Origin of the sequence: Massilia arenae, assembly GCF_008014745.1 — a bacterium.
GTDB classification, from domain to species: Bacteria; Pseudomonadota; Gammaproteobacteria; order Burkholderiales; family Burkholderiaceae_D; genus Telluria; species Telluria arenae.
In genome coordinates this window covers 1-113,889 of record NZ_VPFD01000030.1, presented here as the reverse complement: position 1 = coordinate 113,889, position 113,889 = coordinate 1, and the positions used below count along the sequence as shown (strand labels likewise).

Genomic DNA, 113,889 nt, shown 5'->3' with positions numbered 1-113,889 from the left:
TTTTCTGCATGACGTTTTACTTTTACATCAAGTGATTTCTAGTGCGCCAGGAAAAACAGGGTTCATGATATTTTAAGCTCAGGTGCGTTCGGCTGAGGTTGCTGTACGACGATGCCAATCTTAATGTTCATTGGAGTAAGCATGCCAGCACAAGCAGGCGCCGGTGATGACGACGCAGCCAAGCGCGAGACGGTCGCGGAGTTCAAGCAGGCTGTGAATATGACTCCGGCCCAGCTGGAGAAGTGGCTCGACACTGACGACTCCAGGCGTATCGGCCAGAAGCACGGCAATGCCGAATCGACCGGGCACCAGTCCGGACGCCGCATCGTAGAACTGTTGCACCGGCACGCTCAGGACTTGAATGCGGCAGACATCGCGCACATGCGCAAGGTGGTCGGATACATCCACCGACATTTGGCACAGGGGCCTACCAAGAGTGATCCGGCAACGAGCGATTGGCGCTATTCACTGATGAACTGGGGCCACGATCCTGAGAAAAAGTGAGCCTGCAAGATTCAGGACAATGCCCACTCATCGAGTGGGCATTGTCGTTTCTGGGCTGCGTTCAGAGCACCGTTGAAGCCAGTTCCTAGTCAGCGCTCCGCCGGATAGTCATACGACGAGCCAATCCCCAACGGCAGCTCCAGCGCCCAGAACGCGAGCAGGAATCCGGTCCACGTCACGATCAGGCTGAGCGAATAAGGCAGCATCAACGCGATCAGCGTGCCGATCCCGGTCGACTGCACATACTTCTTGCAGAAGACGATAATCAGCGGGAAATACGGCAGCAAGGGCGTGATGATATTGGTCGACGAATCGCCCACCCGGTAGGCGGCCTGCGTCATGTCCGGCGACACGCCGAGCTCCATCATCATCGGCACCATCACCGCCGCGATCAGAGCCCATTTGGCGGACGCGGAACCGATGAACAGATTGACCGTGGCCGACAGAATCATGATGCCCGCCAGCGTGAGGCCCAGCGGGAACGCCATCTCCCTGAGCCACAACGCGCCCTTGAGCGCGATGACGGCGCCCAGGTTGGACTGCCCGAAGGCGAAGATGAACTGCGCGCAGAAGAACGCCATCACCACGTAGTAACCCATGCCGCTCATCGCATGGCTCATGCCCTTGACGATGTCGCGGTGGTTCTTCGCGGTACCGGCGACATAGCCGTAGACCACGCCGGGAATCAGGAAGAAAATAAAGATCAGCGCGACGATCGACTGCATCAGCGGCGCCGACGAATGCGTCAGTTCGCGCGTGTCCGGCGCGCGCCAGGCCGAGCCTTCCGGCATCAGCGAAAGCAGCAGCAGGGCCAGGCTGGCGACCATCGCGATGCCCGCCCAGCGCAGGCCCTTGATCTCGTTCGGCTGCAGCGCATCCATCGTGGGCAGGCCGGCAGGATCGCCATCGACCGGCGAACTCTTGTTCAGCCGCGGCTCGATCACCTTGTCGGTCAGGAACCAGCCGACCAGGATCACGAGGAAGGTCGAGGCTGTCGTGAAATAGTAATTATTGAGCGGATTGATCACGATCGATGCGGCGGCCGGGTCGGACGACAGCCGCGCCGCGACCTGGGTCAGGCCGGCCAGCAGCGGATCGAGGCTGGAGGGCACGAAGAAGGTCGCGGAAAAGCCGCCCGATACGCCGGCGAAGGCGGCCGCGATACCGGCCAGCGGATGGCGTCCGGCGGCGTAAAAGATGACGGCGCCCAGCGGAATGACCAGCACATAGCCGGCATCGACGGCCACGTGGCTCAGGATGCCGACACCGATCAGCACAGGCGTCAGCAGCAACTTCGGTGTCACCGCCAGGATCTTGCGCAGCCCGGCGTTGATGAAGCCCGTGTATTCCGCCACGCCCAGCCCCAGCATCGCCACCAGCACCACGCCGAGCGGCGGGAAGGTGACGAAGGTATTGACCATCTTCGCCATGAAATCCGTCAGGGCGGCCGGAGCCAGCAGATTCCTGATCTCGATCGGCGCACCTGTGCGCGGGTCGATGTCGTTGAAGACCAGGCCGGACATGGCCCAGGACGTGGCCCAGACCACGGCCAGCAGCAGTGCGAACAGAATAGCTGGATCGGGCAGCTTGTTGCCTGCCACTTCGATCCAGTTCAGGACACGGTTCAATCCACGCGGTTTGGTGCCAGTTGCTTGTGCAGTCATCGTAGCCTTTTCTTAAAAGGGGACTTTGAAATCGTCGATACACGCAGCTGCAAGCCCGCTGATGTTTGGGCATTGCCAGCCAGCTGTTATCTCCAAGACACATCAAGCCACATGGTACGCAGAAGCCGGGCTGTCGAAAAGCTTCTTGATGAGCAAATATCATGAGGACGGACAGTCGTATTTACCGATGCGGCAGGAACGGCCGCCAGACGCGATCGTTGTTGATCTGGGCAAGCATTCCTAACGGACGCAGTCGTTGTACCCGCTGCGGTACGCTGAGAGCAACCGCACGCCCGTGCGATGGGAGGATCGATCATGCATCACATTCGTTGCGGCACCGGCAAGCCTTTGCTACTGATCCATGGCCTTGGCGGTCATTGGCAGAGCTGGAATCCCATTCTGGCCGATCTCGCGACGCGGCGCGAAGTCATCGCGGTGGACCTGCCCGGCTTCGGCCAGACGCCGCGGCTGGCCGGCGAAACATCGATCCGCACCCTGGCCGATGAGACCGCCGCCTTCCTCCATGCCCATGGCTTGAGTGGCATCGATGCGGTCGGTAGCTCGATGGGGGCGCGGCTGGTGCTGGAACTGGCGCGACGCGGTGGGATCGTCGGCGGCGTGGTGGCGCTCAATCCAGGTGGTTTCTGGCAGGGCTGGGAGCGTCACGCATTCTTCAGCTCGATCTACCTGTCAATCCGGCTGCTGCGGCTTCTGCGTCCTGTATTGCCGGCGGTCTGCGCCAATCCACTTGGTCGCGCTTTGTTGCTGGCACAATTTTCTGCGCGGCCGACCAAGCTGGCGCCGGACATCGTGAGCGATGAATTGTGCAGTTATGTGGCCTCGCCGGCGTTCGATGAACTGCTGGCCCAACTCGCCTATGGTGAGGAGCAACAAGGGGCTCCTCGCAACAGCATCGCGCATCCGCTCGTCATTGGCTGGGGACGGCGTGACCGGGTCTGTTTTCCACGGCAAGCCAAGCGCGCGCTGGCCTTGTTCCCGGATGCTCGACTGCACTGGTTCGAGCGGTGCGGCCATTTCCCGCACTGGGATGCGCCGGCGGAGACCGCACAGCTGATTCTGAGCGCACTTGCCGGTGAGCGCGCGAATGCCGCAGTCGGACTTTCGCACGAGGGACATGGAGGCCATCCTGAACTATCCTCAAGCCTGCAACTGCCGCAATCCACGCTACTGGTGTGACGCCGCGATCAGCCGTCACGTGACAGTGGCAGCGAAGAATAGACCAACGTGGGAAGATGTACTTTTTGGTACATCACTCGTTCAAGCAAAGGAAATCAATGACGACGCAAACTGAAACCGCCATCCTGGCCGGCGGCTGCTTCTGGGGCATGGAGGAATTGCTGCGCAGTATGCCCGGCGTGCTGTCAACGCGCGTCGGCTACACTGGCGGAGACGTGCCCAACGCCACCTACCGCAACCATGGCACGCACGCAGAAGCGCTCGAACTGGTGTTCGATCCGGGTCAGATCAGCTATCGCCAGATCCTCGAATTTTTCTTCCAGATCCATGATCCGACCACTGAGAACCGTCAGGGCAATGATCGTGGGATGAGCTATCGCTCTGGCATCTACTATCTCAATGACGCACAGAAGCGCATGGCCGAGCAGACCATCGCCGACGTCGACGCGTCCGGCCTTTGGCCCGGCAAGGCCGTCACCGAGATCGCCGCGGCCGGACCTTTCTGGGAGGCCGAGCCAGAACACCAGGACTATCTGCAACGCATTCCGAACGGGTACACCTGCCATTTCATCAGGCCGGGCTGGAAGCTTCCCGTCAGCCAGTGATCTGAGTAAGCCCGGTACGGCCTGGTCGCCCGCTTGCCAAAGCAGAAGATCGCAAATTCGTGTGCCGGTGCATCGATGTCGCCCGGGCTCAGCTGCTGATTTAGCTAGTCACTTTCCTGGCGCATCCAGATAGAAGATGGCGTACAGCTTGGCGCCGGAATTGACGGTCGGCTTGTCGATCTTGATCTGGGCGCAGTCCTCGGCCACCAGGCTGCGCCAGTTGGTGATGCCTGCGTTGGCGAACACGGAATTGACCTTGCACGCCAGGCTCATGTCGAGCGCCAGGCGGGCGTTGCGCTGCTCACCCTTGGCGTAGTTGACGCCGCGGATCTCGATGCCAAAGCTGCTCAGCCATGGCTCCCACAAGCCCATTTCCACGCCCTGCACGATCCGCTCCAACATGGTGTCCAGCGACACCCCTTTCTTGACGACTGCACGCAGCAATTGCAGCGATGGTGCCGTGCGCATGTCGGTGCTCTGCTTGCCCGCGCCGCTTTCATTGATGGCGGTCAACTCTTTCGAGAAAGCGGCATCACGTTCGGTGTAGTCGCGCATCCGGTGGTAGAACTCGGCATCGAGGAAGGGATTTGCCACGCGGCCGGTGGACGCCCCGGCTGGCTGTTTGGCTGGAGGCTGTTGTTTGTTGGTCATGGCAGTGGCTTTGGAGTGTAAGGCGCGCAGTGTAGCACCCGCGCCCTGCGCCCCGCGCGTTAGGTGCAAGGAGATACTTACGACGCGGTTTTTCGCATCTGGCCGGCAGCAATCGAGCTCATTCTTTTCGTTCCCTGAATTCACCTTCAATGACCGTGTCGTCGGTGCGCTCGGGACGCTTTTGCCCCGCGAATGTGAAAACAGACGACGACATGCGATCGACAACCGCTCGCCGCAGCCATGGGTAAGCGAGCACAAACGCCGTCGCGACACCTACAAACAGTGCGGGCACGTAGTCGCCTCTCGCCACGAAGGTGAACAGGCCCAGTGCAAGCAGGCTCACGATGAGCGGTCGACGGACAGGCTTGGGCAAGAGGCCGACAATGCGCAGCCTGCCCTCTTTTATCCACGGAAATCTCGCGAAAAGAATGCCGAGCAGCAGCCCTGCCGCGATCCGGCCCGTGCCGAGATAATCGGCCACCACCCCGATGACGAGATAACCTGTATAGGTCATCGTACCGGCCAAGGCGGCCAACATGAATATTGCAACGGCGGCCGTCAACCTTGGCCTGCCGATTGCCGCAGTGATGAGAAAACGTAGGATGTCTGTACTCCTGAAAATGGGCAGTGAGGCTATGGCAAATTCTAACAGCCGCACCTGTTTCAGGGCGCCTGGCGCCTATCGCGCCCCGCTCTGCGCCTGCGCCATTTCCACCGCCGGCAAGGTGACAGCCAAGAATGACGACACCTGCCCGATCAAATCCGCCGCCTGTTGCCGCACCTGCTTCATCTGCAATACGGACAACTCAGCCTGGCGCACCGCCTGCTGGATCAGCGTGCGCCGCTGCACGAGCGCATCGCGCAAAGCCGCATCCGGTGCATCCTCGACGAGTGTCGACACCACGGCCAGCACAAGCAGGTGCAAGCCCAGCCCCTTCGCCGACTCTTCCAGATTACGCATGGCGACTTCGCTGTCGGCCATCAACTGCATGAGCTGCGTGCGCGACGACGTCAGCACCGGCCGATACTCGGCAGGCGTTGTCGGTCGGCGAAACAGCCGGCCGAACATGCTCGGCGCCCCCTTGGTGGTCTCGAGCGCGACTTCCAATAGTGCCGGCACGCCCATCTGCGTGAATTTCAATACGAGTTCGGTAATAGGCTGGAGCAGCGCCGCCTGTTCCATTAGCGGTGCCTCTGCCCACTCGGTCACCAGCGCCAGCCTTACTGGCAGGATGCGGCGAAACAGGATGGCCAGGCGCTGCTCCGAATGCGCAAACACATTCGGATACTCGGCGTGGACGGTGGCAAGCGCATCGCGCACCGCCGGATGGTCTTCGCTGTCGAACAGCGGCCGGGCCACGGTTTTCCTGGTCACGGCAGACGTAGCCGGAACCGCAGGAACATCGTCGAAGGACAGCGCCCTGGGCGGGCCATTGCGATCGGGCGCCGCCGGATCATCGTGCTCGTCGCCGAAATCGAACGCCCGCGGCCCGGCCGGACGGTCGACCGGATCGGAGGGCGGCTCCGGCGCATCGCCGAAGTCGAATGCCTTGGGCTTCTGGTCTGTCATCGGTCTACCCGCCGGCGCAAGCCATTAGCGCTTCGAAAGAGAACGCGTACCGCTGCTCAGACAGTGCCGCCCAGCTTGCGAATGAAGGTTGCCAGGTTTAGCTTGAACCCCGCGCCGACGGCCTGGAAACGCCACTCGCCATCTTTGCGGTACAGCGAACCAAATTGCAGCGCGGTCTTGTCCGAATAGTCTTCGTTCAGGTTGTATTCCGCGATCGTCTCGCCGGTATCGGCGTTGTACACCTTCACATAAGCGCCAGAGACACTGCCGAAGTTCTGTTTGCGCACTTCGGCATCGTGGATGGTGACCACGATCGGCATTTCCATCACCGCCGCATCGACCTTGTCCAGGTCGACGGTGATGACTTCATCGTCGCCATCCTTGTCGCCGGTGCGGTTGTCGCCCGAGTGCACCACGGCGCCATCAGGCGAAGTCGTGTGGTTGTAATAGACGAAGTGGGCGTTGCTGATCATGACCGGATGGTCGTCCGCGTCTTTCTTGCACAGGAACACCGACGAATCGAGATCGAAGGCATGGCCCTCGGCCGCATTGACCTTCCATCCGAGGCCGATCCGTACGCGCTTCAAGCCCGGTGCGGATTTTTCGAGGTTGATGCGGTGGCCAGTCTGGAGCGTCGTCGACATGAGCTCTCCTTGTATAGTGAGTTGAAATTACGCCGCGCCTGGCGAGAACCGGGCGATCAGCTCCTGCTCGAGCGCCTGCAGTTTCGGCAGCTCGTCGCGGCGGCGCTGCTGGCCTTCGTTCGAGATCTGTTCGAGCTTGTCGAACGCCGTCACCAGCTGCGTCTGGACGTGCTGCGCGGTTTCCAGGCTGACGATGGAGCGCTGCTTGGCGCGCGCGACCGTCTCGGTATTTTCCAGCAGCATATCGGCCTGGGCGCGGAAGGCCGCGTCGGTGGCGTCATACGCCGCGTTGGCAACCGCCGCGCTCTGCTTGGCCTCCAGTTGCAGCAGATAGAGCGAGAACACATTGCGCCAGGCCGGAATCGACACGTTGACGATGTCCGTAAAGGTGTCCGTCAACGCGCGCGCATTGTCTTGCGACAGGCGGATCTGCGGCACCATCTGCGTGGCCATCAGCATGGCGCGGCGCAGGTCGTCGATGCGTTTTTCGAGACGCTCGAGACGACGCCTGAGTTCCGTCGCCTGCTGCGCCTCGAAGGCATTCGCCGCCGCGGTTTGCTGCGCGACCGCCTGGCGCAGCCGGTCGGCCCAGGCTTCGCCCTTCTTCACGTCGGCGTCCAGGCCCTGATAGTAGATCTCAAGGCCCTTGTACATCTCGTCGAAATCGTGGATGCGCGCCCGGTGCACGTTGGCGTGGCGCGTCATCTCGGACACCAGGGTGTCCATACGCGACTCGACCACCTGGTATTGCGACAGCATCTTTTCCTTGACCGAGCCGAACATGTTCGACACGCGCGACAGCAGGCCGCCCGATTTGAGCTTGGCCGGGTCCAGCCCCTTCGAGGTGGCAATCAGTTCGTTCAGCTGCGTGCCGAACACGTCCGCGTCAGAGGCGCGCACGGTGCCCAGCAGCTTGGCCGACACCTTCGCCACACCCGGCCCGGCGGCGCTGCCCAGGGTCTCGATGGCCTTGTCGTCGATGCCGGTGAGGTCGACAGGAATCACTGGCGCTGCGCTCGCCTCCGGCCGCAGTGCCGGCAGCGCGTCCGGCGTGATGGACGGATCCAGCAAAGGCGGCAGACCGGCGGCAGGCGTCACGGGGGTCGTCGACGCGGCCTTCGCTTCGTCATCGGAGGAGAACAGCGGTTTCATGGAATCCCTCAGGGTTGGTATGACAACATCAATAGCTTACCACTGGACAATCGGGCTGCAAGGGTTTCTGCGGCGAGCAGTCTGCCTCTTGTATTGCACCTGGACCATCATGCTATTCTTACATTGCCCTGACCACCTAGAGAAGACATGACCCGTTCGCTCCCCAATATCCTTCGCACTGCGCTGTGCACCGCGCTGTTCGCCGCCCTGCCCGCCGTCGCCCAAGTCAAGACGCCGGCCACGCCGGAAAAGATGAACCAGTTGTATAGCGACTACTGGGAAGACTACCTGCGCGAGAACCCGATCGCCGCCACCTTCAATGGCGACCATCGCTACAACGACCGCTTCGGCCCGACCTCGTCGGCCGAGAGCCGCAAGCAGACCCGCGCGCTGGCCGAAAAATACCTCGCCAGCAGCGACAAGTTCGATCCGGCGCCGCTGCCCTCGGAAGACCGTATCAGCTATGACCTGCTGCGCTACCGCCTGCAGCAAGACCTCGACAGCATGCGCTTCCCGTCCGACCTGGTGCCGGTCGATCAGTTCTCGGGCCTGCATCTGCTGATGGCCCAGCTGGGCTCGGGCGCCTCGACGCAGCCGTTCCAGACCGTGCAGGATTACGAGAACTGGCTCAAGCGCGCCGCCGGCTACGCGCCGGCCGTCGACGACAGCATCGCCAATATGCGCGCCGGCATCAAGCAGGGCATCGTGATGCCGAAGGCGCTGATCCAGCGCGTGCTGCCGCAGCTCGAGAACGTCGGCAGCGACAATCTCGACACCAGCACCTATATGGGGCCAACGAAGAAATTCCCGAAGTCCTTCAGCGCCGCCGATAAGGCGCGCCTGACGGCGGCCTACGGCAAGATGGTGCGTGATCAGCTGGCCCCGGCCAACCGCAAGCTGCTGGCCTTCATGAAGGACACCTACCTGCCGGCGGGCCGCGACACGGCCGGCATCGGCTCCCTGCCAGGCGGCAAGGAGTGGTATGCCTTCCTCGCGCGCCGCTCGACCACCACCGATCAGACGCCGGAAGAAATCCACGAGATCGGCCTGCGCGAAGTCGCGCGCATCCGCGCCCAGTTCGAGGAAGCCAAGGTCAAGGTCGGCTTCCAGGGCACGCTGAAGGAATTCTTCAATCACCTCAACACCGCGCCCGAGCTGCGCTTCAAGTCGCGTGAAGAGATCCAGGCGGCCTACGAGGCGATGCGTCCGCGCGTCGAGGCCAAGGTCGATCAGCTGTTCGCGCGCGTGCCCAAGGCGCCGTTCGAGATCCGTCCGGTGGAAGCCTTCCGCGAAGTGAGCGCCGCCCCGGCCTCTTACCAGCGCGGCTCGGTCGACGGCAAGCGTCCCGGCGTCTTCTATTTCAACGCCTACAAGCCGGAGACCCGCACCAACTTCACGACCACCGCCTTCTTCCTGCATGAAGCGATTCCCGGTCACCACTTCGAGCGCAGCCTGGCGCAGGAAACGACCGGCCTGCCGGCCTTCCGCCGCTTCGGCGGCAGCACCGCCTTCTCGGAAGGCTGGGGCCTGTACAGCGAAATGCTGGGCCAGGAAATCGGCATGTACAACGACCCATGGCAGTGGGTGGGCCGCCTGACCGCCGAAATCTGGCGCGGCGTGCGCCTGGTGGTCGATACCGGCATCCACTCGAAAGGCTGGACGCGTGAACAGGCGATCGCCTACTTCATGGACAACGTGCCGCAGAACGAGGTGACGGCGGTGCAGGAAGTCGAGCGCTATATCGCGATTCCAGGCCAGGCCCTGAGCTACAAGATTGGCGAACTGAAGCTGCGCGAACTGCGTACGCGCGCCGAGAAGACCCTGGGCAAGGACTTCGACCTGCGCGCCTTCCATAACGAGGTTCTGTCGCACGGCGCGGTGCCGCTCGACGTGCTCGAAGCGGCGACCGACCGCTGGATCGCGGCCCAGAAGAAGGGTTGATTCCCTCTTACGGCGCTTTCACTTCCACCTCTTGACTGACCACGGTGCGACGGCCATCCCGGCCGACCACCGTGGCCGTCACCGTGTAGTTGCCCGGCGCGGAGAAACTGTGGCTGGCGCGCGCGCTGGCCACGCCGGCGCGCTCGTCGATCCGACGCGCCGCCCCACCACTGCCATCACCCCACGACCAATCCACGCCGCGCGTGCCGACCCGGTCGCCATCCACGAACGACACCGACGCCTGCAGCGGCGCACCGACCTCGATCGTGCGCTCTGCGACAATCGGCCCGACCGTGGGTCCGGCTTTGCGTCCCTGATCCGGCCTGAGTAATACCAGTCCGGCATTCGAGCTGGCCACGATCTCGCCTCGGTCGTTGACCGCCATCGCGTGTTCAAGCACCAACGTCGGCGGCACGCGGCGCAGCAGCCGGTTCAGGTCCAGCATACCGCCGCCGGCACTCCAGACGAAGGCGCGCATGGCGCCGGCCTTGTCCTCGGCAAAGCCGACGATCTGTCCCTTCGCATTGACGCCGCGCGCGACCGACGTCCTGCCTCCCAGGGTGCCGAGTTCGCGTATGCCGCTGCGCCGCGTCCACGACATCGCGCGCTGGCGTCCGTCGGCAAAACCGATGCCGCCCGCGATGTGCAGGCCCGGCGTCATCGCATTGACCCAGGCCGTGGTGCCGCGGCCGATCCCGAGGTCGACCATGCCTGTGGCGCGTGTCCACAGGAAGGGGCGATCGCCGCCATCGTCCCAGGAAGCCAGGCGATTGCCCGCTACCTCCCCTCCTGCGCCGACGGCCACGGGCGACGATTCGACGCTGCCCAACGTATCGATGTCGACCAGGCCGCTCGCGCGCGTCCAGGCGAACACGCGCGTGAATTCATCGTCGATCGTGGTCACGCCGGCGATCAGGCCGGCGTCGTTGAGTACGCGGCCGGCAGGTTGCTGGAAGGCCGGCGTGACGCCCAGGTCTTCCACGCCGCCGGCATGACTCCAGCGGAACGGCCGCGCCGAGTCGCCGAACGAGCCGGTGACGACGCCGCGGTTATTGATGGCCCAGCCATACGAGCGGCCCCGGCCCGGTTCGGCGCGGATGTCGAGCATGCCGCCACCAGCGCTCCAGACGAAGGCGTTCTCGACGCCCTGTTCGTTGATCGACGTGCCGGCGATCTGGCCGGCCTCGTTCAGGTCGTTCGCATACGTGATTCCGCCTCCCAGCGAGCCGATGTTTTTTATCGCGGCGCCGTCAAAGAAAAAACCCGCCGTTCGCCCGCCGTTCACCATCGAGAACGCCACCTGGCCGGCGGTGTTGATGTCGGGGTAGGTCGCGATCGTGCCGGGGCCGAGGTTGATCACGCGATAGCTCGTGCGCTGCGCGCCATGTTTTCCATCCACCTCGCCTGACGCCGGCTGCGCAAGCGCCATTGCGGATGTCCACATCGCGACCACTAGCAAGACCAGGCGGGACAGCCCCGATATCGGGCTGCCGGTCGACACATCGTTTCTTCGAGCGATACACATGCATGTCTCCATTAAAAGTAGAACGTCGGGCCGGTCGCCATAAATGGCGCCGGGAAGGGGCTCATCATGCGTTGCAGCCGATGCGCACGGTATGTCGCAGCTCGCACTTGCGTCGCCGTTTGTGCTGGACCAATGGCCTCGACCATGGCCCGACGTTGTCGATTCTCCAGTCCCTATTCCTGCGCTCTATTTCCATCTCATGAGCTTGCGTCAACGCACATCGCCTTCCTATCATGAAGCGAGACGTCGAACCAACCATCTGCGAGGTGGGTCATGAATACGCTGACGAATGGGCAGTTCAATGAGTTACGGGGTGTAACACGAGGAGAGATCCTCCAGGCCAACGATGCGGGCTATGACGATGCCCGTGCCGTCTGGAATGCGATGATCGACCGGCATCCGGCCATCATCGTGCGCTGCGCCGGCACCGCCGACGTACGCGCGTCGCTGGCCTATGCGCGCAACCACCAGTTGCGGCTGGCCGTACGTGGCGGCGGCCACAATATCGCCGGCAGCGCGCTGTGCGATGACGGGCTGGTGATCGACCTGTCGCGCATGAAGTCGGTACAGGTCGATCCGGAGCGCCGCCGCGCCTGGGTGGAAGGCGGCGCCACCCTGCGCGACTTCGACCATGAAGCCCAGGCCTACAGACTGGCGACGCCGCTGGGCATCAATTCCACCACCGGCGTGGCTGGCCTGACCCTGGGCGGCGGCTTCGGCTGGCTCAGCCGCACGCTGGGCCTGGCGGCGGACAATCTGCTGTCGGCCGAGATGGTCACCGCCGATGCCGGGCGCCTGCAGGTGAGCGCAACCGAGCATCCCGATCTGTTCTGGGCCATCCGTGGTGGCGGCGGCAATTTCGGCGTGGTCACACGTTTCGAGTTCGCCTTGCACCCGGTGGGCCCGCAGATCACGGCCGGGCTGGTCGTCTACCCGTTCGACCAGGCCCGGTCAGTGTTGCAGCAATACCGCGATGCCGTCGCTACCATGACGCCCGACCTCACGGTCTGGGCCGTCCTGCGCAAGGCGCCGCCGCTGCCGTTCCTGGCGCCGCAAGTGCATGGCCAGGACGTGCTGGTGCTGCCGGTCTTTTCGCCATCGCCGAGCGACGCCGTGGACGCCGCCATCGCACGCATCGCCAAGTTGGGCGAGCCGCTGGGCATGCACGTCGGTCCCATGCCGTATGCGGCCTGGCAGCAGATCTTCGATCCGATGCTCACGCCAGGCGCGCGCAACTACTGGAAATCGCATAATTTCGCGCAACTGAGCGACGGAGCCATTGATGTCGTCGTGCGCTATGCCGGCAACCTGCCCACCTCCCAGTGCGAGATCTTCCTCGGCCTGCTGGGCGGCCAGGCCGGGGCGCCGCCGCCGCAGGCGACGGCTTATCCGCACCGTGACGCGCTGTACGTGATGAACGTGCACACGCGCTGGGACGATCCGGCCGACGACGAACGCTGCATTGCCTGGGCCCGCGATTTCTTTGCGGATGCCACGCCGTATGCGAGCGGCGGTGTCTACGTCAACTTCATGCCGCAGGACGAAGGCGAGCGTACGTCGGATGCGTATGGCGCCAACTATGCGCGCCTGGCGCAGATCAAGGCGACCTACGATCCGGACAATCTGTTCCGTACCAATCAGAATATTCGGCCGGCGTCTCCTGCCGCTGCGGCCAGCTGACCGGCCGCGGCTTCAATGGCGCCGCAGAAGCGGCTTCAGCGGCCGCACCCCGCCCTCCTTGTCCGCGTTGCTCATCGCAGCAGCAAGCCCGATAGCAAATGCCGATCAGGTCTTCGCACGTCATGAGGAAATCCGCCCGACTATTGTGCTAGCGAAAGGCCGGCCTTAATTTCTCGCGCGATGATGCACGGCGTTGGAAACAACAAACCCGAGGCGCGATACCGCACAGATCGCGCAAATTTCTGGAGCTTGCGATGAGGTTGTCCGCTCTGCGACTGGCAGTGATGGTGTCCACTTTATTGTCATTGCCAGCCCATATCAGTGCTCGCGACAATACCTCCCCGCTGGCTGTAACCCGCACTTACGCCCAGAATTACAAGGACATGGTGCTGGCAACCTGTCTGACCCAAGCCTATCGGAATGACACTAGCGTGGCTACGGATGCCGGCAGCAGCATCAGCGCCTTACGCGACTGGACGTACTTCGATATGGACCAGAGTCCAGATGCAGTCAACTCCTTAGTGAATAGCTACCTGGCAAGGGATTACTCCAATCCTCTGGTCGAATCGGAAATCAAGGGCGTGCGGTTCGATTTCTTGAAGTGCATGGACCTCTACCACAGCAAAGCACTGGACGACCTGGCGAAGCGATTGGTCATCCACCCGAAACGCATTTATGGGCAGGAGCATCCTTCGCAATCGCAGGCTCATGGTGCTACCGCCAGATAGCACTTGGTTGAACTTTTCCAAAGCATGGTGTGTGCGCTTGGTCGCGATCCAGTGCGACCACCTTCATTCCCAGCACCGCCAGGTGCTTCTTTCCCTCATTCCCTTCCACCTTAATGCGGCGTTGTCTTACACGTGCCTGCCGGGATCGGTTTTGCTGTTAGATTATTGACATCGAATACGCCCGTCAGCCCACTCTTATTTCTGCCATGAAAACCTTTCACTGCGACAAGTGCTCACAACAGATTTTTTTTGAAAACACCCTTTGCTTCAACTGCGACAGCACACTGGGCTACCAGCCGGCCACGCGCAGCGTCAACAGCTTCGAACAGACCGAGGACGGCCTGTGGCGCAGCCTGAACCGCACCGACGCCGGCAAGGTCTATAAACAATGCAGCAACTATGTTCAGCACAATGTATGCAACTGGATGCTGCCTGCGGATGACCCTCACGATTTATGTGCCTCGTGCCAGCTGACCGTGATCATCCCGGCGCTGACCTCCGAGAAAAACCGCATCCTGTGGGCGCGTCTCGAAGCGGCTAAGCGCCGCCTGCTGTTTTCGCTGGCGACGCTGAACCTCACCCCGGCGTCGAAGGAAGACGAGCCGGAAACCGGCCTTGCATTCCAGTTCCTGGAAGACGGCGTAACGGACCAGTGCGTGATGACCGGCCATGCCAACGGTGTGATCACCCTGAACATCGCCGAAGCCGATCCGGCCGAGCGCGAACGCACGCGCGAGCAGATGCACGAGCGCTATCGCACGCTGCTGGGCCATTTCCGTCACGAAAGCGGCCACTACTATTTCGACCGCCTGGTGGCCAATAGCCCGTGGATCGACGAGTACCGCACCCTGTTCGGCGACGAGCGCCAGGATTACGGCGAGAGCCTGAAGCGTCACTATGAGAATGGGCCGGCCGAGGACTGGGCGGAGCGTTTCGTGAGCAGCTATGCCAGCTCACACCCTTGGGAAGACTGGGCCGAGACCTGGGCTCATTACCTCCACATGATCGATACGCTGGAGACGGCGCACTCCTGCGGCCTGCAGCTCAAGCCGCGCAAGGCCGACGAGCCTGCGCTCGACGGCATCACCTTGCCGACCAGGACGGACGCGTTCGACGATACCCTGAGCGACTGGTTCGCGCTGACTTACGTGCTCAACAGCCTGAATCGCAGCATCGGGATGCCGGACTCCTACCCGTTCACGCTCAGCCCACCGGTACTGGAAAAGCTGCACTTCGTGCACCTCGTCGTGCGCGCCCAGATCAAGCAAGCGACGGCGCCGGTCAAGCCGGCCGCGACGCCGGCGCCTGCCACGCCGGGCACCTGAGACGACGCACCGTCATGAAGCCTGCACCGCCGTTTTCCTCAAAACGGTGCGGCGCGCGCCATGCCGGTGCACCTCGTCACGCCGTCTGGGTCTGGGTTTGCGTCATCCCGCCCAGGGTCTGCGTCTGGGATTGGGTCTGTCCCTCTTCGGAAGGAACCGGCTCGATCGGGATCAGGAAGTCGCGGCTGATGCCGTTGCCCAGTGCGTCGACCGACGCCAGGAAGCGGGTCAGGAAGGCGTGCAGGCCTTCTTCGAGGATGTCGCTGATCGGGGCCGACTGCAGCATGGCGTACAGTTCCATGGCCAGGCGCTCGGTATCGTGCGACTGCGCATTGCGCACATCCTTCAGGTTGGCCACCACCGCGGCGATGCACGCCACCAGCGAGCGCGGCATTTTCTCTTGCAGGATCAATAGTTCGGCCACCCGCTTTGAGGTGATGGCATCCCGATAGACCTTGCGGTAGGTCTCGAAGGCGGACACCGAGCGCAGCAGCGCCGCAAGCTGGTAGAACTCCGCCTGCGTCCCGGCCTGGACCGCATCGTGCGCCCCGAACCTGAACTTGACGTCGAGGATGCGCGCCGTGTTGTCGGCCCGTTCCAGGAAGGTGCCGAGGCGGATGAAGTTGAACGCCTCGTCCTGGAGCATGGTGCCCAGCGTGACGCCGCGCGACAGGTGCGAGCGGTACTTGACCCATTCCAGGAACTGGCCGGGATCGTGCTCGAAGGTGCGCTTGCCGAGATGCTGCTGCAGCATCAGCCAGGTCGTGTTCTCGGTTTCCCATACCTCGGTGGTCAGGGAGCCGCGCACGGCGCGCGCGTTCTCGCGGGATGCGCGCAGGCAGCTGGTGATCGAGGACGGGTTGTCCGGATCGCGGACCATGAAGTCGATCACGTTCGCTTGCGTGAGCGCCGGGTACTTGGCCTCGAACTGCGCCTCCAGCTCGGACACCCCCAGCATGCTGCGCCAGCCCTGCTGCTCGGCCTGCGCCGACTGCGGCATCAGCGAATACTGGACCCGGACATCGAGCATGCGGGCCGTGTTTTCGGCCCGCTCGGTGTAGCGGGCCATCCAGAACAAATGATCTGCGGTGCGGCTCAACATGCTAGTTCTCCAAAATCCAGGTGTCCTTGGTGCCGCCGCCCTGCGACGAATTGACCACCAGCGAACCTTCCTGCAGCGCCACCCGGGTCAGGCCGCCCGGCACCATCGACACCGTCTTGCCCGACAAGACGAAGGGCCGCAGGTCGATGTGGCGCGGCGCGATGCCCGCCTCGACATAGGTCGGGCAAGCCGACAAGGCCAGCGTGGGCTGGGCGATATAGCCGTCCGGGTTGGCCAGCAGGCGCTCGCGGAAGGCCTCGATCTCGGCGTGGGTCGAGGCCGGCCCGACCAGCATGCCGTAGCCGCCCGCGCCGTGCACTTCCTTGACCACCAGCTCGGGCAGCCGGGACAGCGTGTACGCGAGATCTTCTTTCTTCCTGCACTGGTAAGTCGGCACGTTGTTCAGGATCGGCTTTTCACCCAGGTAGAACTCGATCATGTCCGGCACGTAGGGATAGATCGACTTGTCGTCGGCCACCCCGGTGCCGATGGCGTTGGCGAGGCCAACCCGTCCGGCGCGCACCGCGTCGAGCAGGCCCGGCACGCCCAGGGTGGACTCGGTGCGGAAGGCGCGTGGATCGAGGTAGTCGTCGTCGATGCGGCGATAGATGACGTCGACCTGCTTCGGCCCGCGCGTGGTGCGCATATAGACGGTGTCGTCGCTGACGTACAGGTCTTGCCCCTGCACCAGCGCCACCCCCATCTGCTGGGCCAGGAAAGCGTGTTCGAAATAGGCCGAGTTATGCATGCCCGGCGTGAGCACGACCACGGTCGGATCGTCGAGGCCGTGCGGCGCCACGGTGCGCAGGTTGTCGAGCAGCAGGTCGGGATAGTGCTCGACCGGCGCCACGCGGTTGCTCGCGAACAGGGCGGGAAACAGCCGCATCATCATCTTGCGGTTTTCCAGCATGTACGACACCCCGGAAGGCACCCGCAGATTGTCCTCCAAAACATAGAACTCGCCCTCGCCCGCGCGCACGATGTCGACCCCGGCGATATGGGCATAGATATTCGAAGGCACCCTGACGCCCTGCATGGCGGGCCGGTACTGCGCATTGTTCAGGATCTGTTCGGGCGGGATGATGCCCGCCTTCAGGATATCCTGGTCGTGGTAGACGTCGTGCAGGAAACGGTTCAGCGCGGTCACCCGTTGCACCAGGCCGGCCTGCAGCTTGGCCCATTCGGCGGCGTCGATCACGCGCGGAATGATGTCGAAGGGGATCAGCCGCTCCTTGCCGGCGTTGTCGCCGTAGACGGCGAAGGTGATTCCCACGCGCTGGAAGGTCAGCTCGGCCTCGGCCCGCTTTTGCGCGATCAGTTGCGGCGATTGCAGGGCAAGCCAGCGCGCGAACGCGTCATAGTGAGGCCGTGCAGTTGCCGCAGCGGAATACATTTCATCGTAAAATTTCGGCATCGGATCCTCCAGTGGCATAAGTGCAATCAAGAAACGTGCCAGCTGGGGCGACGCCGCACGAACGCATTATATTGCGGGTATGAATCATGCTTAAATACTGTTGAAACAGGCATGCATCGACGGTGCTGGTATCGTTCGTGACCTCTCCTATAAAGGCACTCCCGCATGGCTATCCGTATCGCGCTGCACCACAAGACCAGCTACCGCTATGACCGGCAAGTCGCGCTCTCGCCGCATGAAGTGCGCCTGCGTCCGGCGCCGCATGCGCGTACCCCGATCCTGGCGTATTCGCTGTCGGTGCTGCCGCAAGAGCATTTCATCAACTGGCAGCAAGACCCATACGGCAATTACATCGGCCGTTTCGTGTTCCCGGAAAAAACGGACACACTCGAGTTCACGGTCGACCTGGTTGCCGACATGACCGTCATCAATCCCTTCGATTTCTTCATCGAGAGTTATGCCGAGAATTTCCCCTTCGCCTATCCGGCGCAACTGAAGGCGGAGCTGAGCGCGTATGCCCAGGCCGAGCCGCCCGGTCCCCGCCTGCTGGCCTGGGTGGAGGCGGCGCGGCGCGAGCTGCTGGCGCAGCCGATGAATACCAACGATTTCCTGGTGGCGATCAACCAGCGCCTGCAGCGCGATATCGCCTACCTGTTGCGGATGGAGCCAGGCGTGCAGACGCCGGAAGACACACTGGAAAAGTGTTCCGGCTCGTGCCGCGACACCGGCTGGCTGCTGGTACAGATCCTGCGCGAAATGGGGCTGGCGGCGCGCTTCGTCTCGGGCTACCTGATCCAGCTGCGCGCCGACCAGGAAGCACTTGACGGTCCGAGCGGCCCCCTCGAGGACTTCACCGACCTGCATGCCTGGACCGAGGTCTACATTCCCGGCGCCGGCTGGATCGGACTCGATCCAACCTCGGGCATGCTGGCGGGCGAAGGCCATATCCCACTGGCCTGCACCGCGCTCCCCTCGTCGGCGGCGCCGGTGACGGGCTTCAGCGACCAGGCCGAGGTCACCTTCATCCACGAGATGACGGTCACCCGCATCCATGAAGACCCGCGCGTTAGCAAGCCATACACGGAAACCGACTGGCAGGCCATCGACCGTCTCGGCCAGCAGGTCGATGCCGATCTGCTGGCACAGGACGTGCGCCTGACCCAGGGCGGCGAGCCCACCTTCGTCTCGATCGACGATATGGACGGGCCGGAATGGAATACCCTGGCGCACGGCGACAAGAAGCGCGAACTGGCCGGCAATCTGATGCACCGGCTGAAAAACCACTTCGCGCCGGGCGGCATGCTGCACTATGGCCAGGGCAAATGGTATCCGGGCGAGCCGCTGCCGCGCTGGGCCCTGAATATCTTCTGGCGCGTCGACGGCCAGCCGATATGGCTCGATCCGTCCCTGTTCTCGGACGAATACATCGACGATGGCTATGGCAGCGAGGAAGCCGGCCACTTCATCGTCGAGCTGGTCAAGTCGCTCGGCCTGCCGGCGGGCAGCGCCATCGCGGCCTATGAAGACGTGCTGCTGCAGGCCCAGCGCGAGCAGGCGCTGCCGCGCAACCTCGATCCCTTGCAAGCCGACCTCACGGCGCCGGAGGAACGGCGCCGGCTGGCGCGCCTGCTCGAGCGCGGCCTGGGCCAGGTGGCCGGCTATGTGCTGCCGCTGCAGGCGAAGGAATACGACCCGGCCGTCATGCTCGGTACCAGCTGGCGCACCTCGCCCTGGCCGCTGCGGCGCGAAAACCTGTACCTGCTCGAGGGCGATTCGCCGATCGGCCTGCGCCTGCCGCTGGCCACGCTGCCGTGGGTGCTGCCCGAAGAACGCGATCCCGGGTTCGATGTCGATCCGTTCGCGCCGCGCGCCGCCTTGCCGGCCGTGAAGAAGGACCGGCGCCCGGTGCTGGGCCTGGCCGCCGGCAAATCGGCGGACAAGGCCGCCAGGGCCGGCAAACCGGTTACGCCGGCCGCGCCAGCCGAACCGGCCGCGCGCGACGTGATCCACACCGCGCTGTGCGTCGAAGTGCGCGCCGGACGCCTGTATGTGTTCATGCCGCCGCAAAAGCGCATCGAGGATTACCTGGCGCTGGTCAGTGCGGTCGAAACCACGGCCGCCAGGCTCAAGATGAAGCTGCGGATCGAAGGCTATGCGCCGCCGCGAGACCCGCGCATCAAGCTGCTCAGCGTCACGCCCGACCCTGGCGTCATCGAAGTCAATATCCATCCGGCCGCCACCTGGAATGAGCTGGTGCACAACGTGACGACCCTGTACCAGGAAGCGCGCCTGACGCGCCTGGGCACCGAGAAATTCATGCACGATGGCCGCCACACCGGCACCGGCGGCGGCAACCACGCCACCCTGGGCGGCGCCAGCGTCGACGACAGCCCGATGCTGCGCCGGCCCGACCTGCTCAAGAGCCTGATCACCTATTGGCAGGTGCATCCCGCCCTGTCCTACCTGTTCTCGGGCACCTTCATCGGGCCGACCAGCCAGGCGCCGCGGGTCGACGAGGCGCGCGACGACAATCTGTACGAGCTGGCGATCGCCTTCCAGCAAATGGACCAGGTGCTGCCCACCCTGCACCCGGGCGACAAGCCGTGGATGGTCGACCGCCTGCTGCGCAACCTGCTGGTCGACCTGACCGGCAATACGCACCGCGCCGAATTTTCGATCGACAAGCTGTATTCGCCGGACGGCCCCACCGGCCGCCTGGGACTGGTGGAATTCCGCGCCTTCGAGATGCCGCCCCACGAACGCATGAGCCTGCTGCAGATGCTGCTGCTGCGCGCGCTGGTCGCGCGCTTCTGGCGCGAGCCCTGCCAGGCCCGTCTGGTGCACTGGGGCACCGCCCTGCACGACCGCTGGATGCTGCCGCATTTCGTCGCCCAGGATATCCGCGACGTCGCGCGCGACCTGCGCGCGGCCGGCTATGCCTTCGAAGACCGCTGGTTCGATCCCTTCATCGAGTTCCGCTTCCCGCGCTTCGGCAGCGTCGTCTACGAGGGCGTCGAGATGGAGTTGCGCCAGGCGATCGAGCCGTGGAATGTGCTGGGCGAGGAAGTCTCGGCCGGCGGTACCGCGCGCTATGTCGATTCGTCGGTCGAGCGCATGCAGCTGAAGGTCACCGGCCTGACCGACGGCCGCCACGTGGTGGCCTGCAACGGCCGCATGCTGCCCCTGCAGCCGACCGGCGTGCCGGGCGAGTACGTGGCCGGCGTGCGTTTCCGGGCCTGGAGCCCGTGGTCGGCGCTGCACCCCAGCATCAAGGTGCAGGCCCCGCTCGTCTTCGACCTGGTCGACACCTGGAATGGCCGCTCGATCGGCGGCTGCACCTATCATGTGGTGCATCCGGGCGGGCGCAACGAAACCGGCTCGCCGGTCAATGCCAACGCCGCCGAGGCGCGCCGGGTTGCGCGGTTCTGGCCGCATGGCCATACGCCGGGCCCGTTCACGGTACGCAAGGAGGAGCCCAATCCGGGCTTCCCGATGACACTGGATTTGCGCTGGCAGCCGGTTTGACCTATTGTTTCGTACCAAACGTATTGCTGCCTTCATGTCCAACCAGTTACTAGCCCATTATCTCGCCGCATCGGACGGTTTCGATGAAATGCTCGACGCGGCGAAAGCGCCGCGTGCCCACTGGCGTGCGCTGCTAGCCAACCTGGAGCAGGAAGCGCCGGGCATGATGCGCCAGCGGCGCGAGATGGTGCAGCGCCAGGTGCGCGAGAACGGCGTGACCTATAACGTCGCCGCCGACGCCCACGGCAAGCAGCGGCCATGGGACCTGAACGTGCTGCCGCTGATCCTTCCGCATGAGGAATGGAGCGGCATCGAGGCGGCCGTGATCCAGCGCGCCACCTTGCTCAACAAGATTCTGGGCGACGTGTACGGCAAGCAGGAGATGCTGCACGAGGGCCTGCTGCCGCCGGCGCTGGTCGACGGCCATGCCGGCTTCTTGCGCCCTTGCCACGGCATGCGGCACCATGACGACGTCGCCCTGCATTTCTATGCGGTCGACCTCGCGCGCGCGCCCGATGGCCGCTGGTGGGTCATGGCCGACCGCACCCAGGCGCCGTTCGGCGCCGGCTATGCGCTGGAAAACCGCGCCATCATCGCCCCCACCTTCCCCGACCTGCTGCGCGAACTGAAGGTGCAGCCTCTCGGCAGGTTCTTCCGCACCATGCACGACAGCCTGGTGCACTGGGGGCGCATGTGCGCGGCGACCGGCGACCATCCCGCGCCGCTGCGCGAGGGCGAGGCGCCGCTGATCGTGCTGCTCACGCCAGGCCCGCGCAGCCAGAGCTACTACGAACAGGCCTACCTGGCGCGCTATCTCGGCCTGCCGCTGGTCGAAGGCGGCGACCTGACGGTGCGCGACGGGGTGGTGTACCTCAAGACCCTGGCCGGCCTGCACCGGGTACACGTGATCATGCGCCGGGTCGACGACGAATCGTGCGATCCGCTCGAACTGCAGCACTCGCTGCTGGGCGTGGCGGGGCTGACCCAGGCCGCCATGCGCGGCAATGTGCTGGTCGCCAACAGCCTCGGCTCGAGCCTGCTCGAATCGGGCGCCCTGCTCGGCTTCCTGCCGACGCTGTCGAAGCGCCTGCTGGGCGAACCCCTGAAAATGCCGTCGGTGGCCACCTGGTGGTGCGGCGAGCCGAGCGCGCTGGACACCGTCATCGCCAGGCTCGATCGCCTGGTCATCAAGCCCAGCTTTTCACAGCGTCCGCAGGCTGCGCTGTTCGGCCAGGACCTCGATGGCGAGGCGCGCGCGGCCTTCGTCGCCAGGATGCGCGCCAATCCCAACGATTACATTGCCCAGGAACTGGTGCGGCTGTCGCAATCGCCGGTATGGCGGGACGGGCCGGCGCCTGGCCTCGAGGCGCGCGCCGTCGGCCTGCGGGTGTTTGCCTGCGCCACCCCGAACGGCTATGTGGTGATGCCCGGCGGCCTGACCCGGGTGGCTACCGGGCCGGATGCGCGGGTGCTGACGATGCAGATGGGCGGCGCCAGCAAGGACACCTGGGTCCAGGCGCGCGCCAGGGTCGAAGTGCACCGCCTGCAGCAGCGCAGCATCTCGGGCCGCGACCTGGTGCGGGAAGACACCAACCTGTCTAGCCGCGTGGCGGAAAACCTGCTGTGGTTCGGACGCCATGCGGAACGCACCGACAATATCTGCCGCCTGCTGCGGGTCGCGCTCGATTTCTTGTTCAACGTCCGTTTCGACCAGCGCGGCGCCGAATGGCCGACCGTCGAGGCGCTGTGCATCTGGTTCGGCCTGCTCGACGAAGGGAAGAAGCCGGCCACGCCAGGCACGACCCAAACCGGCCCCATCTTTACCGATGCCGAGATCGAGTCGGCCCTGCTGACGGCGGTCGTCTCGCCCACGGTCCCCGGCCTGGCACGGCAGCAGCAGCAGTTGCACCGGCTTGCCGGGCAGCTGCACGAACGCTTCTCGGTCGATAACTGGCGTGCACTGAACCGGATGGTGCAACCAGCCTCCGCCGGCGAGCGGCCATCGCAGTCGGGGGTCATGACGATCCTCGACGATGCCGCCGCCGCGCTGATGACACTGGCCGGCTTCGCCCTCGACGGCATGACGCGCGATCTTGGCTGGCGTTTCATGTCGATCGGACGCCGCCTGGAGCGCCTGCAATTCCAGAGCGTGGTGCTGCAGCGCGCGCTCGCCATGAACGGGAGCGGCAACCTCGACTGGCTGCTGGAGCTATCCGACAGCATCATCACCTACCGGGCCCGCTACCGGGCCCAGCCCGAATGGCTGCCGGTCCTCGACCTGCTGCTGCTCGACGAGACCAATCCGCGCTCGATCGTCTTCCAGCTCAACGGCATCCTGGGCACGCTGGCCAAGATCGAGCAAACCCAGGGGCCCTGCGGCACGCATATGCTGGCGCCCTTGAAGAAGGAGCTGCTCGCGCTCGATCCTGACACTGACCTGAAGCACGGCAACCCCCTGCTCGGCGGCCTGCTGGACCGGATCGGACGCACCAGTGCGGCCCTGTCCGAGCAGATCAGCGTGCAATTTTTCAGCTATACCGACAACGGCCGCCAAAGGAACCGCAGCTCATGATCGCGCAGCCCATGACCGCGCAGTCCATCACCAATTCGCCAACGAGCGCCGGCGCCTGCGCGCGCTATCGCGTGGTGCATGAAACGCGCTACACCTACAGCAGCACGGTCACCCTGTCGCAGCAATACCTGCATCTGACGCCGCGCTCCTTCTCCTGCCAGCAAACCGAGTCGCACCTGATCTGGCTCGATCCGGTCGTCAACGACGGCAAGGACGGTGTCGACTACTTCGGCAACCTGACCCGCCACGTGGCGCTGACCGTGCCGCATGACAGCCTGCTGGTGCACGCCGAATCGACGGTCTCGCTGTGGGAGCGCTACACCCTGGCGCAGATCGCCGGGACGCTGCCGTGGGAATGCGTGCGCGACATGATGGGCAAGGAAAAGAGCGCCGCCACCCTGGAAGCCTGCCGCTATCTGTACGCCTCGCCGCATGTCACCAGCTTCCCCGAGCTCGAAGCCTATGCCCGCGCCAGCTACACCCCGGGCCGACCGCAGCTCGATGCCGCGCTGGACCTGACCTACAGGATCTTCGACGACTTCGAGTTCGATGCCAAGGCGACCGATATCTCGACCCCGCTCGATCAGGTGCTGCGCGGCCGGCGCGGCGTGTGCCAGGACTTCGCCCAGCTGATGATCGGCTGCCTGCGCAGCATCGGCCTGCCGGCGCGCTATGTGAGCGGATACATCCTGACCCACCCGCCCGCAGGCAAGCCGCGCCTGATCGGCGCCGACGCTTCGCACGCCTGGGTGTCGGTGTTCTGCCCGGCGCTGGGCTGGGTCGATTTCGATCCGACCAACCGCTGCCTGGTGCAGCATGAACACATCACGCTGGGTTGGGGGCGCGACTTCAGCGACGTGACCCCGCTGCGCGGCATCGTGCTGGGGGGCGGCAAGCAGGAACTCGAGGTGCGGGTGACGGTGACGCCCTTGCCCTTGCTCGAAGGGGCGTAACTAGGCGCCGTCCTTGTGCCCAAGTCCGGCGGGGATGGGCATGCCCCCGCCGCCGCCGTCCATGCCGCCGCCGCCGCGGTTTCCACCGCCGCCGGCTTCGCCTTTCGCACGACCGCCGCCGCCCTGCGTGCGCGTCGGCCCCTGCAGCGGAATCATCACCTCATCCGGCATCGGATCGAGATCCAGCGCCGCGCGAATGAAGGTGCGCAGGCTGACCACCAGCTCCGCCGTATGAATCGGCCGCCCCGCCGCCAGTTCGGCCGCCGCCTGCGCCGCCAGTCGGCAGTGCTCTTCGGTGCCGAGCAGCAGGATGTCCGCCAGGGCTGCTTCGACGGCATCGCGGATGCGGCGCGAACGGTCTGAACTCGCCATTCCATCGCTTCCCCCCTCTTCGCCCGATCCGGCCCGCTCGCGCAGGTCGCGCAGATGCGTCGGATCGACCGTCAGCTGCCCGGTGAACGAGCCGCCCAGGGTGCGGTAGGCGGCGATCAGGGTTTTCAGGCGCTCGTTGATCTGGCGGTTCATGCGCTCGCGGCGCTGCTGGATGGTCTGCATCATGAGGATGCGGATGCCCACGCCCAGCAAGGTAAAGACGGCAAGCCCGATGATCGTCGTCATCGCGCCTTGCCACGAACTGAAATCCATATAGCGCATGCTGGTTCCGGTGCTTGTCATCGATGCAAGACAGTGTACCGATTCAAGAAAATACACCTCGGCCGATTGATTTTTTGCGCGCGATGTCACACAACCGTCGCCTCGCTCGTCTACCAGGCAGCCGGCCTGTTCGCCGGCATCGACTCGTTCAACCTGAGGAAACAAGACAAATGAATCGCGAAAACTGGTTCCAGGCCTCGCCCGAAGGCGCCCAAGCCCTGGGCGGCGTCCATCACTACGTCACGAAGAACACCAATCTTCCTTCCCAACTGATCCACCTCGTTTTCTTGCGGGTGTCGCAGATCAACGGCTGCGCGCACTGCATCGACCTGCACTCGCGCGACCTGGTCAAGGAAGGCATGTCGATCGATAAACTGGTACTGGTCCCGGTCTGGCACGAAGCGGCTTACCTGTTCTCGGACCAGGAACGGGCGGCGCTGGCCTGGGCCGAAGAAGTCACCCGTGTCAGTGAAACCCATGCGTCCGACGAAGCCTATGCCGCGGCCTCGAAAGCGTTCGATTCCAGGGACCTGGTCGACCTGACGATCGCCATCGCCGCCATGAACGCGTTCAATCGCATGGGCGTGAGCTTCCGCCTGAAACCAGCCGCCAGGGCCTAGCTGCGGGCAGGCTTGAATGAGGCTGTATCCTGAAAACGTCATTCAAGCCTGCGGCCGCACGTCGCGCATCGCAAACGGCGAACATCCGCCGTTTTGTCACACGCCTGTCATTACGCAGGCGGATGATGGTCAAAAGTGAGCTCCGGCATGTGTTCACGCCGGACCGGCCAACGCTACCCGGGTGCGCAGACATCATGTACAAAAGTGACAAGAAGCTCTTGATCCTCGACGCCGACGGCACCACCATCGATGCCTTCTCCGCCATCGAAGCGGCATTCGCCCACCATGGGCTGGTGATCGGCGACGAGACCCGGTTCCAGAAGCGGCACAAGCTGCTCAAGTACATGGGCGGGCTGAAGGAATTCCCCTCGATCATCCGCAAGAACCTGCGCAAGAACAGCCGCGCCCAGCTGATCGACACCCTCACCGGCATCTACCGGCAGGAAGCCCGGCTCTATGACGGCATCGCCGACCTGATCCGCGAGCTGATCGCCGCGCCCGACATCACGGTCGGCATCGTCACGCGCAACGTCACGATCGAGCCGCTGGAAACCCTGCGCCAGCTATTCCTGCGCCACGACATCGACATCGCCGAGCTCGACTTCCTGGTCCACATTCCACTCAAGGAGACCAAGACCGCCCAGTTCCGCGCCACGCGCGAACAGTTCGGCGTCAACCCGGCGCGCGCCTTTATCTGCGGCGACGAACACAAGGACTTCATGGCGGCGGTCAGCACCGGCATGCACCCGTTCATGGTCTCCTACGGCTTCGAATGCCACGACCGGCTGACGACCAAGTTCGAGATCCCGCACGAACTGATCTCACGCAGCTCGGCCGAGCTGTGCTGCCGGATCCGGCACGCGCTCGACCTGGGCGTGCTGGCTCAGGCGCCGTACCAGAACAGCAGCAGGCTGATGGCGCCGAATATCCAGTAGTCGACCGGCGCGCCGAATGCCCAGTGCTTATGCCAGGGCACGAGTTCCTGCTTGAAGCGGCGCCATCCGAAGGCCGGATTGATGACGAACCACAGGTAGTCCTCGACGATCCAGAACAGCATGATCGACGCCGCCACGCTGGCCTCGAGCTTCCACGACCACTGCCCCATGAAGAACAGCGGGAAGTGGAAGATCAGGCCGATGAAGGCGAACATCCACAGGTGGTAGCCGGTCAGCGCCCGCCCGCCCATGAAGATATCGAGCAGCGGATGCTGCTCGATGCGCCAGGTCGGCAGGTTCGCCGCCCATCCAGCATCGCCTTCGATTTCCACTTCCACCCGCGCGAACAGGTAGGCCGCCACCAGTACCGCACCCACCATCGATACGACCCTGCCACCATCCGACAACTCAACCATAAGCCACTTCACATTGATGTTCACACTGCGGTTCACACTGCGGTTCACACTGCGGTTGACACTGCAGTTCCGACTGGCCCAGTACGGTTTCCAGCACCTGCATGGCGGCGTGCGGCCGGCCCAGAGCCCGCGCACGGGCGACCATGGCCTGCAGCTGTTCGGGATGCGCGAGCAGGTGGCGGACCCGGTATTCGAGGGTGGACAGGTCGGATGCCTTGAGCGCCGCCCCCTGCTCGAGCAGGTAGTTGGCGTTGTGTTCTTCCTGTCCCGGGATCGGCGCATTCACGATCATCGGCAACCCCATCGCCAGGCATTCGGCGCTGGTGGCGCCGCCCGGCTTGGTCACCACCAGGTCGGCGCAGGCCATCAGGCGCTCGACACGGTCGGTAAAACCCTGCGGTGCCAGCCGGCCCGGATAGCGCACCGCAAGACGCTGCAGGGCCGCCAGCTCGGCCGCGTTCTTGCCGGCCAGGGCGATCAGCTGGAAGTCGCCGGGGATACTCAGGAGTTTTTCCGCCACCCGACTCAAGCCGCCGAGCCCGGCGCCGCCGCCCATCAGCAGCAAGGTCGTCAGCGCAGGGTCGAGGCCGAGCTCACGGGCGCATTCTTCACGGTCGTGCGCCTGGGAGAACGCCGGCATGGTCGGAATGCCGGCCACGTGGACCGCCTGCGCCGGAATCCCCTGCTTGCGCATGCGGAATGCCACTTCGTCGTTGGCGGCGAAATAGCCGGCGACGTGCGGGTGGATCCACATGCGGTGCAGGTCGAAGTCGGTCACCTGCACCCAGACCGGGCAGGCCAGCTTGCCGGCCGCGATCTGTTGCGACAGGATCTCGACCGGCTGGAAGTGGGTACAAACGACGGCGTCCGGCGCCAGCGCGGCGATTTCATCGGCCAGCAGGCGGCAATCGCGCCGCTCGACCCAGCGCCGCAGGCGGTTGAACCAGCCGTCCGGATTGGCCTCGTCGGTCAGCCGGTACACATGGCGCCACAGGCCGGGCGCGCGGCCGATCAGGAGCAGATAGAAGTCGGTGTAGACCTTGCGCAGGCGCGGCGCGGCGAAGGCCATCGCGTCCAAGTGGATCACCTTGACGTCGCCGTAGTCGGCGGCGGCGCGGGAACGGATGGCCTCGGCGACCCTGGTATGGCCGGCGCCGGCAGGAATGCTGAGCAAGAGAATCTTTTTCCCAGCAATGCCTTGTTGAAAGTCGCCCTGCCTCATGCACACGCCCCTCGGGTCACGGTATGCAGGCGAATGTAATCGCGAAATATGACCCGCCCATGACGGCGGGGTGCACCATCACGCGATCAGGTCGAAATCGAGCGTTAGCGGCCGGTGGCGCTGAGGTAGCCACAGGTGTCGATGATCGTCTTGTCGGCGAACAGCGACTCCTTGAGCGACAGGAACGGCTTGTGATTGACCAGCATGACGACGATCTGCGAACGCGCCAACGCATCCTGCGGAGTGCGCAGCTCGCCCTTGTCGAGGCTGGCCGGCAGCGCCGAGATGTTCGGCTCGACCACGATCACGCGGCTGCCGTGCGTTTTCGCGATCTCGGCGGCGATGTCCAGCGCCGGGCTTTCGCGCAGGTCGTCGATGTCGGGTTTGAAGGCCAGGCCGAAGCAGGCGATGGTCACATCCGATTCCTTGCGCTCCGGGTTCGCGGCCAGGTATTTCTCGGCTTCTTCCTTGACCTTGCCCAGCACCCAATGCGGCTTGTAGTCGTTGACTTCGCGCGCGGCCTTGATCAGCTTCGACTGCTCCGGCGCGCTGTGCACGATGAACCACGGGTCGACCGCGATGCAGTGGCCGCCCACGCCCGGTCCCGGACGCAACACGTTCACGCGCGGATGGCGGTTGGCCAGCGAGATCAGTTCCCACACGTCGATGTCGAGCTTGCCGCAGATGACGGACAGTTCGTTGGCGAAGGCAATGTTCACGTCGCGGAAGGAATTCTCGGTGAGCTTGCACATCTCGGCCGTGCGCGAGTTGGTCTCGATGCACTCGCCCTGCACGAAGGTCTGGTACAGCGCGATGGCGCGCTCGGAGCAGGCCTTGGTGATGCCGCCGATGATGCGGTCGTTCGACACCAGCTCGTGGATCACCTTGCCCGGCAACACGCGCTCGGGGCAGTAGGCCAGGTTGATGTCGGCTTCGTCGTCCGGGCCCAGCGGGATCTTGAGGTCGGGACGTTCTTCGGCCAGCCATTTGGCCAGGCTTTCGGTGGTGCCCACCGGCGAGGTCGATTCGAGGATGACCAGGTCGCCTTTTTTGAGCACCGGCGCGATCGAGCGCGCCGCTGCTTCGACGTAGCTGACGTCGGGTTCGTGGTTCCCGCGGAACGGGGTCGGCACGGCGATCAGGAAGGCGTCGGCCGGCTGCACCGTGGTGGACGCCTTCAGGTAGCCCTGGTTGACGGCTGCGGCGACGATCATGTCCAGGTCGGGCTCGACGATGTGGGTCTGGCCGCTGTTGATGGTGTCGACCGCATCCTGGTTGATATCGACGCCGATGACGTTCTTCTTGCGGGATGCAAACATTGCAGCGGTTGGGAGACCAATGTAACCCAGACCGATCATCGAGATAGTATCAAAGGTGCTGCTCATGTTTTTCTCTTAAAAAGTTGAGGATGCGGGCCGCGGCGGTGCCGTCGCCGTAGGGATTGGTGGCCGAACTCATGCGCTCATATTCGGCCGGGTTGGTGAGCAGTGTGCGGATGCCGCCGACGATGGAATCGATGCCGGTGCCGACCAGGCGCACGGTGCCGGCGGCCACGGCTTCGGGACGCTCGGTGGTGTCGCGCATCACCAGCACCGGCTTGCCGAGCGATGGCGCTTCTTCCTGGATGCCGCCGGAATCGGTCAGCAGGATCGCAGCGCGGTTCATCAGGTAGACGAAAGGCAGGTAGCTCACCGGATCGATCAGGTGCACGTTCGGATTACCCTCGAGAATCCTCCGCACCGGTTCCTGCACGTTCGGATTCAGGTGCATGGGATACAGCACTTCGACATGCGGCATGCGGCTGACTTCATCGAGGGCGCGGCAAATGCTTTCGAAACCGCTGCCGAAATTCTCGCGCCGATGGCCGGTCACCAGGATCAGCTTCTTCTTGCTGTCGAGGAAATCGAACTGGGCTTCCATCTCGCGCTTCAACTGCGTATCGGTGTCCAGCCGCCGGACGACGTCCAGCAAGGCATCCACCACGGTATTACCCGTGACGCAAATATTCGCGGCCGGCACGCCTTCGTCCAGCAGATTCTGTCGCGCATGCCAGGTCGGCGCGAAATGCAGGCTGGCGATCACGCCGGTCAGGCAGCGATTGACTTCCTCGGGCCACGGCGAGTAGATGTTTCCGGTACGTAGGCCCGCTTCAACATGGCCGACCGGCATCCTTTCGTAGTATGCGGCGAGGCTGGTCGCAAAAGTCGTGGTCGTATCGCCGTGAACGAATACATAATCCGGACGCCATGCTCGCAGCACGCCGCGCATGCCCGTAAGAACCTTCGAGGTGATATCGGAAAGATCCTGACCCGGGGTCATCAGATTCAGGTCGAAATCGGGCGTGAGCGAAAACAGGCTCAATACCTGGTCCAGCATTTGCCGGTGCTGGGCGGTCACGCAGACCTTGACATCGACGTCGAGCGATTCGGACAGTACGCGGACCACGGAAGCCATCTTGATTGCTTCCGGTCGCGTCCCGAAAACAGTGAGGACTTTGATAGTCATCTGGTTGATTGCTGTCGTGAGACGATCGGAGGCGGTTTCGCCCGGCGTTACGCAGCCGAGGGACGCAATTACACCTGCGATCCTATCGCATTCGCCAGCAATAACTTGATGAATGATCAATGACACAGCCAAAGCTTGGCTGCGCCATTGATTATTTGCTTATGCCTGGCTAGACGACGCTATTCCAGGACTTCGACAGTCGCATGGCGCAGTTGATCAGGCCAACCATCGAATACGTCTGCGGGAAGTTGCCCCACATTTCACCGGTGACCGGGTGCGTGTCTTCCGACAGCAGCCCCAGGTGGTTGCGCGCCGCCAACATGGCCTCGAACACCTCGCGCGCCTCCTTCGTGCGCCCGATCCGCGCCAGCGCGTCGATGCGCCAGAAGGTGCAGATATTGAAGGCGGTCTCGGGCACGCCGAAATCGTCCGGCGCTTCGTAGCGGCGCATATAGGGGCCGTCGCACAGCGATTTTTCCAGCGCGTCGACGGTGGCGACGAAGCGCGGATCTTTCGGGTCGATGAAATTGATCTCGGCCATCAGGAGCACGCTGGCGTCCAGGTCGCGTCCGCCCAGGCTTTCGGCAAAGGCCTGGCGCTCTTCGCTCCAGGCCTCGGCCAGCAGGCGGTTGCGGATCAGCTCGGCGCGCTCGCCCCAGTAGGCGGCGCGGTCCGGCAGCTCCAGCACGTCGGCGATCTTGGCCAGGCGGTCGCAGGCGGCCCAGTTCATCAGCACCGACGAGGTGTGCACGCGGGCCCGGGTGCGCAGCTCCCACATGCCGGCATCGGGCTCGGCCCACACGCGGAAGGCTTGCTCGCCCACCGCCTCCAGCAGGCGGAACTCGGGAAGGCCGGCGCGGCGGAACAGGCGGTGATCGAAGAAGGCCTGGGCCGCGCCGAGCACGATATTGCCGTACACATCGTGCTGGAAGTGCTCTTGCGCCTGGTTGCCGATGCGCACCGGGCGGTGGTTGCGGTAGCCGGGCAAGTGGTCGACGATCGATTCGGGCAACTGCTCCTCGAGGCCGATGCCGTACAGCGGCTGGATATGCCCGCCCTTGGCGCGCGCCACCACATTGCCCAGCCAGCGCAGGTAGTCTTCCATGGTGCCGACCTCGGACAGGCTGTTCAGGGCCCGGATCACGAAGAAGGCGTCGCGCAGCCAGCAGAAGCGGTAATCCCAGTTGCGTTCGCTGCCCGGGGCTTCCGGGATGCTGGTGGTCATGGCGGCGATGATGGCGCCGGTGTCTTCGAACAGCGACAGTTTCAAGGTGATCGCGGCGCGGATCACGACGTCCTGCCATTCCAGCGGCAGCGCCAGGCGGCGGGTCCAGGTGCGCCAGTAGCCGATCGTTTCTTTCTCGAAGCGGTGGGCGGTGTCCTTGATGCCGTCGGCCAGGGTCTCGTCCGGTCCCAGCATGAAGTTCATCGGCCGGTCGAGCAGGAAGAACGATTCGGACAGCACATAGCTGAGCGAGGCGTCGGTGTTCAGGCGCAGCGTCTGGTCCGGTCCGACGTAGCGGATGTGGTGGCTGCCCTGGGTGACTTCGGGCTTTTTCGCGCCATATTCGAAGCGCGGCCGCAGCTTGATGCGCACGCGCACGCCGGCGCCGAGCGGTTTCACGCGCCGGATCAGCATCAGGGGCCGGAACATGCGGTCGCGGCTCAGGAAGCGCGGCGCGAAATCGGTGATCTCGATGCCATTGCCGGCCGCGTCGTACAGGCGCGTGCGCAGCACCGCCGTGTTCGGCTCATAAGCTTGCTCGCTGCGCACGACATCTTCGAGCTCGATGCTCCACAGGCTGCCGTTTTCGCTCGGGTCGAGCAAGGCGTTGAACACCGGATCGCCGTCGAAGCGCGGCAGGCAGGACCACACCACGCGACCCATGCGGTCGATCATGGCGCTGAAGGCGCAATTGCCGACCACGCCGCAATCGAGGGAGCCCGGCGCGTCGTGTACTGCGGTCGATGTGCACTCTGGGGAAATATCACTCATGCTGAATCCTTTCCTATGGTTGACGTGGCGGCGGCGTGCGCCAGCGCATCGCGTACCGCCTGGCTCGATGCGATGCGGCAGCTGGCCACCGTCGGCCCCGGCCCGACCTTGAGGCCGATGCCGCCGACGCGCTCCACGTGATCGAAACCGGCTTCGTCGGTGGTGTCGTCGCCGATGAACAGCGCGCGATGGCCAAGGAACGGCGCCTCGGCCAGGAAGTCGCGGACCGCCGTGCCCTTGCTGACGCCGGCGGCCTTGATCTCGACGATCATCTTGCCTTCCATCAGCAGCAAGCCCAGGCTGCTGCGCACCGCGTCCGCCATGGTCTCGACGCACAGCGCCTGCAGTTCCGGCGCCTGGCGATAGTGCAGCGCCAGCGCGCCATGCTTTTCCTCGACCCACAGGCCAGGATGGCGCGCCGCCAGCGCGTGGGCCTGGGTGCGCACCGCCGTGAAGTCGGGCGCCGGCAGCTGGCGCAGCACGCCGTCGAAGCTGCGCCGCTCCATGCCGTGCACGCCAGCGGCCGGCAAGACCAGCGGCGCCAGCAGCCGGTCGAGTTCGGCGACGGGGCGGCCCGAGACGATGGCCAGCCGGCCGTCCAGCCGCTGTTGCAAGGTCGCCAGCGAAGATAATAGTTCGGGCGTGACGACCACCTGGTCCGGGCGCGGCGCGATGTCCACCAGCGTGCCGTCGAAATCGAGGAACAGGGCGCAGTCGGACGCGGCCAGCAGGTCCAGCGCCGCCTGTTCGTTGGTCAGCATGGTCGCATTCATATGTCCACTCATGCGTCCCCCTTTCGTACCCGGTTCTGGCTGAGCGAATTGATCCTGGAGCGCACGCGCTCGCGCTGGCGCAGGCGCGCCGCGTCCTGCAGCATGCGGCCGGCCCAGCGGTAGACGTTGAAGTCGCGCACCCGCACGCGCATGGTGCGCATGCGTTCGCGCTGTTCGTCCTGCGGCATGCGCAGTGCGCGGTACAGTGCTTCGGCGCCCTCTTCGATGTGATACGGGTTGACGATCAGCGCCTCGTGCAGCTCGCGGGCGGCGCCGGTGAACTGGCTCAGGATCAGCACGCCCTGCTCGTCGTCGCGGGCGGCGATGAATTCCTTCGCCACCAGGTTCATGCCATCGTGCAGGCTGGTCACGCTGCACACTTCTGAAGCGCGGAAGTAAGTGCGCAATTGTGCTTGTTCATGGTGTTCGGTCTTGAGGATGATAGGCAGGTAACTGCCGCTGGAAAAGCGCTGGTTGATGCGCTGGGCCAGCGCGCGCACCCGCGCTTCGAAGTTCTGGTACTCGTCGAGCGAGGAGCGGGTGGGCGCCGCGATCTGCACGAAGGTGAACTTGCCGACCATGTCCGGATGCAGCTCGAGCATGCGCTCGACCGCCTGGAAGCGCTCGACGATGCCCTTGGTGTAATCGAGGCGGTCGACGCCGATGCCCAGCAGTTGGTCGGCCGGCAGCGACAGCGCCTGGCGGATCTCGGCGCGGCAGGCCGCCACGTCGCACTCGCCCGGCGCCGGCTCCGGCCAGGCGATCGAGATCGGGTACGGCTTCACCTGGGTCAGCTCGTTGCCGTAGCTGACGGTCGAGGCCTCGTTCTCGATGCGGGTTTCGAGATAGCGGTCCACGGTGTCGAGGAAGTTCTTGCGGTGGAACGGCGTGTGGAAGCCGAGGATCGTGCTGCCCAGCATGCCGTCGAGGATTTCTTCGCGCCACGGGCAGATGCCGAACGATTCAGGATTCGGCCAGGGGATGTGCCAGAAGGTGATGATGGTGGCCTTCGGCAGCACCGCGCGCACCATGCGCGGCAGCAGCGCGAAGTGATAATCCTGCACCAGCACCACCGGGTTGTCGGAGCGCGCCTCCGCGATCACGGCGTCGGCGAAGCGCTGGTTGACCCTGACGTATTCGGCCCAGTCGGTCGAGCGGAACACCGGCCGCACGTGGGCGATATGGCATAGCGGCCACAGGCCCTCGTTGGCGAAACCGTAGTAATAGCCCTGCTCTTCTTCCTTCGACAGCCAGACCCGGCGCAAGGTATAGCTCGGGTTCTCGGGCGGCACGCGCACATGGTCGTTGGCGTCGACCGTATCGCGGTCGGCCGAGCCGGCGCCGTGCGCGATCCAGGTGCCGGAACAGGCGCGCATCACGGCTTCGACCGCCGTCACCAGGCCGCTGGCCGGGCGCTGCACCTTGACGCCATTGGGCGTGTTCACGTGGATGTAGGGCTCGCGGTTCGAGACCACCAGGATCTCGTCGCCCGCCAGGTCCTGGTTCAGCAAGGTCTTGAGCGTGTCGGCGCCCCAGGTCTGGGATTCGACGCCGCTGCCCTGCAGGTCGCGGTTGTATTCGTTGAGCAGGGCGCGCAGTTCGCTCGCCAGCGGCGCGATTTCCGGCGACATCGGCCCCGGTGGACGCGGCGACAACTCGCCGCGCAGCATCTCGCGCACGCCGTTGAGCCAGCCGTGCCAGCTCAGGTGCGCGATCAGCACGGTGATCAGGGAGATCGCGCCCGCGAGCACGACGAACAGGCCGATGATGTATTTCTTGGTGTCTTCGCTGCGCCGCTCGATGAAACTCATGTCCTGCACCAGGATCAGACGGCCGGCGGAGATGCCGTCCTGGGTCAGTTCGCGGCTCGAGACATGGACTGGCCCGCGCGGCAGCTGCACGACGGGACTGGCGTCCTCGCCGTCCGCACCCTGGCTGCAGCCGAGGGACACCGGATAGGTATCGGTCTTGTACAGCAGCGTCTCGTCGGGCGTGCAGAAGGCGAGCGCATACAGGCGCTCGTCCTGGATCGCACGGCTGAACGCATCATTGATACGCGCCGAATCATTGTCCTCGAGGTAGTTGAGCAACGGTTGTTGCAAGGTACTCGAGACCAGCTGGGAACGCGTATCGAGGTCCCGTACGAACCAGCGTACGGTGAGATTTTCCATCCATGGAATCGCGAAGTAACCGAACAGCGCCAGCACCAGGGCCAGCGGGACGATGAAGCGCATGGATAGTTGTACCGATCTGAACCGCATGAAGCTCCTTCAAGATGGGACGACGTCGCCGACCATTTGAGTATAGCTATTTGCAAATTATTACGTCGCAACGTTGCGCACTGCAACATGCGGCCAGATTGGCATGGCACTAGCGCCGTGGAAGTTTATCCCGGTATGCGCTGCAGCACGAATTCGGCACGCGGCTTGGCGTGGCGCTCCAGGCGATAGGTCAGGGTCTTGCCATCCTCGCTCAGGGTGACGGTCCAGACATTCGTTTCCGCGCCCGGCACGAGGTCGGCGGTGTATTTGTCGGCCAGGAAAGCCTGGGAACGCGCGCTGCCGCCCTCCTTCGCCATGCCGCCATACATCGTGACCTTGTGTGGCGTGCCGTCGTCGTAGCGGTGATCGTGGCGCAGTTCCAGCCCGGCTTGCGGCCGGGTGAAGATCCAGGTGCGCGAACGGTCTTCGCCGACCTGCACCGGCATGCGGATATCCGCCGCGCTGCAATTGACCTGGGTCGAGATCTTCTTGCCGGCGAATTCATTGTTCGGGTCGACCGCATACGATTGCGCGCCTTCGAAGCGCTGGCCGCACATGCCTTGCAGGGTGGCCATGAATTGATCGCGCGAGTCGACTGGCGCAGGGGTGGCGGCGCAGCCGGCAATCAGGGTGGTCACGGCAAGGATCGGCAGAATGGCTTTCATGGGATTCCAGGTTGTTATTGGACGAATGACAAGCCTAGCATGCTGGCTCGGCAGTACTCCCAGTTTGCTTGGCCGGCGCATTTGCTTACTCGATAAAGTCGCTTGCCAAGCTCGAGGTGCGCGCGGAAGATGAAGTATCCCAATTTCATGTGCTTTCCCATGGCCCGGCACCAACCCTCCCCTGCGACGACGATTCTTTTTGTCGGCAACAGCTTCACCTATGGCGATCCGGCCGGCGCCGCGCCGTTGGTGCAGGAGTTTCGCCCCCATACGGTTACCGACCTGAATGGCACGCACATCGGCGGCGTGCCGGCCCTGTTCAAGGCGATGACGGAAGAAGCCGGCCTGGATTTCCAGGTCATCCTGGAAACCGAAGGCGGCACCGGACTCGACTTCCATCACGACACGCGTTACGACACGATCGTCAAACCCTGGGACATCGTGCTGCTGCAAAGCTATAGCACGCTCGATGAGGACGATCCCGGCAATCCCGCCAAGCTGATCCGCTACAGCAGCCTGCTGGCCCAGGCCTTTCATGCGCAGAATCCCGCAGTCGACGTGCGCCTGACGGCGACCTGGTCACGCGCCGACCAGACCTGGCTCGACACCGGCGCCTGGCACGGCAAAGGCATTGCACGAATGGCGCTGGACGTGCGCCGCGCCTGCGATGCGGCGGCTTCGCACCCGATCAATGGTGTGATCCCGGTCGGCGAAGCGTGGAACCGCGCGATCGCCGTCGGCGTGGCTTGCGCCAATCCCTATCAGGGCATGGCGCCGGGCGAGGTCAACCTGTGGGCGCCGGACGCCTATCACGGCAGCGTCCATGGCTATTATCTCGAGGCGGCGACGATCTTCGGCCACGTCACCGGCCGTGATCCACGTTTGCTCGGCGCGTTCGATCCGATCGCGCGCGAGCTTGGCATCGAGGCGCGAGTCGCCGGCGCCCTGCAAGCCATCGCGGCGGCGCAACTGGCGGCGGAAAACAGGCCGGAGCTGGAACGCAGGGCCGCCTGAATACTCAGGCCGCCGCAAACAAGAACGCCACCGTCGAGGTGGCGTTCTTGTTTGCGCGGCCCTTCTTCATCAACCGAAGATGAAGTACAGGATAACGAGCACGACAGCAGGAATACCCAGCAGCCAACCAATGAAATACTTACCCATGATGAACTCCTCTCAGATGCTTGTTGTCGATGGGTTCATGATGCCGGGCACGAGCAATGCGGTCAGTTAGGTACTGCACATCCAAAAGAAATAGCGCTGTCATCGTTACCTATTGATGACCCCGAATGCAATACGCAGCAATTGCTCGACAGAAGTGACTCGGCCGCCATCGAGCGCCCACTGCCAGCCCAGATAGTTTGGGAGCCAGCGTGACGCCACGCCATGGAAGCGCGCCAGCCATTCCTTGAAGCGCCGGTGATAGGCGTTCACATTCTGAACGTGGATGGCGCCCTGGGCGCCGTTGCGGACGCGTTCGCCGGCGCTGAGATTAATCGCCTGGTGCGCAATGCCATGGGCACGGGCGAAGGCGGAATAGGCGGTGTTGGCATCGGTGACCAGCAGCGCCTGGGGATCGAGTTTCGGCAGCAGGTGCCGGACCAGCCGGGCCACCTTCAAGGCGCCGCGTCCGGTCACGGCGTCGATGGTCTGGCCGCCGCGGTCGCGCGCCACCAGGATGCAGTCGAGATGATGCGAGATACCACGCAAGGCGGCCCTGCCGCCACGCTTGCGCGGCCGACGATCGAGCTTGCGTGACCCCTTCTGCGATTCGAGCAGGAACATTTCGTCGGCCTCGACGATGCCGACCAGGCGCTCGGGCCGATCGTCCTTGACCCGGTCGAGAAAACGATGGCGCCAGCGGAAAGTCGTATTTGGGTGCACGCCGACGCGCTTGGCCGCAGAGCGGACCGTGCGCGAATCGAGCACCATATCCAGATAATCGAGCCACTTGCCCTTGTGCCTGAGCCGCGCCAGCGGCGTACCGGTCAGATCGTTGAAAGTGCGTCCGCATGCGCAACAACGAAAGCGTTGCAGGTCGTTAGCATGACCATGCCGATGGCAACGTTCACAGCCGCAATCCGGGCAGCAGCGCCCCTTTGACCGGATCTCGTCGATGAGGGCGACCACCCGGTCGAGCCCGGCAGCCGGATGCAGGGCGGCAAGCACCTGCTGACGCTGCGGCTGGTTCAGTTGAGTCAGCTGGGCGAACAGCTTCTCAAACTTCAGCACTTTCATCGTGCGCTCCCGATCGATGACGACCAGGATTAGACCGCGGGTCAGCTCAGCAGTTCAATGCTCATCCATATCTAACGATGACAGCGCCCAAGAAATTGACTCCGCACTTGTTTCGACAGCGCACGACGCGCACGCCAGAGAAGGCGGTGCGCCGGGCTTTTTTATGCAGGGCTATACTAGATCATCACTTGTCGCTATGCAGAAGTCCTGGCTCAACATTATCCGGGCCGGTACTGCAGGCGATCACTTTCACACCATTTTTACAGGGGGTAATATGCCAACAACCTGGACCATCGCAGCCAATGCGGGCCGTGCACGTATCTTCTCCGACGCCGACAAGGCGTCGTCCCTGCAGGAAGTCGACGATCTGGTCAATCCTGCCGCGCAGCAGCGCGTGCTCGATATCGTGACCGATAAAATGAGCCCACGATCCGCGCAAAACAGCGGCCACAATATCGGTGGCGGACAAGGCGGCGGATTCCAACATGCGGCGCCAGCCGGCGCCCAGGGCAACGATTACCAACCGGCCGTCACGCCGGCCGAACACGAGTCGCAAAGGTTTGCGAAGGATATTTCAAACTACCTGCAGCAGGCGCACCAGGCCGGTCGTTTCCAACAACTGGTCTTGGCGGCCTCACCCGAGTTCCTCGGCGTGCTGCGCGAGAAGATCGATCCGCAGATCAAGGCGCTGATCAAGCGCGAAGTCAACAAGGACTATACGCACTCGAACGGCCAGGAACTGCGCGCCCAGCTCGACGCGCACCAGGACAAATCGGCGTAAGCCCGCGCCGCGCTGGATGAAAGGCCCGCCCCGGTGGCGGGCCTTTTGTATGGCGCCTCAGACCTGGACCATGCCGCCATCGACGAACAGCTCGATGCCATTGATATAGCTGGCGGCGCTGGACGCCAGGAAGGTCACGGCCTTGCCGATTTCTTCCGGCTCGCCCAGGCGGCCCATCGGCACTTGCGCGGCCAGGTGGTCGAACAGGCCCTGGCGGCTCGCATCGTCGACCAGGCCGCCCAGGCCCGGCGTGCGGATCGGGCCGGGGCTGATGACGTTCACACGGATGCCGCGATCCTTCAGGTCCATCGCCCACGAGCGGGCGAAATTGCGCACCGCCGCCTTGCTGGCGCTGTAGACACTGAAGCCGGGCGTGCCCTGCACCGAGGTGGTCGACGCGGTGAGGACGATCGCGCCGCCGTCCACCAGCAAGGGCAGCGCCTTCTGCACCGTGAACAGCACGCCGCGCACATTGGTCGCGAAGATGCGGTCGAAGTGTTCTTCGGTGATGGCGCCGAGCGGCATCATGTCGCCGCCGCCGGCATTGGCGAACAGGATGTCGAGGCGGCCCGCGTCGCGTGCGATCTGCGCATACACCTTATCCAGGTCGGCCAGGTTCGATGCATCAGCGCGGATGCCGGTGGCGGCCGGGCCGATGGCCTCGACCGCGGCGTCCAGCTCGTTCTGGCGGCGGCCGGTGACATAGACGCGTGCGCCCTGGGCCGCGAATTCGCGCGCCGTCGCCAGGCCGATGCCCGAGGTGCCGCCGGTGACGAGGGCGATCTTGCCGTTCAATTGCGTGTTCATGGTAGGTCCTTTCAGTGATGGAGCGGTTCGTTGGTGCCTGTCGGGTATCGAAGGCATGGATGAACTTTAGCGGCCGCCCGTTTATTGATAAATCCTGAAAAGTGAAATACATTATTTACGTATGTAGATAATGCGCATGCTTGAAAGGACGCCCTTGGACCAATTGCTCGCCATACGCGCGTACGGCCGCGTAGTCGAAGCCGGCAGCTTTACCCGTGCTGCCGATTCGCTGAACATGCCGAACGCCACCTTGAGCAAGCTGGTGCGCGAACTTGAAGCGCACCTGGGCGTGCGGCTGCTGCAGCGGACCACGCGCCGCGTCACTGTCACGCCCGAGGGCCGCGATTACTACGAAAAGACAGCGCGCATCCTGGCCGACCTGGAAGAGATCGACACCTCGTTCGACGTCGCGCGGGCCAGGCCGCGCGGCCAGTTGCGCATCGACATCGGCTCGTCGACCGCTAGCGACGTGCTGCTGCCGGCGCTGCCCGAATTCCTGGCGCGCTATCCCGACATCCGGATCGAGCTCGGCGTCTCGGACCGGGCCGCTGACCTGATCGCCGACAACGTCGACTGCGTCATCCGCGGCGGCGCGCTGAACGACTCGTCACTGGTGGCGCGCAGCATCGGCCGCGCCACGATGGTCACCTGCGCCGCGCCGTCCTACCTGAAGCAGTTCGGCACGCCGGCCTATCCGGAGGAGCTGAAAAACGGTCATCGCCTGGTCAGCTATGTCCTGACCTCGAATGGCCGCGCCCTGCCGTTCAGGTTCGCGCGCGGCGGCGAGAGCGTGGAAATCAAGGTGGAGCACCGCGTCGGCATCAATGAAAGCAATGCGCACCTGACGGCCGCCGTGGCCGGGCTGGGCATCGTCCAGACCTTCAGCTATTGCGCCGGCAAGCACCTGCGGGATGGATCGCTGGTCGAGATCCTCGCCGACTGGCGCCCGGCCGGCTTTCCCTTCCACGTGGTCTATCCGCAGAACCGCCACCTGACGCAGCGCCTGCGCGTGTTCATCGACTGGCTGACCGAGAGCTTCCCGCAGCGCGTCAGTGGATGAGCGGCTGCGGTTGCCCAGGATGATGCCCTGCGGTACGCTTGCCGCATGCACATTAGTGAACAACCCACCCACACGCTGGAGCTGCGCGTGCGCGAGCTGCAGCAGCTATTCAACTCGCTCGATCCGGCGCCTTTCCTGAACAAGGACCTCGACCACGCCTGCGAGGCGTATATCGAGAACTGGGCGCTTTCGCTGCCGACGGCCAGCCTGCTGCACCTGAACATCCACGTCGAACAGTTGCCGCCGGTGGGGCAGGCCGGCGACATGGTTGCGGACGCGATCCACAACTACTACGGCTACAAGGTGGAACTGGTGCGCGGCGAGCTGAAGCAGCTGCTGCGCCAGGGCCGGATCAGCCTGGCGATCGGCGTGGCCTTCGTCGTCAGCTGTTTATTGCTGGCGGCAGCCATCGAGACGTTTTCCAGCGGCCACTTCGCCCGGATCGCGCGCGAAAGCCTGACCATCATCGGCTGGGTGGCGATGTGGCGGCCGGCCCAGATCTTCCTGTACGACTGGTGGCCGCTGACGGGCCGCATCAAGGTGTTCGAGAACCTGCGCTTCGCGCGCGTCAGTGTGGTGCAGGACTAGAATCGAGAGAGAAGATGGCGCGCAAATCATCCGCCTGCAGACCCGGCGCAAGTTCCGTCTCTCCCTCATTGCTGAGCACCGCGTCCGCCAGCTCGCCCTTGCGGCGCTGCAGTTCCTGGATTTTCTCTTCCAGCGTGCCGCGCGCGATCAGCTTGTAGACGAACACGGGCTGCTGCTGGCCGATGCGCCAGGCGCGGTCGGTGGCCTGGTTTTCGCTGGCCGGGTTCCACCAGGGATCGTAATGGATGACGGTGTCGGCCGCCGTCAGGTTGAGCCCCACCCCGCCCGCCTTCAGGCTGATCAGGAATACCCCGACCTGCCCCTGCTGGAAGGCGGCGACCGGGGCGGCGCGGTCGAGCGTGCTGCCGGTGAGCTCGACGAAATCGGTGCCGCGTTCGCGCAAGGCCGCGCCGACCAGCGCCAGCATGCTGGTGAACTGCGAGAACACCAGCACCTTGCGGCCTTCGCTGCTCAAGGTATCGAGCAACTCCATCAGCGTATCGAGCTTGGCCGAGCCGGTCACGCTCGATGGCTCGATCAGACGCGGATCGCAGCACACCTGGCGCAGCTTGAGCAGGGCCTCGAGGATCACGATGTGGCTGCGCGCCAGGCCCTTGCGGTCGATCTCGGCCCGCACCTTGCGGTCCATCGCCACCCGCACCGTCTCGTACAGGTCGCGCTGCGCGCTGCCCAGCTCGACCGGCAGCACGATCTCGGTCTTGGGCGGCAATTCGGTCGCCACCTTGTCCTTGGTCCGGCGCAGCATGAAGGGTTTGACGCGGCGCGCCAGGAAATCCTTGCGCTGCACATCGTTCCCCTGCTCGATCGGCTTGCGGTAATCGGCCTTGAAGGATTTTTCGTCGCCTAGCAGGCCCGGCATCAGGAAGTTGAACTGCGACCACAGTTCGCCCAGGTGGTTCTGCACCGGCGTACCGGTCAGGCACAGCCGATGGCGGGCATCGAGCAGGCGCGCGGTCTGCGCGGCCTTGGTACGGCTGTTCTTGATGTACTGCGCCTCATCCAGGATCAGCAGGTGGTAGCGGTGCAGGCGCAGCGCGTCCTCGTCGCGGCCCAGCAAGGCATAGGTGGTCAGCACCAGGTCGTGTTCGCCGATGGCGTCGAACTGCGCCGCGCGCTCCTTGCCGTGCAGGAGCAGCACGCGCAGGCCGGGCGCAAAGCGTGCGGCTTCGGCCTGCCAGTTGGGCATCAGGCTGGTCGGCGCCACGACCAGGGCCGGCGCATCGAGCCGGCCGGCTTCTTTCTCGAACAGGATGTGGGCCAGGGTCTGGACGGTTTTCCCCAGCCCCATATCGTCGGCCAGGATGCCGCCGAAGCCGTATTCGCGCAGGAACTGCAGCCAAGCAAGGCCGCCCAGCTGGTAGGGCCGCAAGGCGGCCTGCAATCCCGCCGGCGGCGCGACGGCCTGGATGCCGCCGAAGCTGTCGAGCTTGCGGCCCAGTTCGCGCAGCCGCTCGCCGCCGATCCAGCGCAGCCGCGCGGCGCGCTCCAGTTCGGCCAGGCGCGCGGCATCCATGGCCGGCAGGCGCACCCCTTTGCCCAGGCGCTCGCCGAAATACAGCTCGCCCAGCGTGGCCAGGATCGGCTTGACGCGGCCCCAGGGCAGGGCGACGCGCTCATAGGTATCCAGCTCGACGATCAGCGCGTCATCTTCACCGCGCGCGGCCAGCGCAGGCGCGGCGAAATCGCGCGGCGCGGCGCGCACCATCTGCACCAGCAGGGGCAATAGCGCATGGCGCTCGCCACCGACGACGATGCCGAGCTCCAGCGAGAACCAGGCGTTGCCGCCCTCGCCTTCTTCGTCGAGTTCGGCGTACCAGTCGTCGACCTGCGCGAGGTCGTAGCGGTAATCGAGGTCCGTTTCGATCTCCCAGCCGGCGGCCTCCAGGCGCGGGATGTCGCGGCGCGCGAAGGCTACCCAAGCGGCCTCGTCCGCGAGCGTGAGCGCATCCGGCATGTCGTCCAGCGGCGAGCCGGCCGGCGGTTTGTAGAAGCCAAGTCCGGCGAGCAGGTCGGCGGCAGCGGCTTCGGCGGCATGGTCACGTTCGATAAGCTGGACCACGCCATCCTGCACCACACGCAACACCGGTTCATCGACGTCTTCGGTGGACAGGCCGTCGTACTCGAAGGTCAGCAATGCGTAGTCGTGCCAGACCTCGTTGCGGCCCCAGCCCGTGTCCATGCTGTCGAGCAGCAGGCAGGGCGTGGGAGCGATGTCGTTGCGGCGCTGGGTTTCGATTGCCTGCGGCGGCGGCACGAGATGATCCAGCCCGAGGCCGGCGAGATGGGCGGCCATGCCGGCACGCTGTTCGGCTTGCAGCCGTGGCGCCCCGGCGACCAGCTTCACCAGGGCTGCCGGCGGCAGCGCCGCGAGGGAATCGGGCAGCGCCAGCTCGCCCAGCGTGTCTTCGCCAAGATACAAGGGCGGATCGGTCGGCAGTACGCCCATGGGGCAACCATCCTCGAACGACCAGTCGAGCCAGACGGCGTCGTCGCCGGCGGACGACAGCCAGCCGAGCGTGGCCTGACGGCGCGGGCCGGGCTGCAGGCAGATCAAGTGATTGCGGCGAAGGTCATCTTCGGACCACGCCAGCAGCAACTGGTCCTCCGCGCACAGCCGGGTCAGCAGACGCGCGCCGATCGCGCCCGACACCATGACATCGCTAGCCACCATGCCGCCGGCCTGCAGCGCCGCGAACAGCCGCAGCGACTCTTCGTCGCCGGGTTCGGGCGATGCCGCCGATGCGCGCAGCAGGGCGTGGACATCGTGTATCGGCGTGGTGCCGCTGAGGCCGCCGTTCTTGCGCTGGCGCGCGCGGCGCAGGTGCAGGCGCGGCGGACCACCGGCCGGATCCTGGGCCACCAGCACCCAGGCCAGCGTGGACGCCGCGCCAGGGTTGGCGGCGGCGTTCGCCAGCGGCGTCCGGGACAGTAGGGCCAGGTCCTGCAGCCACGCTTCGGCGCGCGCCGCGCTTGCCGCCGGCGACTGCGCCATCTCATGCTGATAGCGTTCGAGGTCGGCCAGCAGCACCGCCACCACGTGCTTGCAGTTGTAGCTCATGGGACAGCTGCAACTGCCCTGGAAATCGATGCCGCCACGGCCCGATTTGAAGCGGATGGTTTGACGGTATAGTTCGCCGCCGCTGCCGCCGACTTCGCCGATGAGCTTGTCGTCGTCGCGGCGCGCGCTGCGCACCTTGCCTTTGCGCGCGACGTCTTCTCCGCGCTGCAGGGTCCCGGCGTCGAAGTTGCGTGTCAGGTCGGCGTAATCGTAGAACATGGGCGGCGAGGCGTGACGGTCAAACCGCCATTATCGCCCACGCCGCCCGTCCTGCCGCTCAGTTGCTCACGACCTTGATCTGCTCGACGTCCAGCTTCGATTCGCCGAACATCTCCTTGTCGAACTCGCCAGTCAGCTCGACCGTGGTGTTGTGGTCGACCTTCACGCCCTGCGGGAAGCGGTCGGCATCGATCTCGACGGTGATCTTGCCGCTGGCGTCGGTGAACTCGTAGTCCTCGTCGCCCTTGTGGCTGGTCAGCTTGCCTTTCAGGCGCACGTACTGGTCGTCCTTGCCCTTGGCCTGCAAGTCTTTCGCCGTCATTAGCGGGGCACCGGACGGGCCGCTGTAGCCGGAAGTCGGCTTGACGTCGACCGCCGCGCCGGGCGGCGCATCGGCGATATTCTGTGCGGCGGCAGTACCCGAAACGGCGAGCAGCGCGGCGATGCAGGAGAGTTGGAAAATGCGTTTCATGGTCGGTCCTTTGTGTTGGTCTGTTGGTTGGCCTGCACTGTTCGGCAGGCACAGGCGCATTACAACGGCCGGACATTAAACCGATCTTAAGAAGACTGATGACTGGCTCAGGATGCATCGTCCTGGCGATCCTCCTTACGCATCAATAATCCGATGCGTTTCTTCTTCTTTTTCACGACGACGGCCTGCTCCTGCGCCGGCTTGGTGGCTGGCGGCGGGGCGACCGGCAATGGAAAGCCCAGGAAAGCCATGACGAAGAAAATCGGCAGAAGAACGTAAAACAGGGGCCGCTTCCAGTTCAGTTTCTGTTTTAGCATGCCCAGCACATAATGCCGAGTTGGCGCAATACAAGTACCAACAGTTACCCAAAGTGGATAATCTATAAAGAGGGCAAGTCCAGGGTCACGCCCAGGCCACGGCCATCGATCCCGGGCCCGAACGCCAGGTCAATGCCATGCAGGTCAGCGATGCGCTTGACGATCGACAGTCCAAGCCCGCTGCCCTGCTGTCCCTGCCCCAGCACGCGGAAGAACCGCTCGGTCAGGCGCTGGCGGCTCTGTGCATCGACCCCGGGGCCGTCGTCGCGCACGACGATGCGCGCATGCCCCGCGTGCTGCACGGCCGCAATCTCGATCCGGCTGCCGTCCGGGCAGTAGCGCAGCGCATTGTCGACCAGGTTGCGCAGCACGATCTCGAGCATCTGCGGATCGGCCTGCACCTCGTGCAGCTCACAACGCAGCGCCAGCGCGATGCCGCGCGCGGCCGCCTCTTGCGCATGCATGGCGGCCACGCGCTCGAACAGGGGCGGTAACAGGACCGGCTGGCGCACCAGCTGCTCGCGCGCCAACGGATCCAGGCGCGCCAGCGTCAAGAGGCTGTCGACCAGCGCCGTCAGGCGCGCGATGTCCTGGCGCAGCTTCTGGAATGGCGCGGCCAACTCGGGATGCTGGCGCTGCAGCAGCTGCACGTGCATATGCAGGCCCGCCAGCGGCGTGCGCAGCTCGTGGGCGGCGTCGGCGGTGAAGCGGCGCTCGGCCTGCAGGGCCGCATCCAGCCGCCCGAGCACGCCGTTGAGCGCCTGCACGATCGGCAGCACCTCGCGCGCCTGGCCGGCGGTCGGGACCTGGGCCAGGTCGTCGGGCGTCTTGGCCGCGATGCTGGCGGCGGTGCGGCGCAAGGGCTTCAGGACACGACCGGTCAGGACCCAGCACACCAGCGCCAGCAACAGCAAGAAGCCCAGCACGGGCAGCCACAACGAATCGGCCAGTTCTTCCAGGATGTCATACCGTTTATCCACCTGATGGCCGACCTGCACCTCGAAGTTGCGGTCCTCGTCGCGCACCACGAACACGCGCCAGCGCTCGCCATTCGCCAGCGCTTCGGCGAAACCGTGGTCGTCGTCGAAGTTGGACACATAGGGCCGCAGCGGCGCATCGCCCGTACGCTGGATCACGCGGCCGTCGACCACGATCTGGTATTGCATGTCGACCTTGCGGCCATGTTCACCACTCGCCCCCGACTGCGGCAGCAGGCCGCGTTCGTTCCAGTCGGTCGTCGCCGCCATGATCATATAGCCCGACTCCTCCAGCGCGTCGTCGAACACCTCATTGGTTTCCTGCCACGCGATGACGGTGACGATGCCCAGGCTCGCCAGCCACAGCACGGTGCTGGCCGCGACGATGACGGCCAGCAGGCGACGCCGCAGCGACCATGGTTGGTCCTTGTCGCTCGCCTTATTCGCCATCGTTCTTCAACCGGTAGCCCAGGCCGCGCACGGTGACGATGCTGTCGCCGCCGAGCTTCTTGCGCAGGTTGTGGATGTACACCTCGATCGCATTGCTTTCCACCTCGTCGCCCCAGCCGTACAAGGCTTCTTCGATCTGGGCGCGGGTGACGATGGAGTTCTTCCGAAGCAGCAGCGCGTACAGGACGTTGTACTCGCGCGCCGTCAGCGCGACCGGCTGGCCGGCCAGGGTCGCCACCTTGGTGTCGAGGTTCAGGGCGATGTCGGCGTGGCACAACTCGTTGCTCACCTGGTTGGCGCCGCGCCGCACGGCGGCGCGGATGCGGGCCGACATCTCTTCGAGCTCGAAGGGCTTGACCAGGTAGTCGTCGGCGCCCAGGTCCAGTCCCTCGACCCGGTCGGCCAGCGCATTGAAAGCGGTGATCAGGATGACGGGCACGCCGTTGCCGGCCTTGCGCAGCCGGGCCAGCAGGTCGTCGCCGGACAGGCCGGGCAGCCCGCGGTCGAGCAGCACGCAGTCGTAATGGTGGGTCTTGAGGGCGGTGTCGGCCGAGTCGCCGCGCTGGACCCAGTCCACCGCGTGCTGGTCCAGGCGCAGCCAGGCCTGGATGGTTTCACCAAGGGAGATATCGTCTTCGACCAACAGGATGCGCATGCGGGAGTCCGGCAACAGGGGAACGCCAGTATGGCGTAAACAACCCGCCGCCGAGCATGCCGCGCGGAGGTGAAGCGAATCTTAAGCCTTCTTTAGCGCCCCCGGTTTGTGCGCCGCCTCGGCGCCTGTCTTGTCGCTGGCCACCAGGTATTCCGGGTTGTCCTTCGATGCCGCCACGTGGTGACTTTTGATGTCGGTCGGCGTGGTCAGCTTTTTCTTGACCTTGCCCGTGACCGTGCCTTGCGACGACTTCCACTGCACCTTGTCGCCCGCCTTGAATGCCTGCGTCATGCCGCACCTCCGAAGTGACTGGATGAAGCGGCATTTCACCATACATCCGACGCCCGCACGCGACGTCAGCGGGACAAACCGGCGACAGGCCGCTGAAGCGAGCAAGATATTTTGATGCCGTAAAGACATGATTTTTAAGGTAAAAAATGTAGAATGCGCCGTCCGCCCCCGTCGAGACGGGACAGCCATCTTCCTCCTTCACCTGGACCCACGAATGCAGAATGCTTCCCCGCTGGTCACCAACGATGCCGTCGTCCTCGGCATGCTGGCCGTCATCCTCGGCGCCGTCTTCTGGAGCGCTTCCCGCAAATCCGGTTTCTGGCACAAGTTCTATACCTACGTGCCGGCCCTGCTGCTGTGCTACCTGATCCCGGCGCTGCTCAACACCGCCGGCATCGTCGACGGCAATGCCTCCGGCCTGTACCCGATGGCGCGCGACTATCTGCTGCCGACCGCGCTGGTGCTGCTGTGCGTGGCGATCGACTTCGGCGCCGTGCTGCGGCTCGGCCCCAAGGCCATCGTCATGTTCCTGACCGGCACCCTGGGCGTGATGCTGGGGGCGATCGTATCCTTTGTCGCGATGGACTTCATCCATCCCGAGACCGTGGCCGGCGACACCTGGCGCGGCATGACGACCATCACCGGCGCCTGGATCGGCGGCGGCGCCAACCAGGCCGCGATGAAGGAAGTGTTCGAAGTCGACGCGACCCTGTTCGGCCAGTTCGTGGCGGTCGACGTGCTGGTCGCCAGCCTGTGGATGGCGGTGCTGCTGTTCCTGGCGGGACGGGCCCAGGCCTTCGACCGCTGGACCGGCGCCGACGTCTCCGCCATCAACGCGCTCAAGGAAAGCATCGAGCATTACCAGGCCGAGCACGCGCGCATTCCAACGCTCACCGACGTGATGGTGGTGCTGGCCGTGGGCCTGGGCGCGACCGGCCTGTCGCATGCGCTGACCGGGCCCACCGTCGCCTGGATCTCGAGCCTGCCGGCCGAATGGCGCCTGCAGGACTACAGCCTGACCTCGAGCTTCTTCTGGATCGTGGTGTATGCCACCACACTCGGCCTGCTGCTCAGCTTTACGCGGGCGCGCAAGCTGGAAGGCGCCGGCGCCTCGACCATCGGCTCGGCCATGCTGTACATCCTGGTGGCGACCATCGGCATGCACATGGACCTGAACGCCCTGCTCGACCGCCCGTGGCTGTTCCTGCTGGGCCTGATCTGGATGGCGGTGCACGGCGGCCTGATGCTGCTGGTGGCCAAGTTGATCCGGGCGCCGCTGTTCTTCATGGCGGTCGGCTCGCAGGCCAATATCGGCGGCGCCGCCTCGGCGCCGGTGGTCGCCAGCGCCTTCCATCCGGCGCTGGCCCCGGTCGGGGTGCTGCTGGCGGTGATCGGTTATGCGCTGGGCACCTACTGCGCCTACATTACCGGCCTGCTGCTGCGCGCGCTGGCCACGTAAGACTTTCGCGCGCCCCGTCCGGGGCGCGCTTTCCTTCTCTTCCTTATTTCTCGACCATCTGGCGCATGCGGCGGCGCAGTTCGCGCTCGCGCTTCTCGTGCGCCGTCCAATCCTCGCACACGGCGCGGTGGAGCGAGACCATCATCAGCACGATCACCACCGTGAACGGCAGGGCGAACACGATGGTCGCCGTCTGCACCGCCTTCAGGCCGCCGGCCAGCAACAGGCTGATCGCGATGCCGGCCACCAGGGCGCCCCACATCAGCTTGGACTTGTTCGACGGGTTCGGATTGCCGCCGCTGCTCATCATGCCCAGCACCAGCACCGCCGAGTCGCCCGAGGTGACGAAGAAGATCAGCACCAGCACCGTGGCCACGGCCGACATGATGGTGCCGAACGGCAGCGCGTCGAACAGCGCGAACAGCGCGGTCGAGGTGTCGGCGCGCACGGCGTCCGAGATCGGGATGTGCTGCCAGATCTCCATGTGCAGCGCGGTGCCGCCGAAGATCGAGAACCAGATGAAGGCGGCCAGCGACGGCGCCAGCATGGTGCCGACGATGAATTCGCGGATCGTGCGGCCGCGCGAGACGCGCGCGATGAACAGGCCGACGAATGGCGACCAGGATATCCACCAGGCCCAGTAGAAGATGGTCCAGCTGCCGACCCAGGTGCTGTCGCGGAACGGGGTGGCGCGCAGGCTCATGCGCACGAATTCGGTCGCGTAGCTGCCCAGGGTGCTGGTCAGGGTGTCGATGATGGCGACCGTGGGGCCGACCAGGAACACCACCAGCGCCAAGAGGCCCGCCATGATCATGTTCACGTTCGACAGCAGCTTGACGCCGCGTCCCACGCCGCTGATCGCCGAGGCCAGGAACATGGCGGTCGCGACCAGGATGATGCCGATCTGGGCCGCATCGCTCACCGCCAGCCCGAATACCTTGTCCAGGCCACTGTTGATCTGCAGGGCCCCGACGCCGAGCGAGCCGGCCACGCCGAAGGCGGTGGCCACCACCGCCAGGCCGTTGAACAGGCCTGACATGCGCGCGAAACCCTTCCACGGCAGCGCGCTGATGCTGCTGCTGACAAGGGCGCTGCCGCCGCGGCGGTACTGGAAGAAGGCGATGGCCAGCGCCACCGCGCTGTACACGGCCCAAGGGTGTATGCCCCAATGGAAGAAGGTGAAGCGCATCGCCACGCCGGCCGCTTCGGGCGTGCCCGACGCGGTGCCGGGCGGCGCATCGATGTAGTGCGAGATCGGCTCGGCCACGCCGAAGAACACCAGGCCGATGCCCATGCCGGCCGCGAACAGCATCGAGAACCAGCTGCCGATCGAGAACTCCGGTTCGTCGTCGTCGTCGCCGAGCTTGAGGTTGCCGTAGCGGCTGAAGGCCAGGAACACGGCGAACACGACCATGCCCAGCACCATCCACAGATAGAGCCAGCCGAAGTTGCGGGTGATCGAAGCGAGGGCCGTGTCGAACACCGACCCCATGGTGGCGGGCGAGACCACGCCCCATACAACGATGGCAAGGATGAAACCCGCCGAGAGTGCTGTCTGCATGTGTTCTCCCGAAGACAGTAACGCGCGTCGGCGTTCTTATGTTATGAAATAGTTCATCATTGTAAGTGATTTATTCACTTATTGCAGCGCAGCAGGATTTCTTGCGTGATGATCGATCTTATACTTTTTGCACGAAAATGCATGTACAGTTGCGCAAGCTCATACTGTTGTCGTGGATACACACAGTTCGCCATGTCCAGGCATTTGGCCGCATAATTGATTCAGTTTTGTAATGACATTATGCGATGTCCGCTCCCGCCCCTCCCAGCGTCTCTTCCATGCCACGCACGCGCATCGACTCGCGGCCCGTCGGGCGGGCGACGGCGCGCGATTCGCGCCTGTATGAGGTGATGGACCTGATGCTCGACTCGGTCGGCGACCCGCTGGCCCTGGGCAGCCTGGCCGCCTCGGCCAGCTATTCGAGCTACCACTTCGACCGCATCTTCCGCGAACTCACCGGCTTCTCGGCGGTCGAATACCAGCGCAAGCGCCGGCTGCGCCGCGCCGCCCACCTGTTGCGCCATGAGCCGGACGTGCCGGTCGGGCGCATCGCCCAGGATTGCGGCTTTCCATCCAATGCGGCCTTCTCCAAGGCCTTCCGCCAGCAGTTCGCGATGTCGGCCAAGGAATGGCGCGACGGCGGCTGGCGCGCCTATATGGACGCCCAGGTCGGGCGCGAGAGCGACGTCAGTTTCTTTGTGGCCGAACCGAGCAACCTGGCCGCCCTGCAGGCGCCCTACTGCCCGCCCGAACCGGGCAGCATCGCCGCGCGCGTCACGGTGCGCCAGTTGCCGGCGCTGCGGCTGCGCTACCAGCGCTTCTTCGGCCAGTCAGGCGCGGCGCTGTCGCTGGCCTGCAATGCCTTCATTTGCGAGCACGAACGGGCCGGCGGCGTGGCGCGCGGCACGTCCTGGTACGGTGTGTTCGATGAAGACCCGGGCTTTACCGGCGAGCGTGAATACTGCTACGACTTCGGCATCGCCGACGACACGCTCGACGATCCCGCGCTCGGCCTGCGCGTGCTGCCCGGCGGGATGGTCGCGTGCCTGGAGTTTGCAGGGGAATGGCCGCGCTTTCGCGCGATGTACGAAGACTGGCTCGAGCAACAGACCGTGTGGCGCCTGGACGCCACGCGCCCGCACATCCAGCGCGTGCAGCGCGGCGCGGCGGGCGACGATGGCTGGCAGGGCTGGCTCGCCCTGCCGGTCAAGAAACGCTAGCAGCCCGGTTTGCCGGCTTGGTGCGCCGGCGCGACATCCAGGCCAGGGCGCCAAGCGCCGGCAGGAGTAATGCGGCCGTCGCCGGTTCAGGCACTTCGGCAGCTGCATTGGTCAGCGATCCCGACGTCACACGCCGAACCGTGCCGCAGTTGTTGCACTCATAGGTCGACAATTTATGGAGAGCGAACGAGGCATCCGTTGCATTCAATGAGGTCAGCAACGCGATAATGAAATAGCGTCGGTTGTCATTCGTCATCACCATGAAATGACTGGGTCCATAGATGCTGTAATCATACAGTTGACTATTGGTCCCGTTGTAATCGAAGGCAGAAAGGACGCCTTGTTGGGTCGAGATGGCATAGTCGAGGAAACGATGTGCCTTCGTGTCGAAATTGACAAACCCGGTGGCGACGGTATTGTCGGTAAAGGTAACGCCGTCAAGATTGAACTTGATGATTGCCGCATGCGCAGGGAGCGCAGCGCCGACAAGAAGGAAGCCGGAAACAATCGCGGCGCGGATGGTGTTGTTCATCAGGAGATTCCGTTGGAAGTGGATGGTTATCGTTATACAAGCGAGTTTCCAATTAGCAATTACCATTGCCATCATAGAAAGTCCAGCAAAAACAATCACTTACAACCTGATTTTTGACGCGCCTCTAACAATGTGTAAGGTTTGTCGACAAATACGATTCCTGATGACGAGAAAATCTCGAGACGCACTGCCCTTTACTTCTCCGTTCTGGCGGGGGCCATGCGCATGAAGCGGCTCAACACCAGCACCGGCACGCTGGCCAGCAGCACCCACAGGAAGAAGTCGCGATAGCCCAGCGCCTGCTGGATGTCGCCGCTGATCGTGCGGAACAATACAAAGCCCAGCTGCATGAAGCCGGTGCCCAGCGCGTAATGGGCGGCCTGGTAGTGGCCGCTGGCCACCACCTGCATGATGAACAGGATCACGCCGACGAAGCCGAAGCCGTAGCCGAACATCTCGATCCCCAGCAGGCCGACGATCAGCGGCATCGATTCGGGCTGGGCATGGCTCAGGTACCAGAAGGCGGCGTTCGGCAGGTTCATGGCCAGGATCAGGATCGGCAGCGCGCGCTTGAGGCTCAACCAGGCCGTGAAATAGCCGCCGGCGATACTGCCCACCAAAAAGGCGGCGGTGCCGACGGTGCCGTAGGCCCAGCCCACTTCGGCGGTGGTGAGCCCCAGGCCGCCGACCTCGCGCGCATCGCGCAGGAACAGCGGGCCGATCGACTGGATCTGCCCTTCACCGGCGCGGAACAGGATGATGAACAGGATCGCCATCCAGATGCCGGGCTTGGCGAAGAAGGTCTTGATCACGTCCACCAACGTGTGCCCGATGGCGCCCAGGCTGCGCGCCGCGCCGCCTATCTTTGGCGTGGCCGGCAGCGCGCGTATGTGATACAGGCCGAGCAGCGCCATCAGCCCGCCCAGCAGCAGGAATACCGTGGTCCAGGCAGCCTCGATGCCGAAGCGCTGTTCCAGCGCTCCCGCCAGGATCAGCAGGCCGCCCAGCGAGATGAACTTGGCAGCGTTGAAGAAGGCGCCCTGCCAGCCGGCATAGGCGGCCTGCTCGCGCGCGTCGAGGCTGGCGATATAGATGCCGTCGGCGACGATGTCGTGGGTGCTCGAGGCCAGCGACACGATCGCCAGCAGTGCGATGCACAGGGCAAACCACATGGGCAGCTGCAGCGCCAGGGCCACCAGCGCCAGGCAGGCGCCGCCGATCAGCTGGCAGGCGACCACCGCCAGGCGCCGGCTGGGGGCGAGTTCCATGAACGGACTCCACAAGGCCTTGAAGGCCCAGGCCAGGCCCAATAAACCGGTCCAGCGGGCGATCTGGTCGTTCGGCACGCCCATGCTCTTGAGCATCTGGCCGGCCACCAGCGCCACCGCGTAGAACGGCAAACCCTGGGCCAGGTACAAGGTCGGGACCCAGGACAGCGGATGGCGGCGTTCGATCTTGGCGACGGGAGCGTCGTTCATCGCGGTCATGGCAATTCCAGGTTCAGGGTGACGATGCGGCTGGCGCGGCCACGGGTGTCGACGCTGGCCAGCTTCACGCTGCGGCTGCCGGCGAGCGGCACCGGCGCCGTGTAGCGCGGGCTGTGCGCGCCGGGCGCGCTGCCATCCAGAGTGTAATGCACGGCCAGGCCCGGCAGGGCGATATTCGCATGCAGCCGGCCCTCCTTGACCACCGCGCCGGGCGGCGGCAGGCGGTAGGCCCAGGGTTGCGGCTGACGGTCCAGGCGCGGTAGCTCGCGCTGGCCGAGGCGGTTGGCGAATTCGTTCCAGTCGGCGGCCAGTTCATCGGGATGCTTCCAGCCCGGATCCGCGCTCCAGGCCCGTTCGGCCAGGCCGATCAGGCGCGGCAGCGCCAGGTACTCGACCCGCTCGCGCGAACGCGCATTCTCGCCCCACAGCTGCCCTTGCAAGCCCTTGATGCGCCCGCGGCCCGCGGGGTCGAGCGGTGCCAGCGCCGCCACCCGCTCCGGCGCGGGCGCGCGGCCCATCGCGTCATGCTGAGGCAGCAGCGGCGCATCGAGGGGAACCGTGCCGAAGGGCTCACGCGTATCGACGAAGCCGGCCCAGTAATAGCCCGGTTCCTGAGGATGCTTGGCGTAGGCGAAGTCGAAGTACAGGCTTGCAGCGCTGGACAGCACCACCTCGTGGCCGTCATTGGCCAGGCGGTTGGCGCAGTCTTCCTGCCCCGAACCCCAGCCGTTGTTCCAGACGTAGACGTCTTCGCCCTGCCCTGCGCCGTTCGAGGTCAACGCGGTCTCTTCCCAGCCGCTGAAGGCGATGCCGTGACGCGCCAGGATCGCGCGGCAGCGCGCCTGGAAGTCGTCGCGCAACTGGCGCGCCTCCAGCCAGCCGTGTGCGCGCATGCGCGCCTGGCAGGCCGGTGAGCCGAGCCAGGCGCCGACCGGGACCTCGTCGCCGCCCGTGTGCAGCACGTGCAAGGGTGCGCCGGCTTGCCGGTACAGCGCCGCGACCTCGGCGACCACGGTGTCGATGAAGCGGTCGACCGAGGGCAGCGCGATGCACATCACGTTGTCGTGCCACAGCTGCACCGATTCGTAGACCGAGGAATCGTGCGGATCGCTGAGCAGGTATTCTTCGGCGCCGGCGACATCGCCCGCCGCCATCAAGCGCGCATGGCGCACCCGCATCGCCTCGACCGCCGCGCGTGCGTGGCCCGGCATATTGAATTCGGGGATCACCTCGATGTGCAGGCGCTGCGCGTGGCGCAGGATGGCCACGAATTCGTCGGCCGTATAGAAGCCACTGCCGCCGGGCGCACGGGTGTCGGCGCCGGAGCCGAACGATGGCGGCAGGCAGGGCTGCTCACCCGGCGCGGGCACGCCGCGCCGGGCGCCGACCTCGGTCAGCTCGGGCAGCGCCGCGATCGCCAGGCGCCAGCCTTCGTCGTCGGTCAGGTGGAAGTGGAAGCGGTTGAGTTTATAGGCCGCCATGCAGTCGAGCAGGCGCAATACCGTGTCGACGCTGGAAAAATGGCGCGCCACGTCGAGCATCATGCCGCGGTAGGCGAAGCGCGGCGTATCCACGACCTTCCCGCATGGCAGCGTGCCGTCCTGCCCCAGCAGTTGGGCCAGGCTTTGCAGGCCGTTGAAGACGCCGTGCGCGCCGGCGCCGCGGACCAGGACGAGGTCGGGCGCGATCTCCAGCAGATAGGCTTCGGCTTCCATCCCCGGATCGGTTTCGAGTACGATGGATGCGCCGCCTTCGCCCTCGGGCAGCGTTGCCAGGAGCGAACGCAGATACGCCGCCTCGTTATCGAGGTCCACGCCGCTGTCGATCGGCGTCGAGCGTCGGAGCATACAGCTGCGCGCATCGAAGCGCGCCATGCGCGGACGCGGCGTGATGCGGCCAACAGCCTCCTGGTCCAATAGCGACAGCGCGTCGTTCTGCGCATAACGCCAGGCCGCATCGGCCGTCGGCAGCAGGTCGCCGCGCATGCGGTGGCGCTGCTCCGGCAACACGAAGGGAGCGATCTCGGGATCGCCCAGGTCGAACGCCCTCCCCGCCGCATCCAGCAGATAGAAACCCAATGGCGCATCGGTAATGCTGATCGCCCAGTGCAGGGATTCGTAGACGATCTCGTATTCCTGACCGGGCAGCCATTCGCCCCCGTCGGGCAGCTCCAGGCTGAACAGGTCGCCGTTCAGGTGAGTGGCGCGAAAACCCGCGCTGACCGTCTCGGGCAAGATCTTGCGGCAGGTGTTGAAGCACAGGGTCCAGCCTGACGCGATCGCGTCGCGGCCGTCGTTGCGCAGTGTGAGCCGCGCCGTGAACGCGTCGTCGCGCGTGAAGTTGGAGAGGCATTCCCAGGCGATCGCGATCGCCGGGCCGCCGTCTGGTCGGTACGTCATGGGATGTATTCCAGGTTGGGGAGGCGCACGCGGCGCCTCCCCTTGGTGACTTACAGCTTGCCGCGCAGGCCGAGGTAGAAGGTGCGGCCGTTCGAGTAGAAGGCGCGCGGCCGGTCCTCGTTCTCGGCGTACATCTTGATGGTCTCGTTGGTGAGGTTCAGCGCATCGAAGGTCAGCGTCAGCCTGTCCGTCAGCTTGACGTTGACCGAGGCCGCCAACGACGGCATGTCGTCCACGTGCTGGCTGGCGCCACGGTCCACGCCGGCCTTGTACTTCGAGCGCCAGTTATAGGCCAGGCGCGCCGAGAAGCGCTCGTTCTCGAAGTAGCCGGTCACGTTATAGGTGTTCTTCGAGGAGTTGAGCAGCTCGCCGCCATCGTCCAGCTCACCGTCGGCATAGGTGTAGTTGACCAGCATGCCGAAGTTGTCCAGGAAGGGCTGCTGCCAGCTCAACTCCACGCCCTTGTTCTTGCCGCTGGTGTTGTAGGGCGACGTGATCAGGTAGTCGGTGAAGGTCTCGCGCTTGTTGTTGTAGTAGTTGCCGGTTGCCGTACCCTGGGCCACGATCGAACGCAGGTCCATGTAGAACAGGCCGGCCGACAGCAGCGCCTTCGGCGCGTAATACCACTCGGCGCCGATGTCGAAGTTGGTCGAGCGCACCGGGTCGAGATTCACGTTGCCGCCGCTGCCGCTCAGCGCGTCGTCGTTGAGCGAGACCGAACCGCCCAGCGCGCTGTAGTCGGGCCGCGCGATGGTCTTGGCCAGCGCGGTGCGCAGGGTCAGGTCGGGCGTCACGTTGTACTTCAGGTTGGCGCTCGGCAGGTAGTCGCGGTAGGTGCGCTCGAAGGTGGTCGGGGTGTAGGGACCGAAGGCCGAGCCGGTGATCGGCGTCGGGCCGCCCGGCAGGTTGACGATCGTGCGCTGGCGCGTCTCGATCGCGCGCAGGCCGATATTGCCGCTCCAGCCATCGCCGCCGAAGTCGACCATGCCGTACAGCGCCGTCGTCTTCTCGGCCACCTCGAACTCGTTCATCCAGTTATGGCGCAGCACGTAGTCGAGCAGGCGGTTGCCGGGGATCGCGCCCCAGGCGCCGAGCGCGGCGCCGTCGTACTTGAAGTAAGGGATGCCGCTGTAGCCGCCGATGTCGCTGCCGAAATCGCTCGGATACATCTGGCCGCTCCAGGCCGGCTGCGGATTGGTGAAGCCGACCGGGCCGGGACGGGTTTCGAGCGGATGCTCGGCGGTGCGCTTGTGGTCGGTCCAGCGGGCGCCGAAGCGCAGCGACTGGAAGGTCGGATTATCCAGGCGCAGCTCGCCATCGAGCTGGGCGTATTCTTCCTTGTCCACCGATTGCGATTCGCCGCCGCCAGCCCAGGCGGTCGAGCCGGGCACGGCGGTGTTGCCGCCGGGGTAGCTGACCGAGGCCGGCGACAGGCCGTTCAGGGCATAGACCATGCCGCCATCGACGTTGTTCTGGTAATAGACGTCGTCGCGGTCCCAGCCCACGCCATGAGTCTTGCCGACCTTGCCCGACAGGCTGAAGCGTTCGCTAACGCGCCACTTGCCGTTGAAGTCGAGATACCACGATTCGCCGCCCGCATCCGGACGGTAGATATTGTCGACCTCGCCCGCATTGCGGGTGAATTCGGCGCCCACCAGGGTGCCGTTGCGCACCACCGGATTGATCGGGATCAGGCCCAGGCTGTTGATCGAGTTGGCCGGCGCCGCCAGCGAGTTGGTGTTCTGGTGCGGCGCTTCCAGTTTCGAATAGAAGCCGTTCAGGTCCAGCGTCAGGTCTCGGTTGGGACGCACCTCGATGTCGAAGGCGCCGCCTTCGCGCTTCTTGGTCTGCTCGAACAGGGCCGCGCCGATAAAGGTCGGCACCACCACGCCAGCCAGCGCCGGGTTGGCGATGGCCGCCGCGCTGGTCGCGCTGATCGGGGTGTAGCCCAGGATTTCCTGGCCGTCGCGGCGCACGCTGGCCTTCTCGGAGAAGCCCTGGAGCAGGATGCCGGCGGTATTGGCGGCGTTCTTCCAGCTCACCAGGCCCGACAGGTGCGGCTCGGTCTTGCCCGACAGGTCATTGTAGTTGGCCTGCACCGAACCCTCGACCGTCAACTGCTGCTTGAAGTCGAGCGGACGGCGCGTGATGACGTTGATGGCGCCCGAGACGCCGCCTTCGACCAGGTCGGCGGTGGGGCTTTTCTGGACCACGATCGAGCCCACCAGCTCGGACGGCAGCAGCGAGAAACTGCTGGAGCGGCCGACGTTGCCGCCGATCTGGTTCAGCACGAACCAGTCGCCGGTGCTGATCGCATGGCCGTTGAACAGGGTTTGCTGCAGGCTGGGGCTGGTGCCGCGCAGGCTGACGCGGTCGTTCTCGCCGAAGCCGCCCTCGCCGCCGGCGGACGATTGCGTGTTCACGCCCGGCAGGCGCTGGATCGCATCGGCCACGTTTTTATCGGGCATCTTGCCGATGTCTTCGGCGGTCACGACCTCGACCACGGCATCGGCGTTGCGCTTCTGGCGCAGCGACTGCTCGAGGGCGGCGCGCACGCCGGTCACCACCACCGTCTGCGGTCCGGCGATGGGCGCCTCCTGTGCCTGCGCCTGTCCCATCGACATCGCCACCCCTGCCACCGCCGCCGCAATCGCGGTGCGCTGGTACTGCCGTGCCATCAACTCGTTCATGTGCTTCTCCAAAGCCAGATTGGTTGTTCTCACCCGCGGTCGCGACTTCCTGGACGTTCGGGCGTCTCTTGATGTCTATTTATGAAACACATTCTGGCGGCATCCAACGCACTGGTTTTGTCAAATCTTGCTATCCAATCTGCAATTTTTCATCATGATGACATCTGCATGTGGCAGGCTGAGGCGCGCGTATGCCTTCCCGCCCGGCCGGGCAGGAAGGCATACGACTGGCGACAAGAGAAGATCAGGCGGCGGTGAATGCCGCCTTGGCCATGGCGCGCTTGAGCGCGTCGAAGCAGGCGGGGTCGAGCGCGGTCCCGACCGTCTTTTCCATCATCTCGAGCGCCTGGGGAATCGGGATGGCGCCGCGGTAGGGACGCTCGGCGGTGATGGCGTCGAAAATATCGGCGGTGGTAATGATGCGGGTTTCCAGGCGAATCTCTTCGGCCGCCAGGCCACGCGGATAGCCGCCGCCGTCGAGCCGCTCGTGATGGGCGCCGGCGATCGCGGCCAATTCGGAGAACGCCGCGATGCGGCCGAGGATGGTCTCGGTGAACTCGGCATGCTGGCGTACCGCGTCCCACTCGGTGCGGTCGAGCGAGCCCGCCTTGTCGAGCACGCTGTTGCTGACGCCGAGCTTGCCGACGTCGTGCAGCAGCGCACCACGCTTGAGCCAGCGGCGGCGCTGCGGCGACAGGCCGAGCGCTTCCCCGATCATGTCGGTATACAGCGCTACCCTGGTGCTGTGGCCGCTGGTATAGGGACTCTTGGCATCGACCACCTGGCCGAAGGCGGCGGCGATATCGTCCAGGTAGTCCTCGTCGAGCGCGACTTCGTGGCCGGCAGGCTCCAGCGCCAGGATGGCGCAGTCGATCTCGGGGCTGGCCAGGATCTGCCAGAACGCATCGTCTTGCGCACAGGTTTTGAATGCCGCCACCAGGTGCGGATCGAACCAGCTGCCGGCCCGCGCGCCGGCTTCGCGCAGCGCCGCCGCCCGCCCGCCGGCCGTATGGAACACGTCGATCACCTGGGCCAGCAGCGCAATGCGCGCAATGACCGGGATGGCTTCGCCAACGAGCTGGGCCGGCTTGCCCTTTCCGTTGAAGTGTTCGTCGAGTGAGTAGATGCCTTGCGCCACGCCTTCGGGAAAACGCAGCAGGCGCGCGATGTCCGCGCCGCGCTGGCAGCGGGTGGCGATCAGGCCCTGTACGATCTCGGGACCGTCGCGCAGGATCGTCATCACGCTGCGAAAGCGTTCCGCCAGCCCGGCCTTCAGCCCGGTGTGCTTGAGCACGAAACCCAGCACCTGCGGGAGGCTGTCGCCCACGGTCTTGAAGTCGCGCTTGAAGTCCAGGTCGTCGGTGAGATAGAGCTCGCAGATGCGGGCCGCGTTGCTGCTGCAGCCGAGATCTTTCAGCAGCAGCGCGTAATACAGTTCCCACAACTGCGGCTCGGAGAGGCCGGCGGCGCGGCCGATGTGCATGCCAATCCAGCAACAACGCACGCAATGTCCCGCCGGCTGTCCCTCGGTGATGTCGAGCGCATAGCTCAGCGCCCCGATCAGTTCGGAGAGCTTCATGGCGCTTGGCAGCAGGGTTTCCGGGGGAACGGCGAGCAGCCTCATTTTAATTCCGGTATGCAATAAGAGTGGATACTAAGCCATAAAAGTCGCGATGCGCACGCCCTCCGCCAGAAATCCCCTGCGATGCGGCAATGACGCCACATCGTGCACCCTGCTTCGTGTCGGCGCGCTAGACTGGCTTTCACAATTGGCGGAAATCGGTGGACTTGATCATGCGCGGCGCGACCAACGGCAGCTCGACTTCGCTCTGGATGGACACCGCCATGGTGCCCGTCTTCCCCCCGCTCGTGGGAGCGCAGGAGGCCCAGGTGTGCGTGATCGGCGCCGGCATCGCCGGCCTCACCGCCGCCTACCTGCTGGCGCTTGAAGACAAGGATGTCGTCGTCGTCGACGCGCTCGGCGTCGGCGCCGGCGAGACCGGCCGCACCACCGCCCATTTCTTCCCGCCCGACGAGTGGTATCACGGCATCGAACGCCGCTTCGGCCGCGCCCAGGCGCGCCTGGTGGCGGGCAGCTATGCCCACGCCCTGCAGATGGTCGAATCCATCGTGCGCACCGAAGGCATCGCCTGCGAGCTCGAGCACCTGGATGGCTACCTGATAGCGCGCGATGCGGGCGACGGGCCGCGGCTCGAACGCGAATGCGACGCCGCCGTACGCGCCGGCGTGCAGGCCGAGATGGTCGCTGGCGTGCTGGGCCTCAGATTCGAGACCGGCCCCGCCGTGCGCTATCCGGGCCAGGCCCAGTTTCATCCGCTCAAATACCTCGACGGCCTGGCACGCGCCTTCATCCGGCGCGGCGGCCGCATCCATGGCGCCAGCCACGCCCACCGCATCCGCGGCGACCACCGGCGCCAGGTCGTCTCCCTCGACCATGGCGAGATCCGGGCGCGGGACGTGGTGGTGGCCACGCACACGCCGTTCAACGACCGCGTCGTGATGCACACCAAACAGGCCGGCTACCGCAGCTATGTGATCGGCCTGCGGGTGCCGCACGGCACACTGCCGCACCTGCTGCTATGGGACCTGGGCAGTCCCTATCACTATGTGCGGCTGGCGTCCGGCATCGACGGCGATGAGGTGCTCATCGTGGGCGGGGCCGACCACAAGACGGGCCTCGATGCGCATCCCGGCCACCGCTACGACGAGCTGGAACGCTGGGCCCGCGAACGCTTTCCGATGGCGCGCGAACTGGCCTGGCGCTGGTCGGGCGAGGTGATGGAACCGAGCGACGGCCTGGCCTTCCTGGGCCGCAACCCGATGGACGACGACAACGTCTACCTGATCACGGGCGACTCCGGCAACGGCATGACCCACTGCACCATCGGCGCCATGCTGGTGACCGACCTGATCATGGAGCGGCCGAATCCCTGGACTGCGCTGTACGACCCGGCGCGCAAGCCCGTGCACGGACTCGGGGAATTCGCCAGCGCACAGGCGCATGTGGCGGCGCGCTACGGCGACTGGCTGCGCGGCGGCGAAGTCGATTCGGTGCAGGCAATCCCGCCCGGCGAAGGCGCGGTGCTGCGCGACGGCTTGCGCCGGGTGGCAGTGTATCGCGATCCCGACGGGGAACTGCATGCGCTGTCGGCCAGGTGCACCCACCTCGGTTGCGCGGTGCACTGGAACGGCGCCGAGGAGTCATGGGACTGCCCCTGTCACGCCTCGCGCTTCGATATCGAGGGTAATGTGCTGCACGGCCCGGCGCCGACGCCGCTGGCGAAGGTCGCGCTGGCGGCTGGCGATCCCCCGCCGCCGCAGGACAGGCGCGGAGGCGCGCGGCGCGGCATGCCTTAGCAGGTCACGTGCGTAAACGCGAACACCGGCGCGAGCCGGTGTTCGGGATGGCGGCCGGGGACGCCGCCGTTGTTGCTGAAGCGCTATCGGCTGGATCAGTAGCCGCGGCCGGTCGTGCCAGTCGTACCGGTCGTTCCGGTGGTGCCAGTGGCGCCGGTCGTACCCGTGGTGCCGGTCGAGGTGCCGGTGCGGCCGGTGTCATCCATGGTGCCGGTGGAACCGCTGGTGCCGGTACCCAGCGAACCGCTCGAACCGCTGGTCGTGCCGGTCGTGCCCGTGGTGCCGGTCGTACCGGTGGTGCCCGTGGTACCGGTCGTGCCCGAGGTGCCGCTGCTGGTACCGGTTTTGCTGCGGCGGTCGCGGTCACGCTGGGTTTGTGGATCGGTGCTCTGCATGCTGCCGGTCGCGCCGGTCGACGAGCTGCCGCTGGTCTGGTCGCTCATGGTGCCGGTGCGATCACGCATCGGGTCGGTCTGGACGGTGCCGATTGGGCTGGTCGTCGAGGTGCCGGTGGTGGTGCCGGTGGTGCTGGTCTGGGCGTGGACCGCAGTGGCGCCGAACATGGCGGCGGCAACCGAAGCGCCGAGCATTCCTTTGAGTAGCGTATTCATTTTCATGGTGTTCTCCTCGATGTAACTGATATGTCAGGGGCGATACCCGGTGCAGATGCCACAGTCGGTGGCGTGCTGCGTCGAGTGAGGAGTCCAGCTTACGGTCAAGCTACGGATGGGAGCGCACGGTAGCCGCGCGGAAACACATCATCTTCTTTTAATTTTCGCTATCTCGTGCTTATCTTTCGCTTATTGCAGAGCTCCACGGGCAACCTGAGCAGAGAGCGTGCCGAGCTGCGTGTATAGCGGCAGCACCACGCTGCCGTCGTCCGGATAGACCCGGTTCGACAGGAAAACATAAAAACTTTGTGACTGCGGATCGACCCATAGGATGCATCCGGTGAAGCCGGTATGGCCGTAACTGCCGAGTGGATAGAGATCGCCGCGCGGACGCTTGGCATACGGCGAGTCGATGTCCATGCCCATGCCTCGCAGCGCCGCGATGCCGGGCGGCGACTGCACCGTCGTCAACAGGCGCACGCTTTCCGGTTTTAATATCCGCACACCATCCAGCGCGCCATTGCCCAGCAGCATACGGCCGAAGCGGGCGACGTCGCCCACGGTCGAGAACACGCCGGCCGAACCGGCCACGCCGCCCATGCGGCGCACGGTTGGATCGTGCACCACGCCTTGCAGCGGCGCACCCGGCGCCAGGTCGCCGTGGGCCGTCGGCAGCTGTGCCGCATCGCTGGCGCCGCGCTGGGTCGGCGCGATGCGCGCCGCCGGCATGCGTTCCAATGGGCGGTAGCCGGTGTCGGCCATGCCCAGTGGGGAAAAAATACGCTCCTGGGCAAAGCGGTCGAGCGGCATGTCCGCCGTGCGCTCGACGAGCAGGCCCAGCAGGATGTAATTGATGTCCGAGTAGCGGAAGAAACTGCCCGGCGTATGGGTTACCGACTGCCCACAGGTCAGGGACAACGCCGCCGCCTTGCCCTGCCACGCCGGCTTCGCCGGCAAGCCGGACTTCAGGCCCGACACATGCGTAAGCAGGTGCCGGATCGTGATCGCATCCTTGCCGCCGCCGGCACATTCGGGAAAATAGCGTATGAGCGGCGCCTCGAGGTCGATCTTGCCCTCCTCGGCCAGCATCAGCACCGCCGGCGCCGTCACCAGCACCTTGCTCAGCGAGGCTGCATCGAAGACGGTCGCGGGCGTGACGGCGGCGGCGTTCTCTTCGTAGCTGAGCCGGCCGTAACCGCGTTCGTACCGCGCACCGCCGCGTTCGAGGTGATACACCGCGCCCGGCAGCTTGCGGGCGGCGATCGCGGCTTCGATGGCGTGGTCGACCGCGGCTACGCGTTCAGGATTGAATGGGGGTTCGGAGGTCATGGCACTCGGCTGGTGGGCGCAGCCGACGAGTAGCATGGCGGCAGAGAAGGTGGCAGAACGCAGGCGAAAACAGTGTCGGGGCATCATGAAGAAATAGTAACCCAAGCAGCGGCCCCGGCGTTTTTGGGTGGCCGCGCACGCGCTTTTTCGCATCGGCGTATCATGGATCCATGATTCCTTTCTCGATACTCGACCTCTCGCCGATCGCTGAAGGCAGCGATGCGGCCACCTCGTTCCAGCGCTCGCTCGACCTCGCACAACATGGCGAACGCTGGGGTTACAACCGCTTCTGGCTGGCCGAACACCACGGAATGCCGGGCATTGCCAGCGCCGCCACCGCGGTGCTGATCGGCCACGTGGCGGCCGGCACCTCGCGCATCCGCGTGGGCGCCGGCGGCATCATGCTGCCGAACCATTCGCCGCTGGTGATCGCCGAACAATTCGGCACGCTCGAGGCGCTGCATCCGGGCCGGATCGACCTCGGCCTGGGCCGCGCGCCCGGCTCGGACCAGACCACGGCGCGCGCCCTGCGCCGCAACCTGGCGTCGGGTGCCGACGAATTCCCGCAAGACGTCGTGGAGCTGATGGATTATTTCGCCGGCTCGACCCGCCGCCCGGTGCAGGCCGTGCCCGGCGCCGGCCTGGACGTGCCGGTCTGGATCCTCGGTTCCAGCCTGTTCGGCGCCCAGCTGGCGGCCCACCTCGGCCTGCCCTATGCGTTTGCCTCGCACTTCGCGCCGCAGATGATGATGCAGGCGATCGACATGTACCGCAGCAACTTCCGCCCGTCGGAACAGCTCGACAAGCCCTACATCATGCTGGGCTTTAACGTGTTCGCCGCGGACACCGACGAAGAGGCGCACTTCCTGGCGACGTCGATGCAGCAAGCCTTCGTGAACCTGCGCACCGGCCGCCCGACCAAGCTCAAGCCACCGGTGAGCGGCTACCTGGAAGCGCTCGACCTGCCCGAACGCATGATGCTCGACAGCGTGCTGTCGTGCTCGGCGATCGGCTCGCGCGTGACGGTGGCCCACCAGCTGCGCGCCTTCATCGAGAAGACCAAGCCGGACGAGCTGATGATCACCTCGCAGATCTACGACCACGCGGCGCGCCTGCGTGCCTACGAGATCACGGCGGATATCCAGCGCGCGGGTTGAGGGTTGTTGGAGGCGGCGCCTGCGGCGCCGCTTGCACCAGCATCGCTGGTGTCTAGCGGAGTTTCTGTACAGTCTCGCTGATACACATGCATACGATCCTTCGAAGCATCAGCATGTGAGAGGCGCGTTGTGCTGGACGATCGATATGAACCTCGAAGTGGCGTCTAGTCATGGCCTTGCTCGCGAATTGCGGCGCAGCCCTCCAGCCAGCCCGGCAGTGTCGATGCTGACATCTGGCGGCAGCTCAATGTGCATTTCGATACCCAGTTGCTTCATGGTCGCGAACAGGACTTCCAGCGCCTTGGTTGATTCGCCGTGTTCCTGTCGCCTCAACAAGGTATGTGATGTGTTAAGGACTTGCGCCAAGTCGAGCAAGGGTATCTTCTGCGCAACTCGCGTTTCACGCATGATAGCGCCGAGTTGCGCGGCAGATTCGATACGCATATGGAAATAAAAGAGTGATTTCACTCCATTATATTCAGAAATAACGCTTAGACTGGCTTAACGAGCGTTTTTGTTCTTTTACGTGATCGTAGAACAGAAACAGATAGTAAAAGAGTGTTTTCACTCTTTTACCCTCCCTGTATCTTTGCCAGCGTTGTGATCAAGGTGCGCGTCGAGCGCACCCTTCCCATTTTCGGGAAGATGTTTTCGCACGCAAAACGGTGAGCATCGGCATCGAAGCTGCTCATCGCATCCTCGGCGAACACCAGCTTGAAGCCGAAGTCGTAAGCTGCGCGCGCAGTCGACTCGACACCGAAATTAGTGGCGATGCCGCCCATGACCAGCGTGTCGATGCCGCGCCGCCGCAGCTGCTGCTCGAGTTCCGTGCCATAGAAGGCGCCCCACTGGCGCTTGACGATGACCAGGTCTTGCGCCTCGACCCCGGCTTCCGGCGCCAGCCACGAGGCATCGGGCGGCGCCGCAGGCGCGCCCTGCGGACGCAGCGGAGAATCGGCCGGCACTTGCGGCAATTCGTTCAGCAACACGTGTATGTAGATGACCAGGCCGCCGCGTTCGCGCATCTCTTGCGCCAGCAACACGCAGTTGCCGACCACGTCCTCGGCGCCATGCGGCGCGAGCTCGTGCTTGACGTTGCTGTTCTGAAGATCGATGAGGACCAGCGCGGTATGCGCCGGGTCCAGTGTGAGTTGTTGGTCCATGAGCATTCCTCCTGCCCATAGTGTCCCCGAAAGCGGACATGCCCGGCGCACAGGCCGGGTATTCTTTCATCGAGACATTTACGGCAGCGGCTTACCGTCCACGTCGATGCGGCGCACCTCGCCCAGGTTCAGGGCGCGGATGTCCTTCTCGACCTTGGCCATGTCGCCCACCACCACCCACACCAGCCGATCGGCCACGAAGCTGCGTGCGGCCAGGGCGTTGGCCTGCTGCGGCGTCAGCGCCAGCGCCTTCTCGGTATAGGTGTTGAAGTAATCCTCGGGCAGGCCGTACTGCAGGATCGTGGAATAAGCGCCGGCCAGTTGGCCGGCGGTCTCGAAGCTGCCCGGCAGGCGCAGGGTTTTATTGTCCTGCGCGAACTTGAGCTCTTCGTTCGCGATCGGCTTGGCGCCGGCAATATTGCGGTATTCGCCCACCAGCTCCTTCAGCGCATCGCCGGTCTTGTCGGTCTGCACCGGCGAGATGCTCACGAACTGACGCTGGCCGATTGCCGGCGACACCTGGCTGCGCACGCCGTACGACCAGTGCTTGTCTTCGCGCAGGTTCATATTGATGCGCGAGCTGAAGGTGCCGCCGAACACGTCGTTGACGAGTTCCAGCGGCAGCGCCTCGGGGCTGTTGCGCGGCGGCGCCAGCTGGCCGCCCAGGATCACGCTCTGCAGCGCGCCGGGACGGTCGACCAGGTAGACCACCGGCGCGGCGCGCGGCGCCACTTCGGCAATCGCTTTCTTCGGCACGTCACCGGCTTTCCAGGCGCCAAACGCTTTCTCGAGCATCGGCTTGATCTCGGCCAGCGTGGTGTCGCCCACCACCAGCAGGTTGGCGTTGTTCGGCTTGAACCAGGTCGCGTGATACTTGGCCAGGTCGGCGCGGGTCATGCGCTTGACGGCGTCCTCGGTGCCAGTGCCGGTGCCCGGCTTGGCGTACACGTGATCCTGGCCGTACAGCAGCGCCGGCGCGACGCGCATCGCGATCGATTGCGGATCGGACTTCTCGCGCGCGATCGCGGCCAGTCGGTCCTGCTGCAGGCGCGCGAACTCATTCTGCGGGAAGGCGGGGTTGAGCACCAGGTCCGAATACAGGTTCAGCGCCTGCGGCAAGGTGGCCTTGAGCGCGTTCATGGAGACGAAAGCGCCGTCGAGGTTGGTGCCGGCGCCAAAGCTCGCGCCCAGGCTTTCCAGCTCTTCGCCGATCTGCAGCGACTTGCGGCTGCCCGTACCTTCTTCAAGCATGCGCAGGGCCAGGCTTGCCACGCCGGGCATGTCGGCGCTGTCCGAGGCGTAGCCGCTGTCGACCAGCATCTGCAGGTTGACGATCGGCGCCTCATGACGTTCGGCCAGCACGACCTTCAGGCCGTTCGACAGGGTGGTGCGCTGCATCGGCGGCAGCTTGAGCGACATCGCCTTGCCGGTGTCCGGCGCCTTGCTGCGGTCCAGGCCGGTTTGCGTGGCGGCCAGGCCGGTCGGGAACGGGTCGATCTGCAGCACGAAGTCGCCGTCGCTGAGCCAGTCGTTCATGGCCTTCTTCACCATGGCCGGGGTGGCGTCCTTGATGCGCTGCAGGTAGACCTTGTAGCAGTCCGGATTGCCGGTATAGGTCTCGCACGAAGCCAGCAGGTCGCTCTTGCCGCCGAAGCCGCCCACGCGCTCGATCATGCGCGTGTACTGGGCCAGGGTTGCGGTCTTGGCCAGGCGCAGTTCGGCGTCCGTGGGACCGTTCTTCATCAGCGCGCGCAGTTCTTCGTCGGCGATGCGTTCCATCTTCTTGACGTCGCCGCCAGGACGCGCGGTCAGCGTCATGCTGAACTGGCCGCCGATTTCGGACGAGCTGTCGCTCGCGGTCGCGCTGGTGGCCAACTGATCCTGGTACACCAGGCGTTTATAGAGACGCGAGGTCTTGCCGCCACCCAGCACGCGCGCGGCCAGGTCGAGCAGCGCTTCCTCTTGTGTATGTGCGCCCGGCACGTTCCAGGTGCGGTAGATGCGCGATTGCGGCACGCGGTCCTGCGCCACCGTGCGATGGGTGCCGGTGCGCTTGGCGATCCAGGCGTCATGCTTGGCCAGCGGCGGACCGGGCGGGATTGCACCGTAGAAGCGCTCGACCTTCTCGCGCGCTTCTTCCGGCGAGATATCGCCCGACAGCACCAGCACCGTGTTGTTCGGGCCATAGTTCTGCTTGAACCAATCCTGCACGTCGGTCATCGAGGCCGCGTCGAGGTCTTCCATCTTGCCGATCACGGTCCAGGAATACGGGTGGCCGGCCGGGTAGGTGTTCGTCGTCAAGAGTTCCCAGGCGATGCCATAGGGCTGGTTTTCGTACTGGCGTTTTTCGTTCTGCACCACGCCGCGCTGAATGTCGAGCTTCTTCTTGTCGACCGTGCCCAGCAGATGGCCCATGCGGTCGCTCTCGGCGAACAGCGCATAGTCGAGCATCGAGGTCGGCACGTTCTGGAAGTAATTGGTGCGGTCCTGGTTCGTCGTGCCGTTGAGGTCGGTCGCGCCGATGCGCTCCATCGCGTTCAGGTAGGTGTGATTGAAGTTGTCGCTGCCGCTGAACATCAGGTGTTCGAACAGGTGGGCGAAGCCGGTCTTGCCCACTTTCTCGTTCTTCGAACCGACGTGGTACCAGGTATTGATCGCCACCACCGGCGTCTTGCGGTCTTCGTGGACCAGCACCGTCAGCCCGTTCTTGAGCGTGAATTTGGTGTACTTGATATCCGGGATCGGGATATCCGGCGTGGCAGCCGGTTTTGCCGGCGCGGCCTGGAGTGAAGACGTGCCAAACGCTAGCGCGAGCGCTGCGGCCAGGCCGATGGTGCGACGAACGGAAACTGCCATGCTGCTCCTCCTGAATGGGTCGGGACGGGAATGAAACGCAGAAGGCGCGCCTCAGGGACGCGCCTTGCAAACATTCATTCTAGGCAGGTTTCACGTTGTCAACAAACAAAAACATGTGTGCATACGCCAGTCTGGCGTCACTTCATGCGCCGCGCATTACTTGGGAACGATCCGCAGCAGGCTGCCCTTGGCTTCATCGGTCAGTACGTACAGCTCGCCGTCCGGACCCTGGCGCACGTCGCGCACGCGCTTGCCGACTGGCAGCAGTTCCTGGGCCGTCACCTTGCCCTGGGCGTCGAGTTGCACGCGGCGCACGTCCTGGCCGGCCAGGCTGCCACTGAACAGGCTGCCCTGCCATTGCGGGAAGGCTTTACCCGTATAGAACGCCAGGCCCGACGGCGCCGGCGACGGCGTCCACACGACGATCGGCTGCACCGTGCCCGGCACCACCTTCATGCCGATCGGCTCGCGCGTGCCGTAGTCCAGCGTATAGCTTTGCAACGGCCAGCCATAGTTGTTGCCGGCCTCGATCACATTGATCTCGTCGCCGCCGCGCGAGCCGTGCTCGTTGGCGTAGACGCGGCCGCTCTTCGGATCGCGCGCCAGGCCCTGCACGTTGCGGTGGCCGTAGCTGTAGATCTCGGGGCGGGCGTTGTCCTTGCCCGCGAATGCGCCCTTGCCGACCGGCTGGCCGGCGTCCGTCAGGTGCAGGATCTTTCCGGTGTGCGAAGCCAGGCTCTGGGCCTGGTCGCGCGCCAGCATATTGCCGATGCGCTGAGGCGTATTGCCGCCGTCGCCAATGCTCATCAGGATGGTGTTATCGGGCAGGAACAACAGGCGCGAGCCGAAATGCTGGCCACCATTCTTGGCGAGGTTAACCGCGAAGATCTGCTTGATGCCGGTCACGCGCTTGCCGTCGAACACGCCCTGCACCAGCACGGTCCGGTTCTCGTCGTCGGTGCCGCTGGACATCGTCAGGTAGATGCGCGGATTGGTTTTATCGGCGGGATGGACCGCGATGTCGAGCAAGCCGCCCTGGCCGCTGGCGTACAGGTTCGGCAAACCGTCGAGAGGAATTTGCTCGAAGCTCTTGCCGTTCAAGACATGCAGCGTGCCCTGCTTGCCGGTGACCAGCATGCGGCCATCCGGCAGCCAGGCCATGCCCCAGGGTTGCGGCGCGCCGGTGGCGACCGTTTCGAGCTTCCAGCCCTTGGCGAGCGGCGGCTTGTCGACCGGCGTTACCTCTTGCGCCACGGCGGCCACACCGACCGTTGCCAGTGTGGCGGCCAGAACCAGTTTTTTGCTCAAGAACTTCCTGACAATACTCGGCATGACTTCCTCTTTTAAAAAGCGTTAAACAGTTGACATCGTAGCTGATTGGCCTCAATTCGCGACATTTTATCTGCACGATTACGGCAATCGGCGTATCATTGATGGTTCACTGAACCAGCGTAAGGACTCCCTTCAATGATCCAGCGACGCTCCTTCCTCAAGAGCTCCCTCCTCCTCGCTTCATCCTCCCTCGCCCTTCCAACCCTTGCCAAGAATACATCACCTGACAGCAGTATCCTGTCCGGCGAGTGCTGCCTGCGTTTCTATAACACGCACACCGGCGAGAAGCTGACGAGCACGTTCTGGGCCGAAGGCGAGTTCGATCAGGGTGCCCTGAAGGACATCAATAAAGTGCTGCGCGACCACCGCAGCAACAAGATTGCCGAGATCGATCCGCAACTGCTGCTGCTGCTCGGCCAGCTCAATGGCAAGCTCGACAATAGCAAGGAACTGCACATCATCTCGGGCTACCGCGCGCCGGAATCGAACGCCTTCCTGCGCAGCCACGGCAGCGGCGGCGTGGCCAAGCGCAGCCTGCACATGGACGGCAAGGCGATCGACATCCGCCTGCCGGGCACCGACCTGCGCAATCTGCAGAAAGCGGCGATGTCGCTCAAGGGCGGCGGCGTCGGCTATTACGCCAGCTCGCAGTTCGTCCACATGGATACCGGCCGCGTCCGGTATTGGTAAGACCTTGACGCGGCAGATCGTCCGCGTTGTTGCTTCGCTTGCCATGGGCTCCGTGCTCATGGCCGTTTCCCTCTGCCTGCCGGCCTCGGCCGCCGGCCAGAACACCGTCACCGTCAAGTCCACCCGCGACCCGGTCGACAAGTCCTACCGCAAGATGATCCGCGGCATGGAACGCTTCGAGCGCGAACGCGCCTTCGCCCCCAACGCCACCCTACGCTTCCAGTTGCTGCCACGCCTGCCATCGACGGACATGCGCGGCATCACATTGCGCATCGCCGGCGACACCGTGTCGGTGCCGGTGCCTGTCGACGAGAACAATTTCTTCGTCCTGCCGCGTCATGCGAAAGCCCTGCAGGAAGACGCCGCCGTGCTCGCCAGCCGCAAGACCGCCAGCATGACCTGGCGCGCGCGGATCGAGACTTCCGGCTTGCCTGCCGGCACGCGGCGCCTGGGCGACCTGCGCCTGGAGTGCCGGGTCGGCAAGGAAGCCGGCCTGGTCTCGAACAGCTCGCCGCTGTTCGGCTGGATTTCGGATGCGCTGAACACGCCCGAGGGCGTGTGCACCAGCCCGGACGGCAACTACCTGTTCTTCGCCGAGCGGCCGATCTTCGCGGTCACGCTGCGCGCGGGAGAGCGGGTCGAAACATTGCCCTTCAATATGCTGTATGCCGGCGGCGAGCAGACGCCCGACATGCTGCCCTTCTGCGATTGCCAGGTGCTGCTCGACCGCACTTATTACGTGCCGCTGTGGGATGCGAGCTGGCCGGACGATACGCTGGTCGAGTTCGAATACATGGTCGACGCGCCGGCCGGGGTGACGCCATGAAGCTGCGTCTCTTGCTGTGCTTGGCACTGCTGGCGGGCTGCGCGACGCAAGCAGCGCCTCCAGGTTCCGTCGTCGCAGCCGAGCGGCTGTCGGCGAGCGTGGTGGCGGGACGCACCACGAAGGCGGAACTGCTGGCCGCCTTCGGCCCGACAAAAAGCGTGCGCTTCGACAGCGGCTACGAAACCTGGGTCTACCAGTCGCCGGCCGGTGGTGGGCAATTCTCCGAATTCGTCGTGCTGGTCGATCCTTCAGGCGTCGTCAGCAAGACGCGCGCACGCGCGCCATCAACACAGTGAACTGCCGGTGCGCCGGATTCATCGCCAGTGTGTAGCACCTAACAAACATGATTCCCTAACTCTGCGATGGTATTGGCAGGGCGAACTCCGCCACCTGTCCACACATTCACGGAGGAATCATGGCTACTACTGCAAACGACAATTTCAACGATTGGCTGCGCGATGCCCACGCAATGGAAAAGCAGGCCGAGCAGATGTTGACCGCGCAGGCCGAGCGTCTCGAACATTATCCTGAGCTGCGCGCGCGCATCGTCCAGCACATCGACGAGACCCGCTGGCAGCACAGCGTGCTCGACGAAATCCTGGCCCGCCGCGGCACCGACAATTCGGTCCTGAAGGACATCGGCGCCCGCCTGGTGGCCTTCGGCCAGGCCGTGGGCGGCATGGCGGCCAGCGACGAAGTCGTCAAGGGCGCCATGGCGGGTTACGTGTTCGAGAACGTCGAGATCGCGAGCTATACCGCACTGATCGCGGCGGCCAAATCGGTGGGCGATGCCGCGACCCAGGCCCAGCTGGAACAGATCCTGGAACAGGAAAAGGCGATGGCGGCCTGGCTGCTGGACCACCTGCCGCAGATCACCCAGGCATTCCTGGCGCGCTCGGCCACCCCGGGCGTCGAAGCGAAGAAGTAATCGCATAGGTCGCAAGCTGCCCATTTATTGGGCAGTGACAATGGTTTGGAATGGCGAGGTTTGCGCTGTTCCAAACCATTTGTCGTTTGGGGCATCAAAATTTTCGCGCCGGTGTCGAATCCGGGACTGTTGCTTCGTCGTAGTATGCAGAGGGACGTCCTCTGTTGCTGCCACAAAAGGAAACCAACCATGTCCACCAATACCGTCGAGCTGCACCGCGTATTCAAATCGACCCCGGAACGCCTGTTCCGCGCCTTCACCACTCCGGGCGCCTATGCAAAATGGCTGCCGCCCTATGGTTTCTTCGGCACCGTCCACGAGATGGATGGCCGGGTCGGCGGCCGCTACCGGATGTCCTTCACCAACCTCACGAACGGCCGCAGCGAGACCTTCGGCGGCGAATACCTGGAGCTGGAACCCGGCAAACGCGTGCGCTACACGGCCGAGTTCGACGACCCGCGAATGCCCGGCCAGATGCAGACCACGGTCGTGATGCGCGAAGTGTTGTGCGGAGTCGAAGTCCATATCAAACAGGAAGGCATTCCATCCCAGATCCCGGTCGAGCTGTGCTACCTGGGCTGGCAAGAGTCGCTCGAACAACTGGCGAAACTGGTCGAACCCGAGATCCGGGACTGAGCGCGCGGGGGCAGCCATGCGCATCGAGCACCTGCGGTACCGGCTGTTGCTGTTCGGCGCCATGCTGATCGGCATGGTCCTGCTTGCCTGCGGCGGCGGTGGAGGCAGCCCGGGCATCACCGGCGCGGTCCCGCCGCCGGCCAGCACCGGATCGCTGGCCGTCAGCGCCAGCGGCCTGCCTGCCGGCGTCAATGCCGCCCTGCGCGTCACCGGCCCCAACAACTACCTGCAAGACCTGACCCAGTCCCAAACCCTCGGCAACCTGGCGCCCGGCAGCTATAACGTGTCGGCCTCGCCGGTGACGAGCGGCGGCGTCACCTATCAGCCGGCGCCGGCCTCGCAAGCGGCGACCATCAGCGCGGGCGCCACCACGGCCGCCACGGTGAGCTATGGCAGCGGCCCGCTGACACTCTTCACGACCCGAGTCGTCGCCGGGCTCGACTATCCGACCTGGCTGACCGCCCCGCCTGGCGAGCGCCGCCTGTTCGTCACCGAACGGCCGGGCCGGGTGCGCATCGTCGAGAACGGCAGCACGCGCGACCAGCCCTACCTCGACATCGGCACGCGCGTGTCCACCGAAGGCGAAGGCGGCCTGCTGTCGCTCGCCTTCGATCCGCAGTTCGACCGCAACGGGTATTTCTACGTCTACTACACCGACTTGCAGCGCAATATCGTGGTCGAGCGCTTCAGCGCCGGCGCCACGGCGACGGCCGCCAATCCGACGTCTGGCCTGGTCATCCTGCGCATCTCGCATCCGACTTACCTGAACCATTTCGGCGGCCAGCTCGCCTTCGGCCCGGATGGCTACCTGTACCTGGGCACCGGCGACGGCGGCGGCGACGGCGACCCGCAAGGCAATGCGCGCAACCTGGCCAGCCTGCTCGGCAAGCTGCTGCGCATCGACGTTGCGGGCGCTACCGCGGCCCAGCCCTACGCGATCCCGACCGGCAATCCCTACCGCGACGCGGCCGGGCGCCGCCCCGAGATCTGGGCCGCCGGCCTGCGCAATCCGTGGCGCTTCGCTTTTGATGCCAGCCAGCTCTACCTGTCGGACCTCGGCCAGGACCGGCGCGAAGAAATCAATATCGTCGCCGTGGGCCAGGCCGGCCTGGACTACGGCTGGAACGTCATGGAGGGCATGCTGTGCTACGCCGCCGCGACCTGCGAGCGTGCCGGGCTCACCCTGCCCGTGTTCGAATACGACCATGGCGCGAACGACGTCAACGGCTGCTCGATCACCGGCGGTTTCGTGTACCGTGGGCGCGCCCTGCCCGAGCTGGCAGGCCGTTATTTTTATTCCGATTACTGCGGCGGCTACCTGAAAAGTTTCCTTGTCACGGGCACCAGCATCGTCGAACAGCGCGATTGGGAGATCGACGACATCGGCCCCGTCGTGTCCTTCGGCCAGGATGCTGAAGGCGAGCTGTACTTACTCACGAGTGGCGGGGCCATCCATAAAATTGGACGCGGCGCCACGCAATGAGTTTAGAATAAAGAGATGGCACGCTTACAACTCAATCTTCCCGAAGACCAGTTTTACTATTCGACGCAGCTGACGGTAAGGGTCACGGATATCAATGCCGCCAACCACCTGGGCAATGAATCGATGATCGCGATGATCTCCGAAGCCAGGGCGCGTTTCCTGTTCGAATTTGGCGTCGCCGAGACCGAGCGCGACGGCAATGGCATCATCGTCACCGACCTGGCCGCGACCTACCGCGCCGAAGCGTATGGACGCGATCAGTTGCTGTTCGAAGTCGGCGTCATGGATTTCAATAAATACGGCGGCGACCTGATCTTCCGCATCACCCGCCCACGCGACAAGACCCTCATCGCCATGGCCAAATCCGGCTTCGTCTTCTACAACTACAAGTCCAGCCAGGTTTGCTACATGCCGGAAGACTTCCGCAATAAATTCGAACGCGTGAACTGGATCGACTGAGTCGGCCAAACACAATGAGCACGCCCCGTCCCGGTTTCCGGCACGGGGCGTTTTTGTATCTGAAAAAAGTTGGAACTTTTTGAGGCCCCCGGCGGAATACAAGAAAAGAAGACTGCCATGACCTTGACGACAGAACAAACCGATACCGAACTGCTGCGCCAGGTCCACGCCGGACAGGCCGATGCATTTACGGCGCTGTACCGGCGGCACCAGGGGCCTTTATACCGCTATGCGCTGCTGCGCTGCGGCTCGGGCGAAGCGGCGGCCGACATCGTGCAGGAAGCCTTTATGGGCCTGCTGACGGGACGGCTCGGCTACGACCCGCTGCGTGGCCAGTTGCAGCACTTCCTGTTCGGCGTGGCGCGCAACCTCGCGCTCAAGCTGGACGAGACGCGCCAGCGCCATCCGCAGTTGCCCGAACCCTCGGACGATGACGGTGAGCTGGAGCTAGACACAGCCAGCGACGCCGCCGGACCGCTGGCGCGGCTCCTCGGAAACGAAATGGCGGAAGAAGTACGGCGAGGCCTATCGCTGCTGCCGCCGCACTACCGCGATCCGGTGATCCTGTACGAGCTGCACGACCTGTCGTACCAGGAAATCGCCACTGTCTGCCAGGTCGACATCGGCACCGTGCGCTCGCGGCTGGCGCGTGGCCGGGCGGCGCTGGCCAAGCGGCTGCACGCACTGCAAAGCGCACCGCCGCACGATGCGCACCTCGCATGAAGCCAAAGAAGCTGGAAGGAAGAATGATGAACGACTACAACGACAATCCCGACCCACGACTCGCCGCCGGCTTCGCCGCGTTGCGCGTTGAGCTGGCCGGACACGACGCGCCACCCTGCGTGGAAAAGGAGTTGATGCAGGCCTTCGCCCGCCAGTTCCCGAAAAAGCAGCCCTGGTACCGCAAGCTGTCGCTACCCCAATGGGGCACGGCCGGCGCCCTGGCGTCGATGTGTGGGGTGGCACTGCTGCTGGCGCTGTCGCCGCACCAGGCGATCACGGTCGGCGCGCCGGTGATCGGCTTTGACGACGGCGCCGCCTTCATCGCCCTCGAATCGCTGGAACGGATCGAGAGCGAGCCTTATACCCGCGTGGTCGAGGCCGAGCTGCCCCAGAGCGCGCTGGCGCCGCTAGGCATGCCGCTCAATCCGCAGACCGCGGGCCAGACGGTGCGCGCCGAAATGCTGGTGGCGCAGGACGGCCATCCCCTGGCGGTGCGCCTGAGCGCCGTCAACTGACACGATTCACTGTGAGGACTGTATGAATACCAGGAACATCCTGATCGCCACCCTGCTGGCAAGCGCCTTTGCCCCGGCCCTGGCCGAGGACTATACGATCGACCAGGGCAGCGACGGCGAACGCCGCATCGTGATCCGCCAGGGCACGGTGACCCTGCCGCCCGGCCAGCAGGCCGCGCAGCGCGCCGGCGACACCACCACCCTGACCGCATCGATGCTCAGGATCTCGAGCTCCGGCATCGTCAAGAACGCGCCCTACAGCGCCGAAGCGGTCTCGGAGAGCATGCAGCGGCTGGCGGACGGCAACCAGATCGTCAACACCTCGCGCTCGATGCAATATCGCGACGCCGCAGGCCGCACCCGCACCGAGGTGCAAGGCGAGGACGGCGAGGTGCGCACCGTCACCATCAGCGACCCGATCGAGGGCGCGCGCTGGATCCTGAACCCGCAGCGCAAGAGCGCCACCCGCCTCGACATGAAGTCCGAGCTGGCCCGAGCCGAAGCGGATGCGGCGCGCGCCGCGGCGACGCAGGCCCGGATCGCCGCGGCCCAGGCCCGCGCCCAGGCCGAAGGCGCGCGCGCCATCGCCGACCAGCAGCGGCGTGCGGCCGACCAGACGCGCGAGCGCATCGACCAGTTGCGCAGGGAAGGCAAGCTGCCGGAAGGAACACACGTCATCGTCAAGGACGTCCAGCGCGGCCTGGACGCGACCGAGGTGCGCGTGCGCGTCGCCCAGCCGGCCGCTGCAGCCATGCCGGCGGCGCGAGCGATGTCGGCCCAGATCGCGCCGATGATCATCGGTGCTGTCAACGATGGCAAGTGGTCGGCCAAGGCGGTCACGCGCGAACTGGGCGGACGCGATTTCTCGGGCGTGCGCGCCGAGGGCAACCAGCGCAGCTACACGATCCCGGCCGGCGAGATCGGCAACCGCGCGCCGATCGAGGTCAGCAGCGAGACCTGGTATTCGCCCGAGCTGCAGGTGACGGTGTACCACAAGCGCAGCGACCCGCGCAGCGGCGAGGTGGTGTACCGGCTCGACAAACTCAAGCGCGGCGAACCGCCTGCCGCCCTGTTCGGCGTCCCATCGGACTATACGGTGCGCGATCCGCTCAAGGTGAGCAGCACCAGGACGGGCGGCAAGGACGACTAGCGTAAAACGGCGCCCTGCGGGCGCCGATGAAACGTCGGATGCGCCATCGCATCCATTGGATGCGAACGCTCAACTACCCCGCTTCTTGGCCAGGATGGTCTTGTCGAACCACTCATCGATCATGCGCTTCTCGGCGCGCAGGCTGTCGCTGTCCGACATGCGGTTGATGCGCTGCATATAGTTCATGTCGGCCAGCCGTGCGTCGCCGCCCTTGAGCACCTGCCCGTTCTGGGTCAGCGAATAACGCAGGTTGATGATCGGCCAGTCCGCCGTGCCTTTCAGGATGCGCAGCTCGCGGCCGCCGCGGAAGTTCGGGTATTCGCGGCCTGCCAGGTCGATGTCAGTGACGTCGATCGTCAAGTCCTGGCCTTCCGGCAGCTGGGCGCCCAGCTTGGTGAAATAGTCGCTCAAATCCTTGAGCACCTGCTCGCGTTCCCACGGCGCGAAAGGCAGGTCGGCAAACTTGTCGGATTCGATGTAATTCACGGTGACGCCGGCCGACGCGGCGCCGGCTGTCAGTGCGAACAGGCCCGCGAAGGCCGTTTTCATCAGTAATGATTTCATCGCTAGCTCCTTGGATTGCTTTTATCGTTCGTATTCCATTGAAATATACGCCGCTTCATGCAGCCGTGCTCGTCTCGAATCGTCGTAGTTTGTATCCAAATGTTAGGCCCCGCACATGAGCAATAGATGGTGCAAGCTGAGAATGGCAAAAGGGAGAATGCCATGCCAGAAGGTCCATCGCTCGTCATCCTGAAGGAACAATCGGCCCGTTTCGTGGGCCAGGACATCGTGCGCGCCGGCGGCAACGTCCGCGCCGTCGACCCGGGGCGGCTGGTGGGCCAGCGCATCGTCGGCCTGCATACCTGGGGCAAGCATTTCCTGATCGAGACGCCCGAGCTCATCCTGCGCATCCATTTTTTGCTGTTCGGTACCTACCGCATCGACGAGCGGCGCGACAAGGAGCCGAGATTGTCGATCGAGACGAAAGACGGCGGCGAAATGAATTTCTACGCCTGCGCGGTTCGCGAGATCGACCGCGCGACCTTCGAGGCCTACGATTTCAGCGCCGACGTCATGTCGGACAGCTGGGATCCGAAACAGGCGCGCAAGAAGTTGCGCGCGCAGCCTGAGCTGCTGGCCTGCGACGCCCTGCTCGACCAGGATATTTTTTCGGGCGTCGGCAACATCATCAAGAACGAGGTGCTGTTTCGCATCCGCGTCCACCCGCTATCGACCATGGGGGCGCTGCCGGCGCCTAAGCTGCGGGCCCTCATCGACGAGGCGCGCCAATACAGTTTCGATTTCCTCGGCTGGAAAAAAGCGTTCGTGCTCAAGCAGAACTGGCTGGCCCATGCCAAGAAGATCTGCCCACGCTGCGATATTCCTTTCAAAAAAGCCAATCTCGGCAATACACAACGGCGCGCCTTTTATTGCGAACGTTGTCAAAAACTCTATGCCTGAAACATGCTGTCTACTGCCTGCAACAGACCTCTCACTTTCGGCAGAGTAGCTGTTACATTGTCACCGCACAATTTCAACATTGCCTGTTGTTAAGGGTCATGGGTCGTACTACAATCGACTTGACTCTGGGCTACATTTACGTTCAGAAATTGCATGTCCAGACAATTTTTCCCAACGATATCGGATTCGTCTATGTCCTTCCTGTCTTCCGCTGCGCCCAAGCTCGCACCCTGGAAAGTATTGCTGGTCGATGACGAACCCGACATCCACGACATTACCAAGCTGACCCTGGCGCGCTTCCGCCTCGACGGCCGTGCGCTATCCTTCGTGCATGCCTACAGCGGCGCCGAGGCGAAGGAAGTGCTGGCACGCGAAAAAGACATCGCGCTGGTCTTCCTCGACGTGGTGATGGAGCGCGAAGACAGCGGCCTGGAAGTGGCGCGCTGGATGCGCCAGGAGCTCGACAATCAATTTACCCGCATCGTGCTGCGCACCGGCCAGCCAGGCCAGGCGCCTGAGGAACGCGTGATCGTCGATTACGACATCAACGACTACAAGGAAAAGACCGAGCTCGATCGCACCAAGCTGTTCACCACCACCTTCGCCGCCCTGCGCGCCTACCGCGACATCATGAAGGTCGAGGAAGCGCGCCGCGTGCAGCAGACCTACCGCGAAGGCCTGGAACGGGTGATCGCGGCCTCGGCCCACATCTTTCAGCAACGCAACCTGAAGGACTTCGCCAACGGCCTGCTGCAGCAGGTGGTGGCCCTGCTGCGCCTTGAACAGAGCATGCTGCTGCGCCTGAAGGCGGCCAGCGTGATCACCGGCACCAGCCAGTACGAGGTGCTGGCCCAGATCGGCGAGATGGGCGAGGAAGAGATCGGCCCGGAGTTGCTCAGCCAACTGGACGACGCGCGCCACAACCGCATCTCACGCCTGCACGGCGACACCTATGTCGGCTACTTCCCGAACAATAGCGGCAAGGCCTCGCTGCTGGTGCTCAAGGGCGTGGACGAGATCTCGGACATCGACGCCCAGCTGCTGGAAGTGTTCTGCTCGGGCGTGGCGATCGCCTTCGACAACATCCTTCTCAATCAGGAAATCACCGATACCCAGGCCGAACTGATCCTGCGCCTGGGCGACGTGGTCGAATCGCGTTCGCACGAGGCCGGCAACCACGTGCGCCGCATGTCCCAGGTCTGCCACATGCTGGCCCAGGCCGCGGGCATGCCGGAAGACGAAACGGCGGTCTTGATGCACGCCGCGCCGATGCACGACGTGGGCAAGATCGCGACGCCGGACGCGGTGCTGCTCAAGCCGGGCAAGCTCACCGAAGAAGAGTGGGAAATCATGAAGCAGCACCCGACCATCGGGCTGCAGATCCTGGACGGCTCGCAGCGCCCGATCCTGAAGGCAGCAGCGGTGATCGCCCACCAGCACCACGAGAAATTCGACGGCAGCGGCTATCCGCAGGGGCTACGCGGCGAGGACATCCACCCGTATGCGCGCATCGTGGCGGTGGCCGACGTGTTCGACGCGCTGAGCCACAAGCGCTGCTACAAGGATGCGTGGCCGCCGGCGAAGGTGACCGAGCACCTGCGCGAAGTGGCGGGGCATCATCTGGATCCGAAGTATGTCGATCTGCTGATCAAGAATATGGATAAGGCGCTGGCGATCAATGAGAAGTGGCCGGATTGATAGGAGACGGCCAACTAGCTAACGCTTCCGCTTGAACTTGTTGAACGATAAGGCTGTGACGATTGAAACAATGACGAAGGCATTCACAATAATATTGCCAGCCTTCTCTACGTACATAGTTGGCTCAACCAATAAAATGGCTATGTAGGTCAGTACTGCAGCCAAAAAGCCTACACCCAACGAGACCAGTGTGCGTTTCATGGTGCGAACTTCTCCGCGTTTGGACAGTTAAAGTACAGTCCCGCCCTGCTCCCTCCAGCTTGCACGATCTGCTCTACCAATGTAGCGCAGTTATTAGGCAGCATCAGCCACAGCCATTGTCTGGAGACCGTGTCGAGCAGTTTTCGATGTGCTCCAAAAATATCCAGAATATGCACCATCGTGCGACGGATTTCACGTTTTTCATTTTCTTTTAGATAATGCTGATAGCCTTCCTTGCGCATGAATCGAGGCCTGTCATGCAGGCCGGCTACATGGAAGAACCAGCCAGGGCCGACGTGTAGCAGCGCGTGACCACACATATTCCAGCCATCGCCGGACACAATGACCGCCTGGGTATGCTTGAAATCGTCCGGCCGGATCACGCAATGAAGCATGACGTCTCCGATATATGGACCGGTGTCGGGCTTAGGTTTGTTCCCCTGCGCCTGTACAGCACTGTTCGTTGCTCTGCCCACTTATTGCTCCTCAGATTGACCCAAGGAGATTTTCGTTCGCGTACTACAGCTCGGATTTGCTAAAGAACAGTAGTGGGATCGATGGTGATCAGAAAAGGTTGAGGGTGCCGATACTCGCTACGGCTCGTCCTACCTGCACGGGCCAATACGCTGCTACGGCACGGGATTATTTTTATCGCTCGCTCTTGCGCTGCGACTGCGGAAACCGCAAGTGGTACCGAAGTCCTTCACCCGGAGCACTCTCCACCCGCACCGTCCCACCGAGCGCCCCCGTCACCAGGTTGTACAGGATATGCGCCCCCAACCCGCTCCCCCCCGTCCCCCGCTTGGTGGTAAAGAACGGATCGAACAGCTTGTCCAGCGTGTCCTTGTCCATCCCCGCCCCATCGTCGGCATAGTCGAGCACCACCCAGCCATCTTCTTCGACCGCCGCCCGCACCGTGATATTGCCCGGCTGATCACGCTCAAACCCGTGCACCAGCGAGTTCATCACCATATTGGTCACGATCTGCGACACCGCCCCCGGATAACTGTCCAGCACCAGATCCTTCGGACAATCGACGTCCACCTTGACCGGCCGCCCCTTCAGCTTCGGCTGCAATGACAGCAGCACTTCCCTCAGATAAGCATCGAGATTGAAGCTGCGGATATCGCCCGACGACTGATCCACCGCTACCTGCTTGAAGCTGCGCACAAGCGCCGCCGCGCGCTGGGTATTGGTGGTCATGATGCGCAGCGACTGGTCGACCACGTCGAAAAAGGTGGCCAGGCTTTCTTCCGTCATCTCCCCCGCCGCCAGTTCCTCGCGCGTGAGCTTGAGTTCCTGCACCAGGTGACTGGTCGCCGTCACACAAATGCCCAACGGGGTATTAATCTCATGCGCCACGCCCGCCACCAGCCGTCCCAGCGACGCCAGCTTCTCCTGGCGCACCAGTTCCGACTGCGCTTCCTGCAGCGCATGCAGGGCATCGTTCAGCGCCGCATTCTGCTGCTCGAGTTCCTGCTTGGCCTTGCGGATCCTGCGGTCGGCCTGCATGCGCGCGATCGCCACCGCCACGTGGCTCGCCATAAAGGCCAGCAAGTCCAGGTCGGCCTTGGTATACACGATCGCCGGGTCGTAGCTCTGCACCACCAGCACGCCATACGGCTTTTCGTGGACCAGCATCGGCGCCCCCATCCAGCTCGCGATTTCCGTACTGCCGAGAGGCTCGGCGACGATGCCGTTGGCCACCAGTTGACGGAAGCTGCCCAGGTCGTGCAGCTGCGCCTGCTTGCTCGACAAGACGTAGGAGCACATGGCCTTGCCGAACGGGAAGCGCTGCAACGGCGGCGCGCTGTCCTTCTGGTCGACGAAATACGGGATGCTGATCTCTTGCGTATCCGGGTGGTAGAGCGCGATCAAAAAGTTGTCGGCCACCATCAGCTCGCCGATGATCCCGTGCAGGCTGGCGCTCAGGGCGTCGGTGTCGAGCGCCTGGGCCGACAGGTCGGCGATCTGGTACAGCGCGTGCTGCACCTTCTCGGCGCGGCCGCGCTCGGCCACCTCGTGCGCGAGGGCCGCGGTACGCTCCTGCACCGCGCGCTCCAGCCGGTCCATGCTCTGCAAGCCCTGCAGCGCGTTGGACACGTGGTTGGCAATCAGGGCGAACAGCGCCTGGTCTTCCGCGCTATAGGTCTCATCGGGGGAATAGCTCTGGATGACGATCGCCCCCAGCGCCTGGTGATTCTGGTCCAGCAGCGGGCAAGCGACGAAGTGTTCCGGCACGCTGCCATCGCCCCAGCGCCCGCTATTGCGCAGGCGTTCGTGGAAATCGGCCGCCGTCAGCACCAGCGTCTGGCGGTTGAGCAGCACCCAGGCGGTCGGCGATTGCTCGGGCGAGGCCAGGGTGATCCGTTCGTTGGGATCGCGGGTACCGTCAGCCTCGTCGACGAAATAAGGGAAGCGCACCGTACCGTCCTCGCGGTCGGCCAGTGCGACGTAGAAATTGGCCGCATACATGATGCGGCCCAGCGCCCGGTGCACGGCCTCGATGAAGGCGGTGATGTCGCTGCAGCTGGTCGATAATTGCCCGATCTCGAGCAGCATCGATTGGACCGCTTCCAGCCGGTCAAGACGTTCCATGCTTCCCCCACGTAATCAGAAAATGCGTAGAGGAAATAGTAGCAGCTTGCCGCCCGCCGCAGCGGTCTACGGCGCGTAAATGTGGCTTTTCAGCGCGGCGCGCGGAAATCGTTCTCGATCCAGGCCAGGGCCGAAGCCTGGGTCAGCTTGAAGGTCGGGGCCACCCGCACCTTCGCCACCTGCTCGCCCATCTCGTCCGTCGCGGCCAGCATGGCATAAGGGTCGTCGTCGTCCGGCACGATGTCGAGCGTCACTTTCAGCTCGCCCTCGCCGGTCGATACGAACAGGTTCTTGTGCAGGATCGCGTGCATGTGCTGCTCGTGGCGGCGGATCACCTCGGACGCGGTCTTGATCAGCGTATTGAAGGCATTCACATCGAGCGGCTTCGGGTTCTTCTTGTCGCGGCCCATGGTCCACGGGCCGACCAGCGCCGGTTCCGGCTCGCCGTCCTTGTACATGGCCACCGCCCAGCCTTCGTCATCGTCGTTCTTGATCACGCGCGCGGTCCAGCCATTGCCCTGCCACAGGCGGGGTTCCTGCACCGGACCGGTGTCCTGCTCTTCTTCGTTGTGATCGTGGGTCTGGTCGTTCATCTGCTTCCTTCGGCGGGCTCGCGCCCAAAACCACGATCATAGAGGAAACCAGACCCATGAAAAAGCCCGCACGTGCAGCCAGTGCGGGCCTTTTGACGGTGACTCGACAATATCAGGCCGGACAGTCGTCGACGATGCGCGGACAGCGCCAGTCAGGACCTGGCGGCGGCACGATCGGCGGACCCACGGGGATAGGCCGCGGGTCGCCATTTGGCGCCGGCGTATGCCGGTTGAACGGGTTGATGATGATAGGCGGTATCGCGGGCGGCGCCGATGGCGGATTCTTGGCGCCGCCGCCGGCGTGGGCTAGGCCGCCCCGGATTCCATGAAATACAGCGTACATAGGCTCCCCCTGTAACAGAGAGAATCAGTATAGGAAACGCGGCAGGCATTACAAGCAAAAAATTGCCGACAGTTCTGTCCGGCCCCGGCTATGCACGTTTCGTCCCGCAAAACGTGCGGCCTGTCGCACACCGGTGGCCGCGCCGCGCGTGGAGGCATACAGTTCGAGCATGCAAGAGCAAAACGCTGAACCGACTACTACCCCAACTGCGAGGACCGCCATGAAAAAATACGCCCCCTACATCATCCTGTTCCTGTTCGCCGCGCTGCTGTTCAACAGCTGGGGCAATGACATGACGATGAACTTCGACGGCGACGAGATCGACGGCCCGCTAGGCTGGATGCTGGCCACCCTGTTCGCGGGCGGCGGCGCCTTGCTGGCACTGTTCATCACCATCATGGTGGGCGTGCTGCTGGCGGTGGTGTTCGCCGGCGTCGGCGTGATGTTGCTGGGCTCGCTGGGCATCGGCGCCATCGTCCTGGCCCTGGCCATCTCGCCGCTGCTGCTGCCGCTGGTGATTCCGGTGGCCCTGGTCTGGTACCTGGTGAGCCGTCCACGCAAGGTCAACCTGGAAAAAACCGCCAGCGCCTGAACGCCGTCACGATTTCCTCTGTTGGCCGGGCTTGTCCCGGCCTTTTTTATGCCTGCTTGCGCGCCACGTACTGCTCGTAGCCGCGCGCGCGCAGGGCGCAGGCCGGGCAGGTGCCGCAGCCATGGCCCCAGGGATGCGCGTCGCCGCGCTCGCCCAGGTAGCAGGTGTGGGTGTCAAAGCGGATCAGGTCCACCAGGGTGTCGCCACCCTCCTGCTGCGCCAATTCCCAGGTCTGCGCCTTGTCGATCCACATCAGCGGGGTCTCGACCTTCAGGCGCGTCGCCATGCCCAGGTTGAGCGCCACCTGCAGCGCCTTCATGGTGTCGTCGCGGCAGTCCGGATAGCCCGAGAAGTCGGTTTCGCACATGCCGCCCACCAGCACGTTCAGGCCGCGCCGGTAGGCCACCGTGGCCGCCACCGTCATGAACATCAGGTTGCGGCCAGGCACGAAGGTGTTCGGCAAGCCGTTTTCCTGCATGGCGATCTCAACATTGCTGGTCAAAGCCGTGTCAGAGATTTTCGAGATCAGGGACAGGTCGATCATGTGATCGTCGCCCAGGCGCGCATCCCAGCCCGGATTGAGCGCGCGCAGCTTCGACAACAAGGTTGGGCGCACCTCCAGTTCGATCGCGTGGCGCTGGCCATAATCGAAACCGATCGTCTCGACCCGGGCATAGCGCTGCAGCGCCCAGGCGAGGCAGGTGGTGGAGTCTTGGCCGCCGCTGAACAGGACGAGCGCGGTGTCGGGAGATTGAATAGTCATGGTGTAAGAGAAGGTTCGCCGCTACAAACGGCGAATTTTGTCACAAATCCCAAACACCGTGTGCTGATGCTGTCCAGAGGCGCACGCGCAACATTTCGTGTCCGCCATCGACTTTGCCAATCAGTTAAGATGCAACAGAGTATGTTTAGTGGAGTGCCAAGTTGTTACCTCGATCGATTCCCCGCCTGCGTCCCCTTCCCCATCCGATGCGCCAAGCGCTATTGGGTATCGGGGCAATGATGTTCGCCACCATCGTGTACGCGCAAGACACGCAAGGGGTCAACTATACGGTGCGCATTGACGCCCCCCGCGCCCTCGAAGAACTGCTCGAAGATAACCTCGACCTGATGCGCTGGCGCGGCAATGCGCGGGTCGACCTCGAACAGTTGCAGCGGCTGGTGAAAGAAGCGCCCGAGCAGGCGCGCACCCTGATCGCCACCGAGGGCTATTACTCGCCCAAGGTCTCGGCCGGCCTGGACACCAGCGGCGCGCAACCAGTGGCGCGCGTCATCGTCGACCCCGGCCAGCCGGTGCTGGTGGGCGACGTCGACCTGGTACTGCAGGGTTTCGCCCCGTTCGAGCAGGGCGGCGCGCCGTTCGACGCCAATGCCCTGCGCAACCGCTGGACCCTGCCGGTCGGCAGCCAGTTCCGCCAGGGCGACTGGGAAGGCGCCAAGCGCGGCCTGTTGCGCGACGTGGCGCAGACGCGCTTTCCGCGCGCGCGCCTGGTCGATACCAGCGCCACGGTCGACCCGGACTCGCGCCGCGCCCTGCTGCGCGTGGTGATCGACTCCGGCCCCGAGATGCGCTTCGGCGAGCTGCGCATCCGCGGCCTCAAGCGCTATCCGCGCGAGGTCATCACCAACCTCAACAAGATCAATCCGGGCGACGAATACAGCGAAGCCGCCCTGCAGGCCCTGCAATCGCGGGTGCAGGACACCGGCTACTTCAGCAGCGTCGAGGTCAGCACCGATATGCGCGCCGTGCTCAATGCCGAGATCGCCGACATCAGGGACGATGACGACGACGACGCCAACCCGGCCACGCCGCAGCCGCCAACCGGCCCGACCGTGCTGCCGGTGGTCGTGCGCGTGAGCGAGAACAAGCAGAAGAACGTCGAGGCTGGCGTCGGCTTCTCGACCGACACCGGCGCCCGCGCCTCGCTCGGCTACGACGACCTGAGCGTGTTCGGCAAGCGCTTCAAGAGCGACCTGATCTACGAACAGAAACGCCAGACCGCGAAGGGCGAATTCTTCTGGCCGACCTCGTCCAAGGGCCATAACGACAGCGTCAGCGCCGGCGTCGAACGCGAGGACGTGCGCGGCGAGATCACCACCCTGGCCAGCGTGGCCGCGCGCCGCACCTGGGGCTCGCCGCTGCTCGAGCGCAGCCTGACCATCGAGGCGCTGACCGAGAAACGCGAGGTCGAAGGCCTCGAGCCCACCCGCGCCAAGAGCCTGCCGCTCACCTACAGCATCACCCGGCGCAAGCTCGATAGCCTGATCCAGCCGACCAACGGCTATGTGTGGAACGCCCAGTTCGGCGGCGCCGTGCTGCCGATCCTGACCGACGAAAAATTCCTGCGCCTGTACCTGCGCGGCATCTACTACAAGCCGGTCGGCGCTGCAGGTTCGCTGATCCTGCGCGGCGAGACCGGCGCCGTGGCCTCGAAAGAGAAGCTGGGCGTGCCGAGCACCTTCCTGTTCCGCGCCGGCGGCGACCAGTCGGTGCGCGGCTACGGCTACCAGGAACTGGGCGTGCAAGAAAACGGCGCCACCGTCGGCGGGCGCTACCTGGCCACCGCCAGCGCCGAATACCAGTACTGGTTCAAGCCGCCCTGGGGCGTGGCCGTGTTCTACGACGTCGGCAACGCCGCCGACAAGTTCGGCGACCTCAATCCCAAGTCGGGCTACGGCGTCGGCGCGCGCTGGCGCAGCCCGGTCGGCCCGATCAATGTCGACCTGGCCTACGGCCACGCGGTGCGCAAGGCGCGCCTGCACTTCTCACTCGGATTCACGTTCTGATGGATATACCTGAAAACCACCAGGCGCCAGCGCCTGACCAGCCTCAGGCGCATAAAACCCGCCGCTGGCCGCGCCGCGTGGCGATCGGCGTCGTCGCCACCGGCGTCATCGTCGGCGGCACGCTGTGGTATCTCGGCCGCGAGACCACGCTGCAAATGATCGTCCAGCGCGTGGCCGACGCCACCGGCGGCAAGCTCACCGTCACCGGCGTTACCGGTTCGATCTACGGCGCCATGCACATCGAGCGCCTCGTGTGGCGCACCGACGAACAGATCGTCACGGCAGTCAAGATCGACGTCGACTGGTCGCCGTCGCAGATCCTGTCGGGCGGCATCCTGGTCGACAAGCTGTGGGCCGCCAGCGTGCGCATGCAGACGCTGAAGGAAACCGACGAACCGTCGGTGCTGCCGACGAGCCTCGCGCCGCCGTTCCGCATCGAAGCCGACGACGCACGGCTGAACCGCCTGACGATGGTGAACATCGCCGGCGCCGAAACGACTATCGACAATATCCGCGTGCGCGCCAAGGGCGACAAGCGCAGCTGGGTGGTGCAGGATGCCAAGGCCAGCACGCCCTGGGGCCAGGTGGCGGCCAACGCCACGCTCGGCGCCCAGCGTCCGTTCAAGATCGACGCCTCGGGCAGCCTCACGCAGTCGCAGGCCAGCGCCGGCGCCCGCGCCGCCCAGTTGCAACTGAAGGTCGGCGGCGACATCGAGAACGCGACCCAGATCGACGCCACCGGCCAGGCCGGGCGCGCCATCGGCGACGCCCATTTCACCATCGCGCCCTACGCCGAGATTCCGCTGCGCGCGCTGCGCATCAACGGCCGCAACCTCGATCCGGGCTTCTTCAACCCCGCCCTGCCGACCGCCGACCTGACCCTGGCCGTGGCCGGCAAGCTCGACGCCAACCGCAATATCAGCGGCAGCGTCGACATCACCAATACCGGGCCGGAAGGCACGATCGACCAGCAACGCCTGCCGCTGCGCTCCGCGCGCGGCCAGCTGGGCGGCAGCCTGGACGCGGTACGGATCTCCGACGTGCTGCTGGACTTCGGCGCCGCCGGCAAGTTCACCGGCACCGGCGGCGTCCAGCGCGAGAAGGACGAAGAAGGCATCGGCACCGCACGCTTCGCCCTGCAAACCGAGCGCTTCAACCTGCGCGAAGTCCATTCGGCGATGAAGCCAACCGCCATCAAAGGCAGCATCGCGGTGACCAACGAAGCCACGCGCCAGACCCTGGAAGCGAACCTGGCCGACGCCGGCCTGCGCCTGTCGGCCCTGGCGACATTGGAAAACAACGTCGCCACGCTCAAGGAAGCGCGCCTGAACGCGGGCCGCGGCAGCGTCACCGCCAGCGGCAGCATGAGCCTCGAGGGCGACAAGGCCTTCAAGGCCACCGCCAGCGCAAACCGCTTCGATCCGTCGGCCTTCGGCGACCTGCCCGTGGCCGACATCAACGCCACGATCAATGCCGCCGGTGCGCTCAGCCCCGAGTGGAAGGTCGACGCCGACTTCGCCGTGCGCCAGAGCCGCCTGATGAACCAGGCGCTGTCCGGCAGCGGCAAGCTGAGCGCGGACGCAAAACGCATCAGCGGCATCGACGCCAACCTGGCGCTGGGCCAGAACAAGGTCGATCTGAAGGGCGCCTTCGGCGGCGCCGGCGACCGCCTCAACTGGCGCCTCGACGGCCGCCAGCTGGCGGCGGTGCGCAGCGACCTGTATGGCGCGCTCACCGCCAACGGCGTCGTCAGCGGCACCATGGAAGCGCCGCGCACCACCTTCGAGGTCAACGCGCAAGACCTGGGCTGGGTTGCGGCCCAGCGCAAGACCGGCAGCGGCGTGCTGCGCGCCAGCGGCGAAGCCTGGCTTGGCGGCGCCGAGGGCGCGCGCGCGGTGGAAGTCAAGGCCAGCGGCAGCACCCAGCGCTTCAACCCGGCGGCCTTCGGCTCTCCGCTGGCCGGCAACATCAATTCGACCTTCAGCGGCAGCGGTCGCGCCGGCGCCGACTGGCGCGGCGCGCTCGATTTTAAACTGGCCGACGATTCGACCCTGGCCAACTCGCCGCTGCGCGGCCATGCGCGCCTGACGGCCGACCGTCGCCATGTGTCCAATGCCGACGTCGACCTGCGCATCGGCCCGAACGTCATCGCCGCCAACGGCGCCTTCGGTCTCGCACGCGATGCGCTCAACTGGAAGATCGACGCGCCGCAACTGGCGGCGCTCGGCCCCGAGTTCGGCGGCGTGCTGCGCGGCTCGGGCGTGTTGTCCGGCACCATGGACACGCCTTCGCTGACCGCCACGATCGAAGGCCAGAACCTCAAGGCACTGGGCACGCACAATGTGCGCTCGCTGCGCGCCAGCGCCAACCTGGGTTCGGGCCGTGGCGCGGCCGATCCGCTGGTCAGCAACGTGGAGGTGCTCGACTACGCCAGCGGCGAGACGCGTGTGGCGTCGGTGCGCCTGCAAACCGAGGGCACGCGCGGCCAACACACCGTCAAACTGTCGGCACTGGGCGACGCCTTCGACGCCAACACCGAAATCCGCGGCGGCTTCAATCGCGACACCTGGAGCGGCACCCTGGCCGCGCTGCAAAATCGCGGCCGCTACGCCATGCGCCTGCAGAACCCGGTGCCGGTTACGATCGCCGGCGCGCCGGGCTCCGGCATGAAAGGCCTGGCCAGCCCGGAACGCATCGCCTTCAACGGCGCCGTGATTGCGCTGCCGAACGGCAGCATCACGGTCGACACGCTCACCAAGGATGGCCCGCGCTGGAGTAGCCGCGGCCACGCCGACAAGGTGCCGCTCACCTATCTCGCGCAGTTCTCGCCGGCCCTGGCCGACAATGCGCGCGGCGACCTGACCCTGGGCGCGGCTTGGGTCGTGGACATGCGCGCGCCTGTCGCCAACGGCGCCGCGCCTTCGCTGGCCGGTAACGTGCGCGTGTTCCGCGAATCCGGCGACGCCATCGTCGGCGGCGACACGCCGGTGCCGCTCGGCCTGCGCCGGCTGGAAGCGTCGGCCGAAGTGGTCGGCAGCAGCCTGCGTGTGAACCTGGACTTCGACGGCGCCCGCACCGGGGTGGCGAAAGTCGAGGCGAATGCCCAGATGCTGAACGGCCGCCTCGAGCGCGACAGCCCGCTGCGCATGACGGCCAATGCCGACATCCCGTCGATCGCCTGGCTGGCCTCGCTGGCCGGCCAGCCGGGACTGGAACTCGACGGCGCGCTGCGCCTGGCCATGACGGGCAGCGGCACCATCGGCAGCCCTAGCCTGAACGGCAACCTCGATGGCGACAAGCTGGCGGTGCGCTGGGCCGAACAGGGCGTGCGCCTGCAGAACGGCGAATTGCGCGCCCAGCTCGGCGGCGACCAGCTGCGGGTCGAACGCCTGACCTTCCAGGGCCGCCAGGGCAGCGCCGCCGCCAGCGGCTTCGTGCGCTTCGCCGACGGCGCGCCGACCATGGACCTGCGCCTGAACATGCAGAAGCTCGAAGCGCTCTCACGCCCCGACCGCACCGTGATCCTCAGCGGCCAGGCTTCGCTGGTGCGCGACGCCAGCCGCTTCGCGCTGGAAGGTAAATTCCGCGCCGACCGCGCGCTGATCGAATTCGCGCCGCAAGGCACGCCGACCATTTCGGACGACGTGATCGTGCTGGGCCGCGGCGCCGAGAAGAAAACGCCGACTACCAAGGAAAAAGAAGTGCCGCTCACGGTCGACCTCGCGGCCGATCTGGGCGACGACTTCCACGTGCGCGCGATGGGCATCGACGCCTACCTGGCCGGCAATGCGCGGGTGCGCATGACGGGCGCCGGCCAGCCGCGCATTAATGGAACAATTCGGGCTGTCAATGGCACCTACGCCGCCTATGGCCAGAACCTGTCGATCGAGCGCGCGGTGCTGACCTTCAGCGGTCCTTACGACAACCCGTCGCTCGACATCCTGGCGGTGCGTAAGCGCCCCGAAGGCGAACAGCTCTCGGAAACCAATGTCGAAGCGGGCGTGCAGGTGCGCGGCACCGCGCAGTCGCCTACCGCGCGCCTGGTATCGACGCCGAACGTGTCGGACAGCGACAAGCTGTCCTGGCTGGTGCTGGGTCACAGCATGGAAGCGGCCAGCGGCGACCAGAAGGGCGTGCTGACGGCAGCCGCCAGCGCCCTGCTGGGCGGCAGCGGTGGCACCGGCGGCATCCAGTCCAAGATCGCCAACTCGCTGGGCGTGGATGAACTGGGGCTCAAGCAGGGCGCGGGCGGCGGCGATTCGTCGGGCCTGGAAAGCACCGTGGTCACGGTCGGCAAGCGCATCTCGTCGCGCGCCTACCTGAGCTTCGAGCAGGGCACCAGCACCGCCTCGAGCCTGGTGCGCCTGCGCTACAAGCTCACGCCGCGCATCGCGCTGCAGTTCCAGACCGGGACCAATAGCGCGCTCGACGTGCTGTATTCCTGGGCCTTCGACTAAGGACGCGCGGGATTGAGAGCGGCCGCCTGCCTCGTCCCTGCGCTGCTGGCGCTCACCGGCCCGGCCACGGCGCAAGACCATGGCGACCTGCTGCAGGCGCCGGAGCGGATCGAATGGGAGGCCGGCGGCCTGTACGAAGGCCGCTTCCCGGACGGCAGGCCGTTCCAGGTCGCGCTGGCCTACCCGGCGCCTGGCGGCCTGCCGGGTGACGCGGCGAAGATCATGGACAGCGCCTACTGGTTTCCGCGCGACTACACGGGCAAGGCCCGCAGCCTGGCAGTGCTGGAGGCGCCGGTCGGCGTGACGACCCTGGCGCCCCTTCTCGACTCCGGCGCCCAAGGGCCGGAGCGGTTTGCGGTCAATCTCGATGCCGACCGGCGCGGCGGCAAGGGTAGATGGCGGCAGGAAGATCCGGCCAAGACCTTGGCATTTTCGTTGAAGCGCATCGTGGCGTACCACGCGGTCGCGGTCACCCGGCCGTCGCCGCAGGCGCAGGCCGAGGGTTCGGACCAGCCATTCGTGTTTTCCGCCGTGTTCCCGGTGTTCGGGGATGAGGTGCTGGACACTTGGGTGCGCGATATGGCCGGCCGCTGCGATGCGGATACCGAATGCACCAACAAGATCCTGGTGCGCTGGCATTCGAAGGGCCAGCTGTCGCTCGACGCCAGCGCCTGGACCTTCGGCTATGGCGCCGCCCACGGCAACTACGCTTCATCGATGCGCCACTATGCGCTTGGCGGCGGCAAGGCCGTGCATACCCGTTTCACGGGCTTCGTCGATGCCGGCACGGCCTGTCGTGACAAGGTCTCGGCCACGCTCGTGGCCAGGCTGGCCGCGCAAGGATTGTCGTGGGCCGAACAAGGGACGCTGGACGTATTCAAGGAACCGAAGTTCATCCCGACGCCGACCGGCATCGAATTCCACTGGGACCCGTATGAAGTGGGCAGCTTCGCCCAGGGCATCCCGAGCGTGTTCCTGACCCGCGCCGCACTGGAAGGCTGCGTCAGGAACCTGCCGCACGGCGGTTGACGCAGGCGCGAGCGTCGAACCCGATGTCGCGCAGCAGGCGGCCCAGGAAGTAGCCGTTGAAGACGCCGAACATGGCGCACACCCCGGCCGCCACCGTCGGCTGGCCCGCCAGGTCCGGGCGTACGGCCAGCAGCACCGAAGTCAGGTACTTGAGCGTGAAGATCGACAGCATCAACACCAGCGGGACGACGCTGCCGGCCACGCGCACCCGGCCCAGCGCACTGCCTGGCGCCACGCGCACGCGGCCGAAGCGCCAGGCCAGCAGCGCCGCCGCGGCAAAAGCCGCCGTCCATGCGATGAACGCAGTCGCGTCGAAACCGAACTTGCGCGCGATATCGTGCAGGGACAGGATCAGCATCACCAGCGGCAGCACGAACATGCGGGGCATGGCAATCTCGCGCTCGCGCAGTTCGGCGACGCCGCGCCACACGAGGAAGGCGAGGATGGCCCAGACGTAGAGAGGGGTATGGCTCAGGATCTGGATCAGCATGGCGGGCTCCGGCAAGTGGTTGGAAGTGGCGCCAGTATGTCGGCCCGCCGCCCGGGCCATGCGACGATGCGACGAAGCGCCTCCGCCGCGGCGCGAAACGCATGTGCGCGGCGCGAAATTCGCCGCCGCCGGGTAGAATCCGCGCATGCCGCGCAAAAATCCCATCTTCCCTGGCCCACGCACCGCACGCGGCGCCGTGCTGGCCGTCCTGCTGTCGGGCGCCGACCAGGCTGGCGCCGAACCGCTGCGCGGCCGCGTGACCCTGGCCGCCATCGTCCGCGCGCTTAAGCGCAAATACCACTGGCCGATCGACACCACGAGCTTCCCGTCCAATGCCGCCGACGGCCGCGCCACCTGGGCCACGGTCTACAGCCTGCCGCAGGATGTCATCGATGCCGCGCTGGACGCGAAGGGCCGCGATTGGCTCAAAAGCACGAATCCATGAAAAATAATCATTGATGCACGGCCTGTTTGATGTTCCTGTATCATCAATCAATGGCCCGTGACAACATCAACGATATTCTCGTCTTTCTCGCCGTCGCCCGCGAGCGCAGTTTCACGCGCGCTGCGGCGAAACTCGGCATGACCCAGTCGGCGCTCAGCCACATCGTGCGCTCGCTGGAAGCGCGCCTGGGCGTGCGCCTGCTCACGCGCACCACCCGCAGCGTGTCGCCGACCGAAGCCGGCGAGCGCCTGTTGCAGAACGTGGGACCGCGGCTGGAAGAAATCGAGGCCGAGATCACGGCCGTCAGCGACCTGGGCGACAAGCCGGCCGGCACCATCCGCATCACCGCGATCGACCACGTGATCGACACGATCCTGTGGCCGCGCATCGCGCCGCTGCTGCCGCAATACCCCGACCTGCACGTCGAGATCAGTTCCGATTATCGCCTGATCGACATCGCCGCCGAACGCTACGACATCGGCGTGCGCCATGGCGACCAGCTCGAGAAAGACATGATTGGCGTACGCCTGACGGCGGAGGTGCCGATGCGGATCGTCGGCGCGCCCTCCTATTTCGAGCGGCGCCCGGTGCCCACTTCGCTGCAGGACCTCATGAAGCACAACTGCATCACCCTGCGCCTGCCCAGCAGCGGCGGGCTGTATGCGTGGGAACTGGCGCACGAAGGCCAGCCGCTGGACGCGCGCGTGCGCGGGCAGTCGGTGTTCACCAACGTCTATCACATGCTGGACGCCGCATTGCACGGCGTCGGCCTGGCCTTCCTGCCCGAGAGCCTGGTCGGCCCGCATTTGCAGGCCGGGCGGCTGGTGAGCGTGATGGACGACTGGTGTGTTCCCTTCGAACCCCTGCACGCCTTCTATCCCAGCCGCCGCCACTCCTCGCGCGCGCTGATGCTGGTGATCGACGCCATCCGCTTCAAGACCACTGGCAGTAACGACTCCCCATGAACGTCGTCCCCACGAAGGTGGGGACCCAAGTTCTGCATACGTCGTCGAAACGCTTGCAAGATTGGGTCCCCACCTGCGTGGGGACGACTTTTTTTAGGCTAACTTAAAAAGACTTCTGCCTAGCCTAACGGCATTAGGCCAGCGACGGCATCTTCTCCAGCATCTTGTCGAGCGTGACCGGATAGTCGCGCACGCGCACCCCGGTGGCGTTGTAGATCGCGTTCGCCACCGCCGCGCCGACGCCGCACAGGCCCAGTTCACCAATGCCCTTGGCCTTCATCGGTGACGTGGTCGGGTCGGTCTCGTCGATGAAGATCACCTCCTGGTGCGGGATGTCGGCGTGCACCGGCACCTCGTAGCTGGCCAGGTCGTGGTTGACGAAGAAGCCGTGGCGCTTGTCGACGGCCAGGTGTTCCATCAGCGCGCCACCCACGCCCATCGTCATCGCACCGATCACTTGGCTGCGCGCCGACTTCGGATTCAGGATGCGGCCCGCCGCGCACACCGACAGCATGCGCCGCACGCGCACCTCGGCCGTGGCGACGTCCACCGCGACCTCGACGAAATGGGCGCCGAAGGTCGACTGCTGCATCTTCTTTTCCAGGTCGCCGTATTCCATCGTGTCCTCGGCCACGATCGCGCCGCCCTTGGCCACCTCGGTCAATGGCACCGAACGCCCGCCAGCGCGCACGGCGCCGTCAAGGAATTCGGCCTTGGCCGCATCCAGCCCCGCCTTCTGCGCGATCTGCTCGCGCAGCTTGACGCAGGCCGCGTAGACGCCGGCGGTGGCGCTGTTGGCGCCCCACTGGCCGCCCGAACCGGCCGACACCGGATAATCCGAGTCGCCCAGGCGCACGTTGATGCGCTCGACCGGCAGGCCGAGCATCTCGGCCGCAGTCTGCGCGATGATGGTGTAGCTGCCGGTGCCGATATCGGTCATATCGGTTTCGACCGTCACCTTGCCGTCGCTTTCCAGGCGCACGCGCGCGGCCGACTTCAGGTTCATATTGTTGCGGAAGGCCGAGGCCATGCCCATGCCGACCAGCCACTGGCCCTCGCGCACCTGGCCGGGCTTGGCCTGCCGTTTATCCCAGCCGAAGCGTTCGGCGCCCTGGCGCAGGCACTGCACATAGCGACGCTGCGAGAACTTGCGGCCCGGCTTTTCGGGATCGACCGTGGTGTCGTTGACGACGCGGAAGGTGACCGGGTCCATCTTGAGCTTCTCGGCCATCTCGTCCATCGCCACCTCGAGCGCCATCATGCCCGGCGCCTCGCCCGGCGCGCGCATCGCATTCCCCTCGGGCAGGTCGAGCGTGGCCAGTTGCAGGCGCGTCAGGCGATGACCGCCCGCGTACAGAAAGCGGGTCTGCTGGACCGCGGTTTCCGGTCCGCCGCCCGGCAGATCGCCCGACCAGCTTTCGTGGGCGATGGCGTTGATGCGGCCTTCGCGCGTGGCGCCGATGCGGATGCGCTGGATCGTGGCCGGACGGTGGGTGGTGTTATTGATCATCAGCGCGCGCTGCAGCGCGACCTTGACCGGACGCTTGGCCGCGCGGGCGCCGAGCGCCGCCAGCACCGCCTCGGAGCGCAGGAACAGCTTGCCGCCGAAGCCGCCGCCGATATAGGGCGAGACCAGGCGCACGTTCCCGGCCGGGATGCCGAGCGTCTTGGCCAGGTCTTGCTTGCCCCAGTCGATCATCTGGTTCGAGGTCCAGACGGTCACCTTGTCGCCATCCCACGAAGCGATCGAGGCATGCGGCTCCATCATCGCGTGCGACTGGTCGGGCGTGGTGTAGGTGGCGTCCAGCTTGACCGGCGCGCCGGCGAAGGCGCCGTCGAAATCGCCGACCTTCGACTCGGCATCGCCGGTCTTGGGCGTGACCGCCGCGTTCATCGCCGCGGCCAGGTCGTATGAGCCGTTTGCCTTCGCGTACTCGACCTTCACCAGCGACGACGCGGCGCGCGCCTGCTCGAAGGTCTCGGCCACGACGACGCCGACCGCCTGGTGGTAGTGCTGCACTTCCGGGCCGGCCAGCAGGTGGGCGGTATTGAAGTTGCCCTTGCCCAGCTTGCCGGCGTTTTCGTAGGTGACGACGGCGATCACACCCGGCGCGCGGCGCGCCGCGGCGGTGTCGATCGACACGATGCGGCCCTTGGCGATCGCGGCGCCGATGACGTAGCCGTAGGCAGCATTCGGCGCTGCCGCATGCTGCTCGTAGGCGTAAGGGGCGGAGCCGGTGGTCTTCTGCGGGCCGTCGATGCGATCCAGCGGCTTGCCGACGACCTTCATCTGGTCGATCGGATTGGTGGTTTCTGGTTTGGTGAATTTCATGGTCTCAAGCCTTTCATTCAGCTCGCGCGGGCTTGCGCCAGGATGGCATCGAGCGTGCGCTCGACGAGCAGGATCTTGTACGCGTTGTCGTCGGTCGTGCGGGCGCCGGCCAGCAATTGCGCGGTGGTGGCCTTGCCGCCGCGCGGCAGCTGGCTTTCCGCCGCCGGCACGCGCCACGGCTTGTGCGCCACGCCGCCCACGGCCACGCGGCCGCTGCCGTCCGGCTGCACCACGGCCGCCACCGAGATCAGGGCAAAAGCGTAAGAGGCGCGGTCGCGCACCTTGCGGTAGTAGTGCTTGCCGCCCAGCGGCTTGGGCAGGGTCACCGCCGTGATCAGCTCACCCGGCATCAGGCTGTGCTCGATGTGCGGCGTCGTGCCCGGCAGGCGATAGAAGTCGGCGATCGGGATCGTGCGCGCGCTGCCGTCGGGCCGCACCGTTTCGACGCCGGCATCCAGCAATTGCATGGCCACCGCCATATCGCTCGGGTGCGTGGCGATACAGGCGGAGCTACTGCCCACGATCGCATGGCCGCGCGTGTGGCCGCCGATGGCCGAGCAGCCGCTGCCGGGCACGCGCTTGTTGCACGGCATATTGGTGTCGTAGAAGTAGGGGCAGCGGGTGCGCTGTAGCAGGTTGCCGGCGGTGGTCGCCTTGTTGCGCAACTGGGTCGAGGCGCCGGCCAGCAGCGCGCGCGACAGCACGGCGTAATCCTTGCGCACGCGCGCGTCGGCCGCCAGGTCGGTGTTGCGCACCAGCGCGCCGATGCGCAGGCCGCCCTCCTGCGTCGCCTCGATCTTGTCGAGCGCCAGACCATTCACGTCGATCAGGTGGGCCGGGGTTTCGATCTCGAGCTTCATCAGGTCGAGCAGGTTGGTGCCGCCCGCGATGAAACGCGTATTGGGGTTCCTGGCGGCGGTGGCCGCCGCTTCGGCCGGGGTCGCGGCCTTCTGGTAGCTGAATGCCTTCATGCCTTGACTCCTCCGACTTCCTTGATCGCGTCGATGATGTTCGAATAGGCGCCGCAGCGGCAGATATTGCCGCTCATGCGCTCGCGGATCTCGTCGACGGACAGCAGCGGCTTGGCGTTCAGGTCGCCGGTTACATGGCTCGGGATGCCCTGGCGGATCTCGTCGATCACCGCCACGGCCGAACAGATCTGCCCCGGGGTACAGTAGCCGCACTGGAAGCCGTCGTGCTTGACGAACGCCGCCTGCATCGGATGCAGCTTGTCGGGCGTGCCCATCCCTTCGATGGTGGTGATCTCGGCGCCGTCGTGCATGATCGCGAGGCTCAGGCAGGAATTGATGCGGCGGCCGTCGACCAGCACCGTGCAGGCGCCGCACTGGCCCTGGTCGCAGCCCTTCTTGGTGCCGGTCAGGTGCAGGTTTTCGCGCAGCGCGTCGAGCAGCGTGGTGCGGGTGTCGAGCGTCAGCTCGCGCGGCTGGCCGTTCACGCGCAGGGTGACCTTGCTGGTCACCGGCGCCGGCGTCTGGGCCGCGCCGGCTGCGCCTTGCGCCGCCTGGGCGCCTGCCAGCGGCAGGGCCGCCGCCGTCGCGCCGAGCGCGCCGCCGATCAGGACACCGCGCCGGGTCTGGTTGATGTTGGTGGAGTCGTCCATCAGGTATGCTTCCTTCTGTCAGCGGTTAAAAAATCCGGTTGATGTTACGGCAAGCCCTTACTTCGATTCATGAAGGACACGGCATAGGCTTATGTCCCTTGCTCATGAATCGGCATGGCGCGCCGACCGTGCCGCCAGCAGCGCAACGATGGCGGCGGCAACCAGCAGGCCCGCGCTCAGGTAAAAGGTCGCGCGATAGCCGCTGGCGTCGAACAGCAGGCCGCCCAGGGTCGCGCCGAGCATGATCGCGAGCTGGACCACGGCCACCATCAGGCCGCCGCCGGCTTCGGCGTCGCCAGGCAGGGTCTGGGCCAGCCAGGTCCACCAGCCGACCGGGGCCGAGGTCCCGACCAGGCCCCAGACCGCGAGCAGCACGGTCACCGCCGCCGCCGAATGGCCGAAGGCGACCAGCGCGCCGGCCACCAGCGCCATCGCGAGCGGCATTGCCACCAGCACCCGGTACAAGCGGTCCTTGAGCACGGCGCCGATCAGGGTCGTGCCGACGAAGCCGGCCACGCCCAGCACCAGCAGCATCAGCGACAGGGTCGCGGCGCTCACGCCGGTGACACCCTCCAGGAACGGGCGCAGATAAGTAAACAGTGCGAACTGCCCCATGAACAGCAGGCTTACCGCCGCCATGCCGAGGACGACCGCCGGCCGCCGCAACAGGCGCGGGATGCCGCCCGCCGCCGGGGCCTGGCTGGCGCGCAGCGCGGGAAGGCTGAACAGCAGCCAGGCGAGCGCGATCGCCGCCACCGGCACCAGGCAAAAGAAAGCGCCGCGCCAGCCGATGATGGCGCCGAGATAGCTGCCGGCCGGCGCCGCGATGACGGTCGCCAGCGCATTGCCGCCATTGAGCAGGGCCAGGGCGCGCGGCACGTCGCGCGCGGGCACCAGGCGCATGACGGTCGCCGCCGACATCGACCAGAAACCGCCGATGGCAACGCCGATCAGCGCGCGGCCGACCATGAACAGGAAGTAGTTGGGCGCGAACGCGGCCACGGTGCCGGAGACGATCATCAGGCAGGTCAGGCCCAGCAGCAGGATCTTGCGATCGAGCCGTCCGACAATCGAACCGAGGAACAGGCTGGTAAACAGCGCGAAGAGGCCGGAAATCGCGATCGACTGGCCGGCCTGGCCTTCGCTGATGCGCAGCTCGGCCGCCAGCGGCGTGAGCAGGCTGACCGGCATGAATTCGGAGGCGACCAGGGCGAAGGCGGCGAGCGACATCGCCATCACGGCGCCCCATGCCGCGGGCTGGGCCGGCTTGCTGTCGCAAGCGGCGGAAATGGTTGGATTCATTGTTTAGCGAACAGAGGATGATGCTGAATCAGCAGCGATGCGGGGCGACGCGAACGCCGCCCGAGCGACCCGCACTGCTGCGGGCCAGAGGATGAATCAAGCGGCCAGGCTGGCGTTATCGATCACGAAGCGGTACTTGACGTCGCCCTTGAGCATGCGCTCGTAGGCGCCGTTGATATCGTCGGCGCGGATCATCTCGATGTCGGCCACGATGCCGTGCTCGGCGCAGAAGTCGAGCATTTCCTGGGTTTCCGGAATGCCGCCGATCATCGAGCCGGCGATCGCACGGCGCTTCGTGATCAGGTTGAATACCTGCGGCGACGGATGCGGCGATTCGGGCGCGCCGACCAGCACCATGGTGCCGTCGCGCTTGAGCAGGTTGAGGAAGGCGTCCAGGTCGTGCGGCGCGGCGACCGTGTTGACGATCAGGTCCAGGCGCTGGGCCTGGGCCGCCATCGCGGCCGCATCCTTCGAGATCACGACTTCGTCGGCGCCCAGGTCCAGGGCATCCTGGCGCTTCGATTCCGAGGTGGTGAAGGCGACCACGTGGGCGCCCAGGGCGTGCGCCAGCTTGATGCCCATGTGGCCCAGGCCGCCGATGCCGACGATGCCCACGCGCTTGCCGGGGCCGGCGTTCCAGTGGCGCAGCGGCGACCAGGTGGTGATGCCCGCGCACAGCAGCGGGGCCACGGCGGCCAGCTGCTCCTGCGGATGGGTCACGCGCAGCACGAAGCGCTCGTTGACCACGATCTGCTGCGAATAGCCGCCCAGCGTGTGGCCCGGCGCATCCGCGGTCGGGCCGTTGTAGGTGCCCACCATATTGTCGCAGTAGTTCTCGAGGCCTTCGCCGCAATCCGCGCACGCCTTGCAGCTGTCGACCATGCAGCCGACGCCGACCAGGTCGCCGACCTTGTGGCCGCTCACGTGGGCGCCGACCGCCGACACGCTGCCGACGATCTCGTGGCCCGGCACGCAGGGGTACAGGGTGCCGGCCCATTCGGCGCGCACCGTGTGCAGGTCGGAGTGGCAGACGCCGCAGAAATCGATGTCGATCTGGACGTCGTGGGCGCCGGGTGCGCGGCGGGTGATGTCGAGCGATTCGAGGGGTTTGTCGGCGGCATGCGCGCCGTAGGCTTTGATGGTCATGAGATTTTCCGTATCGTTCAATAATTGTTATGGCGAACGCACGGTCGCCGGCGGCGGACGTGGCGCGATTTGTCAGGTGAGCATGGTAGCGGCAAACCCATGCCCGAAACGGGTCCGAACTTGACTGGGCTTATGAGCCTGGTTCATGAATGTGCTGCGCTGGACAGCCGCGCCAACCGGCGGCACACTATCGGCCATGAACCAGGAATTACTCGACGCCGTTGCCACCTATGCCCGTGCCCACGCGAATCGCGACGGCCTGGCGCTCACGCCCATCCCGGGCCTGCGCATGATGTGTCTCGACCAGCCGGGCGACAAGCTCGAGTCGACCTACCGGCCGCTGGTCTGCCTCGTGCTGCAAGGCGAAAAGCACTTGCTGGCGGGGCGCCAGGAAAAGCTGTGCGCCGAAGGCCAGGCGATTATCGTAAGCGCCGACCTGCCGGTGACGGGCCAGGTGGTGACGGCATCCAGGGAGCGTCCGTATATCGCGCTGGCGATCGAACTCGACATGGCCCTGCTGTCCGAGCTGGCCGACCAACTGCGCGAGACCAGGCCAAGTCCGCCCGACCCGGCGGCGACACTGCTGGTCCAGGATGTCGACGCGGCGATCCTCGATTGCGCGCGCCGCCTGATGCACCTGGTCGCGCACCCCGAGGCGGTGGCGATCCTGCATCCCGGCCTGGTGCGCGAACTGCATTTCTGGCTGCTCAACGGCGCGCATGGCCGCCAGTTGCGCGCATCGATGGCGCCCGAGGCGCATCCGGTGCGGCTGAACCGCGCGGTGGCGATGCTGCGCCTGTCTTACCACCAGAAGCTGCGGGTCGAGGAACTGGCCCAGGCTGCGTCGATGAGCCTGTCGGCCTTCCACAAGCACTTCAAGGACTACACCTCGCTCACGCCGGTGCAGTACCAGAAGCGCCTGCGCCTGATCGAGGCGCGGCGCCTGATGCTGTACGAGGGAGCCACCGCCAACAAGGCGGCGTTCGAGGTCGGCTACGAAAGCAGCTCGCAGTTTACGCGCGAGTATGCGCGCCTGTTCGGCGCGCCGCCGCGGCGCGATGCGCGGCGTCCGGCCACCGTTGCGGCGCCGGAGTTCGTGGCTGAGGCTACTCTATAAAACGTCCTCGATCCGGATCGGCAGCCGGCGGATGCGTTTGCCGGTCGCATGATGCACCGCATTGGCGATCGCCGCCGCCACGCCCACCATCGCCACCTCGCCCAGTCCCTTGACGCCGCTCGCGTTGAGCAGCGGGTCGGGCCGGTCGATGAAGCCCACGTCGATGTGCCCGATGTCGGCATGCACCGGCAGCACGTACTCGGCCAGGTCGGCATTCAGGAAGCCGCCGTAGCGCGGATCGACTTCGCTGATTTCGCGCAGGGCGGCGCCGATGCCCCACACCACGCCGCCGCGCACCTGGCTGTCGGCCGTCACCGGGCTCACCACGCGGCCGCAATCGATCATGCTCACCACGCGCGGCACGCGGATGCGGCGCGTCACCGGTTCCACGTTCACCTCGACGAAGTGGACCGCATAGCTCATCGATACGAATTCCGGATACACCGGCCCCGCCGGCGCCGGCATGCCGCCCTCCAGGCGGCCGTAGACGGCGTCCGGCTGGCCCGGCGCCTTGCGCCGCACCTCGGCCTCGATGCGCTCGCGCTGCGCCAGCGCCAGCACCTCGGCCGGTCTCAAAACAGGATCGTGGCCAGGCGCCAGCTGCGCCAGTGCGTCCAGCAGCGCCTGGGCGGCTTCTTCCGCCGCCGGCACCACGCTGGCAGTGCCCCAGGAGCCGGCGGTCAGGTGCTGGGGCGCGCCGCGGGTGTCGCCGATCTGGATCACCAGCGCCTGCGGATCGACCCGCAGCCGGCGCACCAGCACATTGGCGATCGCGGTGCGCATCCCCTGCCCCATCTCGTGGCCGGCCACCGTGAACAGGATGCGGCCGTCGCGGGTGGCGGCGATGCGCGCGATCGCCGGGCTGGTCGCGGCCTTGTAGGCGCCGCAGGCCACGCCCCAGCCGATGGCGGCGCCATCCGCCGCCTTCATCGAGGCGGGGCGTGCATCGCGCCGGCTCCAGCCGAAACGGCGCGCGCCTTCGCGCAGGCATTCGGCCATGAAGCGCGAGGACAGCGGCTTGCCACTGAGCGCGTCGGTCTGCGTATCGTTGCGCAGCCTGAGTTCCACCGGGTCGATGGACAGTTGCTGGGCCAGTTCATCGATCGCCGATTCGAAGGCGAAGGACGCCGGGTGCTCGAACGGCGCGCGCATATAGCCCGGCGTCTGCACGTCGGTGCGCACCAGCCGCTCACGCCCGCGGAAATTCGGGATGCCGTACAGGCGCGCGCTCATGTCGGCGTACGAGGCCGGGAACAGGTCGTGGCGCGAAGTCTGCTGGTCGGCTTCGTGGATGGCCGCCAGAATCTTGCCGGAGGCGTCGGCGCCCAGCAGGATGTGGTGGCGGCTGGCCGGGCGGAAGCTGGCGTCGTGGAACAGCTGGCTGCGCGGCACCACCAGCTTGACCGGCTGGCCGAGCCTGCGCGCCGCCACCGCCGCGAACAGGGTCTGCATCTGCAGCGAGTTCTTGAGGCCGAAGCCGCCGCCGCACTGCGGCGAGATCACTTCGATACGCGCCGGGTCGAGGTTCAACTGGCGCGCCAGGCCGTGGCGGATCGCCCCGCTGTTCTGCGTGCCCTCGTGGATTACCAGCGTGCCCTTGCGCCACTCGGCCACGGTCGACACCAGCTCGATCGGGTTCTGGTGCTGGGGCGGGTGCAGGTACTCGGCATCGATCTTGTGCGCCGCGCCGGCGTAGGCGGCGTCGGCGTCGCCCGCCACCTTGTCGGCGAACATCTGCTGCGGCAGCGGCGAACCCTGTTGCGGCACGATGTCCCTGGCCGGCGCGTCCAGCGTCACCTGGAATGGCTGCTCGTCATACTTCGCCCGGATCAGCCAGGCCGCTTCGAGCGCCGCCTCCAGCGTGTCGGCCACCACCAGCGCGATCGGCTGGCCGCGATACGCGATTCCTGACTCCAGCATCGGCTGCATGCTCTGGAAGGCGAAGCCGCCGCCCAGCACGTGACCGGCCGGCTTGTACTCGCCCATGTCGGCGTGGGTCAGCACCAGCCGCACGCCCCCTACCTCCCGCGCGGCGCGGGTATCGATGGACCGCACCGCGCCGCGGTTGATGGTGGACACCGCCAGCGCCGCATGCAGCATGCCGGGCAGCGCCTGGTCGGCCGCGTACAGCGCGGCGCCGCGGACCTTGTCGCGCGCGTCGATGCGCGGCTGTTTGGGGAATGCCGAATCGTTCATATTGAAGTCCTTTGTGCTGCGATCATCAGCGCGTCGGCCACCGTGCGGGCGCCGAGCTCGATACGGAAGGCGTTGTGGTGTCCGGCCCTGGCATCCGCGAAGGCGGCGAAGCCGGCCGCCAGCGCGGTCTCGATGGTCAGTTCGCGGCCGGCCAGTCCCTGCTCGGCCAGGCGCGCACGCCACGGCTTGGTGGCGACGCCGCCCAGCGCGATGCGGGCCTGCGCGACCCGCTTGCCGTCCATAGTCAGGGCCACGGCGGCCGAGCTGAGGGCGAAGGCATACGATTCGCGGTCGCGGATCTTGTGATAGGTCGAGGCCCGCCCGAGCGGCGTGACCGGCACCCGGATACTGGTGATGATCTCGCCCGGCGCCAGCGTGGTCTCGAGGTCGGGCCGGTCGCCCGGCAACCGGTGCAGCGCCTCCACCGGGATGCTGCGCACGCCGCTCGGGCCCAGCACGTCGAGTACGGCGTCGAAGGCGACCAGGGCGACGGCGAAGTCGCCGGGATAGGTGGCGATGCAGCTGGGGCTCGTTCCCAGCAGGGCATGCCCGCGGTCGATGCCGTCCAGCGCCGCGCAGCCGCTGCCCGGCTGCCGCTTGTTGCAGGCGAACGGCTCGCCGCCGCGAAAATAGGCGCAGCGCGTGCGCTGCAGCACGTTGCCGCCCAGGCTCGCCATATTGCGCAGCTGCTGGGAGGCCGCACGCCACAGCGATTCCGACAGCGCCGGATAGTCCTTGACCAGGCGCGGGTCGGCCGCGACGTCGCTCATGCGCGCCAGGCTGCCGAATACCAGCTCGCGCGCGCCGGACGTGTCGAAGGCGCGCAATTCCTCGATCGCGTTGATGTCGACGATGGCCGACGGACGCTCGACGCCGAGCTTCATCAAGTCGTACAGGGTGGTGCCGCCGGCCATCAGGCGCGCTTCCGGATAAGTGGCCATGGCTTGCACGGCCTGCTCGGGCGAACGGGCGCGGATCAGGGTGAATTCACGCATGGCTCACACCTTTCCCATCTCGCCGGCGGCCTGGCCGATGGCGGCCACGATGCCGTTGTAGGCGCCGCAGCGGCATAGATTACCGCTCATGTATTCCTTGATCCGCTCGGGCGAGCCCGCGTTACCCTCGCACACGCAGGCGATCGCCGCCATGATCTGGCCCGGCGTGCAGTAGCCGCACTGCAGGGCGTCGTGGTCGATGAAGGCTTGCTGCATCGGGTGCAGGCTGCCGTCGGGCCGCTGCAAGCCTTCGATGGTGTCGACCCGGCGGCCCTCGAGCTGCAGCGCCGGCGTCAGGCACGATACGACGCGGCGGCCGTCGACGTGGATGGTGCAGGCGCCGCACTGGCCATGGTCGCAGCCCTTCTTGGCGCCGCTCAAGCCAAGACGCTCGCGCAGCAGGTCGAGCGCCGACGTCCTGGGATCGACCGTCAGCGCGCGCTGCTCGCCGTTGACCACGACGCTGAGCGGCACGCCGCCGGTGTGGACTTCCAGCGCGGCATCCACGGGCTGGGCCTGGGCTTCGCCGGCACTGACGGCGCCGCTCGCCGCGGCCACCGACAACACCGACAGCACGAACTCGCGCCGGTTGACCTGTGTCGCCTGGGGAGGCAGGCTGGATGGATCGGTGCCGGTCGTCATGGCGAACTCCTTCTGGAATGGGATAATGCCGAGAATGTAGACCAGGCTTCGCGCGCGCACGAGCCGCACCAAACGAAAAGGCAACAACTGCGCAGGATCAGGCAAGCGCAGGCGCGCCAGCGCAGTCCGGCGACAGGGTTTTCTTTCTAATGGCACAATTTTTGGACAGCATCGCAACCCTGTTCTGGTGAGGCGCATTGAATTCATCCACCGACAACCTGGATACCCACGTCGATCGCCTGAGCGGCAAGCGGCGCCCGGTCGTGCGCCTGGTGATGGCGGCCACCGCCCTGGGCTGCAGCCTGCTGGTCGCATTCGCGGCCTGGTTCATCTGGTCGTCGCGGCATACGCAGATCCAGCAGACCGAAGTGGCCACCTCGAACGTGGCGCGCATGGTCGGAGTCCAGGTCGAGACCGCGATGAAGGCCACCACCATGGCGCTGGCGAACGTGGTCGAGCGGGTGGAGCATGACGGCGCCGATGCGGCCGCGATGAAGCGGCTGCAGGCCCACCTGGTCGTGCTGACCAGGACCACGCCCGAGCTGCACGGGATCTTCGTGTATGCCGCCGACGGCCGCTGGCTCGCGTCCTCGCTGACCGGAACACCCCAGGGCGACAACTCGGACCGCGCCTATTTCCAGCACCACCGCACCCATGCCAGCCGCGACATCTATGTGGGCCATCCGGTTCGAAGCCGCTCCACCGGCGTCTGGGTGCTGCCGATCTCGCGCCGCATCGACCACCCCGACGGCAGCTTCGCCGGCGTGGCGCTGGTGACCCTGAAGGTGAATTTCTTCGAACGCATCTACGACGAGCTGGACGTCGGCAAGACCGGCACGGTCCTGCTGGCCCTGGAAGACGGCACGGTAATCTACCGCCGCCCTTTCGACGACAAGCTGATCGGCACCAATCTCGCGGGCGGCGCGATCTTCAAGGCCATCAGGGACAATGCGGTCGGCTCGGACTTCCTGGTCGCCCGGATCGACAATATCGAGCGGCTGTACAGTTACCGCCGGGTTGACGACTTCGCCTTCGTGATCGCCGTCGGCCAGACCAAGGACGAGCTGCTCGGTCCCTGGAAGCGTTCGAGCATGCTGATCGGCGCCGCGGTCGTGCTGATCGCCGCCGTGTTCGCGCTGTTCGCCCGCAAGCTGATCCGGCAATTCGCCATCCGCGACCGGCTCGACCAGAAGCTGCGCGCCTACTCGCACGACCTGCGGCGCGACAACCTCGGGCTGCAGGAGCTGGCCCATACCGACAAGCTGACGCAGCTGGCCAACCGGCGCCGCTTCGACGAGGTGCTCGCACATGAACTGCGCCATGCGCGGATTGCCGGCACCCCGACCGCCCTGCTGCTGCTGGACGTGGACTACTTCAAGAAATTCAATGACCGCTACGGCCATCCGGCCGGCGACGCCTGCCTGCAGGAGGTCGGCCGCATCCTGGCGGCCCAGGTCAACCGCAACCGCGACCTGCCGGCACGCTACGGCGGCGAGGAGTTCGGGGTGATCCTGCCGGATACCGAACTGGCCGGCGCGCTGGCGGTGGCGGAACGGCTGCGCCATGAGATCCAGGCCCTGCAACTGCCGCACCAGGAGTCGCCGTCCGGCGTCGTCACGGCCAGCATCGGCGTCACGGTCCTCGTCCGGGCTTCCGGCGGCGATGCGGATTCGGGGGAGCTCGTCGCGCACGCCGACCGGCATCTGTACAACGCGAAGCACGCGGGCCGCAATCGGGTGGACGCCGGTCCGGCGACGTGAAGCTGCATACGCGCTAGCGCGAGGCCGCGTCCCACAACCTCATCACCTGCGTGATGGCCGCATCCAGGCTTGCATGCGTCGCACCGTCGCGTGCCAGCGTCGACAGGCCGGTCAGGAAGCTGTCGAACACCGTGGCCAGCGCCTGCGGGTCGGTCGCGGGCGCGAGCTGACCGTGCGCGATGCCGCGCTCGACGCAGGCCAGGATGCCGGCGCGCGTGCGCGCGCGCGATGCGCCCAGCGCGGCCGTCACTCCCTCGTTTCCAGCGCCGCTCGCGCTCATCACGCCCAGCGACACCATGCATCCTTGCGGGTGGCCCTCCTCGCACTGCATCGCCGCTGACCGCCTGAGCGCCAGCTCGATGGCGGCGCGCGGTGCGAGGTCGGCATCCCACAGGCATTCCGTCACCCGTCCATGGGACGTGAGGTAGCACGTCACCGCTTCCTGGAACAGCGCCTCCTTCGACGCGAAGGCGGCGTAGAAGCTCGGCGCCGAAATGCCCAGGCCCGCCTTCAACTGGCTGAGCGAGGTCGATTCATACCCGTGCTCCCAGAACAGGTGCATCGCGGTCTTGACCGCCGCGCTGCGGTCGAATTGTCGGGGGCGGCCCATTGTCGCCATGTCGTTCTCCTTTTCACACGATTTCAATACTAATCGGTACAAAAGTCGTTGACAAGCCATGCTTGTCCGAATTACATTTATACCGATCGGTACATAAGTAGCCTGCCAGCCTGGCCGGTTCATCGTCTACAGGAGTCTTGATGGAAGCAATACATACCCCCCGCCCGGCCGTCCGCGCCGGCAGCCTGCCGGTCGCGGCGCTGCTGGCCCTGGCCATGACCGGATTCATCTGCATCGCCACCGAAACCCTGCCGGCCGGCCTGTTGCCGCTGGTCGCCGAGGGTCTCGGCGTGACCAGTTCGATGGCCGGACAGACCGTGACCGCCTATGCCCTCGGCTCGGTGCTGGCCGCCATTCCGCTCACCATCGCCACCCGCGGCTGGCGCCGCCGCAGCGTCCTGTTGCTGACCATCGTCGGTTTCCTGGTCTTCAATACGCTGACCGCGCTGTCGTCCGATTTCACGCTCACCCTGGCGGCGCGCTTCTGCGCCGGGATGGCTGCGGGCCTGGCCTGGAGCCTGCTGGCCGGCTACGCGCGCCGGATGGTCGCCGTCCACCAGCAGGGGCAAGCCATGGCCATCGCCATGGTCGGTACCCCGATCGCACTGTCGCTGGGCGTGCCGCTCGGCGCCTGGCTGGGCGGCGCGGTCGGCTGGCGCACGGCGTTCGGCCTCATGTCGGCGCTGTGCGTGGTGCTGGTGGTGTGGGTGGTGGCCAAGGTGCCCGACTACCCCGGCCAGTCCGACCGGCAGCGCCTGCCGCTGCGCAAGGTGCTTGCCACACCGGGCGTGCGTCCGGTGCTGGCGACCGTGATCGCGTGGATGCTGGCGCATAACATCCTGTACACCTATATCGCGCCGTTCGTGGCGCAGGCCGGGCTGGCCGGGCGCGTGGACGTGGTCTTGCTGGTGTTCGGCATCGCCGCGCTGGGCGGAATCTGGATCGCCGGCCGGCTGGTGGACAGCCACCTGCGCGCCACCGTCCTGGCCAGCCTGGGCGGCTTCGCCATCCTGTCCCTGCTGTTCGCCTGGCAGTCGGCGGCGCCGCTGGTCGTGTACGCGGGCGTGGCCGCTTGGGGCCTGAGCTTCGGCGGCGCGGCCACCCTGCTGCAGACGGCGCTGGCCGATGCCGCGGGCGATGGCGCCGACGTGGCGCTGTCGATGAACGTGGTGGCATGGAATGCCGCGATCGCGGGCGGTGGCCTGCTCGGCGGTTTCCTGCTCGACCGCTGGGGCGCGGCGTCCTTCCCATGGTCGACCGCCCTGCTGGCGGCGATCGGCTTCGCAATCGCCTGGTCGAGCAGGACGCACGGCTTGCGGCCCGGCGCCCGTAGCGGCCCGGTCGTCGCCGGGCACTGAGCCGATCAGGCGGCGGCCAGGCCGCGCAGTGAAGCGACGATATCGTGCAGGCTGGCGACCTCGCAGCTCGGGATCGCTTGCGAGTCGTTGGCCAGGCGATCGGGATTGAACCAGCAGCTCTCGATGCCGAAGCGGTTGGCGCCGAGGATGTCGGCGTCCAGGCGGTCACCGACGATCACGGTCTCGTGCTTGGCGAAGCTGCGCGCCATCTTGCTGGTGAACTCGAAGAAGCGGCTGTCGGGCTTGGCGAAGCCGCAGGCTTCGGAGGTGGCGACGAAGGACAGGTGGCCCTGCAGGCCCGAACTGGCGATGCGGCGGTGCTGGATCTGGTGGGCGCCATTGGTGATGATGCCCACTTCGCCGATGCCGGCCAGGGTTTCGCACAGCTGGGCGGCGCCGTCGACCAGCACCACGGTATCGGCCAGCGATTCGATGTACAGGTCGCTGGCGCGCTGCGGATCGATCTCGATGCCGTTGTCCGCGAAGGTCTTGCGGAAGCGCTCGACCTTGAGGAAGTCCTTGGTGACGGTGCCTTGCTCAAAATGGCGCCACAGCGCGAGATTGGTCACCTGGTATTGCTGGAACAAAGCGCCGACCTGCTCGCGCACGCCCAGTTGGTCCATGGTGCGCATGAAGGAGCGCTGTTCGGAGGCGCGGAAATCGAGCAGGGTGTCGTCGAGGTCGAACAGGAAAAGTCGGTGTTTCATTACGTCGGGATGAGAGTACAACTATGACTTCATGGTAGCACGCTCATCCGGGACGCGCTCCGAGTCAGCTCGGTTTGGGATCGGGCACCGGTTCTTCGTCGTGCGGCAGGTGCACCGGCTGGTGGTGCGGGTGCGGGGTGTCGAAGGGCTCGGGCACAGGTTCTTCGATCGGGGCCGGATCGGGCGCCCGATGAGCGTGGATCGGAATGCGCGGCGGCATCCGGTTAATGCGATGGACGGCATGAGGGGCGGCGTGCATGATGCGGTCTCCTTGCAGGAATGCGGTTCGGGCTACCTTATCATGCGGCCCAACGACGCGGCGCGCGCCGGCAGTGGGCTACAATGCGGTTTTTCCTGAACACAGCCTTTTCGCCGCACATGGAATTCTCGATCACGACCCTGGCCCTGCTCGTCCTGACCCCGCTGCTGGTGTGGCGCATCTACAGCCGCATCAAGAAGCAAATGCAGCGCCAGCGCTCGATCGGCTCACGCCACTACACCGGCGTGCTGGTATTCGGCGCGATGATCCTGGTGCCGCTGACGCAGCTGTTCGACACGCCCTACAACCTGGCGGCGCTGCTGGTCGGCGCCGGCGGCGGCATCGGCTATGCCGTCTGGGGCCTGAAATTGACCCGGTTCGAGGAAACCCCGCAGGGCTACTTCTTCACGCCGCCGGCGCGCCTGGGGCTGGTGATGTCCATGATCCTGGTGGCGCGCCTGCTGTATATCGGCATCGAGGTGTATGCCAACCAGGGCAAGGGCATTCCGACGCAACAGCTGACTGACAGCCCGCTGACCATGCTGTGCGTGGGGATCACGGCGGGTTATTTTGGCTACTATTCGGCGGCGCTGCTGCGCTGGCGGCGGCGGGTGCGCAAGGCGATCGATCAGGTTTGATCGTGCGCGGTATGCGGGCGACTTAGGTTCCCGCCAAGGCGCCCGGCGAGGGCGGGAACGACGTTGTTTTGCTTAGCGGGCCAGATACGGCGGCTATTTCGGACACGTACCTAAACACGTCGTTCCCGCGAAGTGATGTGACCCCTTAAACTGAGACGGTTGGATGCTCGCTTAGACGGCCTGGGTTCTGTACTGCACAGGACTCAGGCCGTTCAGTTTGA

98 protein-coding genes are annotated in these 113,889 nt (G+C 65.4%); 42 read left to right on the top strand and 56 right to left on the bottom strand.

Annotated elements, in window-relative coordinates; genetic code table 11:
• Positions 1-141: 141 nt before the first annotated feature.
• Positions 142-504 (top strand): DUF3140 domain-containing protein, encoded by a 363-nt coding sequence (locus tag FVD38_RS22490; RefSeq protein ID WP_147936844.1) that lies wholly within the window; start codon positions 142-144, stop codon positions 502-504.
• An 89-nt stretch (positions 505-593) separates the two neighbouring features.
• On the opposite strand, the gene FVD38_RS22485 is transcribed toward FVD38_RS22490, so the two are convergent.
• Positions 594-2,168, bottom strand: coding sequence for an AbgT family transporter (locus tag FVD38_RS22485; RefSeq protein WP_147936843.1), 1,575 nt, complete (start codon positions 2,166-2,168; stop codon positions 594-596).
• Positions 2,169-2,483: 315 nt separating this feature from the next.
• Here FVD38_RS22485 and FVD38_RS22480 point away from each other — a divergent pair, with 315 nt between their 5' ends.
• Entirely contained in the window at positions 2,484-3,365 is an 882-nt protein-coding gene (locus tag FVD38_RS22480; RefSeq protein ID WP_147936842.1) for an alpha/beta fold hydrolase, read from the top strand.
• A gap of 98 nt (positions 3,366-3,463) precedes the next feature.
• The gene (gene msrA, locus FVD38_RS22475; RefSeq protein WP_123070466.1) at positions 3,464-3,970 is read left to right on the top strand and encodes a peptide-methionine (S)-S-oxide reductase MsrA; all 507 of its coding nucleotides are present in this window, start codon (positions 3,464-3,466) and stop codon (positions 3,968-3,970) included.
• Between the two features lie 108 nt (positions 3,971-4,078).
• On the opposite strand, the gene FVD38_RS22470 is transcribed toward msrA, so the two are convergent.
• The 5 genes from FVD38_RS22470 to FVD38_RS22450 all read right to left on the bottom strand — a co-directional run bounded on the left by FVD38_RS22470 (position 4,079) and on the right by FVD38_RS22450 (position 7,987).
• Positions 4,079-4,621: a hypothetical protein gene (locus tag FVD38_RS22470; RefSeq protein WP_147936841.1), complete on the bottom strand. Its 543-nt coding sequence runs from the start codon at positions 4,619-4,621 to the stop codon at positions 4,079-4,081.
• Positions 4,622-4,739: 118 nt separating this feature from the next.
• Complete coding sequence (locus tag FVD38_RS22465) at positions 4,740-5,159, bottom strand: hypothetical protein (RefSeq protein ID WP_147936840.1); 420 nt, start codon at positions 5,157-5,159, stop codon at positions 4,740-4,742.
• Between the two features lie 141 nt (positions 5,160-5,300).
• Positions 5,301-6,191 carry a hypothetical protein gene (locus FVD38_RS22460; protein ID WP_147936839.1) on the bottom strand — a complete coding sequence of 297 codons (891 nt, stop codon included), beginning with the start codon at positions 6,189-6,191 and terminating at the stop codon, positions 5,301-5,303.
• 56 nt (positions 6,192-6,247) lie between these two features.
• Positions 6,248-6,835, bottom strand: coding sequence for a TerD family protein (locus tag FVD38_RS22455; protein WP_123070470.1), 588 nt, complete (start codon positions 6,833-6,835; stop codon positions 6,248-6,250).
• Between the two features lie 27 nt (positions 6,836-6,862).
• Entirely contained in the window at positions 6,863-7,987 is a 1,125-nt protein-coding gene (locus FVD38_RS22450; protein WP_147936838.1) for a toxic anion resistance protein, read from the bottom strand.
• A 147-nt stretch (positions 7,988-8,134) separates the two neighbouring features.
• On the opposite strand from FVD38_RS22450, the gene FVD38_RS22445 reads away from it, so the two are divergent.
• Positions 8,135-9,928, top strand: coding sequence for a DUF885 domain-containing protein (locus tag FVD38_RS22445; protein WP_147936837.1), 1,794 nt, complete (start codon positions 8,135-8,137; stop codon positions 9,926-9,928).
• A gap of 7 nt (positions 9,929-9,935) precedes the next feature.
• Here FVD38_RS22445 and FVD38_RS22440 read toward each other — a convergent pair whose 3' ends face one another.
• A complete protein-coding gene (locus FVD38_RS22440; protein ID WP_187271676.1) occupies positions 9,936-11,357 on the bottom strand; it encodes a PKD domain-containing protein in 1,422 nt (473 codons plus the stop codon).
• Positions 11,358-11,726: 369 nt separating this feature from the next.
• Here FVD38_RS22440 and FVD38_RS22435 point away from each other — a divergent pair, with 369 nt between their 5' ends.
• The 3 genes from FVD38_RS22435 to FVD38_RS22425 all read left to right on the top strand — a co-directional run bounded on the left by FVD38_RS22435 (position 11,727) and on the right by FVD38_RS22425 (position 15,186).
• The gene (locus FVD38_RS22435; protein ID WP_147936835.1) at positions 11,727-13,133 is read left to right on the top strand and encodes an FAD-binding oxidoreductase; all 1,407 of its coding nucleotides are present in this window, start codon (positions 11,727-11,729) and stop codon (positions 13,131-13,133) included.
• A 254-nt stretch (positions 13,134-13,387) separates the two neighbouring features.
• Entirely contained in the window at positions 13,388-13,861 is a 474-nt protein-coding gene (locus tag FVD38_RS22430; RefSeq protein WP_147936834.1) for a type VI secretion system amidase immunity protein Tai4, read from the top strand.
• Positions 13,862-14,067: 206 nt separating this feature from the next.
• Entirely contained in the window at positions 14,068-15,186 is a 1,119-nt protein-coding gene (locus tag FVD38_RS22425) for a zinc-binding metallopeptidase family protein (protein ID WP_147936833.1), read from the top strand.
• Between the two features lie 76 nt (positions 15,187-15,262).
• Here FVD38_RS22425 and FVD38_RS22420 read toward each other — a convergent pair whose 3' ends face one another.
• Positions 15,263-16,288 carry an alpha-E domain-containing protein gene (locus FVD38_RS22420; RefSeq protein ID WP_147936832.1) on the bottom strand — a complete coding sequence of 342 codons (1,026 nt, stop codon included), beginning with the start codon at positions 16,286-16,288 and terminating at the stop codon, positions 15,263-15,265.
• Between the two features lies 1 nt (position 16,289).
• On the bottom strand, positions 16,290-17,702 hold the full coding sequence (locus tag FVD38_RS22415) for a circularly permuted type 2 ATP-grasp protein (RefSeq protein WP_147936831.1): 1,413 nt from the start codon (positions 17,700-17,702) through the stop codon (positions 16,290-16,292).
• Between the two features lie 165 nt (positions 17,703-17,867).
• Between FVD38_RS22415 and FVD38_RS22410 the strand changes: the two genes are divergently transcribed.
• From FVD38_RS22410 to FVD38_RS22400, 3 genes are read left to right on the top strand one after another with little or no spacing between them, the layout of a single operon-like run.
• A complete protein-coding gene (locus FVD38_RS22410) occupies positions 17,868-21,227 on the top strand; it encodes a transglutaminase family protein (protein WP_147936830.1) in 3,360 nt (1,119 codons plus the stop codon).
• Positions 21,228-21,261: 34 nt separating this feature from the next.
• Positions 21,262-23,799 carry a circularly permuted type 2 ATP-grasp protein gene (locus FVD38_RS22405; RefSeq protein WP_147936829.1) on the top strand — a complete coding sequence of 846 codons (2,538 nt, stop codon included), beginning with the start codon at positions 21,262-21,264 and terminating at the stop codon, positions 23,797-23,799.
• Positions 23,796-24,752, top strand: a complete 957-nt coding sequence (locus FVD38_RS22400) for a transglutaminase family protein (RefSeq protein WP_229493917.1) — start codon at positions 23,796-23,798, stop codon at positions 24,750-24,752. Before FVD38_RS22405 ends, FVD38_RS22400 begins: the two co-directional genes overlap by 4 nt.
• Here the strand turns inward: FVD38_RS22400 and FVD38_RS22395 are convergent, their stop codons facing one another.
• The gene (locus tag FVD38_RS22395; protein ID WP_147936828.1) at positions 24,753-25,406 is read right to left on the bottom strand and encodes a hypothetical protein; all 654 of its coding nucleotides are present in this window, start codon (positions 25,404-25,406) and stop codon (positions 24,753-24,755) included.
• Positions 25,407-25,576: 170 nt separating this feature from the next.
• On the opposite strand from FVD38_RS22395, the gene FVD38_RS22390 reads away from it, so the two are divergent.
• On the top strand, positions 25,577-26,026 hold the full coding sequence (locus FVD38_RS22390; RefSeq protein ID WP_147936827.1) for a carboxymuconolactone decarboxylase family protein: 450 nt from the start codon (positions 25,577-25,579) through the stop codon (positions 26,024-26,026).
• Between the two features lie 194 nt (positions 26,027-26,220).
• A complete protein-coding gene (locus tag FVD38_RS22385; RefSeq protein WP_147936826.1) occupies positions 26,221-26,961 on the top strand; it encodes an HAD family hydrolase in 741 nt (246 codons plus the stop codon).
• On the opposite strand, the gene FVD38_RS22380 is transcribed toward FVD38_RS22385, so the two are convergent.
• From FVD38_RS22380 to FVD38_RS22345, 8 genes are all read right to left on the bottom strand, one after another.
• Complete coding sequence (locus FVD38_RS22380) at positions 26,910-27,377, bottom strand: hypothetical protein (protein ID WP_147936825.1); 468 nt, start codon at positions 27,375-27,377, stop codon at positions 26,910-26,912. The two genes, FVD38_RS22385 and FVD38_RS22380, sit on opposite strands and share 52 nt — an antisense overlap.
• On the bottom strand, positions 27,370-28,599 hold the full coding sequence (locus FVD38_RS22375) for an MGDG synthase family glycosyltransferase (RefSeq protein ID WP_147936824.1): 1,230 nt from the start codon (positions 28,597-28,599) through the stop codon (positions 27,370-27,372). The genes FVD38_RS22380 and FVD38_RS22375 overlap by 8 nt, the downstream gene beginning before the upstream one ends.
• A 104-nt stretch (positions 28,600-28,703) precedes the next feature.
• Complete coding sequence (wecC, locus tag FVD38_RS22370) at positions 28,704-29,984, bottom strand: UDP-N-acetyl-D-mannosamine dehydrogenase (RefSeq protein ID WP_147936823.1); 1,281 nt, start codon at positions 29,982-29,984, stop codon at positions 28,704-28,706.
• Positions 29,968-31,104 carry a non-hydrolyzing UDP-N-acetylglucosamine 2-epimerase gene (gene wecB, locus FVD38_RS22365; RefSeq protein WP_187271678.1) on the bottom strand — a complete coding sequence of 379 codons (1,137 nt, stop codon included), beginning with the start codon at positions 31,102-31,104 and terminating at the stop codon, positions 29,968-29,970. The genes wecC and wecB overlap by 17 nt, the downstream gene beginning before the upstream one ends.
• Positions 31,105-31,273: 169 nt before the next feature.
• On the bottom strand, positions 31,274-33,100 hold the full coding sequence (locus FVD38_RS22360) for a glycoside hydrolase family 15 protein (protein ID WP_147936822.1): 1,827 nt from the start codon (positions 33,098-33,100) through the stop codon (positions 31,274-31,276).
• A complete protein-coding gene (gene otsB / locus FVD38_RS22355) occupies positions 33,097-33,885 on the bottom strand; it encodes a trehalose-phosphatase (RefSeq protein WP_147936821.1) in 789 nt (262 codons plus the stop codon). Before otsB ends, FVD38_RS22360 begins: the two co-directional genes overlap by 4 nt.
• On the bottom strand, positions 33,882-36,134 hold the full coding sequence (locus FVD38_RS22350; protein ID WP_147936820.1) for an alpha,alpha-trehalose-phosphate synthase (UDP-forming): 2,253 nt from the start codon (positions 36,132-36,134) through the stop codon (positions 33,882-33,884). Before FVD38_RS22350 ends, otsB begins: the two co-directional genes overlap by 4 nt.
• Before the next feature lie 125 nt (positions 36,135-36,259).
• Complete coding sequence (locus tag FVD38_RS22345) at positions 36,260-36,799, bottom strand: hypothetical protein (RefSeq protein ID WP_147936819.1); 540 nt, start codon at positions 36,797-36,799, stop codon at positions 36,260-36,262.
• A gap of 159 nt (positions 36,800-36,958) precedes the next feature.
• Between FVD38_RS22345 and FVD38_RS22340 the strand changes: the two genes are divergently transcribed.
• The gene (locus tag FVD38_RS22340) at positions 36,959-37,813 is read left to right on the top strand and encodes a PEP-CTERM sorting domain-containing protein (protein ID WP_222706957.1); all 855 of its coding nucleotides are present in this window, start codon (positions 36,959-36,961) and stop codon (positions 37,811-37,813) included.
• Between the two features lie 252 nt (positions 37,814-38,065).
• Here the strand turns inward: FVD38_RS22340 and FVD38_RS22335 are convergent, their stop codons facing one another.
• A complete protein-coding gene (locus FVD38_RS22335) occupies positions 38,066-39,034 on the bottom strand; it encodes an IS1595 family transposase (RefSeq protein WP_147936817.1) in 969 nt (322 codons plus the stop codon).
• Positions 39,035-39,230: 196 nt separating this feature from the next.
• Here FVD38_RS22335 and FVD38_RS22330 point away from each other — a divergent pair, with 196 nt between their 5' ends.
• Entirely contained in the window at positions 39,231-39,815 is a 585-nt protein-coding gene (locus tag FVD38_RS22330; RefSeq protein ID WP_229493915.1) for a host attachment protein, read from the top strand.
• Between the two features lie 57 nt (positions 39,816-39,872).
• On the opposite strand, the gene FVD38_RS22325 is transcribed toward FVD38_RS22330, so the two are convergent.
• Entirely contained in the window at positions 39,873-40,622 is a 750-nt protein-coding gene (locus FVD38_RS22325; RefSeq protein WP_147936816.1) for an SDR family NAD(P)-dependent oxidoreductase, read from the bottom strand.
• Between the two features lie 154 nt (positions 40,623-40,776).
• On the opposite strand from FVD38_RS22325, the gene FVD38_RS22320 reads away from it, so the two are divergent.
• On the top strand, positions 40,777-41,682 hold the full coding sequence (locus FVD38_RS22320; protein ID WP_147936815.1) for a LysR family transcriptional regulator: 906 nt from the start codon (positions 40,777-40,779) through the stop codon (positions 41,680-41,682).
• Between the two features lie 45 nt (positions 41,683-41,727).
• The gene (locus FVD38_RS22315) at positions 41,728-42,270 is read left to right on the top strand and encodes a hypothetical protein (protein WP_147936814.1); all 543 of its coding nucleotides are present in this window, start codon (positions 41,728-41,730) and stop codon (positions 42,268-42,270) included.
• Here the strand turns inward: FVD38_RS22315 and FVD38_RS22310 are convergent.
• From FVD38_RS22310 to FVD38_RS22285, 6 genes are all read right to left on the bottom strand, one after another.
• Entirely contained in the window at positions 42,251-45,568 is a 3,318-nt protein-coding gene (locus tag FVD38_RS22310; RefSeq protein WP_147936813.1) for a DEAD/DEAH box helicase, read from the bottom strand. The genes FVD38_RS22315 and FVD38_RS22310 overlap by 20 nt on opposite strands.
• 58 nt (positions 45,569-45,626) lie before the next feature.
• On the bottom strand, positions 45,627-46,040 hold the full coding sequence (locus FVD38_RS22305; RefSeq protein ID WP_147936812.1) for a YgiW/YdeI family stress tolerance OB fold protein: 414 nt from the start codon (positions 46,038-46,040) through the stop codon (positions 45,627-45,629).
• A 107-nt stretch (positions 46,041-46,147) separates the two neighbouring features.
• On the bottom strand, positions 46,148-46,357 hold the full coding sequence (locus FVD38_RS22300) for a hypothetical protein (RefSeq protein ID WP_071360562.1): 210 nt from the start codon (positions 46,355-46,357) through the stop codon (positions 46,148-46,150).
• Positions 46,358-46,419: 62 nt separating this feature from the next.
• The gene (locus tag FVD38_RS22295) at positions 46,420-47,784 is read right to left on the bottom strand and encodes an ATP-binding protein (protein WP_147936811.1); all 1,365 of its coding nucleotides are present in this window, start codon (positions 47,782-47,784) and stop codon (positions 46,420-46,422) included.
• The gene (locus FVD38_RS22290; protein ID WP_147936810.1) at positions 47,774-48,439 is read right to left on the bottom strand and encodes a response regulator; all 666 of its coding nucleotides are present in this window, start codon (positions 48,437-48,439) and stop codon (positions 47,774-47,776) included. The genes FVD38_RS22295 and FVD38_RS22290 overlap by 11 nt, the downstream gene beginning before the upstream one ends.
• A gap of 81 nt (positions 48,440-48,520) precedes the next feature.
• A complete protein-coding gene (locus FVD38_RS22285) occupies positions 48,521-48,730 on the bottom strand; it encodes a hypervirulence associated TUDOR domain-containing protein (RefSeq protein WP_147936809.1) in 210 nt (69 codons plus the stop codon).
• A gap of 214 nt (positions 48,731-48,944) precedes the next feature.
• Between FVD38_RS22285 and FVD38_RS22280 the strand changes: the two genes are divergently transcribed.
• Positions 48,945-50,189, top strand: a complete 1,245-nt coding sequence (locus FVD38_RS22280; RefSeq protein WP_147936808.1) for a DUF819 family protein — start codon at positions 48,945-48,947, stop codon at positions 50,187-50,189.
• 43 nt (positions 50,190-50,232) lie between these two features.
• Here the strand turns inward: FVD38_RS22280 and FVD38_RS22275 are convergent, their stop codons facing one another.
• Positions 50,233-51,750 (bottom strand): BCCT family transporter, encoded by a 1,518-nt coding sequence (locus FVD38_RS22275; protein ID WP_147936807.1) that lies wholly within the window; start codon positions 51,748-51,750, stop codon positions 50,233-50,235.
• Positions 51,751-52,028: 278 nt separating this feature from the next.
• Between FVD38_RS22275 and FVD38_RS22270 the strand changes: the two genes are divergently transcribed.
• Complete coding sequence (locus tag FVD38_RS22270) at positions 52,029-52,970, top strand: helix-turn-helix domain-containing protein (RefSeq protein ID WP_147936806.1); 942 nt, start codon at positions 52,029-52,031, stop codon at positions 52,968-52,970.
• Here FVD38_RS22270 and FVD38_RS22265 read toward each other — a convergent pair.
• The 5 genes from FVD38_RS22265 to FVD38_RS22245 all read right to left on the bottom strand — a co-directional run bounded on the left by FVD38_RS22265 (position 52,957) and on the right by FVD38_RS22245 (position 61,702).
• Positions 52,957-53,502 (bottom strand): PEP-CTERM sorting domain-containing protein, encoded by a 546-nt coding sequence (locus FVD38_RS22265; RefSeq protein WP_187271675.1) that lies wholly within the window; start codon positions 53,500-53,502, stop codon positions 52,957-52,959. The genes FVD38_RS22270 and FVD38_RS22265 overlap by 14 nt on opposite strands.
• Before the next feature lie 194 nt (positions 53,503-53,696).
• Positions 53,697-54,989 (bottom strand): MFS transporter, encoded by a 1,293-nt coding sequence (locus tag FVD38_RS22260; protein ID WP_147936804.1) that lies wholly within the window; start codon positions 54,987-54,989, stop codon positions 53,697-53,699.
• Entirely contained in the window at positions 54,986-57,388 is a 2,403-nt protein-coding gene (locus FVD38_RS22255) for a family 20 glycosylhydrolase (protein WP_147936803.1), read from the bottom strand. Before FVD38_RS22255 ends, FVD38_RS22260 begins: the two co-directional genes overlap by 4 nt.
• A gap of 50 nt (positions 57,389-57,438) precedes the next feature.
• On the bottom strand, positions 57,439-60,078 hold the full coding sequence (locus FVD38_RS22250) for a TonB-dependent receptor (protein ID WP_147936802.1): 2,640 nt from the start codon (positions 60,076-60,078) through the stop codon (positions 57,439-57,441).
• A gap of 244 nt (positions 60,079-60,322) precedes the next feature.
• Positions 60,323-61,702 (bottom strand): HD-GYP domain-containing protein, encoded by a 1,380-nt coding sequence (locus FVD38_RS22245; protein WP_147936801.1) that lies wholly within the window; start codon positions 61,700-61,702, stop codon positions 60,323-60,325.
• A gap of 170 nt (positions 61,703-61,872) precedes the next feature.
• Between FVD38_RS22245 and FVD38_RS22240 the strand changes: the two genes are divergently transcribed.
• Positions 61,873-63,456, top strand: a complete 1,584-nt coding sequence (locus tag FVD38_RS22240) for an FAD-dependent oxidoreductase (RefSeq protein WP_147936800.1) — start codon at positions 61,873-61,875, stop codon at positions 63,454-63,456.
• A 95-nt stretch (positions 63,457-63,551) separates the two neighbouring features.
• On the opposite strand, the gene FVD38_RS22235 is transcribed toward FVD38_RS22240, so the two are convergent.
• Together FVD38_RS22235 and FVD38_RS22230 are read right to left on the bottom strand one after the other, a co-directional pair.
• On the bottom strand, positions 63,552-64,073 hold the full coding sequence (locus FVD38_RS22235; RefSeq protein ID WP_147936799.1) for a hypothetical protein: 522 nt from the start codon (positions 64,071-64,073) through the stop codon (positions 63,552-63,554).
• Positions 64,074-64,256: 183 nt separating this feature from the next.
• Positions 64,257-65,396 (bottom strand): serine hydrolase domain-containing protein, encoded by a 1,140-nt coding sequence (locus FVD38_RS22230; protein WP_229493913.1) that lies wholly within the window; start codon positions 65,394-65,396, stop codon positions 64,257-64,259.
• A gap of 170 nt (positions 65,397-65,566) precedes the next feature.
• Here FVD38_RS22230 and FVD38_RS22225 point away from each other — a divergent pair, with 170 nt between their 5' ends.
• Complete coding sequence (locus FVD38_RS22225) at positions 65,567-66,553, top strand: LLM class flavin-dependent oxidoreductase (protein ID WP_147936797.1); 987 nt, start codon at positions 65,567-65,569, stop codon at positions 66,551-66,553.
• 168 nt (positions 66,554-66,721) lie between these two features.
• On the opposite strand, the gene FVD38_RS22220 is transcribed toward FVD38_RS22225, so the two are convergent.
• From FVD38_RS22220 to FVD38_RS22205, 4 genes are all read right to left on the bottom strand, one after another.
• Entirely contained in the window at positions 66,722-67,021 is a 300-nt protein-coding gene (locus FVD38_RS22220; RefSeq protein WP_147936796.1) for a helix-turn-helix domain-containing protein, read from the bottom strand.
• A 104-nt stretch (positions 67,022-67,125) separates the two neighbouring features.
• Positions 67,126-67,716: an isochorismatase family protein gene (locus tag FVD38_RS22215; protein WP_147936795.1), complete on the bottom strand. Its 591-nt coding sequence runs from the start codon at positions 67,714-67,716 to the stop codon at positions 67,126-67,128.
• A 78-nt stretch (positions 67,717-67,794) separates the two neighbouring features.
• The gene (locus tag FVD38_RS22210) at positions 67,795-70,572 is read right to left on the bottom strand and encodes a M16 family metallopeptidase (RefSeq protein WP_147936794.1); all 2,778 of its coding nucleotides are present in this window, start codon (positions 70,570-70,572) and stop codon (positions 67,795-67,797) included.
• A 156-nt stretch (positions 70,573-70,728) separates the two neighbouring features.
• Complete coding sequence (locus FVD38_RS22205; protein ID WP_229493910.1) at positions 70,729-71,880, bottom strand: PQQ-dependent sugar dehydrogenase; 1,152 nt, start codon at positions 71,878-71,880, stop codon at positions 70,729-70,731.
• Positions 71,881-72,039: 159 nt separating this feature from the next.
• Between FVD38_RS22205 and mepK the strand changes: the two genes are divergently transcribed.
• From mepK to FVD38_RS22155, 10 genes are all read left to right on the top strand, one after another.
• A complete protein-coding gene (gene mepK / locus FVD38_RS22200) occupies positions 72,040-72,594 on the top strand; it encodes a peptidoglycan L,D-endopeptidase MepK (RefSeq protein WP_123068570.1) in 555 nt (184 codons plus the stop codon).
• Between the two features lie 58 nt (positions 72,595-72,652).
• Positions 72,653-73,420, top strand: a complete 768-nt coding sequence (locus FVD38_RS22195) for a hypothetical protein (RefSeq protein ID WP_229493908.1) — start codon at positions 72,653-72,655, stop codon at positions 73,418-73,420.
• Positions 73,417-73,716 (top strand): hypothetical protein, encoded by a 300-nt coding sequence (locus FVD38_RS22190; protein ID WP_147936791.1) that lies wholly within the window; start codon positions 73,417-73,419, stop codon positions 73,714-73,716. Before FVD38_RS22195 ends, FVD38_RS22190 begins: the two co-directional genes overlap by 4 nt.
• A 119-nt stretch (positions 73,717-73,835) precedes the next feature.
• The gene (locus FVD38_RS22185) at positions 73,836-74,348 is read left to right on the top strand and encodes a ferritin-like domain-containing protein (protein ID WP_123068573.1); all 513 of its coding nucleotides are present in this window, start codon (positions 73,836-73,838) and stop codon (positions 74,346-74,348) included.
• Between the two features lie 189 nt (positions 74,349-74,537).
• Positions 74,538-74,984, top strand: coding sequence for an SRPBCC family protein (locus FVD38_RS22180; protein WP_147936790.1), 447 nt, complete (start codon positions 74,538-74,540; stop codon positions 74,982-74,984).
• A 16-nt stretch (positions 74,985-75,000) separates the two neighbouring features.
• Positions 75,001-76,467, top strand: a complete 1,467-nt coding sequence (locus tag FVD38_RS22175) for a PQQ-dependent sugar dehydrogenase (RefSeq protein WP_147936789.1) — start codon at positions 75,001-75,003, stop codon at positions 76,465-76,467.
• 15 nt (positions 76,468-76,482) lie between these two features.
• Positions 76,483-76,926, top strand: coding sequence for a thioesterase family protein (locus FVD38_RS22170; RefSeq protein WP_123068576.1), 444 nt, complete (start codon positions 76,483-76,485; stop codon positions 76,924-76,926).
• Between the two features lie 117 nt (positions 76,927-77,043).
• Positions 77,044-77,649: an RNA polymerase sigma factor gene (locus tag FVD38_RS22165; protein WP_147936788.1), complete on the top strand. Its 606-nt coding sequence runs from the start codon at positions 77,044-77,046 to the stop codon at positions 77,647-77,649.
• The gene (locus FVD38_RS22160; protein WP_229493907.1) at positions 77,646-78,164 is read left to right on the top strand and encodes a hypothetical protein; all 519 of its coding nucleotides are present in this window, start codon (positions 77,646-77,648) and stop codon (positions 78,162-78,164) included. The genes FVD38_RS22165 and FVD38_RS22160 overlap by 4 nt, the downstream gene beginning before the upstream one ends.
• 22 nt (positions 78,165-78,186) lie before the next feature.
• On the top strand, positions 78,187-79,314 hold the full coding sequence (locus tag FVD38_RS22155) for a hypothetical protein (protein WP_147936787.1): 1,128 nt from the start codon (positions 78,187-78,189) through the stop codon (positions 79,312-79,314).
• A gap of 69 nt (positions 79,315-79,383) precedes the next feature.
• Here FVD38_RS22155 and FVD38_RS22150 read toward each other — a convergent pair whose 3' ends face one another.
• On the bottom strand, positions 79,384-79,878 hold the full coding sequence (locus FVD38_RS22150) for a DUF3016 domain-containing protein (protein WP_147936786.1): 495 nt from the start codon (positions 79,876-79,878) through the stop codon (positions 79,384-79,386).
• A gap of 162 nt (positions 79,879-80,040) precedes the next feature.
• Between FVD38_RS22150 and FVD38_RS22145 the strand changes: the two genes are divergently transcribed.
• Positions 80,041-80,778, top strand: coding sequence for a DNA-formamidopyrimidine glycosylase family protein (locus FVD38_RS22145; protein WP_147936785.1), 738 nt, complete (start codon positions 80,041-80,043; stop codon positions 80,776-80,778).
• 192 nt (positions 80,779-80,970) lie between these two features.
• On the top strand, positions 80,971-82,476 hold the full coding sequence (locus tag FVD38_RS22140) for a DUF3369 domain-containing protein (RefSeq protein WP_147936784.1): 1,506 nt from the start codon (positions 80,971-80,973) through the stop codon (positions 82,474-82,476).
• Between the two features lie 18 nt (positions 82,477-82,494).
• On the opposite strand, the gene FVD38_RS22135 is transcribed toward FVD38_RS22140, so the two are convergent.
• From FVD38_RS22135 to FVD38_RS22120, 4 genes are all read right to left on the bottom strand, one after another.
• Positions 82,495-82,677 (bottom strand): hypothetical protein, encoded by a 183-nt coding sequence (locus FVD38_RS22135; RefSeq protein WP_147936783.1) that lies wholly within the window; start codon positions 82,675-82,677, stop codon positions 82,495-82,497.
• On the bottom strand, positions 82,674-83,153 hold the full coding sequence (locus FVD38_RS22130) for a hypothetical protein (protein ID WP_147936782.1): 480 nt from the start codon (positions 83,151-83,153) through the stop codon (positions 82,674-82,676). The genes FVD38_RS22135 and FVD38_RS22130 overlap by 4 nt, the downstream gene beginning before the upstream one ends.
• 172 nt (positions 83,154-83,325) lie before the next feature.
• A complete protein-coding gene (locus FVD38_RS22125; protein WP_147936781.1) occupies positions 83,326-85,275 on the bottom strand; it encodes a GAF domain-containing sensor histidine kinase in 1,950 nt (649 codons plus the stop codon).
• Between the two features lie 89 nt (positions 85,276-85,364).
• Positions 85,365-85,868 carry a hypothetical protein gene (locus tag FVD38_RS22120; RefSeq protein ID WP_147936780.1) on the bottom strand — a complete coding sequence of 168 codons (504 nt, stop codon included), beginning with the start codon at positions 85,866-85,868 and terminating at the stop codon, positions 85,365-85,367.
• 563 nt (positions 85,869-86,431) lie between these two features.
• Here FVD38_RS22120 and FVD38_RS22115 point away from each other — a divergent pair.
• Positions 86,432-86,803 carry a hypothetical protein gene (locus tag FVD38_RS22115; protein WP_147936779.1) on the top strand — a complete coding sequence of 124 codons (372 nt, stop codon included), beginning with the start codon at positions 86,432-86,434 and terminating at the stop codon, positions 86,801-86,803.
• 46 nt (positions 86,804-86,849) lie between these two features.
• Here the strand turns inward: FVD38_RS22115 and queC are convergent, their stop codons facing one another.
• Positions 86,850-87,566: a 7-cyano-7-deazaguanine synthase QueC gene (queC, locus tag FVD38_RS22110; protein WP_123068585.1), complete on the bottom strand. Its 717-nt coding sequence runs from the start codon at positions 87,564-87,566 to the stop codon at positions 86,850-86,852.
• A 236-nt stretch (positions 87,567-87,802) separates the two neighbouring features.
• On the opposite strand from queC, the gene FVD38_RS22105 reads away from it, so the two are divergent.
• From FVD38_RS22105 to FVD38_RS22095, 3 genes are read left to right on the top strand one after another with little or no spacing between them, the layout of a single operon-like run.
• Complete coding sequence (locus tag FVD38_RS22105; protein WP_229493905.1) at positions 87,803-89,590, top strand: autotransporter assembly complex protein TamA; 1,788 nt, start codon at positions 87,803-87,805, stop codon at positions 89,588-89,590.
• Positions 89,590-94,047: a translocation/assembly module TamB domain-containing protein gene (locus tag FVD38_RS22100; protein ID WP_147936778.1), complete on the top strand. Its 4,458-nt coding sequence runs from the start codon at positions 89,590-89,592 to the stop codon at positions 94,045-94,047. Before FVD38_RS22105 ends, FVD38_RS22100 begins: the two co-directional genes overlap by 1 nt.
• 12 nt (positions 94,048-94,059) lie before the next feature.
• The gene (locus tag FVD38_RS22095) at positions 94,060-95,076 is read left to right on the top strand and encodes an RsiV family protein (protein ID WP_147936777.1); all 1,017 of its coding nucleotides are present in this window, start codon (positions 94,060-94,062) and stop codon (positions 95,074-95,076) included.
• Here FVD38_RS22095 and FVD38_RS22090 read toward each other — a convergent pair.
• The gene (locus FVD38_RS22090; protein WP_147936776.1) at positions 95,051-95,566 is read right to left on the bottom strand and encodes a DUF6622 family protein; all 516 of its coding nucleotides are present in this window, start codon (positions 95,564-95,566) and stop codon (positions 95,051-95,053) included. The two genes, FVD38_RS22095 and FVD38_RS22090, sit on opposite strands and share 26 nt — an antisense overlap.
• A 145-nt stretch (positions 95,567-95,711) precedes the next feature.
• On the opposite strand from FVD38_RS22090, the gene FVD38_RS22085 reads away from it, so the two are divergent.
• Together FVD38_RS22085 and FVD38_RS22080 are read left to right on the top strand one after the other, a co-directional pair.
• A complete protein-coding gene (locus FVD38_RS22085; RefSeq protein ID WP_147936775.1) occupies positions 95,712-96,011 on the top strand; it encodes a hypothetical protein in 300 nt (99 codons plus the stop codon).
• A 50-nt stretch (positions 96,012-96,061) separates the two neighbouring features.
• Entirely contained in the window at positions 96,062-96,976 is a 915-nt protein-coding gene (locus tag FVD38_RS22080) for a LysR family transcriptional regulator (protein WP_147936774.1), read from the top strand.
• 133 nt (positions 96,977-97,109) lie between these two features.
• On the opposite strand, the gene paoC is transcribed toward FVD38_RS22080, so the two are convergent.
• From paoC to FVD38_RS22055, 5 genes are all read right to left on the bottom strand, one after another.
• Positions 97,110-99,308, bottom strand: a complete 2,199-nt coding sequence (gene paoC / locus FVD38_RS22075; protein WP_147936773.1) for an aldehyde oxidoreductase molybdenum-binding subunit PaoC — start codon at positions 99,306-99,308, stop codon at positions 97,110-97,112.
• Positions 99,309-99,325: 17 nt separating this feature from the next.
• Positions 99,326-100,279, bottom strand: a complete 954-nt coding sequence (locus FVD38_RS22070) for an FAD binding domain-containing protein (protein ID WP_147936772.1) — start codon at positions 100,277-100,279, stop codon at positions 99,326-99,328.
• On the bottom strand, positions 100,276-100,929 hold the full coding sequence (paoA, locus tag FVD38_RS22065) for an aldehyde dehydrogenase iron-sulfur subunit PaoA (RefSeq protein WP_147936771.1): 654 nt from the start codon (positions 100,927-100,929) through the stop codon (positions 100,276-100,278). The genes FVD38_RS22070 and paoA overlap by 4 nt, the downstream gene beginning before the upstream one ends.
• 102 nt (positions 100,930-101,031) lie before the next feature.
• Positions 101,032-102,231 (bottom strand): MFS transporter, encoded by a 1,200-nt coding sequence (locus FVD38_RS22060; protein WP_147936770.1) that lies wholly within the window; start codon positions 102,229-102,231, stop codon positions 101,032-101,034.
• 96 nt (positions 102,232-102,327) lie between these two features.
• On the bottom strand, positions 102,328-103,377 hold the full coding sequence (locus tag FVD38_RS22055; protein ID WP_147936769.1) for an NAD(P)-dependent alcohol dehydrogenase: 1,050 nt from the start codon (positions 103,375-103,377) through the stop codon (positions 102,328-102,330).
• A 145-nt stretch (positions 103,378-103,522) separates the two neighbouring features.
• Between FVD38_RS22055 and FVD38_RS22050 the strand changes: the two genes are divergently transcribed.
• Positions 103,523-104,494 carry an AraC family transcriptional regulator gene (locus FVD38_RS22050; RefSeq protein ID WP_229493903.1) on the top strand — a complete coding sequence of 324 codons (972 nt, stop codon included), beginning with the start codon at positions 103,523-103,525 and terminating at the stop codon, positions 104,492-104,494.
• Here FVD38_RS22050 and FVD38_RS22045 read toward each other — a convergent pair.
• Genes FVD38_RS22045 through FVD38_RS22035 form a run of 3 tightly spaced genes read right to left on the bottom strand, consistent with a single transcriptional unit; the run spans position 104,489 to position 108,327 of the window.
• Entirely contained in the window at positions 104,489-106,690 is a 2,202-nt protein-coding gene (locus tag FVD38_RS22045; RefSeq protein ID WP_147936768.1) for a xanthine dehydrogenase family protein molybdopterin-binding subunit, read from the bottom strand. The genes FVD38_RS22050 and FVD38_RS22045 overlap by 6 nt on opposite strands.
• Entirely contained in the window at positions 106,687-107,685 is a 999-nt protein-coding gene (locus FVD38_RS22040; protein ID WP_147936767.1) for an FAD binding domain-containing protein, read from the bottom strand. Before FVD38_RS22040 ends, FVD38_RS22045 begins: the two co-directional genes overlap by 4 nt.
• A 3-nt stretch (positions 107,686-107,688) precedes the next feature.
• The gene (locus tag FVD38_RS22035; protein WP_147936766.1) at positions 107,689-108,327 is read right to left on the bottom strand and encodes a (2Fe-2S)-binding protein; all 639 of its coding nucleotides are present in this window, start codon (positions 108,325-108,327) and stop codon (positions 107,689-107,691) included.
• A 197-nt stretch (positions 108,328-108,524) separates the two neighbouring features.
• Between FVD38_RS22035 and FVD38_RS22030 the strand changes: the two genes are divergently transcribed.
• Positions 108,525-110,087: a GGDEF domain-containing protein gene (locus tag FVD38_RS22030; RefSeq protein ID WP_147936765.1), complete on the top strand. Its 1,563-nt coding sequence runs from the start codon at positions 108,525-108,527 to the stop codon at positions 110,085-110,087.
• 13 nt (positions 110,088-110,100) lie between these two features.
• On the opposite strand, the gene FVD38_RS22025 is transcribed toward FVD38_RS22030, so the two are convergent.
• Positions 110,101-110,706, bottom strand: coding sequence for a TetR/AcrR family transcriptional regulator (locus FVD38_RS22025; RefSeq protein ID WP_147936764.1), 606 nt, complete (start codon positions 110,704-110,706; stop codon positions 110,101-110,103).
• A gap of 140 nt (positions 110,707-110,846) precedes the next feature.
• Here FVD38_RS22025 and FVD38_RS22020 point away from each other — a divergent pair, with 140 nt between their 5' ends.
• A complete protein-coding gene (locus tag FVD38_RS22020) occupies positions 110,847-112,064 on the top strand; it encodes an MFS transporter (RefSeq protein ID WP_147936763.1) in 1,218 nt (405 codons plus the stop codon).
• A gap of 5 nt (positions 112,065-112,069) precedes the next feature.
• Here the strand turns inward: FVD38_RS22020 and FVD38_RS22015 are convergent, their stop codons facing one another.
• Entirely contained in the window at positions 112,070-112,771 is a 702-nt protein-coding gene (locus FVD38_RS22015; RefSeq protein ID WP_147936762.1) for a YjjG family noncanonical pyrimidine nucleotidase, read from the bottom strand.
• Between the two features lie 64 nt (positions 112,772-112,835).
• Entirely contained in the window at positions 112,836-113,030 is a 195-nt protein-coding gene (locus FVD38_RS22010; protein ID WP_147936761.1) for a hypothetical protein, read from the bottom strand.
• A 119-nt stretch (positions 113,031-113,149) separates the two neighbouring features.
• Between FVD38_RS22010 and FVD38_RS22005 the strand changes: the two genes are divergently transcribed.
• The gene (locus tag FVD38_RS22005; protein WP_147936760.1) at positions 113,150-113,668 is read left to right on the top strand and encodes a CcdC protein domain-containing protein; all 519 of its coding nucleotides are present in this window, start codon (positions 113,150-113,152) and stop codon (positions 113,666-113,668) included.
• Positions 113,669-113,889: the final 221 nt, after the last annotated feature.

What these genes read in the sequence shown, in the direction of transcription:
- FVD38_RS22490 (WP_147936844.1), top strand. Translation starts at nt 142, where the DNA reads ATGCCAGCACAAGCAGGCGCCGGTGATGACGACGCAGCCAAGCGCGAG.
- FVD38_RS22485 (WP_147936843.1), bottom strand. Translation starts at nt 2,168, where the DNA reads ATGACTGCACAAGCAACTGGCACCAAACCGCGTGGATTGAACCGTGTC.
- FVD38_RS22480 (WP_147936842.1), top strand. Translation starts at nt 2,484, where the DNA reads ATGCATCACATTCGTTGCGGCACCGGCAAGCCTTTGCTACTGATCCAT.
- msrA (WP_123070466.1), top strand. Translation starts at nt 3,464, where the DNA reads ATGACGACGCAAACTGAAACCGCCATCCTGGCCGGCGGCTGCTTCTGG.
- FVD38_RS22470 (WP_147936841.1), bottom strand. Translation starts at nt 4,621, where the DNA reads ATGACCAACAAACAACAGCCTCCAGCCAAACAGCCAGCCGGGGCGTCC.
- FVD38_RS22465 (WP_147936840.1), bottom strand. Translation starts at nt 5,159, where the DNA reads ATGTTGGCCGCCTTGGCCGGTACGATGACCTATACAGGTTATCTCGTC.
- FVD38_RS22460 (WP_147936839.1), bottom strand. Translation starts at nt 6,191, where the DNA reads ATGACAGACCAGAAGCCCAAGGCATTCGACTTCGGCGATGCGCCGGAG.
- FVD38_RS22455 (WP_123070470.1), bottom strand. Translation starts at nt 6,835, where the DNA reads ATGTCGACGACGCTCCAGACTGGCCACCGCATCAACCTCGAAAAATCC.
- FVD38_RS22450 (WP_147936838.1), bottom strand. Translation starts at nt 7,987, where the DNA reads ATGAAACCGCTGTTCTCCTCCGATGACGAAGCGAAGGCCGCGTCGACG.
- FVD38_RS22445 (WP_147936837.1), top strand. Translation starts at nt 8,135, where the DNA reads ATGACCCGTTCGCTCCCCAATATCCTTCGCACTGCGCTGTGCACCGCG.
- FVD38_RS22440 (WP_187271676.1), bottom strand. Translation starts at nt 11,357, where the DNA reads ATGGCGCTTGCGCAGCCGGCGTCAGGCGAGGTGGATGGAAAACATGGC.
- FVD38_RS22435 (WP_147936835.1), top strand. Translation starts at nt 11,727, where the DNA reads ATGAATACGCTGACGAATGGGCAGTTCAATGAGTTACGGGGTGTAACA.
- FVD38_RS22430 (WP_147936834.1), top strand. Translation starts at nt 13,388, where the DNA reads ATGAGGTTGTCCGCTCTGCGACTGGCAGTGATGGTGTCCACTTTATTG.
- FVD38_RS22425 (WP_147936833.1), top strand. Translation starts at nt 14,068, where the DNA reads ATGAAAACCTTTCACTGCGACAAGTGCTCACAACAGATTTTTTTTGAA.
- FVD38_RS22420 (WP_147936832.1), bottom strand. Translation starts at nt 16,288, where the DNA reads ATGTTGAGCCGCACCGCAGATCATTTGTTCTGGATGGCCCGCTACACC.
- FVD38_RS22415 (WP_147936831.1), bottom strand. Translation starts at nt 17,702, where the DNA reads ATGCCGAAATTTTACGATGAAATGTATTCCGCTGCGGCAACTGCACGG.
- FVD38_RS22410 (WP_147936830.1), top strand. Translation starts at nt 17,868, where the DNA reads ATGGCTATCCGTATCGCGCTGCACCACAAGACCAGCTACCGCTATGAC.
- FVD38_RS22405 (WP_147936829.1), top strand. Translation starts at nt 21,262, where the DNA reads ATGTCCAACCAGTTACTAGCCCATTATCTCGCCGCATCGGACGGTTTC.
- FVD38_RS22400 (WP_229493917.1), top strand. Translation starts at nt 23,796, where the DNA reads ATGATCGCGCAGCCCATGACCGCGCAGTCCATCACCAATTCGCCAACG.
- FVD38_RS22395 (WP_147936828.1), bottom strand. Translation starts at nt 25,406, where the DNA reads ATGCGCTATATGGATTTCAGTTCGTGGCAAGGCGCGATGACGACGATC.
- FVD38_RS22390 (WP_147936827.1), top strand. Translation starts at nt 25,577, where the DNA reads ATGAATCGCGAAAACTGGTTCCAGGCCTCGCCCGAAGGCGCCCAAGCC.
- FVD38_RS22385 (WP_147936826.1), top strand. Translation starts at nt 26,221, where the DNA reads ATGTACAAAAGTGACAAGAAGCTCTTGATCCTCGACGCCGACGGCACC.
- FVD38_RS22380 (WP_147936825.1), bottom strand. Translation starts at nt 27,377, where the DNA reads ATGGTTGAGTTGTCGGATGGTGGCAGGGTCGTATCGATGGTGGGTGCG.
- FVD38_RS22375 (WP_147936824.1), bottom strand. Translation starts at nt 28,599, where the DNA reads ATGAGGCAGGGCGACTTTCAACAAGGCATTGCTGGGAAAAAGATTCTC.
- wecC (WP_147936823.1), bottom strand. Translation starts at nt 29,984, where the DNA reads ATGAGCAGCACCTTTGATACTATCTCGATGATCGGTCTGGGTTACATT.
- wecB (WP_187271678.1), bottom strand. Translation starts at nt 31,104, where the DNA reads ATGACTATCAAAGTCCTCACTGTTTTCGGGACGCGACCGGAAGCAATC.
- FVD38_RS22360 (WP_147936822.1), bottom strand. Translation starts at nt 33,100, where the DNA reads ATGAGTGATATTTCCCCAGAGTGCACATCGACCGCAGTACACGACGCG.
- otsB (WP_147936821.1), bottom strand. Translation starts at nt 33,885, where the DNA reads ATGAGTGGACATATGAATGCGACCATGCTGACCAACGAACAGGCGGCG.
- FVD38_RS22350 (WP_147936820.1), bottom strand. Translation starts at nt 36,134, where the DNA reads ATGCGGTTCAGATCGGTACAACTATCCATGCGCTTCATCGTCCCGCTG.
- FVD38_RS22345 (WP_147936819.1), bottom strand. Translation starts at nt 36,799, where the DNA reads ATGAAAGCCATTCTGCCGATCCTTGCCGTGACCACCCTGATTGCCGGC.
- FVD38_RS22340 (WP_222706957.1), top strand. Translation starts at nt 36,959, where the DNA reads ATGGCCCGGCACCAACCCTCCCCTGCGACGACGATTCTTTTTGTCGGC.
- FVD38_RS22335 (WP_147936817.1), bottom strand. Translation starts at nt 39,034, where the DNA reads ATGAAAGTGCTGAAGTTTGAGAAGCTGTTCGCCCAGCTGACTCAACTG.
- FVD38_RS22330 (WP_229493915.1), top strand. Translation starts at nt 39,231, where the DNA reads ATGCAGAAGTCCTGGCTCAACATTATCCGGGCCGGTACTGCAGGCGAT.
- FVD38_RS22325 (WP_147936816.1), bottom strand. Translation starts at nt 40,622, where the DNA reads ATGAACACGCAATTGAACGGCAAGATCGCCCTCGTCACCGGCGGCACC.
- FVD38_RS22315 (WP_147936814.1), top strand. Translation starts at nt 41,728, where the DNA reads ATGCACATTAGTGAACAACCCACCCACACGCTGGAGCTGCGCGTGCGC.
- FVD38_RS22310 (WP_147936813.1), bottom strand. Translation starts at nt 45,568, where the DNA reads ATGTTCTACGATTACGCCGACCTGACACGCAACTTCGACGCCGGGACC.
- FVD38_RS22305 (WP_147936812.1), bottom strand. Translation starts at nt 46,040, where the DNA reads ATGAAACGCATTTTCCAACTCTCCTGCATCGCCGCGCTGCTCGCCGTT.
- FVD38_RS22300 (WP_071360562.1), bottom strand. Translation starts at nt 46,357, where the DNA reads ATGCTAAAACAGAAACTGAACTGGAAGCGGCCCCTGTTTTACGTTCTT.
- FVD38_RS22295 (WP_147936811.1), bottom strand. Translation starts at nt 47,784, where the DNA reads ATGGCGAATAAGGCGAGCGACAAGGACCAACCATGGTCGCTGCGGCGT.
- FVD38_RS22290 (WP_147936810.1), bottom strand. Translation starts at nt 48,439, where the DNA reads ATGCGCATCCTGTTGGTCGAAGACGATATCTCCCTTGGTGAAACCATC.
- FVD38_RS22285 (WP_147936809.1), bottom strand. Translation starts at nt 48,730, where the DNA reads ATGACGCAGGCATTCAAGGCGGGCGACAAGGTGCAGTGGAAGTCGTCG.
- FVD38_RS22280 (WP_147936808.1), top strand. Translation starts at nt 48,945, where the DNA reads ATGCAGAATGCTTCCCCGCTGGTCACCAACGATGCCGTCGTCCTCGGC.
- FVD38_RS22275 (WP_147936807.1), bottom strand. Translation starts at nt 51,750, where the DNA reads ATGCAGACAGCACTCTCGGCGGGTTTCATCCTTGCCATCGTTGTATGG.
- FVD38_RS22270 (WP_147936806.1), top strand. Translation starts at nt 52,029, where the DNA reads ATGCCACGCACGCGCATCGACTCGCGGCCCGTCGGGCGGGCGACGGCG.
- FVD38_RS22265 (WP_187271675.1), bottom strand. Translation starts at nt 53,502, where the DNA reads ATGAACAACACCATCCGCGCCGCGATTGTTTCCGGCTTCCTTCTTGTC.
- FVD38_RS22260 (WP_147936804.1), bottom strand. Translation starts at nt 54,989, where the DNA reads ATGACCGCGATGAACGACGCTCCCGTCGCCAAGATCGAACGCCGCCAT.
- FVD38_RS22255 (WP_147936803.1), bottom strand. Translation starts at nt 57,388, where the DNA reads ATGACGTACCGACCAGACGGCGGCCCGGCGATCGCGATCGCCTGGGAA.
- FVD38_RS22250 (WP_147936802.1), bottom strand. Translation starts at nt 60,078, where the DNA reads ATGAACGAGTTGATGGCACGGCAGTACCAGCGCACCGCGATTGCGGCG.
- FVD38_RS22245 (WP_147936801.1), bottom strand. Translation starts at nt 61,702, where the DNA reads ATGAGGCTGCTCGCCGTTCCCCCGGAAACCCTGCTGCCAAGCGCCATG.
- FVD38_RS22240 (WP_147936800.1), top strand. Translation starts at nt 61,873, where the DNA reads ATGCGCGGCGCGACCAACGGCAGCTCGACTTCGCTCTGGATGGACACC.
- FVD38_RS22235 (WP_147936799.1), bottom strand. Translation starts at nt 64,073, where the DNA reads ATGAAAATGAATACGCTACTCAAAGGAATGCTCGGCGCTTCGGTTGCC.
- FVD38_RS22230 (WP_229493913.1), bottom strand. Translation starts at nt 65,396, where the DNA reads ATGACCTCCGAACCCCCATTCAATCCTGAACGCGTAGCCGCGGTCGAC.
- FVD38_RS22225 (WP_147936797.1), top strand. Translation starts at nt 65,567, where the DNA reads ATGATTCCTTTCTCGATACTCGACCTCTCGCCGATCGCTGAAGGCAGC.
- FVD38_RS22215 (WP_147936795.1), bottom strand. Translation starts at nt 67,716, where the DNA reads ATGGACCAACAACTCACACTGGACCCGGCGCATACCGCGCTGGTCCTC.
- FVD38_RS22210 (WP_147936794.1), bottom strand. Translation starts at nt 70,572, where the DNA reads ATGGCAGTTTCCGTTCGTCGCACCATCGGCCTGGCCGCAGCGCTCGCG.
- mepK (WP_123068570.1), top strand. Translation starts at nt 72,040, where the DNA reads ATGATCCAGCGACGCTCCTTCCTCAAGAGCTCCCTCCTCCTCGCTTCA.
- FVD38_RS22195 (WP_229493908.1), top strand. Translation starts at nt 72,653, where the DNA reads ATGGCCGTTTCCCTCTGCCTGCCGGCCTCGGCCGCCGGCCAGAACACC.
- FVD38_RS22190 (WP_147936791.1), top strand. Translation starts at nt 73,417, where the DNA reads ATGAAGCTGCGTCTCTTGCTGTGCTTGGCACTGCTGGCGGGCTGCGCG.
- FVD38_RS22185 (WP_123068573.1), top strand. Translation starts at nt 73,836, where the DNA reads ATGGCTACTACTGCAAACGACAATTTCAACGATTGGCTGCGCGATGCC.
- FVD38_RS22180 (WP_147936790.1), top strand. Translation starts at nt 74,538, where the DNA reads ATGTCCACCAATACCGTCGAGCTGCACCGCGTATTCAAATCGACCCCG.
- FVD38_RS22175 (WP_147936789.1), top strand. Translation starts at nt 75,001, where the DNA reads ATGCGCATCGAGCACCTGCGGTACCGGCTGTTGCTGTTCGGCGCCATG.
- FVD38_RS22170 (WP_123068576.1), top strand. Translation starts at nt 76,483, where the DNA reads ATGGCACGCTTACAACTCAATCTTCCCGAAGACCAGTTTTACTATTCG.
- FVD38_RS22165 (WP_147936788.1), top strand. Translation starts at nt 77,044, where the DNA reads ATGACCTTGACGACAGAACAAACCGATACCGAACTGCTGCGCCAGGTC.
- FVD38_RS22160 (WP_229493907.1), top strand. Translation starts at nt 77,646, where the DNA reads ATGAAGCCAAAGAAGCTGGAAGGAAGAATGATGAACGACTACAACGAC.
- FVD38_RS22155 (WP_147936787.1), top strand. Translation starts at nt 78,187, where the DNA reads ATGAATACCAGGAACATCCTGATCGCCACCCTGCTGGCAAGCGCCTTT.
- FVD38_RS22150 (WP_147936786.1), bottom strand. Translation starts at nt 79,878, where the DNA reads ATGAAATCATTACTGATGAAAACGGCCTTCGCGGGCCTGTTCGCACTG.
- FVD38_RS22145 (WP_147936785.1), top strand. Translation starts at nt 80,041, where the DNA reads ATGCCAGAAGGTCCATCGCTCGTCATCCTGAAGGAACAATCGGCCCGT.
- FVD38_RS22140 (WP_147936784.1), top strand. Translation starts at nt 80,971, where the DNA reads ATGTCCTTCCTGTCTTCCGCTGCGCCCAAGCTCGCACCCTGGAAAGTA.
- FVD38_RS22135 (WP_147936783.1), bottom strand. Translation starts at nt 82,677, where the DNA reads ATGAAACGCACACTGGTCTCGTTGGGTGTAGGCTTTTTGGCTGCAGTA.
- FVD38_RS22125 (WP_147936781.1), bottom strand. Translation starts at nt 85,275, where the DNA reads ATGGAACGTCTTGACCGGCTGGAAGCGGTCCAATCGATGCTGCTCGAG.
- FVD38_RS22120 (WP_147936780.1), bottom strand. Translation starts at nt 85,868, where the DNA reads ATGAACGACCAGACCCACGATCACAACGAAGAAGAGCAGGACACCGGT.
- FVD38_RS22115 (WP_147936779.1), top strand. Translation starts at nt 86,432, where the DNA reads ATGAAAAAATACGCCCCCTACATCATCCTGTTCCTGTTCGCCGCGCTG.
- queC (WP_123068585.1), bottom strand. Translation starts at nt 87,566, where the DNA reads ATGACTATTCAATCTCCCGACACCGCGCTCGTCCTGTTCAGCGGCGGC.
- FVD38_RS22105 (WP_229493905.1), top strand. Translation starts at nt 87,803, where the DNA reads ATGATGTTCGCCACCATCGTGTACGCGCAAGACACGCAAGGGGTCAAC.
- FVD38_RS22100 (WP_147936778.1), top strand. Translation starts at nt 89,590, where the DNA reads ATGGATATACCTGAAAACCACCAGGCGCCAGCGCCTGACCAGCCTCAG.
- FVD38_RS22090 (WP_147936776.1), bottom strand. Translation starts at nt 95,566, where the DNA reads ATGCTGATCCAGATCCTGAGCCATACCCCTCTCTACGTCTGGGCCATC.
- FVD38_RS22085 (WP_147936775.1), top strand. Translation starts at nt 95,712, where the DNA reads ATGCCGCGCAAAAATCCCATCTTCCCTGGCCCACGCACCGCACGCGGC.
- FVD38_RS22080 (WP_147936774.1), top strand. Translation starts at nt 96,062, where the DNA reads ATGGCCCGTGACAACATCAACGATATTCTCGTCTTTCTCGCCGTCGCC.
- paoC (WP_147936773.1), bottom strand. Translation starts at nt 99,308, where the DNA reads ATGAAATTCACCAAACCAGAAACCACCAATCCGATCGACCAGATGAAG.
- FVD38_RS22070 (WP_147936772.1), bottom strand. Translation starts at nt 100,279, where the DNA reads ATGAAGGCATTCAGCTACCAGAAGGCCGCGACCCCGGCCGAAGCGGCG.
- paoA (WP_147936771.1), bottom strand. Translation starts at nt 100,929, where the DNA reads ATGGACGACTCCACCAACATCAACCAGACCCGGCGCGGTGTCCTGATC.
- FVD38_RS22060 (WP_147936770.1), bottom strand. Translation starts at nt 102,231, where the DNA reads ATGAATCCAACCATTTCCGCCGCTTGCGACAGCAAGCCGGCCCAGCCC.
- FVD38_RS22055 (WP_147936769.1), bottom strand. Translation starts at nt 103,377, where the DNA reads ATGACCATCAAAGCCTACGGCGCGCATGCCGCCGACAAACCCCTCGAA.
- FVD38_RS22050 (WP_229493903.1), top strand. Translation starts at nt 103,523, where the DNA reads ATGAATGTGCTGCGCTGGACAGCCGCGCCAACCGGCGGCACACTATCG.
- FVD38_RS22045 (WP_147936768.1), bottom strand. Translation starts at nt 106,690, where the DNA reads ATGAACGATTCGGCATTCCCCAAACAGCCGCGCATCGACGCGCGCGAC.
- FVD38_RS22040 (WP_147936767.1), bottom strand. Translation starts at nt 107,685, where the DNA reads ATGCGTGAATTCACCCTGATCCGCGCCCGTTCGCCCGAGCAGGCCGTG.
- FVD38_RS22035 (WP_147936766.1), bottom strand. Translation starts at nt 108,327, where the DNA reads ATGACGACCGGCACCGATCCATCCAGCCTGCCTCCCCAGGCGACACAG.
- FVD38_RS22025 (WP_147936764.1), bottom strand. Translation starts at nt 110,706, where the DNA reads ATGGCGACAATGGGCCGCCCCCGACAATTCGACCGCAGCGCGGCGGTC.
- FVD38_RS22020 (WP_147936763.1), top strand. Translation starts at nt 110,847, where the DNA reads ATGGAAGCAATACATACCCCCCGCCCGGCCGTCCGCGCCGGCAGCCTG.
- FVD38_RS22015 (WP_147936762.1), bottom strand. Translation starts at nt 112,771, where the DNA reads ATGAAACACCGACTTTTCCTGTTCGACCTCGACGACACCCTGCTCGAT.
- FVD38_RS22010 (WP_147936761.1), bottom strand. Translation starts at nt 113,030, where the DNA reads ATGCACGCCGCCCCTCATGCCGTCCATCGCATTAACCGGATGCCGCCG.
- FVD38_RS22005 (WP_147936760.1), top strand. Translation starts at nt 113,150, where the DNA reads ATGGAATTCTCGATCACGACCCTGGCCCTGCTCGTCCTGACCCCGCTG.